The sequence below is a fragment of the Halodurantibacterium flavum genome (assembly GCF_042681825.1).
GTDB lineage: Bacteria > Pseudomonadota > Alphaproteobacteria > Rhodobacterales > Rhodobacteraceae > Halodurantibacterium > Halodurantibacterium flavum.
In genome coordinates, this window is sequence record NZ_JBHUGH010000003.1 from 55,693 (window position 1) to 164,766 (window position 109,074).

At 66.3% G+C, this 109,074-nt stretch carries 113 protein-coding genes, 3 tRNA genes and 1 riboswitch (2 of these 117 cut by a window edge); of the genes, 48 read left to right on the forward strand and 68 right to left on the reverse strand.

Annotated elements, in window-relative coordinates; all coding sequences use genetic code 11:
- A protein-coding gene (gene serA, locus ACFSGJ_RS03985) for a phosphoglycerate dehydrogenase (RefSeq protein ID WP_390259703.1) crosses the window boundary here: on the forward strand, positions 1-342 show its end. Its footprint begins 1,254 nt before the window's first position; the window shows 342 of its 1,596 coding nt (coding positions 1,255-1,596); its start codon lies beyond the left edge, outside the window; its stop codon occupies positions 340-342.
- A gap of 47 nt (positions 343-389) precedes the next feature.
- Here the strand turns inward: serA and ACFSGJ_RS03990 are convergent, their stop codons facing one another.
- The gene (locus ACFSGJ_RS03990) at positions 390-1,292 is read right to left on the reverse strand and encodes a LysR family transcriptional regulator (RefSeq protein ID WP_390259704.1); all 903 of its coding nucleotides are present in this window, start codon (positions 1,290-1,292) and stop codon (positions 390-392) included.
- A 187-nt stretch (positions 1,293-1,479) separates the two neighbouring features.
- On the opposite strand from ACFSGJ_RS03990, the gene ACFSGJ_RS03995 reads away from it, so the two are divergent.
- Entirely contained in the window at positions 1,480-1,986 is a 507-nt protein-coding gene (locus ACFSGJ_RS03995; protein WP_390259705.1) for a hypothetical protein, read from the forward strand.
- 74 nt (positions 1,987-2,060) lie between these two features.
- Here ACFSGJ_RS03995 and ACFSGJ_RS04000 read toward each other — a convergent pair.
- Positions 2,061-2,137, reverse strand: a tRNA-Arg gene (locus ACFSGJ_RS04000).
- A 59-nt stretch (positions 2,138-2,196) separates the two neighbouring features.
- Complete coding sequence (locus ACFSGJ_RS04005) at positions 2,197-2,508, reverse strand: ETC complex I subunit (RefSeq protein ID WP_390259706.1); 312 nt, start codon at positions 2,506-2,508, stop codon at positions 2,197-2,199.
- Between the two features lie 138 nt (positions 2,509-2,646).
- Between ACFSGJ_RS04005 and uvrB the strand changes: the two genes are divergently transcribed.
- Together uvrB and ACFSGJ_RS04015 are read left to right on the forward strand one after the other, a co-directional pair.
- Positions 2,647-4,833, forward strand: coding sequence for an excinuclease ABC subunit UvrB (uvrB, locus tag ACFSGJ_RS04010; RefSeq protein WP_390259707.1), 2,187 nt, complete (start codon positions 2,647-2,649; stop codon positions 4,831-4,833).
- Positions 4,834-5,200: 367 nt separating this feature from the next.
- Entirely contained in the window at positions 5,201-6,505 is a 1,305-nt protein-coding gene (locus ACFSGJ_RS04015) for a PRC-barrel domain-containing protein (protein WP_390259708.1), read from the forward strand.
- Between the two features lie 131 nt (positions 6,506-6,636).
- Here the strand turns inward: ACFSGJ_RS04015 and ACFSGJ_RS04020 are convergent, their stop codons facing one another.
- The gene (locus ACFSGJ_RS04020; RefSeq protein WP_390259709.1) at positions 6,637-6,831 is read right to left on the reverse strand and encodes a CsbD family protein; all 195 of its coding nucleotides are present in this window, start codon (positions 6,829-6,831) and stop codon (positions 6,637-6,639) included.
- 161 nt (positions 6,832-6,992) lie between these two features.
- Here ACFSGJ_RS04020 and ACFSGJ_RS04025 point away from each other — a divergent pair, with 161 nt between their 5' ends.
- The 3 genes from ACFSGJ_RS04025 to ACFSGJ_RS04035 all read left to right on the forward strand — a co-directional run bounded on the left by ACFSGJ_RS04025 (position 6,993) and on the right by ACFSGJ_RS04035 (position 8,005).
- Positions 6,993-7,298, forward strand: coding sequence for an ElaB/YgaM/YqjD family protein (locus tag ACFSGJ_RS04025; protein WP_390259710.1), 306 nt, complete (start codon positions 6,993-6,995; stop codon positions 7,296-7,298).
- Positions 7,299-7,301: 3 nt separating this feature from the next.
- On the forward strand, positions 7,302-7,694 hold the full coding sequence (locus tag ACFSGJ_RS04030) for a phage holin family protein (protein ID WP_390259711.1): 393 nt from the start codon (positions 7,302-7,304) through the stop codon (positions 7,692-7,694).
- Between the two features lie 146 nt (positions 7,695-7,840).
- Positions 7,841-8,005: a DUF1328 domain-containing protein gene (locus tag ACFSGJ_RS04035; protein WP_390259712.1), complete on the forward strand. Its 165-nt coding sequence runs from the start codon at positions 7,841-7,843 to the stop codon at positions 8,003-8,005.
- A gap of 13 nt (positions 8,006-8,018) precedes the next feature.
- Here ACFSGJ_RS04035 and ACFSGJ_RS04040 read toward each other — a convergent pair.
- The 4 genes from ACFSGJ_RS04040 to gcvT form a co-directional block, all read right to left on the reverse strand.
- Positions 8,019-8,094 (reverse strand) — tRNA-Ala (locus ACFSGJ_RS04040).
- 66 nt (positions 8,095-8,160) lie between these two features.
- Complete coding sequence (gene gcvP / locus ACFSGJ_RS04045) at positions 8,161-11,001, reverse strand: aminomethyl-transferring glycine dehydrogenase (RefSeq protein WP_390259713.1); 2,841 nt, start codon at positions 10,999-11,001, stop codon at positions 8,161-8,163.
- Between the two features lie 8 nt (positions 11,002-11,009).
- Positions 11,010-11,369, reverse strand: coding sequence for a glycine cleavage system protein GcvH (gene gcvH / locus ACFSGJ_RS04050; RefSeq protein ID WP_390259714.1), 360 nt, complete (start codon positions 11,367-11,369; stop codon positions 11,010-11,012).
- Between the two features lie 11 nt (positions 11,370-11,380).
- Positions 11,381-12,484, reverse strand: a complete 1,104-nt coding sequence (gene gcvT, locus ACFSGJ_RS04055) for a glycine cleavage system aminomethyltransferase GcvT (protein WP_390259715.1) — start codon at positions 12,482-12,484, stop codon at positions 11,381-11,383.
- Between the two features lie 146 nt (positions 12,485-12,630).
- Positions 12,631-12,720, reverse strand: a riboswitch (glycine riboswitch).
- Between the two features lie 120 nt (positions 12,721-12,840).
- On the opposite strand from gcvT, the gene ACFSGJ_RS04060 reads away from it, so the two are divergent.
- Positions 12,841-13,098 (forward strand): PepSY domain-containing protein, encoded by a 258-nt coding sequence (locus tag ACFSGJ_RS04060; RefSeq protein ID WP_390259716.1) that lies wholly within the window; start codon positions 12,841-12,843, stop codon positions 13,096-13,098.
- 4 nt (positions 13,099-13,102) lie between these two features.
- On the opposite strand, the gene gltX is transcribed toward ACFSGJ_RS04060, so the two are convergent.
- On the reverse strand, positions 13,103-14,422 hold the full coding sequence (gene gltX / locus ACFSGJ_RS04065; RefSeq protein WP_390259717.1) for a glutamate--tRNA ligase: 1,320 nt from the start codon (positions 14,420-14,422) through the stop codon (positions 13,103-13,105).
- Between the two features lie 77 nt (positions 14,423-14,499).
- Between gltX and ACFSGJ_RS04070 the strand changes: the two genes are divergently transcribed.
- Entirely contained in the window at positions 14,500-14,928 is a 429-nt protein-coding gene (locus ACFSGJ_RS04070; protein ID WP_390259718.1) for a metallopeptidase family protein, read from the forward strand.
- 69 nt (positions 14,929-14,997) lie between these two features.
- Positions 14,998-15,945 (forward strand): MBL fold metallo-hydrolase, encoded by a 948-nt coding sequence (locus ACFSGJ_RS04075; protein WP_390259719.1) that lies wholly within the window; start codon positions 14,998-15,000, stop codon positions 15,943-15,945.
- 56 nt (positions 15,946-16,001) lie between these two features.
- Here ACFSGJ_RS04075 and wrbA read toward each other — a convergent pair whose 3' ends face one another.
- Both wrbA and ACFSGJ_RS04085 read right to left on the reverse strand, forming a co-directional pair.
- The gene (gene wrbA / locus ACFSGJ_RS04080) at positions 16,002-16,589 is read right to left on the reverse strand and encodes an NAD(P)H:quinone oxidoreductase (RefSeq protein WP_390259720.1); all 588 of its coding nucleotides are present in this window, start codon (positions 16,587-16,589) and stop codon (positions 16,002-16,004) included.
- 144 nt (positions 16,590-16,733) lie between these two features.
- The gene (locus tag ACFSGJ_RS04085) at positions 16,734-18,392 is read right to left on the reverse strand and encodes an NAD+ synthase (protein WP_390259721.1); all 1,659 of its coding nucleotides are present in this window, start codon (positions 18,390-18,392) and stop codon (positions 16,734-16,736) included.
- A 142-nt stretch (positions 18,393-18,534) separates the two neighbouring features.
- Between ACFSGJ_RS04085 and ACFSGJ_RS04090 the strand changes: the two genes are divergently transcribed.
- The 5 genes from ACFSGJ_RS04090 to aroQ all read left to right on the forward strand — a co-directional run bounded on the left by ACFSGJ_RS04090 (position 18,535) and on the right by aroQ (position 26,781).
- Entirely contained in the window at positions 18,535-20,025 is a 1,491-nt protein-coding gene (locus ACFSGJ_RS04090) for an MORN repeat-containing protein (RefSeq protein ID WP_390259722.1), read from the forward strand.
- Positions 20,026-20,405: 380 nt separating this feature from the next.
- Entirely contained in the window at positions 20,406-22,667 is a 2,262-nt protein-coding gene (locus tag ACFSGJ_RS04095) for an adenosylcobalamin-dependent ribonucleoside-diphosphate reductase (RefSeq protein ID WP_390259723.1), read from the forward strand.
- A 261-nt stretch (positions 22,668-22,928) separates the two neighbouring features.
- Entirely contained in the window at positions 22,929-23,897 is a 969-nt protein-coding gene (gene deoC / locus ACFSGJ_RS04100; protein WP_390259724.1) for a deoxyribose-phosphate aldolase, read from the forward strand.
- Positions 23,898-23,906: 9 nt separating this feature from the next.
- Positions 23,907-26,267, forward strand: a complete 2,361-nt coding sequence (locus tag ACFSGJ_RS04105) for an aldehyde dehydrogenase family protein (protein ID WP_390259725.1) — start codon at positions 23,907-23,909, stop codon at positions 26,265-26,267.
- Positions 26,268-26,343: 76 nt separating this feature from the next.
- Positions 26,344-26,781 carry a type II 3-dehydroquinate dehydratase gene (gene aroQ, locus ACFSGJ_RS04110; RefSeq protein WP_390259726.1) on the forward strand — a complete coding sequence of 146 codons (438 nt, stop codon included), beginning with the start codon at positions 26,344-26,346 and terminating at the stop codon, positions 26,779-26,781.
- Here aroQ and ACFSGJ_RS04115 read toward each other — a convergent pair.
- Positions 26,778-27,971, reverse strand: coding sequence for an MFS transporter (locus tag ACFSGJ_RS04115; RefSeq protein WP_390259727.1), 1,194 nt, complete (start codon positions 27,969-27,971; stop codon positions 26,778-26,780). The genes aroQ and ACFSGJ_RS04115 overlap by 4 nt on opposite strands.
- A gap of 168 nt (positions 27,972-28,139) precedes the next feature.
- Between ACFSGJ_RS04115 and rarD the strand changes: the two genes are divergently transcribed.
- From rarD to ACFSGJ_RS04150, 7 genes are all read left to right on the forward strand, one after another.
- A complete protein-coding gene (gene rarD, locus ACFSGJ_RS04120; protein ID WP_390259728.1) occupies positions 28,140-29,051 on the forward strand; it encodes an EamA family transporter RarD in 912 nt (303 codons plus the stop codon).
- A 189-nt stretch (positions 29,052-29,240) separates the two neighbouring features.
- Positions 29,241-30,824 carry an ABC transporter substrate-binding protein gene (locus ACFSGJ_RS04125; protein WP_390259729.1) on the forward strand — a complete coding sequence of 528 codons (1,584 nt, stop codon included), beginning with the start codon at positions 29,241-29,243 and terminating at the stop codon, positions 30,822-30,824.
- A 77-nt stretch (positions 30,825-30,901) separates the two neighbouring features.
- Entirely contained in the window at positions 30,902-31,885 is a 984-nt protein-coding gene (locus ACFSGJ_RS04130; protein ID WP_390259730.1) for an ABC transporter permease, read from the forward strand.
- A gap of 3 nt (positions 31,886-31,888) precedes the next feature.
- Positions 31,889-32,854, forward strand: a complete 966-nt coding sequence (locus ACFSGJ_RS04135; protein ID WP_390259731.1) for an ABC transporter permease — start codon at positions 31,889-31,891, stop codon at positions 32,852-32,854.
- 9 nt (positions 32,855-32,863) lie between these two features.
- The gene (locus tag ACFSGJ_RS04140; protein WP_390259732.1) at positions 32,864-33,844 is read left to right on the forward strand and encodes an ABC transporter ATP-binding protein; all 981 of its coding nucleotides are present in this window, start codon (positions 32,864-32,866) and stop codon (positions 33,842-33,844) included.
- Positions 33,841-34,836 (forward strand): ABC transporter ATP-binding protein, encoded by a 996-nt coding sequence (locus tag ACFSGJ_RS04145; RefSeq protein ID WP_390259733.1) that lies wholly within the window; start codon positions 33,841-33,843, stop codon positions 34,834-34,836. Before ACFSGJ_RS04140 ends, ACFSGJ_RS04145 begins: the two co-directional genes overlap by 4 nt.
- Positions 34,837-35,219: 383 nt before the next feature.
- Complete coding sequence (locus ACFSGJ_RS04150; protein ID WP_390259734.1) at positions 35,220-35,399, forward strand: hypothetical protein; 180 nt, start codon at positions 35,220-35,222, stop codon at positions 35,397-35,399.
- Between the two features lie 191 nt (positions 35,400-35,590).
- On the opposite strand, the gene ACFSGJ_RS04155 is transcribed toward ACFSGJ_RS04150, so the two are convergent.
- From ACFSGJ_RS04155 to ACFSGJ_RS04215, 13 genes are all read right to left on the reverse strand, one after another.
- The gene (locus tag ACFSGJ_RS04155) at positions 35,591-35,770 is read right to left on the reverse strand and encodes a DNA gyrase inhibitor YacG (protein ID WP_390259735.1); all 180 of its coding nucleotides are present in this window, start codon (positions 35,768-35,770) and stop codon (positions 35,591-35,593) included.
- 14 nt (positions 35,771-35,784) lie between these two features.
- Positions 35,785-36,849 carry a ribonuclease E/G gene (locus tag ACFSGJ_RS04160; RefSeq protein WP_390259736.1) on the reverse strand — a complete coding sequence of 355 codons (1,065 nt, stop codon included), beginning with the start codon at positions 36,847-36,849 and terminating at the stop codon, positions 35,785-35,787.
- Positions 36,846-37,424 (reverse strand): Maf family protein, encoded by a 579-nt coding sequence (locus ACFSGJ_RS04165; protein WP_390259737.1) that lies wholly within the window; start codon positions 37,422-37,424, stop codon positions 36,846-36,848. The genes ACFSGJ_RS04160 and ACFSGJ_RS04165 overlap by 4 nt, the downstream gene beginning before the upstream one ends.
- A 3-nt stretch (positions 37,425-37,427) precedes the next feature.
- Positions 37,428-37,646 (reverse strand): translation initiation factor IF-1, encoded by a 219-nt coding sequence (gene infA, locus ACFSGJ_RS04170; protein ID WP_021097168.1) that lies wholly within the window; start codon positions 37,644-37,646, stop codon positions 37,428-37,430.
- 87 nt (positions 37,647-37,733) lie between these two features.
- Positions 37,734-38,612, reverse strand: coding sequence for a carbon-nitrogen hydrolase family protein (locus ACFSGJ_RS04175; RefSeq protein WP_390259738.1), 879 nt, complete (start codon positions 38,610-38,612; stop codon positions 37,734-37,736).
- Entirely contained in the window at positions 38,612-39,211 is a 600-nt protein-coding gene (locus ACFSGJ_RS04180) for a GNAT family N-acetyltransferase (RefSeq protein WP_390259739.1), read from the reverse strand. Before ACFSGJ_RS04180 ends, ACFSGJ_RS04175 begins: the two co-directional genes overlap by 1 nt.
- Positions 39,208-39,597, reverse strand: coding sequence for a ketosteroid isomerase-related protein (locus tag ACFSGJ_RS04185; RefSeq protein ID WP_390259740.1), 390 nt, complete (start codon positions 39,595-39,597; stop codon positions 39,208-39,210). The genes ACFSGJ_RS04180 and ACFSGJ_RS04185 overlap by 4 nt, the downstream gene beginning before the upstream one ends.
- A complete protein-coding gene (locus tag ACFSGJ_RS04190; RefSeq protein WP_390259741.1) occupies positions 39,594-40,085 on the reverse strand; it encodes an arsenate-mycothiol transferase ArsC in 492 nt (163 codons plus the stop codon). The genes ACFSGJ_RS04185 and ACFSGJ_RS04190 overlap by 4 nt, the downstream gene beginning before the upstream one ends.
- Positions 40,086-40,087: 2 nt before the next feature.
- On the reverse strand, positions 40,088-40,564 hold the full coding sequence (locus ACFSGJ_RS04195) for a UPF0262 family protein (protein WP_390259742.1): 477 nt from the start codon (positions 40,562-40,564) through the stop codon (positions 40,088-40,090).
- Between the two features lie 3 nt (positions 40,565-40,567).
- Positions 40,568-41,872: a histidinol dehydrogenase gene (hisD, locus tag ACFSGJ_RS04200; protein ID WP_390259743.1), complete on the reverse strand. Its 1,305-nt coding sequence runs from the start codon at positions 41,870-41,872 to the stop codon at positions 40,568-40,570.
- On the reverse strand, positions 41,872-42,363 hold the full coding sequence (locus ACFSGJ_RS04205; protein ID WP_390259744.1) for a DUF2948 family protein: 492 nt from the start codon (positions 42,361-42,363) through the stop codon (positions 41,872-41,874). Before ACFSGJ_RS04205 ends, hisD begins: the two co-directional genes overlap by 1 nt.
- Entirely contained in the window at positions 42,360-43,628 is a 1,269-nt protein-coding gene (gene murA, locus ACFSGJ_RS04210; RefSeq protein WP_390259745.1) for a UDP-N-acetylglucosamine 1-carboxyvinyltransferase, read from the reverse strand. The genes ACFSGJ_RS04205 and murA overlap by 4 nt, the downstream gene beginning before the upstream one ends.
- Before the next feature lie 14 nt (positions 43,629-43,642).
- On the reverse strand, positions 43,643-43,837 hold the full coding sequence (locus ACFSGJ_RS04215) for a hypothetical protein (RefSeq protein ID WP_390259746.1): 195 nt from the start codon (positions 43,835-43,837) through the stop codon (positions 43,643-43,645).
- Positions 43,838-43,955: 118 nt separating this feature from the next.
- Here ACFSGJ_RS04215 and ACFSGJ_RS04220 point away from each other — a divergent pair.
- Positions 43,956-44,030 (forward strand) — tRNA-Thr (locus tag ACFSGJ_RS04220).
- Positions 44,031-44,250: 220 nt separating this feature from the next.
- Positions 44,251-44,424 carry a DUF1328 domain-containing protein gene (locus ACFSGJ_RS04225; RefSeq protein ID WP_390259747.1) on the forward strand — a complete coding sequence of 58 codons (174 nt, stop codon included), beginning with the start codon at positions 44,251-44,253 and terminating at the stop codon, positions 44,422-44,424.
- A gap of 305 nt (positions 44,425-44,729) precedes the next feature.
- Here the strand turns inward: ACFSGJ_RS04225 and ACFSGJ_RS04230 are convergent, their stop codons facing one another.
- A complete protein-coding gene (locus tag ACFSGJ_RS04230) occupies positions 44,730-45,590 on the reverse strand; it encodes a response regulator (RefSeq protein WP_390259748.1) in 861 nt (286 codons plus the stop codon).
- A 112-nt stretch (positions 45,591-45,702) separates the two neighbouring features.
- On the opposite strand from ACFSGJ_RS04230, the gene ACFSGJ_RS04235 reads away from it, so the two are divergent.
- From ACFSGJ_RS04235 to ACFSGJ_RS04255, 5 genes are all read left to right on the forward strand, one after another.
- On the forward strand, positions 45,703-45,912 hold the full coding sequence (locus ACFSGJ_RS04235) for a NepR family anti-sigma factor (RefSeq protein ID WP_390259749.1): 210 nt from the start codon (positions 45,703-45,705) through the stop codon (positions 45,910-45,912).
- Positions 45,909-46,478, forward strand: coding sequence for an RNA polymerase sigma factor (locus ACFSGJ_RS04240; RefSeq protein ID WP_390259750.1), 570 nt, complete (start codon positions 45,909-45,911; stop codon positions 46,476-46,478). The genes ACFSGJ_RS04235 and ACFSGJ_RS04240 overlap by 4 nt, the downstream gene beginning before the upstream one ends.
- Positions 46,475-48,265 (forward strand): sensor histidine kinase, encoded by a 1,791-nt coding sequence (locus ACFSGJ_RS04245; RefSeq protein WP_390259751.1) that lies wholly within the window; start codon positions 46,475-46,477, stop codon positions 48,263-48,265. The genes ACFSGJ_RS04240 and ACFSGJ_RS04245 overlap by 4 nt, the downstream gene beginning before the upstream one ends.
- A 75-nt stretch (positions 48,266-48,340) precedes the next feature.
- A complete protein-coding gene (locus ACFSGJ_RS04250) occupies positions 48,341-49,093 on the forward strand; it encodes a PRC-barrel domain-containing protein (RefSeq protein ID WP_390259752.1) in 753 nt (250 codons plus the stop codon).
- A 99-nt stretch (positions 49,094-49,192) separates the two neighbouring features.
- Entirely contained in the window at positions 49,193-50,272 is a 1,080-nt protein-coding gene (locus ACFSGJ_RS04255) for an AI-2E family transporter (protein ID WP_390259753.1), read from the forward strand.
- A gap of 63 nt (positions 50,273-50,335) precedes the next feature.
- Here ACFSGJ_RS04255 and ACFSGJ_RS04260 read toward each other — a convergent pair whose 3' ends face one another.
- Positions 50,336-51,325 carry a YcjF family protein gene (locus tag ACFSGJ_RS04260; protein ID WP_390259754.1) on the reverse strand — a complete coding sequence of 330 codons (990 nt, stop codon included), beginning with the start codon at positions 51,323-51,325 and terminating at the stop codon, positions 50,336-50,338.
- Positions 51,326-51,327: 2 nt separating this feature from the next.
- On the reverse strand, positions 51,328-52,755 hold the full coding sequence (locus tag ACFSGJ_RS04265) for a YcjX family GTP-binding protein (protein ID WP_390259755.1): 1,428 nt from the start codon (positions 52,753-52,755) through the stop codon (positions 51,328-51,330).
- 81 nt (positions 52,756-52,836) lie between these two features.
- Between ACFSGJ_RS04265 and truA the strand changes: the two genes are divergently transcribed.
- Complete coding sequence (truA, locus tag ACFSGJ_RS04270) at positions 52,837-53,616, forward strand: tRNA pseudouridine(38-40) synthase TruA (RefSeq protein ID WP_390259756.1); 780 nt, start codon at positions 52,837-52,839, stop codon at positions 53,614-53,616.
- On the opposite strand, the gene ACFSGJ_RS04275 is transcribed toward truA, so the two are convergent.
- The 11 genes from ACFSGJ_RS04275 to ACFSGJ_RS04325 form a co-directional block, all read right to left on the reverse strand.
- A complete protein-coding gene (locus tag ACFSGJ_RS04275) occupies positions 53,597-55,726 on the reverse strand; it encodes a 3'-5' exonuclease (RefSeq protein WP_390259757.1) in 2,130 nt (709 codons plus the stop codon). The genes truA and ACFSGJ_RS04275 overlap by 20 nt on opposite strands.
- Entirely contained in the window at positions 55,719-56,114 is a 396-nt protein-coding gene (locus tag ACFSGJ_RS04280; RefSeq protein WP_390259758.1) for a response regulator transcription factor, read from the reverse strand. The genes ACFSGJ_RS04275 and ACFSGJ_RS04280 overlap by 8 nt, the downstream gene beginning before the upstream one ends.
- Entirely contained in the window at positions 56,114-56,638 is a 525-nt protein-coding gene (locus ACFSGJ_RS04285; protein ID WP_390259759.1) for a hypothetical protein, read from the reverse strand. The genes ACFSGJ_RS04280 and ACFSGJ_RS04285 overlap by 1 nt, the downstream gene beginning before the upstream one ends.
- 4 nt (positions 56,639-56,642) lie before the next feature.
- A complete protein-coding gene (locus ACFSGJ_RS04290; RefSeq protein WP_390259760.1) occupies positions 56,643-58,478 on the reverse strand; it encodes a DUF294 nucleotidyltransferase-like domain-containing protein in 1,836 nt (611 codons plus the stop codon).
- Positions 58,479-58,590: 112 nt separating this feature from the next.
- On the reverse strand, positions 58,591-60,360 hold the full coding sequence (locus tag ACFSGJ_RS04295) for a sodium:solute symporter family protein (protein ID WP_390259761.1): 1,770 nt from the start codon (positions 60,358-60,360) through the stop codon (positions 58,591-58,593).
- Positions 60,361-60,370: 10 nt separating this feature from the next.
- Positions 60,371-60,631, reverse strand: a complete 261-nt coding sequence (locus ACFSGJ_RS04300) for a DUF4212 domain-containing protein (RefSeq protein WP_390259762.1) — start codon at positions 60,629-60,631, stop codon at positions 60,371-60,373.
- 104 nt (positions 60,632-60,735) lie between these two features.
- On the reverse strand, positions 60,736-61,443 hold the full coding sequence (locus tag ACFSGJ_RS04305) for an adenylate kinase (RefSeq protein ID WP_390259763.1): 708 nt from the start codon (positions 61,441-61,443) through the stop codon (positions 60,736-60,738).
- Positions 61,440-63,410, reverse strand: a complete 1,971-nt coding sequence (gene acs, locus ACFSGJ_RS04310; RefSeq protein ID WP_390259764.1) for an acetate--CoA ligase — start codon at positions 63,408-63,410, stop codon at positions 61,440-61,442. Before acs ends, ACFSGJ_RS04305 begins: the two co-directional genes overlap by 4 nt.
- 273 nt (positions 63,411-63,683) lie before the next feature.
- Positions 63,684-65,339 carry a SulP family inorganic anion transporter gene (locus ACFSGJ_RS04315; protein ID WP_390259765.1) on the reverse strand — a complete coding sequence of 552 codons (1,656 nt, stop codon included), beginning with the start codon at positions 65,337-65,339 and terminating at the stop codon, positions 63,684-63,686.
- Between the two features lie 273 nt (positions 65,340-65,612).
- Positions 65,613-67,907: a glycosyl hydrolase family 28-related protein gene (locus ACFSGJ_RS04320; protein WP_390259766.1), complete on the reverse strand. Its 2,295-nt coding sequence runs from the start codon at positions 67,905-67,907 to the stop codon at positions 65,613-65,615.
- Between the two features lie 170 nt (positions 67,908-68,077).
- Positions 68,078-69,658 (reverse strand): lysine--tRNA ligase, encoded by a 1,581-nt coding sequence (locus ACFSGJ_RS04325; RefSeq protein ID WP_390259767.1) that lies wholly within the window; start codon positions 69,656-69,658, stop codon positions 68,078-68,080.
- 117 nt (positions 69,659-69,775) lie between these two features.
- Here ACFSGJ_RS04325 and ACFSGJ_RS04330 point away from each other — a divergent pair, with 117 nt between their 5' ends.
- Positions 69,776-70,198, forward strand: a complete 423-nt coding sequence (locus tag ACFSGJ_RS04330) for a tellurite resistance TerB family protein (protein ID WP_390259768.1) — start codon at positions 69,776-69,778, stop codon at positions 70,196-70,198.
- Positions 70,199-70,335: 137 nt separating this feature from the next.
- Here the strand turns inward: ACFSGJ_RS04330 and dacB are convergent, their stop codons facing one another.
- Positions 70,336-71,907, reverse strand: a complete 1,572-nt coding sequence (gene dacB / locus ACFSGJ_RS04335; protein ID WP_390259769.1) for a D-alanyl-D-alanine carboxypeptidase/D-alanyl-D-alanine endopeptidase — start codon at positions 71,905-71,907, stop codon at positions 70,336-70,338.
- A complete protein-coding gene (locus ACFSGJ_RS04340) occupies positions 71,904-72,551 on the reverse strand; it encodes a nicotinate-nucleotide adenylyltransferase (protein WP_390259770.1) in 648 nt (215 codons plus the stop codon). Before ACFSGJ_RS04340 ends, dacB begins: the two co-directional genes overlap by 4 nt.
- Before the next feature lie 190 nt (positions 72,552-72,741).
- Here ACFSGJ_RS04340 and ettA point away from each other — a divergent pair, with 190 nt between their 5' ends.
- The 5 genes from ettA to rimO all read left to right on the forward strand — a co-directional run bounded on the left by ettA (position 72,742) and on the right by rimO (position 78,177).
- On the forward strand, positions 72,742-74,397 hold the full coding sequence (gene ettA / locus ACFSGJ_RS04345) for an energy-dependent translational throttle protein EttA (RefSeq protein WP_390259771.1): 1,656 nt from the start codon (positions 72,742-72,744) through the stop codon (positions 74,395-74,397).
- Between the two features lie 161 nt (positions 74,398-74,558).
- Positions 74,559-74,717 (forward strand): DUF3309 family protein, encoded by a 159-nt coding sequence (locus ACFSGJ_RS04350; protein ID WP_390259772.1) that lies wholly within the window; start codon positions 74,559-74,561, stop codon positions 74,715-74,717.
- Between the two features lie 309 nt (positions 74,718-75,026).
- Positions 75,027-75,233, forward strand: coding sequence for a cold-shock protein (locus ACFSGJ_RS04355; RefSeq protein ID WP_390259773.1), 207 nt, complete (start codon positions 75,027-75,029; stop codon positions 75,231-75,233).
- A gap of 214 nt (positions 75,234-75,447) precedes the next feature.
- Positions 75,448-76,737, forward strand: coding sequence for an acetylornithine deacetylase/succinyl-diaminopimelate desuccinylase family protein (locus tag ACFSGJ_RS04360; protein WP_390259774.1), 1,290 nt, complete (start codon positions 75,448-75,450; stop codon positions 76,735-76,737).
- 42 nt (positions 76,738-76,779) lie between these two features.
- Positions 76,780-78,177, forward strand: coding sequence for a 30S ribosomal protein S12 methylthiotransferase RimO (gene rimO, locus ACFSGJ_RS04365; RefSeq protein WP_390259775.1), 1,398 nt, complete (start codon positions 76,780-76,782; stop codon positions 78,175-78,177).
- A 192-nt stretch (positions 78,178-78,369) separates the two neighbouring features.
- Here the strand turns inward: rimO and ACFSGJ_RS04370 are convergent, their stop codons facing one another.
- The 4 genes from ACFSGJ_RS04370 to ACFSGJ_RS04385 form a co-directional block, all read right to left on the reverse strand.
- Positions 78,370-78,720: a PRC-barrel domain-containing protein gene (locus tag ACFSGJ_RS04370; protein WP_390259776.1), complete on the reverse strand. Its 351-nt coding sequence runs from the start codon at positions 78,718-78,720 to the stop codon at positions 78,370-78,372.
- A 65-nt stretch (positions 78,721-78,785) separates the two neighbouring features.
- Positions 78,786-79,157 (reverse strand): YigZ family protein, encoded by a 372-nt coding sequence (locus tag ACFSGJ_RS04375; RefSeq protein ID WP_390259777.1) that lies wholly within the window; start codon positions 79,155-79,157, stop codon positions 78,786-78,788.
- 207 nt (positions 79,158-79,364) lie between these two features.
- Positions 79,365-79,646, reverse strand: a complete 282-nt coding sequence (locus ACFSGJ_RS04380) for a DUF6455 family protein (RefSeq protein ID WP_390259778.1) — start codon at positions 79,644-79,646, stop codon at positions 79,365-79,367.
- Positions 79,647-79,790: 144 nt separating this feature from the next.
- Positions 79,791-80,525, reverse strand: coding sequence for a M48 family metallopeptidase (locus ACFSGJ_RS04385; RefSeq protein ID WP_390259779.1), 735 nt, complete (start codon positions 80,523-80,525; stop codon positions 79,791-79,793).
- Positions 80,526-80,796: 271 nt separating this feature from the next.
- On the opposite strand from ACFSGJ_RS04385, the gene ACFSGJ_RS04390 reads away from it, so the two are divergent.
- Positions 80,797-81,033 carry a hypothetical protein gene (locus tag ACFSGJ_RS04390; protein WP_390259780.1) on the forward strand — a complete coding sequence of 79 codons (237 nt, stop codon included), beginning with the start codon at positions 80,797-80,799 and terminating at the stop codon, positions 81,031-81,033.
- A 45-nt stretch (positions 81,034-81,078) separates the two neighbouring features.
- Here the strand turns inward: ACFSGJ_RS04390 and ACFSGJ_RS04395 are convergent, their stop codons facing one another.
- Positions 81,079-81,348, reverse strand: coding sequence for a DUF167 domain-containing protein (locus ACFSGJ_RS04395; protein WP_390259781.1), 270 nt, complete (start codon positions 81,346-81,348; stop codon positions 81,079-81,081).
- A gap of 146 nt (positions 81,349-81,494) precedes the next feature.
- Between ACFSGJ_RS04395 and ACFSGJ_RS04400 the strand changes: the two genes are divergently transcribed.
- The 3 genes from ACFSGJ_RS04400 to ACFSGJ_RS04410 all read left to right on the forward strand — a co-directional run bounded on the left by ACFSGJ_RS04400 (position 81,495) and on the right by ACFSGJ_RS04410 (position 83,995).
- Positions 81,495-82,604, forward strand: coding sequence for a class II histone deacetylase (locus ACFSGJ_RS04400; protein WP_390259782.1), 1,110 nt, complete (start codon positions 81,495-81,497; stop codon positions 82,602-82,604).
- A gap of 84 nt (positions 82,605-82,688) precedes the next feature.
- The gene (locus ACFSGJ_RS04405; RefSeq protein WP_390259783.1) at positions 82,689-83,267 is read left to right on the forward strand and encodes a nitroreductase family protein; all 579 of its coding nucleotides are present in this window, start codon (positions 82,689-82,691) and stop codon (positions 83,265-83,267) included.
- Positions 83,267-83,995 carry an EI24 domain-containing protein gene (locus tag ACFSGJ_RS04410; RefSeq protein ID WP_390260127.1) on the forward strand — a complete coding sequence of 243 codons (729 nt, stop codon included), beginning with the start codon at positions 83,267-83,269 and terminating at the stop codon, positions 83,993-83,995. The genes ACFSGJ_RS04405 and ACFSGJ_RS04410 overlap by 1 nt, the downstream gene beginning before the upstream one ends.
- On the opposite strand, the gene ACFSGJ_RS04415 is transcribed toward ACFSGJ_RS04410, so the two are convergent.
- Both ACFSGJ_RS04415 and mce read right to left on the reverse strand, forming a co-directional pair.
- Positions 83,919-84,221 (reverse strand): DUF1467 family protein, encoded by a 303-nt coding sequence (locus tag ACFSGJ_RS04415; RefSeq protein WP_390259784.1) that lies wholly within the window; start codon positions 84,219-84,221, stop codon positions 83,919-83,921. The genes ACFSGJ_RS04410 and ACFSGJ_RS04415 overlap by 77 nt on opposite strands.
- Positions 84,222-84,626, reverse strand: coding sequence for a methylmalonyl-CoA epimerase (gene mce, locus ACFSGJ_RS04420; protein ID WP_390259785.1), 405 nt, complete (start codon positions 84,624-84,626; stop codon positions 84,222-84,224).
- 205 nt (positions 84,627-84,831) lie between these two features.
- Here mce and ACFSGJ_RS04425 point away from each other — a divergent pair, with 205 nt between their 5' ends.
- On the forward strand, positions 84,832-85,665 hold the full coding sequence (locus ACFSGJ_RS04425) for a response regulator (RefSeq protein ID WP_390259786.1): 834 nt from the start codon (positions 84,832-84,834) through the stop codon (positions 85,663-85,665).
- Between the two features lie 67 nt (positions 85,666-85,732).
- Here the strand turns inward: ACFSGJ_RS04425 and ACFSGJ_RS04430 are convergent, their stop codons facing one another.
- The 4 genes from ACFSGJ_RS04430 to ACFSGJ_RS04445 all read right to left on the reverse strand — a co-directional run bounded on the left by ACFSGJ_RS04430 (position 85,733) and on the right by ACFSGJ_RS04445 (position 90,112).
- Positions 85,733-87,148, reverse strand: a complete 1,416-nt coding sequence (locus ACFSGJ_RS04430) for a DEAD/DEAH box helicase (protein ID WP_390259787.1) — start codon at positions 87,146-87,148, stop codon at positions 85,733-85,735.
- Between the two features lie 322 nt (positions 87,149-87,470).
- On the reverse strand, positions 87,471-88,226 hold the full coding sequence (locus ACFSGJ_RS04435) for a DUF1013 domain-containing protein (protein ID WP_390259788.1): 756 nt from the start codon (positions 88,224-88,226) through the stop codon (positions 87,471-87,473).
- Between the two features lie 135 nt (positions 88,227-88,361).
- Positions 88,362-89,351, reverse strand: coding sequence for an NAD(P)H-quinone oxidoreductase (locus tag ACFSGJ_RS04440; protein ID WP_390259789.1), 990 nt, complete (start codon positions 89,349-89,351; stop codon positions 88,362-88,364).
- On the reverse strand, positions 89,351-90,112 hold the full coding sequence (locus tag ACFSGJ_RS04445) for a COQ9 family protein (protein ID WP_390259790.1): 762 nt from the start codon (positions 90,110-90,112) through the stop codon (positions 89,351-89,353). The genes ACFSGJ_RS04440 and ACFSGJ_RS04445 overlap by 1 nt, the downstream gene beginning before the upstream one ends.
- Before the next feature lie 121 nt (positions 90,113-90,233).
- Here ACFSGJ_RS04445 and rpsU point away from each other — a divergent pair, with 121 nt between their 5' ends.
- A complete protein-coding gene (gene rpsU / locus ACFSGJ_RS04450) occupies positions 90,234-90,440 on the forward strand; it encodes a 30S ribosomal protein S21 (RefSeq protein ID WP_008207378.1) in 207 nt (68 codons plus the stop codon).
- A gap of 80 nt (positions 90,441-90,520) precedes the next feature.
- Here the strand turns inward: rpsU and ACFSGJ_RS04455 are convergent, their stop codons facing one another.
- Positions 90,521-90,979, reverse strand: a complete 459-nt coding sequence (locus ACFSGJ_RS04455; RefSeq protein WP_390259791.1) for an Lrp/AsnC family transcriptional regulator — start codon at positions 90,977-90,979, stop codon at positions 90,521-90,523.
- Positions 90,980-91,124: 145 nt separating this feature from the next.
- Here ACFSGJ_RS04455 and ald point away from each other — a divergent pair, with 145 nt between their 5' ends.
- The 4 genes from ald to ACFSGJ_RS04475 all read left to right on the forward strand — a co-directional run bounded on the left by ald (position 91,125) and on the right by ACFSGJ_RS04475 (position 95,139).
- Positions 91,125-92,243, forward strand: coding sequence for an alanine dehydrogenase (gene ald / locus ACFSGJ_RS04460; protein WP_390259792.1), 1,119 nt, complete (start codon positions 91,125-91,127; stop codon positions 92,241-92,243).
- Positions 92,244-92,359: 116 nt separating this feature from the next.
- Entirely contained in the window at positions 92,360-93,121 is a 762-nt protein-coding gene (locus ACFSGJ_RS04465) for an electron transfer flavoprotein subunit beta/FixA family protein (RefSeq protein WP_390259793.1), read from the forward strand.
- On the forward strand, positions 93,121-94,047 hold the full coding sequence (locus ACFSGJ_RS04470; protein WP_390259794.1) for an electron transfer flavoprotein subunit alpha/FixB family protein: 927 nt from the start codon (positions 93,121-93,123) through the stop codon (positions 94,045-94,047). The genes ACFSGJ_RS04465 and ACFSGJ_RS04470 overlap by 1 nt, the downstream gene beginning before the upstream one ends.
- A 216-nt stretch (positions 94,048-94,263) precedes the next feature.
- Positions 94,264-95,139 carry a 3-hydroxybutyryl-CoA dehydrogenase gene (locus ACFSGJ_RS04475; protein WP_390259795.1) on the forward strand — a complete coding sequence of 292 codons (876 nt, stop codon included), beginning with the start codon at positions 94,264-94,266 and terminating at the stop codon, positions 95,137-95,139.
- A gap of 34 nt (positions 95,140-95,173) precedes the next feature.
- On the opposite strand, the gene ACFSGJ_RS04480 is transcribed toward ACFSGJ_RS04475, so the two are convergent.
- From ACFSGJ_RS04480 to ACFSGJ_RS04495, 4 genes are read right to left on the reverse strand one after another with little or no spacing between them, the layout of a single operon-like run.
- Positions 95,174-95,446, reverse strand: a complete 273-nt coding sequence (locus tag ACFSGJ_RS04480; RefSeq protein WP_390259796.1) for an HPr family phosphocarrier protein — start codon at positions 95,444-95,446, stop codon at positions 95,174-95,176.
- A complete protein-coding gene (locus ACFSGJ_RS04485; RefSeq protein ID WP_390259797.1) occupies positions 95,443-95,841 on the reverse strand; it encodes a PTS sugar transporter subunit IIA in 399 nt (132 codons plus the stop codon). Before ACFSGJ_RS04485 ends, ACFSGJ_RS04480 begins: the two co-directional genes overlap by 4 nt.
- The gene (gene rapZ / locus ACFSGJ_RS04490) at positions 95,838-96,848 is read right to left on the reverse strand and encodes an RNase adapter RapZ (protein ID WP_390259798.1); all 1,011 of its coding nucleotides are present in this window, start codon (positions 96,846-96,848) and stop codon (positions 95,838-95,840) included. The genes ACFSGJ_RS04485 and rapZ overlap by 4 nt, the downstream gene beginning before the upstream one ends.
- Positions 96,849-96,879: 31 nt before the next feature.
- Entirely contained in the window at positions 96,880-97,314 is a 435-nt protein-coding gene (locus tag ACFSGJ_RS04495) for an HPr kinase/phosphorylase (RefSeq protein ID WP_390259799.1), read from the reverse strand.
- 335 nt (positions 97,315-97,649) lie between these two features.
- On the opposite strand from ACFSGJ_RS04495, the gene ACFSGJ_RS04500 reads away from it, so the two are divergent.
- Positions 97,650-99,248, forward strand: coding sequence for a phosphoenolpyruvate carboxykinase (locus tag ACFSGJ_RS04500; RefSeq protein WP_390259800.1), 1,599 nt, complete (start codon positions 97,650-97,652; stop codon positions 99,246-99,248).
- A gap of 52 nt (positions 99,249-99,300) precedes the next feature.
- On the opposite strand, the gene ACFSGJ_RS04505 is transcribed toward ACFSGJ_RS04500, so the two are convergent.
- Entirely contained in the window at positions 99,301-100,071 is a 771-nt protein-coding gene (locus ACFSGJ_RS04505; RefSeq protein ID WP_390259801.1) for a sulfite exporter TauE/SafE family protein, read from the reverse strand.
- 185 nt (positions 100,072-100,256) lie between these two features.
- Here ACFSGJ_RS04505 and ACFSGJ_RS04510 point away from each other — a divergent pair, with 185 nt between their 5' ends.
- A complete protein-coding gene (locus ACFSGJ_RS04510; protein ID WP_390259802.1) occupies positions 100,257-101,942 on the forward strand; it encodes an acyl-CoA dehydrogenase family protein in 1,686 nt (561 codons plus the stop codon).
- Here the strand turns inward: ACFSGJ_RS04510 and ACFSGJ_RS04515 are convergent.
- The 10 genes from ACFSGJ_RS04515 to ACFSGJ_RS04560 form a co-directional block, all read right to left on the reverse strand.
- Positions 101,917-103,188, reverse strand: coding sequence for an MFS transporter (locus ACFSGJ_RS04515; protein ID WP_390259803.1), 1,272 nt, complete (start codon positions 103,186-103,188; stop codon positions 101,917-101,919). The genes ACFSGJ_RS04510 and ACFSGJ_RS04515 overlap by 26 nt on opposite strands.
- An 87-nt stretch (positions 103,189-103,275) precedes the next feature.
- Positions 103,276-104,001, reverse strand: coding sequence for a DNA repair protein RecO (gene recO, locus ACFSGJ_RS04520; protein ID WP_390259804.1), 726 nt, complete (start codon positions 103,999-104,001; stop codon positions 103,276-103,278).
- Positions 104,002-104,068: 67 nt separating this feature from the next.
- Positions 104,069-104,398 carry a DUF1491 family protein gene (locus tag ACFSGJ_RS04525; protein ID WP_390259805.1) on the reverse strand — a complete coding sequence of 110 codons (330 nt, stop codon included), beginning with the start codon at positions 104,396-104,398 and terminating at the stop codon, positions 104,069-104,071.
- Positions 104,399-105,340: a GTPase Era gene (era, locus tag ACFSGJ_RS04530; protein WP_390259806.1), complete on the reverse strand. Its 942-nt coding sequence runs from the start codon at positions 105,338-105,340 to the stop codon at positions 104,399-104,401.
- The gene (gene rnc / locus ACFSGJ_RS04535) at positions 105,333-106,022 is read right to left on the reverse strand and encodes a ribonuclease III (RefSeq protein ID WP_390259807.1); all 690 of its coding nucleotides are present in this window, start codon (positions 106,020-106,022) and stop codon (positions 105,333-105,335) included. The genes era and rnc overlap by 8 nt, the downstream gene beginning before the upstream one ends.
- Entirely contained in the window at positions 106,019-106,804 is a 786-nt protein-coding gene (gene lepB / locus ACFSGJ_RS04540; protein WP_390259808.1) for a signal peptidase I, read from the reverse strand. Before lepB ends, rnc begins: the two co-directional genes overlap by 4 nt.
- 54 nt (positions 106,805-106,858) lie before the next feature.
- Positions 106,859-107,260 (reverse strand): holo-ACP synthase, encoded by a 402-nt coding sequence (gene acpS, locus ACFSGJ_RS04545; protein WP_390259809.1) that lies wholly within the window; start codon positions 107,258-107,260, stop codon positions 106,859-106,861.
- A complete protein-coding gene (locus ACFSGJ_RS04550) occupies positions 107,257-108,018 on the reverse strand; it encodes a pyridoxine 5'-phosphate synthase (protein ID WP_390259810.1) in 762 nt (253 codons plus the stop codon). Before ACFSGJ_RS04550 ends, acpS begins: the two co-directional genes overlap by 4 nt.
- Complete coding sequence (locus ACFSGJ_RS04555) at positions 108,015-108,719, reverse strand: DUF2062 domain-containing protein (protein WP_390259811.1); 705 nt, start codon at positions 108,717-108,719, stop codon at positions 108,015-108,017. The genes ACFSGJ_RS04550 and ACFSGJ_RS04555 overlap by 4 nt, the downstream gene beginning before the upstream one ends.
- A gap of 24 nt (positions 108,720-108,743) precedes the next feature.
- Positions 108,744-109,074, reverse strand: partial view of a RelA/SpoT family protein gene (locus tag ACFSGJ_RS04560; protein ID WP_390259812.1) — the 3' end only. 1,790 nt of this gene lie beyond the right edge of the window; only the last 331 of its 2,121 coding nucleotides appear in the window; its start codon lies off the right edge, out of view; the stop codon is at positions 108,744-108,746.

Genomic DNA, 109,074 nt, shown 5'->3' on the forward strand with positions numbered 1-109,074 from the left:
GTCGTGACCGAAACGCGCGAGCGTTCCATCGCCGGAACGGTCTTCAGCGACGGCAAGCCGCGTTTCATCCAGATCAAGGGCATCACCATCGACGCCGAGATCGGCGCGAACATGCTCTACACCACCAATGAGGACGTGCCGGGCATCATCGGCACGCTTGGCCGCACCCTGGGCGAGAACGGGGTGAACATCGCGAACTTTACCCTTGGCAGGTCCGGGGTGGGCAAGGACGCGATCGCGCTACTGTATCTCGACGAACCTGTGTCGCAAAAGGCGCTGGACGATCTTGCGGCGACCGGCGTGTTTCGTCAGATCCGGCCATTGGTGTTCGAGGTCGCCTGACCGGACACGCTATGGCGCGTCGCCTTGCGGGGCGGCGCGCCGTGCCCCTAGCAACGCACGGGTTTGGATGCCCCGAGTTCCCGCATGAAATCCGCAAACGCGCGCACGGCCGGGGAAAGCCCCTTGCGACTGGGATAGATCAGCGACAAGGGGACCGAGGAAATCTCATAATCCGGAAGGATACGCTCCAGCACGCCTTCCGCCTCGTCCTCGTGGAACAGCTTGCCGGCCGTGATCGCGATTCCCGCCCCGCCCCGCACTATGCGATGCAATGTCAGGACATTGTCGACCGTCACCGTCGGCTCGACGCGGACAGTCGCAGATCCCTCTTTGCCGGCCAGTTCCCATATACGGAAACGACCCTCCTCGGGGGGAAGATCGACAATACGGTGACCGGCCAGATCTTCGGGCCGCTCCGGGCGACCGAAAGCATCCAGATAAGAGGGCGCGGCGCAGAGCACGCGATCCAGTATTCCGATCCGCTGTGCGACAAAGCTCGAGTCAGGCAAGTCACCGATCCGGACGGCCACGTCAATGTTTTCGGCCAGCAGGTTCACCGGCGCATTTTCAAGCCGCAAGTCGACCCGGATATCGGGATAGCGCTCCAGGAAAACCGGCAATGCGTCCCCCAACAGGTGTGTTCCAAGCGGGACACCCGCGCTGATGCGGAGAGGACCGGAGGGGGTTGCGTTCAGATCCTCGATAACGTGGACGGCAGTCTCGAGGTCATCCATGATCACAGCAGCACGTTCGTGAAGCGCTGCCCCAGCAGCCGTCAGCCTGACGGCCCGGGTGGTACGCTGCATGAGGCGCGCGCCCAAGGTATCTTCCAACGCCGAGATGGCCCGGCTGACCGAGGACCGGGGCAGGCCGAGTTCGCGCGCGGCCGCGCTGAAACTGCCATGGGCAGCGACCCTCTCGAACACACGCAGATGATTCAAGTCGATCATTGTTGCAATATTCCGAACAGTGTTTTCCGGCAACCGGCTCTAATTCCAGATGCGCCTTATAGCCATCTGCGTTGACATGATGAAGCGGGAAGCTTCCGGACGGCATAATCGCAACAGGATTATCCCAGCCACGGACAAATCGCGCCGCGCATCATCCATGCAACAAGACTACCTGTAAGGACATATGATGTTTCTGAAGTCGATCACCTATGCTGCAGCCCTGCTTGCAGCGACCACCGCCTTTGCATCCGATGCATCCGCCACGGCCCGATCAGCGTCGCAGCTTGAGGCGCAACTCGGTGTTCCGGCCGGACAGTTCACCACGGCCGAGCTGATCCAGCTTGGTGAGGCCCGTCGCGAAAATGATGCCGTGGGCGAACAGTTCATCCTGAGCGGTGCGAACCGGACACAGGCAAATTCCCATGTCGTCTCGCGTGGTAAAGCGCAGCTTTCCTCGCAGCTTGGCGTGAACCCGGCCGAGTTCACGACCTCCGAGCTGATCCAGCTTCATGTCGCCCGGCGCGACAACGATGCCGTCACGGTGGAATTCATCCTCTCTGGCCGGAACCGGCAGGCAGAGGATCTGGCGACCGTGAACCGTGGCAAAGCCCAGCTTGCCGCTCAGCTTGGGGTTGATCCGACGCAATACACCACAGCCGAGCTTGTGCAGCAACTGACGCGCTGGGAGGACTGATCGGGTCTGACTGAACATGCCGCCACCCGGGAAACCCGGTGGCGGCCTATGATATGCACATCCGCGCAGCGAAATGGCGACCCCGGAAGGACTCGAACCCTCAACCTGGCGATTAGAAGTCGCCTGCTCTATCCAGTTGAGCTACGGGGCCGCTGGGCTTTCTTCTGCCGCCCTGCGCAGGGGATTGCAAGGCTGGGGATGCAAGCAGGACTAATGCGTCCAGACGGTGCGCCGGTTGGTGGCGAAATTCTCACCATAGCCAAGCGGACGGATATTCGGCTTGCGCTCTTTCGGTTCCAGAACGGTGTATTCGATCCCATGCTCGCGCGCATATTCCTCGGCGGCTTCGCGCGTCGCAAAGCGCAGGCTGACCTGTGACTGCATGTCGGACGAACTGGTCCAGCCCATCAGCGGATCGACGCCGCGTGGCGTCGCGGGCGAAAACTTCAGAACCCAGGCCTTGGACTTTGCCGTTCCCGACTGCATGGCCGTCTTTGCGGGTTTGTAGATGCGTGCGCGCATTGGGATGCTCCGGTTTCGTCCTTCCTTTAGCAGGGATGCGGGCGCGGATTCAAGCCAAGAACCCTCCAGGAACCGCGATGTCGGTTTCATCTTCAAAGACATGCTTGAACCTGAACAAAAAGCGATCATCTTAACGCCATGGATCAGGAATCGACGCTCCCGCTATTGAACACCCCTGCCCGCCCGCAGATCCAGCGCGACAAGCTGGAGGGCGGACGCCGCTTTGTGATGGAGTCCGAATTCAGGCCCGCGGGCGACCAGCCGACCGCCATCGCGGAACTTTCCTCGGGCGTGCTTGCGGGGGAACAGAACCAGGTCCTTTTGGGCGCCACCGGGACCGGCAAGACCTTTACCATGGCCAAGGTGATCGAAGAGACCCAGCGCCCTGCGATCATCCTTGCGCCGAACAAGACGCTCGCGGCCCAGCTTTACGGGGAGTTCAAGGGATTCTTCCCCGACAACGCGGTCGAGTATTTCGTCAGCTATTACGACTACTACCAGCCCGAGGCCTATGTGCCCCGGTCCGATACCTATATCGAGAAGGAATCCCAGATAAACGAGCAGATCGACCGGATGCGCCACTCGGCCACCCGGGCGCTGCTGGAACGTGACGACGTGATCATCGTGGCCTCGGTGTCCTGTATCTACGGTATCGGTTCGGTCGAGACTTATTCGGCCATGACGCAGGACCTTGTCCGGGGCGGCACCTATGACCAGCGGCAGGTGATCGCGGAACTGGTGGCGCAGCAATATCGCCGGAACGACGCCGGATTCCAGCGGGGTTCCTTCCGGGTGCGTGGCGATGTGATCGAGCTTTGGCCCGCCCACCTCGAAGACCGCGCCTGGCGCTTTTCCTTCTTTGGCGAAGAGCTGGAGGACATCACGGAATTCGACCCCCTCACGGGGCAAAAGACCGACCGCTTCGACAAGATCCGGGTCTATGCCAACAGCCACTATGTGACGCCGCGCCCGACGATGCAGCAGGCGATCCATGGCATCAAGCGTGAACTGCGCCAGCGGCTCGACCAGCTTGTCGGCGAGGGCAAGCTTCTGGAAGCGCAGCGGCTGGAACAGCGCACGAATTTCGATCTGGAGATGCTGGAGGCGACGGGCGTCTGCAACGGGATCGAGAACTATTCGCGCTATTTGACCGGCCGCGCGCCCGGCGAACCGCCGCCGACGCTTTTCGAATTCATTCCGGACAACGCCATCGTCTTTGCCGATGAATCGCACGTCTCTGTCCCGCAGATAGGCGGCATGTACAGGGGCGACTACCGGCGCAAGTTCACGCTGGCGGAACATGGCTTCCGGCTGCCGAGCTGCATGGACAACCGCCCGCTCAAGTTCGAGGAATGGGACGCGATGCGCCCGCAATCGGTCTTTGTCAGCGCGACCCCCGCCGCGTGGGAGCTTGAGCAGGCGGGCGGCGTCTTTACCGAACAGGTGATCCGCCCGACCGGCCTCATCGATCCGGAGGTCGAGATCCGGCCCGTTCACATGCAGGTCGATGACCTGCTCGACGAGATCCGGCGCGTCTCGGCGCGGGGGATGCGGACGCTGGCGACCGTCCTGACCAAACGCATGGCCGAGGATCTGACCGAATACCTACACGAACAAGGCATTCGCGTCCGCTACATGCACAGCGACATCGACACGATCGAACGGATCGAGATCCTGCGCGACCTGCGGCTTGGTGCCTTTGACGTGCTGGTGGGCATCAACCTGCTGCGCGAGGGGCTCGACATTCCGGAATGTGGGCTGGTGGCAATTCTCGATGCCGACAAGGAAGGGTTCCTGCGCTCGGAGACCTCGCTGATCCAGACCATCGGGCGGGCGGCGCGGAATGCCGAGGGGCGTGTCATCATGTATGCCGACCGCATCACCGGCAGCATGGAACGCGCCATGGCCGAGACGAACCGCCGTCGCGAAAAGCAGATGGCCTATAATCTGGAGCACGGGATCACCCCCCAGACCGTCAGGAAGAATGTCGAGGACGTTCTGGCGGGCCTGTGGCAAGGCGACACCGACATGGCGCGGGTCACGGCCAAGGTCGACAAGCCGCTCGTCGGATCGAACCTTGCCGCCCATCTGGATGCCCTGCGTACCCAGATGCGCAAGGCTGCCGAGAACCTCGAGTTCGAAGAGGCCGCACGCCTGCGTGATGAGGTCAAGCGGCTGGAGGCGGTCGAACTTGCCGTGGCCGACGATCCGCTTGCCCGCCAGTCCGCCGTGGAAGAGGCGGTCGAGGCCGCAGGCGCATCCGGCCGGTCCACGGCAGGGCGCGCGGGCCAGCGGGGCGGGAACAAACGGCGCCGGGGGCGCTGAACAAAGGCCGTTCCTTTCCGGGACAAACTGGGCGAGTCTGCGGATCAGGCCGACTGAAGCGGACATCGTATATCGCCGCAGCGTTCACCATTCAGGGCCAAAAACCGGTGCGCTTTCGCGACTTTATTCACCGTGCGCGACGCGTGCGGGAAGGCTGGAGACAGCGTTTGATAATAACCGCGCCGAGGGCTTCTTAACCTCACGCAAACGAATGAATCCAGGCGAAAGGGCTTTTAACATCTCCTTCTCCCGTTTTGTTCCCGGTTCAAAAAGTCTTTATTTTGTTGGTTTGAGGGAACGGAACCTGATGAACTCGGTTTTTTCCGCATAAGCCTCCACCGTGGGGGCAGTAACGGAAGGATCTGACATGAAACGCATTATGCTCAGCACGGCTCTTGTGGCCCTCGCAATGACACCGGCAGTCGCTCAGACCGCTGGCGATACGACCATGGAAGGTACTGCTGGCGCAGGTATGGATCAGGGCACGTTCTACGTCAACGTGACCGCTAACGATATCTTTGCTTCCGATTTCATCGGGAGATCGGTTTACGTCACCCAGTCTGAAGTTCAGGGCGCTCGCTTCGGGACGGGCGCTGGTGTGGGTACGGGCGCTGGAACGGGCGTCGGTACTGGCTACGGTGCCGACGGCACGATGGACAGCGCGGCTGGCGCCCCCACCACCGCAGAACCGCTGCCGGGCGATACGGCCGAGCCGCTGCCGGGTGACACGGCGGCCACCGATCCGATGCCGCAGGGCGCGGGCACGGACATGGCAGATGGCGGCACCGCAGCCCCCGAGGCTGGCGGCACCGAACTCGCGGGTGATCAACCGCTTGCGGGCGAAACAGGTACCACGACCGACACCGCCGCAACCGATCCCATGACGACGCCCGGCGCCGCTGGTCAGGACCAGGATTTCGCCGCTGTTGACGGCATTCAGGAAGACTGGGAAGAAGTCGGATCGATTGATGACGTCATCATGAGCCGCGACGGCGAAGTCCAGGCCGTTCTGGTTGATGTCGGTGGCTTCCTTGGCATGGGCGCACGCACTGTGGCCGTTGATGTCGAAGCGCTGCGCATCGTCAATGACGCCCAGAACGACGACTTCTATGTCGTATTTACCTCCAGCCGTGACGAACTTGAGGCTGCGCCTGAATTCGACCGCGACATGATGGCACAGGATGGCACCGCCACGCAGCAGGATGCCACCATGGGCACCGCCGCAACGACGACCGACACCGGCGCGGCTGATCCGATGGCCACCGACACCGCTGCAACTGGCACCGGCGCAACCGCAACCGATCCTGCACTTGGCACGGCAGGCGACGACACGCAGCTTGCCCAAGGCCGTGTGCAGCCGCAGGAAGGCTATGGGATGGCTGACCCGGGCGCGGTTTCGGTCGATGACCTGACCAACGCCAACCTCTACGATGCGAACAACGACAACGTTGCGAACATCAACGACGTGATTGTCGGCACCGACGGTCAGATCGAGGCAGTTATCGCCGACGTTGGTGGCTTCCTCGGCATCGGCACCCACACCGTTTCGCTCGACTTCCAGGAACTGGAAATCCACCGTGACGACGGCGGCATGGGCACGGACCTCCGCGTCTACGTCCCGATGACCCGCGAACAGCTGGAAGCAATGCCTGAATACCAAGCTCAGAACTGAGCTTGAGGTATTGACCCGGAAGGCCCGCCAATCTGGCGGGCCTTTTTCTTTGGGTCGCTTTACCAGGGCAGTCAGAATGGCCAAATAAAAACGGCCCCCGAAGGGGCCGTTTCAAATAGAGGAAAGATGGATCAGCGGCTCGCCCAGTCATCGACCTGACGCTCGGCCTCATCCTTGGCGATTCCATATTTCTCCTGGATCTTGCCGACGAGCTGGTCGCGCTTGCCGTCGATCCGGTCGAGATCGTCGTCGGTCAGGTCGCCCCACTTTTCCTTGGCGCTGCCGCGAAACTGCTTCCACTTACCTTCGATCTGGTCCCAGTTCATCTTGGGTCTCCTTCAGTTGGATTCATCATCAAGGCAACGCGGGCCTTGAGGCAGCGGTTCCGCTGAAAGGAACGGCCTGACAAAGGAAAACACGCGGCCTGAGGAACCTCGGGGGAAGGGCTGCGTTTGAACACGAGACATCACATATGAGGGAGACAGCCATGTCCCGCAACGAACCCACCACCGAGGATCTTTCGCGCCAGATGGACGTGCTGCGTGCCGATCTGGCCCGGATCACCGAAACCATGACCGAGATGGGCCGCGCCCAGGGCCGCGCGCTGGCAGACGACCTGCGCGGCCGCGCGGAACGTGCAAAGGCGGAAGGTGAGCGTCAGGCCGAATATCTTCAGCATCGCGCGGAAGAAATGGTCGATGAAGCCGCCGAGATGGTGCGCCGCCAGCCGGCCATGGCGCTGGGTGTCGCCGCCGGGCTCGGCTTTCTGCTGGGCCTGATTTCCCGGAAATAAGGCATGATGATCCCCTCACCGCAGCTGATAAAGGACCGCGCCGCGCGGACCGCCAAGCAGATATTCCTTTCGGTCATGGGGGCCCTCATGGCCCTTGTCGGCCTTGGCTTTCTCATTTCCGCGCTCTGGATTTACCTCGCCCGGCTGGAAGGGAGCCTTTTCGCCTCTCTTGCGGTGGGGGTGATCTTTGTCCTGCTGGCCGGGATACTGTTCCTTCTCGGCAAACTGGCCGGGCGCCCGCCACGGGTTCGGGCGACGCCGCGCGGAAACGCCTATTACGATCCGCGCGTCGGCGCCGATCCGTACGCGCCGCCCCGTGGCGAATATCCGCCCCTGCTCGAGGCGTTCATATTCGGCCTGAACACCGCGTCCCGGATGCGGCGGCGGCGGCGCTGAAACTGTTAAACGTGAATTGAGACCGGCCGATCATCGGCCGGTTTTTTATACCGGCCCCAAATAAGACGCGCGGAACTTCTGGAACCTGCACAGGTTGATTTTCAAATGCGACCCGGTTCGCACCTGAAATCACGAAAGGAAACCAGATGCTCCAATGGGCAGCCATATTTCTTGTGATCGCGCTGATCGCCGCATTGTTCGGCTTTGGCGGCGTTGCCGCGGCCTCGGCCAATATCGCGCAGATCCTGTTCTTCGTCTTTCTTGTCCTGTTCGTCATCGCGCTTTTGGCGCGGGCCGTCAGGGGAAGATGAAAACGGGCTGAGATGGTGGAGTCGAGGGGGATCGAACCCCTGACCTCGTCATTGCGAACGACGCGCTCTCCCAACTGAGCTACGACCCCCACGACGGATCTCTGCCTCGCGGCAGCGGAGGAGTCAAGGCCCCCGCTGCCGCGTCATTTCAGGGGTCATTCTGCCGCTGCGGCGTATTCCTCCATCGGCGGGCAGGTGCAGATCAGGTTGCGGTCGCCATGGGCATTGTCGACCCGGCCGACCGGCGGCCAGTATTTGTCCACGCGGAACGCCCCCGGTGGGAAACATCCCTGTTCGCGGCAGTAAGGCCTGTCCCAGTCCGCCACAAGATCCTGAACCGTGTGCGGCGCGTGTTTCAGCGGGTTGTTCGCCGCATCGATCCGCCCGGCCTCGACATCGGCGATTTCCTCGCGGATGGAAAGAAGCGCGGTGACGAAACGGTCGAGTTCGGCCTTCGTTTCCGACTCGGTCGGTTCAACCATCAGGGTTCCGGCCACGGGCCAGCTCATGGTCGGGGCGTGAAAGCCATTATCGATCAGCCGCTTGGCGATGTCGTCCACGGTGATGCCGGCTGCGGCGAACGGGCGCGTATCAAGAATGCACTCATGCGCCACACGCCCCTGCTTACCGCGGAAGAGGACGTCATATGCCCCCTCCAGCTGCCGGGCGATGTAGTTGGCATTCAGGATCGCGACCTTGGTCGCCTGTGTCAGCCCCGCCCCGCCCATCATCAGGCAATACGCCCAGGAGATCAGCAGGATCGACGCCGATCCGTAGGGCGCCGCACTTACCGGCCCCTCGGCGGCCGGGGCCATGGGGTGGCCCGGCAGGTAGGGCGCAAGATGCGCCTTGACCCCGATGGGCCCCATTCCCGGCCCGCCCCCGCCATGGGGAATGGCAAAGGTCTTGTGCAGGTTCAGGTGGCTTACATCCGCGCCAATGTCGCCGGGGCGCGACAGACCGACCATGGCATTCATGTTCGCGCCGTCCAGATAGACCTGTCCGCCGAACTGATGGGTGATGCGGCAGACCTCGCTCACCGTTTCCTCGAACACCCCATGGGTCGAGGGATAGGTGATCATGCAGGCAGCAAGCCTGTCCCCCGCCGCCTCGGCCCGCGCGCGGAAATCCACAAGATCGATGTCGCCGTTCGCGGCGGATTTCACGGGCACGACCTTCATGCCGCACATCTGTGCGCTGGCGGGGTTCGTCCCATGCGCGGAAACCGGGATGAGACAGATGTCGCGCTGATCGTCGCCCCGCGACCGATGCCAGGCACGGATCGTCAGAAGCCCCGCATATTCCCCTTGGGCGCCGGAATTGGGCTGCATGGAAAACGCGTCATAGCCCGTAATTTCGCACAGACGCGCGGACAGATCGGCGATCACCTCGGCATAGCCCGCCACCTGATCCGCAGGGGCAAAGGGATGAAGTGTCGAGAACTCCGGCCAGGTGATCGGCATCATCTCGGCGGCGGCGTTCAGCTTCATCGTGCAGGACCCGAGCGGGATCATCGCCCGGTCAAGCGCCAGATCGCGGTCGGACAGGCGGCGCATGTAGCGCATCATCTCGGATTCCGCGCGGTTCATGTGGAAAACCGGATGCGTCAGGTAATCGCTGTCGCGGATCAGGGCATCGGGAAAAGCCGCATCGACCGTTTCCGGCGCAGGTTCCGAGATGCCGAAGGCCGAAAGAACCCGCGCGATGACGTCCGCATCGGTGGTTTCGTCCAGCGAGATGCCGACCCGATCCCGCCCGACCCGACGCAGGTTGATCCCGCGTTGTTCGGCGGCGGCAAGAATGCCGGCCTGCCCCACGCCGACCCGGACGGTGATCGTATCGAAAAACGCCGCGGGCTCGACCTCCGCGCCCGCTTCTCGCAGCGCAGCGGCAAGCCGGGCGGTGTTGAAATGCACCCGCTCGGCGATCGCGCGCAGCCCCTTCGGGCCGTGAAAGACCGCGTAAAACGAGGCCATGACCGCCAGCAGCGCCTGCGCAGTGCAGACATTCGATGTCGCTTTTTCACGCCGGATGTGCTGTTCCCGGGTCTGGAGGGCCAGGCGATAGGCACGCTCGCCCCGTGCATCGACCGAAACCCCCACGATCCGGCCCGGCATCGCGCGCTTCATCTCGTCCCGGCAGGACATGAAGGCCGCATGGGGGCCGCCAAACCCGAGCGGCACGCCAAAGCGCTGGCTGGACCCCACGGCGATATCGGCCCCCATCGCGCCCGGCTCGCGCAGCATGGTCAGGGCAAGGAGGTCGGTCGCCATGACCGCGATCGCCTGCGCCTGATGCAGCGCGCCGATGGTATCGCTGAAATCCCGCAGATGGCCATGCGTGCCGGGATACTGAAAGATCGCGCCGAAGACCTGGGCGGGCACCAGCGCCTCGGGCGCGCCGACGATGATCTCGATCCCCAGGGGTTCGGCGCGGGTCTGCATCACCGCGATGTTCTGCGGGTGGCAGTTTTCATCGACAAAGAAAGCGCCGGCCTTCGATTTCGCGACACGCTGCGCCATGACCATCGCCTCGGCGCAGGCTGTCGCTTCGTCCAGCAGCGACGCGTTGGCGACCGGCAGTCCCGTCAGATCCGCGACCATGGTCTGATAGTTCAGCAGCGCCTCCAGCCGCCCCTGAGCGATCTCGGGCTGATAGGGAGTATAGGCCGTGTACCAGGCAGGGTTTTCCAGGATGTTGCGCTGGATGGCAGGCGGCGTGACCGTGCCGTAATAACCCTGCCCAATCAGACTGGTCATCACGCGGTTCCTGCCCGCGACCGAACGCATCCGCGCGAGCAGTTCGTGTTCCGCGAGCGGCGCCCAGTCCAGCGGGCGCGCCTGCCGGATCGTATCGGGCACCGTCTGGTCGATCAGTGCATCGAGACTGTCCACACCCAGCGTCGCGAGCATTTCTTCCATCTCGGCGGGCGAGGGGCCGATATGGCGGCGGTTGGCAAAGTCATAGGGGTCGTAGGCGACGGGGGTATAGGCCATGATCGTCCTCAGCCGATGTAGTCGTTGTATTCGTCCTCGGTCATGAAATCGTCGAGCACGCCAAGGTCATCGAGCCGCATCTTGAAGAACCATGCGTCGCCGGTCGGATCGTCATTCACAAGGCCGGGGTTCTTTTCGAGCGCGTCGTTCACCTCGACGATTTCACCGTCCACGGGGGCAAGGATGTCCGAGGCCGCCTTGACGCTTTCGATCACGACGACTTCATCGCCGCGGGCGACCACGGTCTCGATCTCGGGCAGTTCGACGAAAACCACATCGCCCAGCTGGGTCGCCGCATGTTCGGTGATGCCCACGACGACAAGATCGCCCTCGACGCGCAGCCATTCGTGTTCTTCGGTGTATTTCATCTGAATCCTCGTCAGCGTTTGTAGGTTGATGGACGGAAAGGCAGGGGTGCGACCCGGACGGCCATGCGCTTGCCCCGCACCTCTCCCCAGAGTTTCGTGCCGATCGGCGCCACGTCAACCGTGACATATCCCATGGCGAGGGGGGCGTTCAGGCTGGGCCCGAAACCGCCCGAGGTGACGGCACCGACGGGCTCTGCGCCATCGGCCGATGCAAAGAGCGGGGTGCCCTCGCGCATGGGCGCGCGGCCCTCGGGCAAAAGCCCGACCCGAAGGCGATGCGGTCCGGTATCGAGTTCCGCCAGGACATGTTCCGCGCCGGGAAAGCCGCCGGCCCTGGCACCGCCTGCGCGCCGCACCTTCTGGATGGCCCAGCCAAGTCCGGCCTCGGCGGGCGTCGTTCCTTCGTCGATATCGTGGCCATAGAGGCAAAGCCCCGCCTCCAGCCGCAGGCTGTCCCGCGCGCCCAGCCCGACGGGGCGCACCGCCTCATCCGCGATCAGCGCCCGCGCAAAAGCTTCGGCCTGGGTCTCGGGGACCGAGATTTCATATCCGTCCTCACCGCTATAACCCGAACGCGAGACCCAAAGCTCCGCCCCGTTCCAGCGAAGGGTCGCAACATCCATGAACCGCATCGCCGCCACGCCCGGCAGCAGCGCCTCGAGCACCTGCTCTGCCTTTGGCCCTTGCAGTGCCAGCAACGCGCGGTTCGACAGTTCCTCGACCGCCGTGCCGAAATGGGCGCGGAGATGCGCCAGATCCTGCGCCTTGCGGGCCGCGTTCACGACCAGGAACAGATGATCGCCCCGGTTGGCGACCATCAGATCGTCCAGAATCCCGCCGGCCTCATTCGTGAAAAGCGCATAACGCTGCCGCCCCTCGGGCAATCCCGCGATATCGACCGGCACAAGACGCTCCAGTGCCTCGGGGGGACTGCGCAGGATGATCTGCCCCATATGGCTGACGTCGAAAAGCCCTGCGCTGGCGCGTGTGTGCAGATGCTCCTTCATCACGCCGTCGGGATACTGCACCGGCATCTCGTAGCCGGCAAAGGGCACCATCCGCGCGCCCAGTTCGCGGTGCAGGTCATGTAGAACCGTGCGTTTCAGGTCGGCCATGCCGCCCCTCCCTGTGTCTCGCCGGTTCGATCGTTCCGGCATCGCTCCGGCAGGCAAATGCCCGCCCTGTCCGATGCCCCCTCTGTCCCTTCGCCTGAGATCGTTATCCCTTCGGCGGGCGCGGATGCGCCTCTCTCCAGAGTCCTTTCGTCAGAAGGGTCCTTTGCGCCTGAGAGTTTACCGGGGCGGTTGCTCCTTCGGCACCGGGCTGGCCCGGATTCTCCCGATCTGACGCAGCCCGGTTAGCAAAGGCGCGGGGGGGCTGGCAAGCGTTTCCTTGCCGACGCAACGGGCGCATCTCATTGACGGGTCGAAAATGGCCCTAGCTCACATTCCGACAGAAGAAGGAGCAGACCATGAAGACCATCCGCACCCTTGCCCTTGGCGCGCTGATCGCCCTGCCGGGCGCGCTGGCCGCGCAGGACCGGCCGCCCGAAAACGCCATGCCCCTGTCAGAGCTTCTGGCGATGATCGAGGATCGCGAGGCGGTCGTCTATTTCGAAGAGGTGGAATGGGACGACGACGGCTATTGGGACGTCGAGTTCCATACCGAAACCGGTCGCACGACTATGCGCATCGACCCGGTTTCGGGTGAACCGATGGCGCGGCGCTGACGGCTCAGCGCGCGCGAACGACCTCCAGCAGGGGCATGAGATCGGCCATGTCCGGCCCGTGCCCCTGCCCCGTCAGCGCCTTGCGCAACGGCATGAAAAGCGCCTTGCCCTTGCGCCCGGTGGCTTCCTTGACCTGCGCTGTCCAGGCGGCCCAGGTGTCATCGGCAAAGGGAGGCGGCGGCAGCAAGGCCAGCGCCTCGCGCACGAAATCGGCGTCCTCGGCGTCGATCACCGGTTCCGCGCCGTGCTGGCAGAGCGTCCACCAGCCCTCCAGATCGGACAGAACGGTGATGTTGTCCTTCGCGACCCGCCAGAACCGTTCGGCCTTGTCCGCCGGGACTCCGATTGCCGCGATCCGGTCGCGCACCGCCTCGAATGGCAGGCCCTGCACATATTTCGCCGTAAGCGGATAAAGATCGTCCGGGTCGAACTTGGTCGGCGCCGCGCCGAACTGCGACAGGTCGAACCCTTCCGCGATCTCATCGAGCGAGGTCCGCAATTCGACCGGCTGCGACGAGCCGAGCCGCGCCATCAGCGACAGGAGCGCCGCAGGCTCAACCCCCTTTTCCCGCAGGTCGCGCAGGGCAAGCGTGCCCAGCCGCTTGGACAGCGCCTCACCCTGGGCGCCGGTCAGCAGGCTGTGATGGGCAAAGGACGGCGGCGTGCCCCCCAGCGCCTCGATGATCTGGATCTGTGTCGCGGTGTTCGTCACGTGGTCCGAACCACGCACGATATGCGTCACACCCATTTCCACGTCATCGACGACCGAGGCGAGCGTATAAAGCACCTGCCCGTCAGCGCGGATCAGCACCGGGTCCGAAACGCTGGCCGCGTCGATCGAGATGTCGCCCAGAATGCCGTCGGCCCATTCGATCCGCTGCTGATCCAGCAGGAAACGCCAGTAGCCGGGCGTCTCGGCCCGTTTGGCGGCCTTTTGCTCTTCGCTCAGCGACAGCGCGGCCCGGTCATAGACGGGCGGCTTGCCCATGTTCAGCTGTTTCTTGCGCTTGAGGTCCAGCTCCACCGGCGTCTCGAAGCACTCATAGAACCGGCCCATGTCGCGCAGACGCTGGGCGGCGGCCTCATAGCGGTCTAGCCGGTCCGACTGCCGCTCGATCCGGTCCCAGGTCAGGCCCAGCCATTCCAGATCGCGCTGGATCCCGTCCGCATATTCCTGTTTCGAGCGTTCCGCATCGGTATCGTCGAGCCGCAGGATGAACTGCCCGCCGGTCTTGCGCGCGATCAGATAGTTGAAAAGCGCCGTGCGCAGGTTGCCGACATGCAGCCAACCGGTGGGCGAAGGGGCAAAGCGAGTGGTGGTCATGGGCGGAACTCCTGTTCCCGTCCCTCTTTCACAGACGGGTCGTTTTGTCCATATGATGACCCTTGGAGGAACCGAACATGGCCAATAGCTGGACAGGCATCACGCCCCCCACCCTTGATGACATCGCGGAACTTGCGCAGGCCGCCATTTCGCGGCTGCCGGAACCCTATCGCGGCACCGCCGAAACGATTGCGCTGCAGGTCGGGGATTTTCCGGCCGACGAGATGCTGGACGAACTGGATCTGCAGGATCCGTTCGAACTGACCGGACTTTACGAAGGCGTGCCGCTGACCGAAAAATCGGTGATGGACCAGCCGCATCGTCCCGATACGATCTGGCTGTTCCGGCGCCCGATCCTCGATGAATGGGCGGACCGGGGGGACGAACAACTCGGCCATCTGGTGGCGCATGTCTATCTGCATGAACTCGCCCATCACTTCGGCTGGAGCGATGAGGAAATCGCCCGGGTCGCCCCCTGGATCATCGCGGATGAAGCAGATGTGTAATGCGGCCACTGGACCGGCCCTGCCGTCCGCCTACCCTTGCCCCGGGAACATCCGAAACCGGGGGGTATCATGCCGCAATCCACGCCTTTTCTCTCTCGCCGCCATGCGCTTTTTGCGGGCGCTGCCGTTCCGCTGGCCGCCGCTGCCGCATCATTGCCGCACGCAGCCCGCGCCGGGGCTGCCATGACAGGCCCGGCCTTTCCGCGATATCACCGCACGCGCCTTGGCGGGTTCGAGGTGACGACGCTGCTGGCGGGCAGCCGGCCGCTCGACGAGCCGCAATCGACCTTCGGCATGAATGTCAGCCCGGAGGAATTCGCCGAAGTGTCCGAGGCAAACTTCATCCCGTCCGACCGCTCGCTCAACTTCTTCACGCCCACGCTGGTGAATACCGGTGCGGAACTGGTGCTGTTCGACACGGGCCTTGATGCCGATGGTATCCTCAGCGCGATCGAGGCCGCAGGCCATCGCGCGGCCGAGGTCGATGTCGTCGTCCTGACGCATATGCATGGCGACCATATCGGCGGCCTGATGCAGGCGGGCAGCCCCACCTTTGAAAATGCACGCTATGTCACTGGTGCCGTGGAACACAATCACTGGGCCTCCGCCGGAAACGAAGGCTTTGAGAACAACGTGCGTCCCCTGGAAGAGCAGATGACCTTCCTGTCAGGGGGTGAGGACGTCGTTTCCGGCATCACCGCGATCGAGACCTTTGGCCATTCCCCGGGCCACATGGCCTATATGCTCGAAAGCGAGGGTGAGCAGCTTGTGCTGATCGCGGATACTGCCAACCACTATGTCTGGTCGCTTGCCCATCCCGACTGGGAGGTGCGGTTCGATATGGACAAGGCAGCCGCAGCGGCAACGCGGCGCGAAATCCTGGGGATGATCGCGGCGGATCGCATTCCCTTTGTCGGATATCACATGCCCTTTCCTGCGCGCGGCTTTGTCGAGGCGCGTGACGACGGTTTCCGCTACGTCCCGGCGACCTATCAGGGGATGTTCGGCGAGGGCTGAAAAACGAGAAAGGCGGGGCCAGCGCCCCGCCTTCCCGGGTAGCTTCAGGGGCGCCCTCAGGCCAGCTTGGTCGCGAACTCCACCAGACGCTTGGCCTGATGCCGGATCGCCGCCTTGTGCTCTTCGGTAAACTCGCCGGTCGTGTGGCTGTAGCCATAGGGGTTTCCGCCCGCCGCAAAGATCGACTGGTCCGAATAGCCCGGCGCCACGATGATCGAGCCCCAGTGCATGAAGGTCGTGTAAAGCGAGAGCAAGGTCGATTCCTGCCCGCCATGGGGGTTCTGCGCGCTCGTCATGGCCGAGACGGGCTTGTTCGCCAGCGCGCCTGTGGACCAGAGCCCGCCAAGCGTGTCGATGAAGGCCCGCATCTGCGAGGCGGTGACGCCGAACCGCGTGGGCGCCGAGAAGAGATAGGCATTCGCCCATTCCAGATCCTCGGGTTTGGCCACGGGGATATCCGACATGCGGTCCAGCTGCGATTTCCAGGCGTCCTGACCTTCGACCACTTCCGGCGGGGCGGTTTCGGCGACGCGCAGCAGGCGAACCTCGGCGCCGGCCGCCTTGGCCGCTTCGGCCGCGATCTGCGCCATCTGGTGGTTGGTGCCGTAGGTGGAATAGAACACGATAGCAAGTTTGACGGTCATCGGTTGTCCCTTTCATAAGAACCCTGCCCCCAGTCTAGGGCAACCCCGGCTGAACCTTCCATTCCCAGCCACCGCGCAACCTATGTGCGGAACCGCACCGGGCAAGGGTCTACTGACCGCAACGGGCAATCACGCCCGCGCCGGTCAGGCCCGGTCGCGCCACCGGTTGACGATGGGATAGCGCCGGTCCAGCCAGAATGCCCGGGGCGTGAGCCGTGTGCCCGGCGCCGCCTGAAAGCGCTTGTATTCCGACAGGTAGACAAGATGCTCGACCCGCTCGACCGTCTCTCTGGCAAAGCCGCGGGCCACCAGTTCTGCCACGCTTTCATCCCGGTCCACCAACCCTTCCAGGATCGCGTCGAGCTCCGGATAGGGCGGCAGGCTGTCTTCGTCGCGCTGGTCTTCGCGCAGTTCGGCCGAAGGGGGCTTGTCGATCACCTGTGGCGGGATGACCACGCCCTCCGGCCCCATCATCCAGTCGCGATGATTGGCATTGCGCCAGCGGCAGGTCTCGAACACGCGGGTTTTGTAGAGATCCTTGATGGGGTTGTAGCCCCCCGCCATGTCGCCATAGATCGTGGCATAGCCCACCGCGACCTCGGATTTGTTGCCCGTCGTCAACAGCATCTCGCCGAACTTGTTCGACAGCGCCATCAGCAAGAGCCCCCGCAGGCGCGATTGCAGGTTTTCCTCGGTCAGGTCGGGTTCCCGCCCGGCAAAAAGCGGCGCAAGGGCGTCCGTCACAGCCTCATGCGGGCCACCGATCGGCAGGGTGTCAAGCCCGGCTCCAAGCGCATTCGCCACCGCCGCCGCATCATCGAGCGACGCCTGGCTGGTATAGCGCGAGGGCAGCATCACGCAGCGCACGTTGGCCGCGCCAATCGCATCTGTCGCGACGGCGGCGACAAGCGCGGAGTCGACCCCGCCCGAAAGGCCCAGCAGCACCTTGGAGAACCCGCTTTTGCCAAGATAATCCCGGAGCGACAGGACCATCGCGTGATAATCCTGTTCCCATTCATCGGGCAGTGCCGCCGGCGCCTGCGGCACGATCTCCCACCCCTCGGCGCCGCGCGTCAGGTCGAGATGGGTCACCATCTCGGCAAAGGGCGGAAGCTGCATGGCAAGGCGCCCGCCCCGGTTCAGCGCGAAGGAGGCCCCGTCAAAGACCTGATCGTCCTGCCCGCCCACCATGTTGAGGTAGACGAGCGGCAGGCCCGTCTCGACCACGCGCGCCACCATGAGATTCATCCGTATCTCATGCTTGTTGCGGTGATAGGGCGAACCGTTCGGCACCAGAAGGATCTCGGCCCCGGATTCCGCCTGCGCCTCGGCCACATCGTCATACCAGGCATCCTCGCAGATCGGGGTGCCGATCCGCAGCGGGCCGATGCGATAGGGGCCGTTGACCGGGCCCGGCGTGTAAAGCCGTACCTCGTCGAACACGCCGTCATTGGGCAGATGATGCTTCAGAACCGCCGCCTGAACCGCGCCTTCGGCAAGGATGCAGTAGGCGTTGTAAAGCCGGCCGCCCTCATGCCATGGGGTGCCGATGCCCAGCGCCGGACCGTCCGCGCAGTCGGCGGCAAGGGCGCGCACCCGGGCCATCGCGTCGGCGACGAAGGCCGGGCGCAGCACCAGATCCTGCGTCTGGTAGCCGGTAATGAACATCTCGGGCAGCGCCACCATCTGCGCGCCGGCGGCCTTGCCTTCCAGCCATGCCTTTCGCGCCCGGGCCGCGTTCTGTTCCAGCGCGCCGACCGTCGGGTTCACCTGCGCCAGCGTAAGGCGGAAAGTATCGGCCATCATCGTTCCCGTAAGCTGTTTGCCGCTTATCTAGCAGCTTGTCGCCGGGATGTAAGCCCAAGCGAATTTGACCGCGCCGCAGGGTTGCGCGGGGGCTGCGCGCTCTTCTAGTCTGCGCCCGAACGGCAAGGCGGGGGTAGGAATGATCGGCACGCGGGGATTCTGGGCAACGGCTGGGGCCATCATCCTTGCTGGCGGCCTCGTGCAGGCGCAATCCTCGGGCGAGGTCGTGGCCAAGCAATACGACGACGGCAGCTATTACGAAGGGACCTTCGAGAACGGTCGCCAGCACGGCACCGGCACCTATCGCCTGCCGAACGGCTATGAATATAGCGGCGCATGGGTCAATGGCGTGATCGAGGGTGAAGGCACCGCCCGCTACACCAATGGTTCGGTCTATGTGGGCAGTTTTGTCGCGGGCACGCCCCACGGACAGGGCCGGATCACATTCGCGGACGGGTCGTCCTATGACGGAGACTGGGACGCGGGGCAGATGACCGGCGAGGGCCGCATGGAATATGCCAGCGGCCAGACCTATACCGGCGGCTTTCTGAACGGCGCCTACCACGGGACAGGAATTCTCGAAGGACCCGGCGAATTCCGCTATGATGGTGACTGGGTGGAAGGCGCGCAGACCGGCAGGGCGCGCATCGTCTATGACGACGGGACGATCTATGAAGGCGACTTGCAGGATGGCCAGCGCCACGGCCAGGGCCGGATGGAGATGCCGGACGGCCTTGTCTATGACGGCGAATGGCAGGACGGCCAGATCAACGGAACCGGCGTCCTGACGCAGGCAAACGGCGATGTCTATGAGGGGACGCTGGCCAACGGCCGCCGCGAAGGTGAGGGGCGCATCGCCTTCGCCAATGGCGATCTTTACGAAGGCAACTTTCACGAAGACCGGCGGCACGGGCAGGGCATGTTCCGCTCGGCCGACGGATTTTCCTATGAAGGCGCGTGGGATGCCGGCTGGATGGAAGGCGACGGTCAGGCGACCTATGCCGACGGGTCGGTCTATGTCGGCCAGTTCCATGAGGATGCCGCCCATGGCGAAGGCACGATCACCTATGAGGATGGCGGCAACTATCAGGGGCAGTGGCGCGCGGGCGTGATCGAGGGTGAGGGCATCGCCCGCTATGCCGACGGCACGGTCTATGAGGGCAGCTTTGCCACCGGGCAGATGCACGGGCAAGGCCGCATGACCTGGCCGGACGGCTACAGCTATGACGGCGGATGGCAGAACGGCCAGCGAGAGGGCGAGGCCATCGCGACCTATCCCGACGGCACGATCTACACCGGCGCCTTTCTTGCCGGTGAACGCCATGGCCGGGGCATGATCGAGATGGCGGACGGGTTCCGATATGAAGGCGAATGGGCAAACGGTGAGATGACGGGTGAGGGTATCGCCACCTATCCCTCCGGCGATGTCTATGAGGGCAGCTTTGTCAACGGCCGCCGCCACGGCGCGGGCGAATTGCGCTACGCGTCGGGTCAGATCGTCAGCGGGCTGTGGGAGGAGGGTCAGTTCCTCCGCCTCGCGTCACCGGCAGACGAGGGCGTGACGGATGCCGGGGACGTCCCCGAAGATGCGTCCGAAGATGGGTCCGTCGAGGGCACCGATCAGCCTTGAAAGAGGCGAGAGAGGATATCCACCACCTGTTCCCGGACCCATCTTATCAGGAGCCTCCAGACCAGGGCGACAAGCACATGTCGCCATCTTTCAACGCCGCCTGAACCCCGGTTGCCGGACGGTTTCTTTTTGCAGTTTGCCATCAGCGTGCTGCCTCTGTTGCCGCGGGTCTTCCCCCGCGGCGTCAAGGCTGCGGCCTTGTGCCGGAAACGCCGATGCACGCCCTTTTGGCGGCCCGCCGCCAGTTGTGGCATCGACGCGCCTGTGGCACAGTCGGGGTCGAAACTTGGGTTGACGATCCCTACATATTGCGGTCTACCGACCCACGTCGCGCATCTGTAGCGGCCTTCACAGAATCTCCAGCGTCAGGACCTCTCGACATGAGCCGTTTCTCTGCCCCCATCGCCGAACAGATCTGGGACATGAAATACCGCCTGCGCAATGCGGACGGGACCGCCGTTGACGGCACGGTCGAGGATACCTGGCGCCGCATCGCCCGCGCGCTCGCCTCGGTCGAAAAGGACCCGGCGCTGTGGGAAGACCGCTTTTACACCGCGCTCGAGGATTTCAAGTATCTGCCCGCAGGCCGGATCATCGCCGGGGCCGGCACCGGCCGTTCCGTGACGCTTTTCAACTGCTTCGTCATGGGTACGATTCCGGACAGCATGGCCGGCATTTTCGACATGCTGAAAGAGGCCGCGCTGACCATGCAGCAGGGTGGCGGAATCGGCTATGACTTTTCCACCATCCGCCCGCGCGGGGCCGAGGTGAAGGGCGTCGCCGCCGATGCGTCGGGGCCGCTGTCGTTCATGGACGTGTGGGACGCGATGTGCCGGACGATCATGTCCGCAGGCAGCCGCCGCGGCGCGATGATGGCCACCATGCGCTGCGACCATCCCGATATCGAACAGTTCATCGAGGCCAAGCAGGACGCCGCGCGGCTGCGGATGTTCAACCTCTCGGTGCTGGTCACCGACCCGTTCATGGCGGCGGTCAAGGCCGACGGGCCCTGGGAACTGACCTATGGCGGCAAGGTCTACAAGACGGTCGAGGCGCGCGATCTCTGGAACCGGATCATGCGCGCGACCTATGACTATGCAGAGCCGGGCGTGATCTTCATCGACCGCATCAACCAGATGAACAACCTGGCCTATTGCGAACAGATCGCCGCCACCAATCCCTGCGGCGAACAGCCCCTGCCCCCTTATGGCGCCTGCCTGCTGGGCTCGGTCAACCTCGCGCGGCTGGTCACCAACCCGTTCGAGGCCGATGCCGAACTGAACGCCGAGGCGCTGGACGAGCTTGTGCGCATGGCGATCCGCATGATGGACAATGTGGTCGACGCCAGCCGCTTTCCGCTGGAGGCGCAAGCGCAAGAGGCCCAGGCCAAGCGCCGCATCGGTCTGGGCGTCACGGGCCTGGCCGACGCGCTCCTGATGCTCGGCCTGCGCTATGGCTCGGAAGAGGCTGCCGCCCAGACGGAGGCCTGGATGAAGGCCATTGCGCGCGCTTCATATCTGGCCAGCGTCGATCTCGCCAAGGAAAAGGGCGCCTTCCCGCTTTTCGATGCCGAGAAATACCTCGCATCCGGTAACATGATGCAGATGGACGAGGACGTGCGCGACGCGATCCGCACCCATGGCATCCGCAACGCGCTCCTGACCTCGATCGCGCCCACCGGCACGATCAGCCTTTACGCGGGCAACGTGTCGTCGGGGATCGAGCCGGTCTTTGCCTATGCCTACAAGCGCAAGGTCCTGCAAAAGGACGGCAGCCGGACCGAGGAAGAGGTCGTCGACTACGCGGTCAAGCTGTGGCGCGACAAGTTCGGCGACAAGGAACTGCCGGACTATTTCGTCAACGCCCAGACACTGCCCCCGCTCGATCACGTGCGGATGCAGTCGGCGGCGCAGAAATGGATCGACAGCTCCATCTCCAAGACCATCAATTGCCCCGAGGATATCAGCTTCGACGATTTCAAGGAGGTCTACATGGCCGCCTGGGATCAGGGCTGCAAAGGCTGCACCACCTACCGCCCGAACGACGTGACCGGCTCGGTCCTGTCGGTGTCCGAGACGACCGAAAAGACACCAGAGGCGGAAACCGGGGCCGAAGTGGTCTATCTGGCCGAGCCGCTCGACCGGCCTCAGGCACTGGAGGGCAATACCTACAAGGTCAAATGGCCCGACAGCGAGCACGCGATCTACATCACGATCAACGATATCGTCATCGCGGGCCACCGCCGCCCGTTCGAGGTCTTCATCAACTCCAAGAACATGGAGCATTTCGCCTGGACCGTGGCCCTGACCCGCATGATCTCGGCAGTGTTCCGGCGCGGCGGCGACGTGTCCTTCGTGGTCGAGGAACTCAAGGCCGTGTTCGACCCGCGCGGCGGCGCCTGGATGCAGGGGAAATACATCCCCTCGATCCTTGCGGCCATCGGCGGCGTGATCGAACGGCACCTTGTGTCGATCGGGTTCATCCAGGGCGAAGGCATGGGCCTCAAGGAGGACCCCTCGGCCAAGGTGGCGGTGATGGGTGCGCCCCGCGGCCCCGCCTGCCCGTCCTGCGGCGCCTATGACATGCGCATGGTCGAGGGCTGCATGACCTGCGGCAGCTGCGGCCATTCCAAATGCGGCTGACCGGCCAACAACTACCGCGTTGAATCGCAACACGGGCATGCGAAGGGGCGGCGGCGATGATGCCGCAGCCCTTTCCTTTTCTTGGGGAACTGCTTGTCGGGGCTGCCTGCCGCTACGGCGCGGCTTGCGTCCGTCCCGCCCAGCGGGAATAGTTGCGCCGACCCCTCCGTCGCCGCATTACGCGCGCGATGGACAAGATGACCTGCCAGCCCAGGCTTGTAACCCAAGCTTGCGGCCGGCCCGAGCGGCCGGAGAGCCATGATGACACGTGAAGGCGCAAATGACCTGCGCAACCCGGGCACCGTCCTGCGCCCGGAGATGTTCACCGGTCACGCCGTAAACCGGAGCGCGGCCGAACGGCGTGCCGCGACCCTGACCCAACGCCGCACGGTCAAGAAGGAATGGCAGGCGGCATGGCTCGTGAACGCGATCCGCTGTATCGACCTCACGACGCTTGCGGGGGACGATACTGCCGCGCGTGTGCGCAGGCTTTGCGCCAAGGCGCGCCAGCCGATCGCCCCGCACCTGCAAGAGGCGCTGGGGCTGGGCGCGATGTCCCTGACCACCGGCGCGGTCTGCGTTTATCCGACCCTCGTTCCCGCCGCTGTCCGCGCGCTCGAAGGCAGCGGTATCCCTGTCGCCTCGGTCGCGACCGGGTTTCCGGCAGGGCTGATGCCGCTGCGCCTCCGGCTGGAGGAAATCCGCTGGGCCGTGGCCGAAGGGGCCACCGAAATCGATATCGTCATCACCCGCGAACATGTGCTGCGGGCCGACTGGCAGGCCCTTTACGATGAGGTCGCGGCCATGCGGGATGCCTGCGGGGCGGCGCATCTCAAGGCGATCCTCGCCACCGGCGATCTGCAGACGCTCCGCAACGTCTACTCGGCCTCGATGGTGGCGATGCAGGCCGGCGCCGATTTCATCAAGACCTCCACCGGCAAGGAAGGCGTGAACGCGACCCTGCCCATCAGCCTCGTGATGGTGCGCGCCCTGCGCGATTACCGCGACGCGACGGGGCATGAGGTGGGCTTCAAACCCGCCGGAGGGATGAAGACCGCCAAGGATGCAATCGCCTGGCAGATCCTGATGAAGGAAGAGATGGGCCGCGGCTGGCTGGAGCCCGACCTGTTCCGCCTCGGCGCCTCATCCATGCTTGGCGACATAGAGCGTCAGATCGAACATCATGTGACGGGGCGCTATTCGGCCGCGTCGCGCCACGCACTTGCCTGAGGACGACGCATGCCCACGATCAAGGACATCCTGACCACCATGGAGTATGGCCCGGCCCCGGAAGACAGCAGCGTCGTCACCGACTGGATCAGGCGGCACGAGGCGCGGTTCGGTCATTTCATCGACGGCCATTTCACCGATCCGGCGCAGACCTTCACCACCACCAATCCCGCCACCGGAGAGGCGGTTGCCCAGATCGCGTCCGGCAGCGCGGCCGATGTGGATGCGGCCGTTTCGGCGGCGCGGGCGGCGCAGCCGGGCTGGGCGGCGCTGGACGGGCATGCAAGGGCGCGTCATCTCTATGCGCTCGCCCGGCATCTGCAGCAACATGCGCGGTTTCTGGCGGTGCTGGAAACCATCGACAACGGCAAGACGATCCGCGAAAGCCGCGACATCGACCTGCCGCTGGTGATCCGGCATTTCTATCATCACGCCGGCTGGGCCGAGCTTCTGGCCGACGAATTTCCCGGCGCGCGGCCGCACGGGGTCTGCGGCCAGATCATCCCGTGGAACTTCCCGCTTCTGATGCTGGCGTGGAAGGTCGCGCCGGCCCTGGCCGCGGGCAATACCGTGGTGCTCAAACCGGCGGAATACACACCGCTGACGGCGCTGGCCTTTGCCGAGATCGCGCGAGAGGCCGGGCTGCCGCCCGGCGTTCTGAACATCGTGACGGGGGATGGCGAAACCGGGGCGGCGCTGGTGCGGCACCCGGACGTCGACAAGATCGCCTTTACCGGCTCGACCGAGGTGGGCCGCCTGATCCGGCAGGAAACGGCAGGCAGCGGCAAGGCGCTGACGCTGGAGCTTGGCGGCAAGTCACCCCTGATCGTTTTCGCCGATGCCGATCTGGACGCGGCGGTCGAGGGGATCGTCGATTCCATCTGGTTCAATCAGGGGCAGGTCTGCTGCGCCGGCTCTCGTATTCTGGTGGCCGAGCCCGTGGCGGAACGGTTGGAAAAGCTGCTGCGCAACCGGCTCACGACCCTTGTCACCGGCGATCCGCTGGACAAATCGACCGATCTCGGCCCCATCGTCGACCCGGTGCAACTGGCCCGCATCCGCGAGCTGGTGGCAAAAGGCGTCGATGGCGGCGCCACGCTTTATCAGGGCAGCGCACCGGACGGCTGCTATTATCCGCCGACGCTGGTGACGGGTGTGGAACCCGCCTCTGTCCTTTGCACCGAAGAGATCTTTGGCCCGGTCGTGACCCTGACGCCCTTCCGCACGCCCGAGGATGCCGTCGCCCTTGCCAACAACACCCGCTATGGTCTTGCCGCCTCGGTCTGGACCGAAAATGTGAACCTTGCGCTGGATATCGCGTCGCAGGTCAGGGCGGGGGTCGTCTGGATCAATACGGCCAACGTCTTTGACGCAGGCGCGCCCTTTGGCGGATGGCGCGAAAGCGGCTTTGGCCGCGAGGGCGGGCGCGCCGGGATGTCCGCATATCTTGCCGGCACTCAGCCCGCGGGCAAAGGCAGGGAGGCCCCGCTACCGCCGCCTGTGGCCACACCCGCCCCCGCCCTGCCCGCCGCCGCGATCGACCGGACAGCCAAGCTCTATATCGGGGGGCGGCAGGTGCGTCCCGACAGCGGCTATTCCTATGTGACGGGCGATCCGGACGCGCCGACCGGCCTTGCCGGCTTGGGTAATCGCAAGGACATCCGGAACGCGGTCGAGGCTGCGGCAAAGGCCACCGGATGGGGCAGGCAACCGGGTCACAACCGGGCGCAGGTGCTCTATTATCTGGCCGAGAACCTCGGCGCCCGTGCGGCCGAGTTCGCATCCCGGCTGGAGAGCTTTGGCCACAGTCCCAGCGAGGCCCGCGAGGAAGTTGACCAAAGCCTTCGCCGCATCTTCTGGTATGCGGCACAGGCGGACAAATATGACGGCGCGACCCATCACACGCGGTCGGGCCATATCACGCTGACGCAGCCGCAGCCGCTGGGGATCATGGGCATTGCCTGCCCCGACGCCTGTCCGCTGCTCGGCCTTGTTTCGACGGTGCTGCCCGCGATTGCGATGGGCAACAGAGTGATCGTCCTGCCCTCGCCGTCACGGCCCCTTGCGGCCACCGATTTCTATCAGGTGCTCGACACCTCGGACGTTCCGGCCGGCGTGGTCAACATCGTCACCGGGCCCCGCGACGCGCTGGCCGCAACCCTTGCCGCCCATGACGAGGTTGACGGCATGTGGTATTTCGGAACCGCGCAGGGCTGCGCCGACACCGAACGTCATTCGGCCGGCAACCTAAAGCAGACATGGTGCGAGGATGGCGCCGCCCGCAACTGGTCGGGGCCTGAGGGGCAAGGCCGCCTGTTCCTGGACCGGGCCACGCAACCCAAGACGATCTGGGTGCCTTATGGCGAATGATGCGACCGCCGGATCATTTATGGCGTGATCCGCCCGGCCCGAGCGGCTATCAGGCGATTTGTAGAACGAGGGAAACATGCCGGGGCTCGTCTTTATCCTCAACGGTCCGAACCTGAACCTGCTGGGCAGGCGTCAGCCGGAAATCTATGGCGCCGAAACGCTGGCCGATGTCGAACAGGGTTGCCGGTCGCTGGCCGCCGCCGAAGGCTTGGAAATCCGGTTTCATCAGTCGAACCGGGAATACGAGCTTATCGACTGGGTGCATGAGGCGCGGGACGTCGCGCAGGGCATCATCATCAACCCGGCGGCCTTTACGCATACCTCGGTCGCGCTTCTGGATGCGCTGCACACGTTCGAGGGGCCGGTGCTGGAGGTTCACATCTCCAACGTCCACAAGCGCGAGAGTTTCCGCCACCATTCCTATGTCTCGCTCCGCGCGGACGGGGTGATCGCCGGTTTCGGGACCGAGGGCTATCTGCTCGCCTTGCGGCGGATGGCGACGCTTCTACGCTAACCCCAAAGCTCCTTGCGTCGCGGCAGGAAAACGGTCAACAGCCCCAGAAGCGGCAGGAACGAACACAGGCGATAGACGAACTCGATCCCGTAGCGGTCGGCGACCACGCCCAGCACGGCCGCGGCGATCCCGCCCATGCCAAAGGCAAAGCCAAAGAAAAGCCCCGCGATCATGCCGACGCGCCCGGGCACGAGTTCCTGTGCAAAGACCACGATGGCCGGGAAGGCCGAGGCGATGACCACCCCGATGATCACGGAAAGGATCGCGGTCCAGAAAAGATCCACATAAGGCAGCGCGAGCGTGAAGGGCAGAACCCCCAGGATCGAGACCCAGATCACCGTCAGCGATCCGAACCTGTCGCCCACCGGCCCGCCCAGCACCACCCCCAGCGCCGCGCCCCCGAGGAACAGAAACAGCATCAACTGCGCCTCTTGCGCCGAGAGCGAGAACCGCTCGATCAGGAAAAAGGTGTAATAACTGCCGATGCTGGCCGTGTAGATGTTCTTGGTGAAGACAAGCACGGCCAGAACGATGATCGCCGTCGTCACCCGGTGACGCGGCAGGCTGCGCATACGGATCGCCGGTTTGCGGCCCGCATTGGCAATACGGTAGCGGCCGTACCATGCGCCCACCTGCCACAGGATCACCATGCCCAGCAGGGCCGCGACCGAAAACCATGCGATGCTGCCCCGCCCCATCGGAACCACGATGAAGGCCGCCAGAAGCGGCCCCGCCGCCGTCCCGAAATTGCCCCCGACCTGAAACAGGGACTGTGCCGTGCCATAGCGTCCGCCCGAGGCGAGCCGGGCCACGCGCGATGCCTCGGGGTGGAAAACCGCCGAGCCGATCCCGATCAGCATCGCCCCGCCCAGAAGCGCCGCATAGCTCTGGGCCTGCGCCAGCAGGATCAGCCCGAAAAAGGTCGAGCCCATGCCAATGGGCAGTGACTGCGGAAAGGGCCGCCGGTCCGTCACCATTCCGACCACGGGTTGCAGGAGCGATGCCGTGACCTGAAAGGCGAAGGTCATCAGCCCGATCTGCCAGAACGACAGCGAGAATTCCGCCTGCAGCAACGGATAGCTCGCGGCCAGCACCGACTGCATCACATCGTTCAGGAAGTGGCAGATACTGACCCCGACGATCACCAGATAGGCGGTCTGGGCATGGGTATCGTGTTGCGCCAGTGACATCAGATGGCTCCGCAGGGGTGGGCGACGCGGGCATCGGTGCAGATTCTGCAACGAAAGGCCAGATCAAAAACGGCATCGATCCATCATCTTTTGCGATGCCCCTGACCACAACTTGGCGATGGAACGTGGCGCCCGCATCCGCTAACCCCGGCCTCGGAGGAGCAAGCGATGAACGACGCCACACCCGGGACCCTCCCGGAAAACGCCGATACGCCCGCGGGCTTTGCCTATGCGCTTGCTGCCTATCTGATGTGGGGCGCGCTGCTGCCGATCTACATGAAGGCGCTGTCGCATGTACCCGCGGTTGAGGTCATCGCCCATCGCGTCGTCTGGTCGCTTCCGATCGCGGCCGCGGTGCTGATCGTGACCCGGCGGATGGATGCGTTGCGGGTGGCGCTCGCCTCGCGCCGGACGCTTGCCATGGCTGCGGTGACAGCCACGCTCGTGTCGGCGAACTGGGGCATCTATGTCTGGGCCATCGGGTCGGGACATGCGCTGGACGCCGCGCTTGGCTATTACATCAACCCGCTTTTCAGCGTGTTGCTCGGGGCGGTCCTGTTGCGGGAATCGCTGGGGCGGTTGCAGATCGCCGCGCTGTGCCTCGCGGGTGCGGCCGTCCTTGCCCTGACGCTGGAAGGCGGGCGCGTGCCATGGGTCGCGTTGGGCCTGACGCTCACCTGGGGGCTTTATGCGTATTTCAAGAAATCGCTCCCCGTGGGCCCGAACCAGGGCTTCTTTCTCGAAGTGCTTCTTTTGACGCCACCTGCCCTGATCTGGATCATCTGGCTGACCTATAGCGGGCAGAGCCATTTCGGCGGCAGTTCCAGCGATGTCCTTTTGCTGATCGGCTGCGGCCTGGTGACGGCTGTCCCGCTGATCACCTATGCGAACGCGGCCAAGTTGCTGCGGCTTTCGACCATCGGAATCATGCAGTATATCGCGCCCACAATGGTGTTTCTGACGGCGATCGTGCTTTTTGGCGAACCGCTGGACCGGGCGCGGATGATCGCCTTCCCCTTGATCTGGGCGGCGCTCCTGCTCTATTCGCTGCCCCTGCTGCGCCAGATGCGGCGCGCCTGAAACAGGCGTTGGCGCAGGTGCCGCAACGTCACCTGACCCGCCCCGGCTGTGGGAACGGCTGAAATCTGTGCAGAAACATCCTGATTGACTGCCTGATCAAAATTAGTAATTGAACCGGGCCGCCGAAAAGGATTTTCTGCAGCAAGTAGCCGCCCCGTGGCGGCTTCTTTCACGAACAGGGAGATAAAGATGAAGAAGGTGATGACGCGCCTCGGCCTGGCGCTGCTGTCCTCGACGATGATCGCCGGTGTGGCGTCCGCCGAGACGATCCGCTGGGCCCGCGCCTCGGATGCGCTGACGCTCGATCCGCATTCGCAGAACCAGGGCGTGACCCACAACTTTGCCCATCACATCTATGAGACGCTGGTGGACCGGGATGTAGAGGGGACGCTGCAACCGCGCCTTGCGACGGAATGGTCGCTCAAGGAAGACGATCCGACGGTCTGGGTTTTCACGCTGCGCGAAGGCGTGACCTTCCATGACGGCGCCGAATTCACCGCCGAGGATGTGGTCTTCTCGCTCGACCGTGCGCGGTCGGAGCGGTCGAACATGCGCCAGCTTCACGTCGAGGTGGCAGAGGTCCGCGCGGTCGACGACTATACCGTCGAGGTCCAGATGACCGGCCCCGCGCCGCTCTATCCGAACAACCTCACGAACACCTTCATCATGGACAAGGACTGGTCCGAGGCCAATGACGTGGTCGAGGTGCAGGACTACGCTGCGGGCGAAGACAACTATGCCGTCCGCAACACCAACGGCACCGGCCCCTATGTCCTGCAATCGCGCGAGGTGGACGTCCGTTCGGTCCTGACCCTGAACGAGAACCACTGGGCCGAAGAAACCCCGGCCGTGACCGAGATCATCTATCTGCCCATCGCCGACAACGCGACCCGCGTCGCGGCGCTTCTGTCCGGCGAGGTCGATCTGGTGCAGGACGTTCCGGTGCAGGACATCGAGCGTCTGCAGAACACCGGCGGCATCAAGATCGAGACCGGCCCGGAAAACCGCGTGATCTATTTCGGCTACCGCTTCGGCGAAGAGCCGCTGTCGTCGTCGAATATCACCGACGCCAACCCGTTTAACGACCCCCGCGTGCGTGAGGCGATGGAACTGGCCGTCGACCGCGACGCGATCGCGCAGGTCGTGATGCGCGGCCAGTCGATCCCGACGGGCGTCGCCAACCCGCCCTTCGTCGCGGGCTGGACCGAGGAACTGAACGCCTATCCGGCGGTGGACCTCGACCGGGCACGCGAACTGATGGCCGAGGCCGGCTATGAAAACGGCTTTACCGTCACGCTCGACACGCCGAACAACCGTTATGTCAACGACGAGGCGATCAGCCAGGCCGTCGTCGGCATGCTGGGCCGCATCGGCATCAACGTGACGCTGGCCTCGCGGCCCGTGGCGCAGCACTCGCCGCTGGTCACCAACAACCAGACCGACTTCTACCTTCTGGGCTGGGGCGTGCCGACCTTCGATTCCGCCTATGTGTTCAACGACCTCGTGCACACCAAGGAAGGCAGCTATGGCGCCTATAACGGCGGTCTCTACTCCAACCCCGAACTGGACGAGATGATCCAGTCGCTGGGCACCGAGACCGACATGGAGGTCCGTGACGCCACCGTCGCCGAAATCTGGGAAGTCGTGAAATCGGACCGCGTGCTGCTGCCGATCCACAACCAGATGCTGGCCTATGCGATGCGTGAGGACATCACGCTGCCGGTTCACCCGGAAAACCAGCCGCTGATGACCTCGGTCACTTTCGCGGATTGATCCCGACGACCTGAAGACCGCCGCGTCCGGCAATGGCCCGGGCGCGGCGGTTCTCCATTTGAAAGGACGGAGCGCCCATGCTGGCCTTCATCATTCGACGACTGGCCCAATCGGTGCTGGTCATGCTTTTCGTCGCGCTGATCGCGTTCTTCGTGTTCCGCTATGTGGGCGATCCGATCGCCAGCATGGTGGGTGTCGAAACCCGCCTTGAGGATCAGGAGATCATGCGCGAACGGCTGGGTCTGAACGACCCGGTCATCATCCAGTTCATGCGCTTCATCGGCAATGCGCTGCAGGGAGAGTTCGGAATTTCCTACCGGCTGCAACAGCCGGTCACGGAACTGATCCTGAGCCGCCTGCCCGCGACGCTGGAGCTTGCCTTTGCCTCGGCGCTGATCGCGCTGGTCTTCGGGCTGACGCTGGGCGTCTTTACGGCGCTCAAGCCCCGCAGCGTGGCGACGGCCTTCATCATGGCGGTGTCGCTGGTGGGCGTGTCGCTGCCGACCTTCCTGATCGGGATCGGGCTGATCTACATCTTCGCGGTCGAACTGGGATGGTTCCCGTCCTTCGGGCGCGGCGGAGTTGTGGACCTCGGCTGGTGGCGAACGGGTCTTCTGACCGAAAGCGGCCTGCGGTCGCTCGTCCTGCCGGCGATCACGCTCTCGCTCTTCCAGCTTACGCTCATCATGCGGCTGGTGCGGGCCGAGATGCTGGAGGTGCTGCGCACCGAATACATCCGCTTTGCGCGTGCAAGGGGCCTCAGCCAGCGGGCGATCCATTTCGGCCACGCGCTGAAGAACACGCTGGTGCCGGTCATCACGATCACGGGCCTGCAACTCGGATCGGTCATCGCCTTTGCGATCGTGACCGAGACCGTGTTCCAGTGGCCGGGGGTCGGATCGCTCTTCATCGTGTCGGTGCAGGTGGTCGATGTGCCCGTGATGGCCGCCTACCTCATGTTCATCGCGCTGGTTTTCGTGCTGATCAACCTCATCGTCGATATTCTTTACTACGTCGTCGACCCGCGCCTGCGTGTCGATGGCGGCGGACGCGGGAAATAACCCATGAAAAACCCCACCCAAGCCAAGCCGGCGCCCATCGTGCCGCCCAAGCCCCAGGGCAGGCTCAAGGCCGCGCTCGACAGCGACATCTTCTATTCCTGGCGCCGTTCGCCCGTGACGATCATCGCGACCCTGGTCGCGCTCTCGCTGATCCTGATGGCGATCCTTGCGCCCTGGATCGCGCCCTACAATCCGTTCAACCCCGCCAGCCTGAACCTGATGAACGGCTTTACACCGCCGATGACCGAAAGCGCCTTTACCGGCGACGTCTTCATCATGGGCGCCGACAACCAGGGCCGCGACGTCCTGTCGAGCATCATGTATGGCAGCCGCATCTCGCTTTTCGTGGGGGCGATGGCGACCGCTTTTGCCATCACGCTCGGCGTATCGCTGGGGCTGGTTGCGGGTTATAACGGCGGCACCGTCGATGGCGTCATCATGCGTGTCGCCGACATCCAGCTTTCGTTTCCGGGCATCCTGATCGCCCTTTTGATCTTCGGCATCGCGCGCGGCCTGATTCCGCCGAACCAGCAGGAAAGCATGGCGATCTGGGTGCTGATCATCGCCATCGGCCTGTCGAACTGGGCGCAGTTCGCCCGGACGGTCCGCGGCGCGACGATGGTCGAGCGGCAGAAGGACTACGTTTCCGCCGCGCGCATCATGGGGGTGCATCCCTTTCTCATCCTGATCCGCCACGTTCTGCCCAACGTCCTTGGCCCGGTGCTCGTGATCGGGACCATCGGCCTTGCGCTTGCCATCATCGAAGAGGCGACGCTGTCGTTCCTTGGCGTGGGCGTGCCGCCGACGCAGCCCTCGCTCGGGACGTTGATCCGGATCGGGCAGCAGTTCCTCTTTTCCGGCGAGTGGTGGATTCTCTTCTTCCCGGCGATCACGCTGATCCTGCTGGCGCTTTCGGTCAACCTGCTGGGCGACTGGCTGCGCGACGCCCTGAACCCCAAACTGCGCTGAGGACGAAAGATGACGAAACCCGTTCTTTCCGTCCGTAACCTGACGGTCGAATTCCCGACGCGACGCGGCATCCTGACAGCCGTGCAGGACATCACGTTCGACATCCTGCCCGGCGAGGTGCTGGGCGTGGTCGGCGAAAGCGGTGCCGGCAAATCCATGACCGGGGCGGCCATCATCGGCCTGATCGAGCCCCCCGGCCGTATCGCCAAGGGGGAAATCTGGCTGGGCGACAAACGTATCGACAACCTGCCGCCCGAAGAGATGCGCAAGATCCGCGGCCGCCGGATCGGCATGATCTTTCAGGACCCGCTGACCTCGCTCAACCCGCTCTACCGGATTTCGGACCAGTTGATCGAGACGATCCGCACGCATCTGCCCCTTTCGGCCACTGACGCGCGCAAACGTGCGATCAAGCTGCTGGACGATGTGGGCATCCCTGATGCGGGCCGGCGGATCGACGACTACCCGCACCAGTTCTCGGGTGGGATGCGGCAGCGCGTGGTGATCGCGCTCGCGCTCTGTGCCGATCCGGAGGTCGTGATCGCCGATGAACCGACCACCGCGCTCGACGTGTCCGTGCAGGCCCAGATCATCGACGTGATGAAGGAAATCTGCGCCGAGCGGGGCGCGGCCATCATGCTTGTGACCCATGACATGGGCGTCATCGCCGAAACCGCCGACCGTGTGGCGGTGATGTATGCCGGGCGGCTGGCCGAACTCGGCCCCGTGGCGGCAGTCATCAAGGACGCGCGCCACCCCTATTCGCAGGGGCTGATGGGGGCAATCCCGAAACTGGGCGAGAACCTCGACCGTCTGGTCCACATTCCGGGCTCGATGCCCCGGCTCAACGCCATTCCGCAAGGCTGCGCCTTCAACCCGCGCTGCCCCAAGGTCTTTGACAAATGCCGCAGCCACCGCCCCGCCGCATCGGAAATCGAACCGGGCCGGCGCGCCGCCTGCTGGCTTTATCCGGGAGTGACCGAAGCATGAGCGACACTCTTCTCGAGGTGCGCCACCTCTCGCGGCGCTTCGACGTTTCCGCGCCCTGGCTCAACCGCAAGCTGGAAGGCACGGACAAGATCTATGTGAACGCGGTCAAGGACGTGTCCTTCAGCGTCAAGAAGGGCGAAACCTTCGCCCTCGTTGGCGAAAGCGGGTCCGGCAAATCGACCATCGCCCGGCTGATCGTGGGCCTTCTGGAGCCGACCGAGGGCGAGATCGTCTTTGACGGCACCTCGCTTGCCCGGGGCCTGAGGGGCGCACAGGCGCGGCGGCTGCGCAGGCGGTTCCAGATGATCTTTCAGGACCCGCTCGCCAGCCTCAACCCGCGCTGGCGCGTCACCGACATCATCGCCGAGCCCCTGCGTGTGTTCGAGCAGGGCATGAACGACCGCGCGCGCCGGATGCGGGTGGGCGAGCTCTTGACGCTGGTCGGCCTCTCGCCCGAGGACGGGCTGAAGTTCCCGCATCAATTTTCCGGGGGCCAGCGGCAGCGGATCGCGATTGCCCGGGCACTGGCGGCCAGGCCCGAATTCATCGTCTGCGACGAACCCACATCGGCGCTCGACGTGTCGGTGCAGGCGCAGATCCTGAACCTGATGAAGGACCTGCAGGATGAGTTCGGGCTGACCTATGTGTTCATCTCGCACAACCTGCAGGTCGTGCGGCACATGGCGAACGAGATCGGCGTGCTCTATCTAGGGCGGCTTGCCGAGGTCGGCGAGGCCGAGGCGCTGTTCGCCCATCCGCAGCATCCCTATACCCGGATGCTTCTGGACGCCGTGCCGGATATCGAGATGACGGGCCGCCGCCGCAAGAAGGTGGAGGGCGAGATCCCCTCGCCCATCAACCCGCCGCCGGGCTGCCCGTTTCACCCGCGCTGCCCCTTTGCAAATGACCGTTGCCGGACCGAGGTTCCCGGCCTCACGCAGCGCGGCGCCCAGGCGGCAGCCTGTCACGCGGTCGAGGAAGGGCGCATCTGACGAACTGGCGGGCGCGCTGCCTGGCGTGCCCGCACGGACGGGAGCCGACAGGCCAGGCGGTAGCTCCAGCAAACCGCAGGCCCGTGGCCGTGACATCATGTTCAGGAGATCGGGTGGTGGAGGGCGTTACCGCCGCCACCCGAAAGAACGAGGATCGCGATCGGAGGGTGTACGCCTTCGAGAAATTGAAATGGTTTACCGCTACTCCTCCCCGGATCGACCCGCAAGCTGATCCCCGGGGCGGATAAAGGAGATGATGCCGGCACCTTCGTCGGTGGCGAAAGGCTTGCGCGACACCGCATCTCGAGCAGAAGTAGCGTTATTCAGCGGTCGGCGGGTGCACCACCGAGCACAACGGATACGAGCTGCCCCTGAATCGCCCGATGCGGATCGAGGACGTGCTCGGGTGGGCCAAGACCATCGGCGGCATGGCCCAAACCGCTTGTCGCGGACTTGACCGGGTGCGCGGTCGCGTCATCCCGACGATGATCTCCGACTACCTTGTCTGGATTCTCGTGTGCTGGCTGCGCGCTTGGTCCCGCATGACCATGACTTCGTCCTGAGGCTGCCTCGCTCCAAGGTCGGGCATCGACGATATCGGCTCATGGCAGGCGACGAGGGTTCCCCACCGTCTTCCGCCCCTCATCCTGCACACTGCCATGATGAGGGCTTGTCTTCTCGACCTTGGGCCTTCGCCTCGCAGACAGAAGGCCCCGGGAAAGGCCACTGGCCCGGTCGTTTCACTCCGCGAGGCCTAGTGGAGGCGGTCGTCCTCGGGGTTATCCCCAGCAGCGTCTTCGTCTTCCTCGACCGCCTCGGCGGGCACGACATAGGCGCCGGTCAGCCAGCGGCCCAGATCGACGTCGGCGCAGCGGCGCGAACAGAAGGGGCGGTATTTCGGGTCGGTCTCGCGGTTGCAGATGGGGCAGGTCATTGGTCCTCCGACGGTCAGGCGGCAGGAAGATCGGGGGAAGGATCGGCCAGAAGCTCGGCCAGCGGCGCGCGGTCGCGCTTGCGCTGAAGCTCGAAATTGCCAAGCGGCGTCCAGCCGGCCAGCGTCGTCTCGGTTGCCTCGGCGCGAAAGGCGGCCCGCAGGGCCTGATCGAGGATATGGCGGTCCTTCTTGGGGAAGGGCGCGAAATCCACCACCACCTGCCCGCCAAGGCCGCGCAAACGCAACTGGCGGGGCAGCGCGCGGGCGGCGGCGATGTTTGCCTTGAGGCCCGCGGCGGGCGAGGTGTCGTTGCCGGTATTCACATCGACCGCGATCAGGGCCCGCGTGGGCTCGATCACCAGACTGCCGCCGCCCGGCAGCGGGGTTTCCGGCGACAGCAATGCGTCGATCATCTCGGCCACGCCATGGCGGGCAAACGCGTCCCCGGCATCAGCCCAGTCATCGGGCGGCGGGCTGGACCAGTCGCGCCAGGCAAGCTCGTGGGGCGAAGGCGCATCGACCAGCAGCTCCGGCGCGCCCGAGCTGTCGGCAAGCACGGCCTGGGCAAGCTGGCGCATGGCGGCGATATCCTCGGCCACCTCGGCGGCCGGGGCGTCACCGGCCGCGGTGCGCAGGATCAGGCCAAGACTTTCGGGCGCATCGGCCATGCCGGCGGCGGCCAGCGCGCGCAGCTCATCCAGAACGCCTTCATCTCGGATCGCGCGGGAAATGTTCAGCCCCGGCGCGTCCGGGGTGACGATGGCAAGACGGCTCTTGAACAGGATCCGGCTTGTGACCGGGATGGCCTTGCCGCCTTCGGCATGGCCCGACACCTGCACCAGCAGCGACTGGCCGGGCCGCAGCCCCCCTGCCTGACGCAGAAAGCCGCGCGCGCCCTCGGGCAGGCGGACGAAAACACCGCCCTGCCCCTTCATCTGCCGGTCCACCGTCGCGCGGTAAAGCGCGCCCGGACCGGGCTGGGCCGTCTCGATCGCCAGATCCTCCAGCGTGCCGTCAACGATCAGGGCGGCCGCCTCGCGCCCGCGCAACTGCCCCAGAACGACGACGCGCCCCTTCATGCCGCATCCCCCGGCAACGGATATCCCGCCGCGCGCAAGAGGACCGCGGTCTCGGCCAGCGGCAGACCGACGACGCCGGTGAAAGAGCCCTGAATCCACGGGATGAACGCGGCTGCAAGCCCCTGGATGCCATAGGCACCGGCCTTGCCCTCCCACTCGCCGCTGGCAAGGTAACCGTTCAGTTCCTGATCCGAGAGCCGCTTCATCTGCACCTGCGTCACCACTTCCCGTTGCCAGATCCGGTTCCCCAGGCGCAGCGCGACCGCTGTGATCACACGGTGGCGCCGCCCGGCAAGCGCGATGAGGAACTGCGCAGCCTCGGCCGCATTTTCGGGTTTTCCGAGAATCCGCCGGCCCAGTGCCACGGTGGTATCGGCACAAAGCACCAGTTCGTCGGGCGCCGCATCGACCGCCAGCGCCTTTTCCCGCGCCATCCGCACGCAATAGGGGCGTGGAAGCTCGGCCCGGGCGGGGGTTTCGTCGATATCGGCGGGGCGGATCGCGTCGGCACGAATCCCCAACTGCGCCAGAAGCTCCTTCCGACGCGGACTGGCAGAGCCGAGAACAAGTTTCACGGGTTACTTGAACCGGTAGTTGATCCGGCCCTTGGTCAGATCATAGGGGGTCATTTCGACCTGAACCCGGTCGCCTGCGAGAACACGGATGCGGTTCTTGCGCATCTTTCCTGCCGTATGTGCGATGATTTCATGGCCATTTTCCAGCTCGACCCGAAACGTCGCATTGGGCAGGAGTTCCTTCACGACGCCGGGGAATTCGAGCAGTTCTTCCTTGGCCATGTTCACTCCGTCCTTGAACGGCCCGCCATACTGCGGGCGCGCCACTAGATGCGCCTGATCGCGCCGTTTTTCAAGGTCTAACTGCCCTCAGCGTACAAGTTTGACCTGCGGGTCGCGCCGCGCCTGTTCCGCCCAGTCGCGATGATTGAGCACACCGCCATCCCGGCGCACCTCGGCGATCGCCTCCAGCCGGACGGTCGCGGTAGCCCAGCCGGGGAAATCGAGCGCGGTTTCGGCAAGGATACCCGTCTCTGGCCAGCCCCGGTCGGGGGGCCCGTAAATGGCCGCGCGACCCCGGTTCATGTCGACCGCAGGGCACCATTCGGCGGCACCGACGGTCGGGGCGTGAACCACGACGCACTGATTTTCCAGCGCCCGCGCCATCGAGCCGACACGCACCCGCGTGAACCCGGCAAGCGTTTCGGTGCAGGACGGCGCAAGCAGGATCTCGGCCCCCGCCTCGACCAGACGCCGGGCCAGCAGGGGGAATTCGCTGTCGTAACAGATGATAACCCCGATCCGCCCGATGGGCGTGTCAAAGAGCGTGAGCGAACTGCCCGCGACGACATCCCATTCCTCGGCCTCGAACCGGGTCATGATCTGCTTGTCCTGATGGCCAAGGATGCCGCCCGGACCATATAGCGTGGCGCGGTTCACCGGACGCACGCCGTCAAAGACCGGGCCGGACGCGCCAAGGATATGCACGCGATGCCGCGCGGCAAGGTCGATATGCAGCCGGTCAACCGCATCCCGATGGGCTGCGACCTCGCGCAGGCTGCCCTCAAGATCCGCGGCGACATCGGCCCCGCCGAGCGAGGCAAGCTCCATCGCGCCATATTCCGGGAACACGAGCAGTTCCGCCCCCATACCCGCCGCTTCATCGACCCAGCGGGTGATCTTTCCTTCATAGGCGGACCAGTCGTCGAACCAGTCGAGCGGATAGGCGGCGGCGGCGATCCTCGGCATCAGAGATCTTTCATCCAGAACTGGAGCGGTTTGCGGCTTTCTTCTCTATCGCCCACATCCTTCCATGAAAAGGTGGCGATCACTCCCGGCAGGGGCGCATATCCCCGCCCCTGCCAGAACGCGTCAAGCGGGCGATAGCTGGCGGGACGGGCGGGATGATCCGCCGGGCGCATCACGCTGCAAAACGCCACCTTGGCAAATCCATGCGCCCGGGCATGGGCTTCCCGATGGTCGAAAAAGGCGTGGCCCGCCCCCTGCCCCCGGAATTCGGGCAAAAGCACGGACTCGGCGCAGTAGAAGATTGTCGCCAGATCATGGCCGGTGCCGGCAAAGGCCGCGGCAAATTCGCTGGCGTGATCAGCCATGGGGGTCCCGGTCGCCGCCCCGACCAGCCGGTCGCCCGCAAAGGCGCCGACAACGACCGCCGCGTCACTGTCGCGATAGCTCTGGATGTAGCGCCGTTCGTAGTCCAGATCGCCGTCATAGAGATAGGGCCAGTCCCGGAACACATTGATGCGCAACTGTGCCACATCGTCCAGCGCCCGGTCCAGCATATCGCCGCGCAGCGTTTCGACCCGCAGAGACGCCGCGCCCGTCATGACACCTGCCGCACCCAGTCGGCGAGGTTGTAATAGGTCGTGACGCGGGCGATCTTGCCGTCGCGCAGCGCAAAGAACGTCCCCGCCGGCAGGACATAGGTCTGGCCCTTCGCCTCGGGCAGGCCGGGATCGGTTTGCAGATAGGTGCCATGGACGGTGAATTCGGCAGCCGCCCGGTCGCCTTCCGCAAGGATCACGATATCGCGCAACTCCTCGCGATAGCTGACGCCCATATGCGCGCAGAACTCGGCGAATTTTTCCTTGCCCCGGCGGATCTCGCCTTGGTTGACATGATGCTCCACATCATCGGTCACAAGCGCCAGCATCCCCTCTCCGTCGCCTGCGTTGAATGCCGCGTAATAGCGGCTGATGATATCCTTGGTCATGGTTCCTCCTTATGGTCCGGCGTCTGTTCGGGGTCGTTGTCCGGCGGGCCGAACCGTTCCAGTATCCGGTCGCGGATCTGGTCGCGGGTCTGACGATAGGCCGAAAGCTTGGCCTCGCGCGACTCTCCTATCCCGGTCGGGTCGAGGATCGGCCAGTATTCGACGTCGAGATGATAGAACCGCGTCAGTTCCAGCGCCTGCCGCTGGCTGGCGGGCGAGAGCGCAACGACGAGGTCGAAGCCCGACAGGTCATCGCCCCATTCCTTCATCTCGTCAAAGCTGCGGACGCGGTGGCGATCCAGTTCGACCCCCAGCTCATGGCTGACGGTGACCGCAAAGCCGTCGATGTCCAGATCGTTCTTGACCCCCGCGGATTGCACATAGGCGCGCTGGCCATAGAACTTCTTCATCAACCCCTCGGCCATGGGCGAACGGACGGCATTGTGGTCGCAGCAGAAAAGCACCGATGAGGGAAAGCGCCCCGCCACCGCTAGCCCCAGTGCAGGACGCAGATCAGGGTGAAAAGCCTCCGCGCGGTGGCCATGTCGATCTCGGCCTTGCCGTCCAGCCGTTCCATCAGCACCCGCGCCCCCTCGTTGTGGATGCCGCGCCGGGCCATGTCGATCGCCTCGATCTGGCCGGGCGGAAGGCGCTTGACCGCCTCGAAATAGCTTTCGCAGATCTGGAAATAGTCCTTCACGACCTGCCGGAACGGCCCGAGGCTCAGGTGAAATTCGCCCGCAGGATCGCCCGCCTCGCTTGCAAGGTCGAAGACGAGCCGCCCCTCGCGGATCGCGAGGTCCAGCCGGTAGGGGCCGGGATGGACGGCGCGCCCCTCGCGCGGGGGCAGGACAAAGCGGTTTTCCTCCAGCAGGTCAAAGATGGCGACGCGGCGTTCCTGTTCGATCTCGGGCGTGGGGGCGGCAAGGCCCCGGTCGTCGATCTCGATATGCGCGATCCGCCCCATCGCCTAGCCCGCGTTCAGACGGTCGAGCCGCGCCCGGACCGAGAGGCCATGCGCCCCGAGGCTTTCGGATTGCGCCAGTCGTTCGGCCGCCGGCCCGATGGCACGCAGCGCCTCGGGCGACATCCGCGCCATCGTGGTCCGCTTGAGAAAATCCATCACGCTCAGCCCCGATGAAAACCGCGCCGACCGGGCGGTGGGCAGAACGTGGTTCGGCCCACCGACATAGTCGCCGATGGCCTCGGGCGTCCAGGCGCCGACAAAGATCGCCCCGGCATGACGGATACGCGCCGCCAGCGCATCGGCATCGGCCACGCAAAGCTCCAGATGCTCGGGCGCGATCCGGTCGGAAAGCTCGGCGGCCTCGGCCAGGTCGCGCACGGTGATGACCGCGCCAAAGTCGCGCCAGCTTGCCCCCGCGATGGTGCGGCGTTCCAGCGTCGCCAGCCGCGCCTCGACCGCCGATGCCACCGCACGCCCGAACCCGGCATCGTCGGTGATCAGGATCGACTGGGCGCTTTCGTCATGCTCCGCCTGGCTCAGCAGGTCGAGGGCGATCCAGTCGGGATCATTGTCGCCGTCCGCGATCACGAGGATTTCGGACGGGCCCGCGATCATGTCGATGCCGACCTTGCCAAAGACCCGGCGCTTGGCCGCGGCCACATAGGCGTTGCCCGGCCCCGTGATCTTGTCCACGGGCCGGATGGTTTCCGTCCCGTAGGCCAGCGCGGCAATCGCCTGCGCCCCGCCGATGCGATAGACCGTTTCCACCCCGGCAAGGCGCGCGGCCAGCAGAACCAGCGGATTGACCGTGCCATCGGGCGTGGGCGCGCAGATCACCAGACGTTCCACCCCGGCAACGCGGGCCGGGATGGCATTCATCAGAACCGACGACGGATAGGACGCAAGGCCCCCCGGCACATAAAGCCCCGCCGCCGCGACCGGCGTCCAGCGCCAGCCAAGCGTCGCGCCTGCCTCATCCGTCCATTGCGCATCCGCCGGCATCTGCCGCATGTGATAGGCGCGGATACGTTCCGCCGCCAGTTCCAGCGCCGCGCGATCCGCGGGCGCGACACGGGCACATTCCGCCTCGATCTCCTCGGGCGTGAAGGCGAGCGTTCCGGGCGTGAGGCGCAGCCGGTCCCAGCGTTCGGTCATCTCGATCAGGGCCGCGTCGCCCCGCGCCCGGACATCCGCAATGATCGCCGCAACCGCGTCGTCCACATCCGGCGCATCCTCGCGCTTGGCGGACAAGAGCGTCGAAAACGCAGCCTCGAACCCGTCGTCGCGGCTGTCGAGGAAGACCGGCATCAGTCGATCTCCGGCTGGTCGGGATGGTCGGGCGCGCGGCGCGACGGCGCCATATAGGGCCGCGTCACGTCCCGCAGCGTGACGTCCAGACATTCCACATCCAGCGCGATTGCCCCGTCGCCCGCAAGGATCAGCGTCAGGCGCCCCGTCCCGTCTTCGCCCGGCTCCCATCCCAGCGACAGAAGCGACAGAACCACGTCCCCGTCCCGCGGGTCGAGGCCGTTGCTCGCCACCTTCAGCACATCGTCGAAACAGAGCACCGCCTGCACCCGCTCGAACGGGCGGCCGCTGCGTTCGGCCGCCGCGCGGTCTTCCCAGCGGAACCGGTTCAGCAGGATCGCAAAGCGCCGCAGCCTGGGCTGCCAGCGCATCTCGGTGGCCGGGAAAACCGCATCCTGCACCAGTGCGGCGATCACCGGCAGATCATCGGCCTCCAGCGCCTTGAGGTTCAGCGGCGTCTCTTTTCCGTCTTCAAAGCTCGCGTCGTTCATTCGCCCTTGATCCGTTCGATAGTGGCCCCGCAGGCCTGCAGCTTTTCCTCGACCCGTTCATAGCCCCGGTCCAGATGATAGACCCGGCTTACCACCGTTTCACCCTCGGCCGCCAGCGCCGCAAGGATGAGCGAGACACTCGCCCGCAGGTCCGTCGCCATCACCGGCGCGCCGCGCAACCGTTCCACCCCCGTAACCTTGGCCGTGCCGCCATGAACGTCGATATGCGCGCCCATCCGCATGAGTTCGGGCGCGTGCATGAAGCGGTTTTCAAAGATACGTTCTTCCAGCACGCTTTCGCCCTCGGCGGTGCACAAAAGCGCCATCATCTGCGCCTGAAGGTCGGTCGGAAAGCCGGGGAAGGGCTCGGTCACGACATGGACGGCATTCACGCGCCCGTTGCGGCGGCTGACACGCAGGCCCCGTTCGGTCTCGGTCACGTCGATGCCGGCGTCATGCAGCTTTTCGGCGAAAGCGCTGACAAGCTCCAGCCGGCCGCCCAGACATTCGACCTCGCCGCCCGTGATCGCCGGCGCCAGCATGTAGGTGCCCAGTTCGATCCGGTCGGTGACGACCGGATGCGTCGCCCCGTGCAGCCGGTCGACGCCCTCTATGGTGATCGTCGAACTGCCCTCGCCCTCTATCTGCGCCCCCATCTGCCGCAGGCAGCGGGCCAGGTCGACGATCTCGGGCTCACGCGCGGCGTTCTTCAGAACCGTCGTTCCCTTGGCGAGCGTCGCCGCCATCAGCGCATTCTCGGTCGCCCCGACCGAGACAAAGGGAAATTCGACCACCGCCCCGCGCAAGCCGCCGCTCGCCTTGGCATGGACATAGCCCTCGCGCAGGTCGAGCGTCGCCCCCAGCGCCTCCAGCGCGCGCAGATGCAGATCGACCGGCCGCGCGCCGATCGCACAGCCCCCGGGCAGCGACACGACCGCATGACCGTCCCGCGCCAGCATCGGCCCGAGCACGAGGATCGAGGCGCGCATCTTGCGGACGATGTCGTAATCCGCGCGGTGGTTGCCGATGGAATGGCTGGACAGCGCAAGGACCTGCCCGTCCTGAAGGCTCGCGACCTCGGCCCCCAGCGATTGCAGCAGCGTCGTCATCGTGCGGATGTCCGACAGCCGCGGCGCGTTGGTCAGCGTCAGCGGCTCTTCCGTCAAGAGCGTGGCAGGCATGAGCGTAAGGCACGCGTTCTTCGCCCCGGCGATCGGTATCTCACCGCGCAGTTCCGCCCCACCCCTGACCAGAATCGAATCCATCTGCCGCCTCGCTTTTATTGAGTGTTGTCCGGACTCTCCGGCCCGGGTTCGGTGGTCTTCTGGCCAGGTTCGCCCCCCGCCGGCACCCCTGCCCGTTCCCGCGCCTGCGCCTTGCGCCGCGCAATATTGGCACGCAGCGCGGCCTTGAGCCGTTCTTCCCGGGATTTTCCCGCGCTTTCGTCAGGGGGTTTTCGGGGCGCATCGACCATGGCGCCTTCTCTACAGCACGGCTGCGCAAGCGTCCAGAATGGGCTTGCACGCCCCGGCGATTGCGTCTAAATCCGCGCCATCGACGCCCGGGCAGGCCCGCGCGTCCGCCCCGAACGGGCTGCCGTAGCTCAGTGGTAGAGCACTCCCTTGGTAAGGGAGAGGTCGAGAGTTCAATCCTCTCCGGCAGCACCATTCAAGCGCCTTGGAATCCTTCGGAGTCTTTGTAACTGCCCCCTGCGCTCAGTCGCCTGGCGCTTTCGTCTGCCCCCTTTCCTGCAGAACAGGCACCGGCATCCGTCGCACTCTTTCCGCGATCGCGATCCGTTTCCAAAAAACCGTGGAACCCACGCTGCCGCTGCGCGTTCTCGCTCTGACACCGGGGGCCATGGCCCCTTATGGAAAGGATTGGCAGATGCTCGGCTGGGCAGTGACCTTTTTCATCATCGCGCTGATCGCGGCCCTTTTCGGGTTCGGCGGCATCGCCTCGGCTTCGGCCGGGATCGCACAGATCCTCTTTGTGCTCTTTCTCATTCTGGCGCTGGCAGCCCTTGTGGCACGCGCGCTGCAGGGCAAGATGCCCCGCTGAACCGGTTTCGGGCGCCGACGCGCCCGGATCTTTCCCGATCATGGCGGGGGCCCCGTCTTCGGACAATCGTCCGACAACGGGGCCTGATCATGGGGAGGATGCGTCTTGCAAGCGCATCCTCATTCGCCGACCCGCTTCGCGCGCCTTTGCCGGAGTGACCATCTTTTTCGTTTCCCTCCCTGAACTGCCCCGCCCTTGTGGCGGGGCTTCTTTTTTGCCCGGCCCCAGACGCCGCGAACTAACCAGACGCAGCCAAACAAAAGGGCGCCCGCAGGCGCCCCCCTATGTTACGAATAATCCGCCCCTCAGGACATCAGCGTCTCGGTCGAGGCAAAGAACATCGCCTGGCTGACCGCCGAGCGGACCTGTTCCTCGGTATAGGGCTTGGGGATCAGGAAGGCCGGTTCGGGGCGTTCCCCGGTCAGGAGCCGGTCGGGATAGGCGGTGATGAAGATCACCGGGATGTCGCCCATCTCGCGCAGGATCATGTTGACCGCGTCAATCCCCGAACTGTCATCCGCCAGATGGATATCCGCAAGGATCAGGTCCGGACGATCCTCATGGGCCAGCCGCACCGCCGCATCGCGGGTCCTGGCATTGCCCGTCACCGAGTGGCCCATCGAGGTCACGATGCTCTCGATATCCATGGCGATGAGCGATTCATCCTCGATCACCATGACGCGCCCGCAGACGGAGTTTTCCATCTCGCGGAAGGCGATGGCGACCAGTTCCTCGGCCTCGTCGGCAGAGGTCTTCATGACCTGGGCGATCTCGCCAAAGCTCAGTTCCTCGATGGTGTGAAGCAACAGCGCCTCACGCGTGTTCTTGGTCAGGTTGCGCAGATGCACCTGCGCGCGGCCCTCCAGCGAATCCGCCTCGGGCTCGGCCACCGGGGCGCCGGTGGTCGACCAGACCATGTGGAACGCGTGAAACAGCGCCACCCGCGGGGACATTTCGCTGTCAAAGATCGCCGGCTCGACCAATATGGTTTCCAGGGTCGCTGCGGCATACCGGTCACCGCTTGTCTGGCTTCCCGTCAGGGCGCGCGCGTAACGGCGCAGATAAGGCAGTTCCTGACCGATAATTTCCGCTAGGTTCACGTTTGTCCCCTCACTTCCGGATCTTTGGCCTTCCTGGCCGGCACCCAGTTCCTTCGCCTGTGTCATTTACTCTCACAATTTTTCCGATCCAGTGGAACCTAACGCGTAAGCTTGAGTTAAGTTCCGGCAACGATAAAAAACCGCCCCTGTAATAGTCCTGACGAGAGAAGCACCGAGAATGCCACAGCATGACCGGAACATCGAGGCGAAAGCCCGCACGGCGACTGCTGATCAGCAGCCGTCCGCCGAGGCGCGTGCCCGTTCCGTCGCCGAGCAGCAGATCAACGAGAACCTGCGACGGATCTACCAGGAAAAGCTCCAGGAAGATGTGCCGGATCACCTGCGCGTCCTGCTGGAAAAGCTCAAGGAACAGGACCGTCTGAAATGACTAGACAACCTTCACCGGCAGACCCGCGTGAGGAAATGGTCACGCATCTGCCGGCGCTCAGGGCCTTTGCCCTGTCGCTGTGCCGCAACGGCGCCACCGCGGATGACCTCGTGCAGGAAACGATCCTGAAGGCCTGGGGGAATCTTGACAAGTACAACACCGGCACGAATTTGCGCGCCTGGCTGTTCACGATTCTCCGCAACACCTATTACTCAAGCCGCCGCAAGCGCGGGCGTGAGGTGTCGGATGCCGACGGCATCCACGCCGCCCGGCTTGCCCAAAAGCCCGATCATGATGGCCGTCTGGCCCTCGCCGATTTCTGGAAGGCATTTGAACATCTTCCCGACGAACAGCGCGAGGCGCTGATCCTTGTCGGGGCATCCGGATTTTCCTATGAAGAAGCAGCCGAGACCTGTGGTTGTGCCGTTGGCACGATCAAGAGCCGGGCGAACCGCGGGCGCAAGCGCCTGGTGGAGCTTCTGAACCTGGATGAGGATGAAGAGATGGTGATGACCGACAGCGCGACGATGGCCGTGATGGCGTCCGGGCCGGTTGCCGCCGGGTGATCCGGCTAAAATCGTTCCGCCTGCCGCGGTTCATCGACGGCCTTGGGTTCCGCCTCGCAATATTGCTGAGCGTGGCTCTCCTCCCGTTGGGCGTCATTTCGGTCGCGCAGACGCTCCGGGTGCTGGCGGATGCGCGCCTCACCTCCGATACCGCGTTGATCGGCCTGACGGCGGATGCGGTCGCCGGCCAGCGCGCGTTGATGGAGGGCGCGCTGGGCTCCGCCCGTGCGCTCGCGCCGCTTCTGTCCGAAACCTTTGACCGGCCCGCGGAATGCTCGGCGCTCGCGGCCGAGTTCGTGCGCAATTCGGGCCTTTTCGCCTTTGCGGGGTTCATGACGCCCGATGGGTCCGCCTGCCTGTCCGAGGATGGGCCGACGAGCTTTGCCGATACTCCTGTTCTGGAACGAAGGCTCGAAAATCCCCGCACCATGGTCGAGGTGGTCGAGGCCGGCGCCGTCACCGGCCTGCCGGTCCTGACGATCACCGAGCCACTCTGGCGGCAGGGCATCCTGCGGGGCTTTGTCGTCCTCTCGGTCCCCTTCGGCGCGGTCGAGATCGTGGGCCGCCGCACTGGCCCGCAGGGCCGCAGGCCGGCCGCAATCCAGCTTGTGGACAGCCGCGGCGCGCTTTTCATGCCGCTTGCCATGCAGGATGCGGCCGCGGCCCAGCTTCCCGCCGACGTGGTGCTGACCGATTATCTCGGCGTGCAGGGCCAACCCATCCTGCGCGGTGCAACCCGTGGGGGCACCCGCGCGACCTTTGTCTTTGCCCCCGTGATCCCGGGTCAGGTCTATGCGATCGGCGTCTGGCCACAGGACATGCTGGGCGGCGCCTGGGAACGCGGCTCTGTCCTTGCGCTTCTCTTTCCGTTCCTGATGTGGTTCGTCAGCCTCTCGGTCGCCTTCTTCGCGGTCCACCGGCTCGTGATCCGCTATGTCACCCATGTGAACGGGGAAATGCGCCGCTTTGCCATCGGCCAGCGAGAGGGGTTCACCCCCCTCCCCGGCCGCCCGCCGGTCGAATTCCGCCAGCTCTACAGCACCTTCAACAAGCTGCGCCGCATCGTCACCCGGGACGAGGCGCGGATCTCGGCCGCGCTGAACGAAAAGACTGTGCTGCTGAAAGAGGTCCACCACCGCGTCAAGAACAACCTGCAACTGATCGCCTCGATCCTCAGCATGCAGATGCGCAAGGTCGACGAGCCCGAACTCCGGCGCGTCCTCAAAAGCGTGCAGGACCGGGTGATGAGCCTCGCGACCATCCACCGCATCCTCTATCAGTCGGAACGCGTGGCCGATGTGCGGGCGGATCGGCTGCTGCAGGAAATCCTGCACCAGCCTGGCAGCTTTGCGGCCGACGGCGCGCAGATCCGCCTTGCCGCCGATGTCGATCCGATCCGCCTTTACCCCGATCAGGTCGTGCCGCTGGCGCTGCTGGCGACCGAGGCTGTCACCAATGCCTACAAGTTCATGGGCCGCCCCGGGCAGGATGACCCCTGGATACGCATCCGCTTCAAGTCCGAAGCCGGCGCCCGGGTCCGGCTGGAGATCTCGAATTCCACCGGCACGCCCATCGCGGACACGGCTTACAAGACGGATGGCACCAGCCTTGGCGGGCACCTGATCACCGCTTTCGCACGCCAGCTGAACGCCGAGTTCGAGGAAGGCCATGTCCTGACCTCTGCCGGGCCGGGCTACCGCCTCTCGCTCAGCTTCGAGGCGCAGGGCTTCGTCCCCCCTGACGCCCCGGAAGACTGGGATGCCCCCGAGCCAACCCGGAACCACTGACACAGGGATCGCGTTGACCCTGAACAGGCTGGCGGCGAACAAGCTGGCCCCGAACAATCTGGCAGGAGGATCATCATGCCAAGGTCGCTGTCGGAAACGCTCCGGTCCCCCGCGCGGGCGGACGACACCCATTTTCCCATCCGCGAACTTTTCCTGGACCAGACGACGCATCGGGTCCGCTATGTCGCCGTGGATGCCGGAAAATGGTTCGAGACGACCGAGGTGATCGTGGCGGCCCGGCTTTTGCGGTTTGATCCCGATGCCGGCGAATGGCTCCTCGACCTGACGCATGAGGCGGTCGAGGCCGCGCCCCGCCGCGATACCGAGAGCGACGGCGGAACCCCCCTTTCGGTCGAAAACTGGCCGCCGGTCGTGATAGGCCCCTTCGGCCATGCGGCCTCGCCGCTGATGATCTGGGCACAGATGACCAGTGCCGCGCAGGAAACCCTGCCCCCCGAACCGCCGCAGGAACGCGAGATTTCCGAGAACGCCGCCGCCGCGCGGGCCCCTGCCCCGGATGTGGACGCGCTCGAACCGGCATCCGACTGGCTGGGCAAGCCGGTGTTTGGCGCGGACGGGGAAATGGGGATCGTCGCCGATCTGGGCCTCGATCCCGACCGGATGGAGCTTTCGCTGATCGTCGTCGATAACGACAAGCTCCTGTCGTCGCGCCAGGCGGTCTTTCCGATGGCCGCGTTCCGCCACCGGGCAGGCGCCGGGGGACATATCGTGCTGGACGCCCGCGTCGCGGACATGGAAACCGCCCCAACCCCGGAAGAGGCGGGCCTTGCCGCCCCCGGGCAGGCGGGTTTCTTCGCCCCGCTCTGACGCGCGCCACGCCCGCGACAGCATCAGGAACCGCGACGCGCCCCGGACGTTCATGCAGAGGCGGCCAATCCCGGCAGCCACAGTCCCGGATCCCACCCCATGAACCTGCCTCTGGCCGCGCGCTATGCAAATATCGTTCTGGCGACGATCGCGCTCTTTGTGGCGCTGTCGCTGGGGCGCAGCGTCTTTGCCCCCTTTGCCCTCGCCATCGTGGTGGGCATCGTCCTGTCGCCCGTCGCGTCGCTGATCAACCGGCTCGGCCTGCCCCGCGCGCTTGGCGCCTTTCTGGGGCTGGGGCTGATCCTCACCATTCTCGGCGGCATGATCATCCTGCTTGAACCGCTTGTCAGCCTTGCGCTGGAACAGGCGCCCCGGCTCTGGCAGGAACTCAGCGATATCATCACGAGCCTTCAGCGCGGGCTCGCCGATCTCGACAGCGTGTCGGATGAAATCGCCCGCGCCTTCCAGCCCGACGAACCCGCCGCCGACGGCGAGGAAGAAGCCCCCACCTTCATGCTGCCGCGGCTGAGCGATGCGCTTTTCCTCGCGCCGGCCGTCGCGTCGCAGATCCTGATCTTCATCGGCGCGCTGTTCTTCTTTCTCTTGTCGCGGACCGATATCTACGAATGGGCGGGCCGGATCTCGAACCTGCCCGACCTGCGCGCCGCGCGTCTGCCTGCGGGCTTTACCGGCCCGCTGCACCTGCGCCTGATGCGCGCGGAAAAGCAGGTCTCGCGCTACTTTCTGACCATCACCGTCATCAACACGATCTTCGGCGCCATCGTCGCGGGGGCCTTCATGCTGGCGGGCATCCCGTCGGCGCTGATGTGGGGGGTCATCGCCTTCCTCCTCAACTTCATTCCCTATCTCGGGCCGCTGATCCTCGCGGGCACGCTGCTTCTGTCCGGGCTCGTGATGTATGAAGGGGCGCTGCGCTTCATGCCCGTCGCGCTTTACATGGGCCTGAACTTTCTGGAGGGGCAGTTCATCACCCCCGCGATGGTCGGCCAGCACCTGCAGGTCAACGCGCTCGCCGTGTTCCTGTCGCTCGTCTTCTGGCTCTGGCTCTGGGGGCCCTTGGGCGGGTTCGTCGCAATCCCGCTGCTGGTCTGGTTCGTGGCGCTGTCCAAGGCCGATCCGGTGCCGGAAAACCAGCCCGCCCCTGCCGAGATTGCCTGACGATCAAGCCCCGCACCCGGCTCCGGCAGTCCCGTCAGCGCCCGGCTGATCCGAACAGTCCCGTCAGCGCCCGGCTGATCCGAACAGTCCCGTCAGCGCCCGGCTGACGAGGGCCGCGGTGCGCGGGCGCGGCAGCGCACGAAACGGCAGCGGGCGGCAGACCTCGATCGCGGCGACGCCCACCCGTGCCGTCAGCGCGCCGTTCACCAGCCCCTCGCCGAACCGCCGCGACAGGCGCGACAGGATCCCGCCACCGGCCGCCGTTCCCACCAGATCGTCGCCCATCGCAACCGCGCCGGTGGCCACCAGATGCGCCATCACGCTGCGCGTCAGCCGCCAGGCGCCCAGCGTCCCCGCCCGCCCGCCATAGATTTCCGCGATCCGCCGGATCATCCGCAGATTGGCCACCAGTGCCGCGATCACATCCGCCAGCGCCAGCGGCACAAAGGCCGTCACGGCGGCCACCTGACGGGCGGCGGCCTCGACCTCGGCCCGGGCGAGCGTATCGAGCGGCGCCATCAGTTCCGCCTCGGCAAGATCAAAGAGCGCGGGCACATCGAAAAGATCGTCCTCGCGCGCCGACAGCCGGTCCCGCGCGGCGACCAATTCCCCGCGCCCCGCATAAAGCTGCGAGAGCCGCCGCGCCAGCACCCGCGCCGCCGCCAGATCGCCCGAGATCAAGGCGGCCTCGACCCCCTGCCGCAACCCGTCGAGCCGCGCGAGCCGCGCGAATGCCGCCACCTCGCGCAGCGCCACCCCCAGGGCGGCAAGCCCCAGCAACACCAGCAAGACCCCCGCCACCGCGCCCAGGACCGGCACCCGGGTCAGAAGCCCCATCACGAAATCCCAGGCCGCGACCGACAGCACGATCGTCAGGAACCCCGTCGCCGCCACCCAGAAAAGCCGCACAAGCGCCGAGGGTGGCCGCCCCGCCAGCCGCACCGCGCGCTGCATCGCCTCCCCCTGCGGCAGATCGTCGATGGGGGCGGCGTCGGCGGGGTTTCCCCCCTCCTCCTCCAGCTCGATCAGGATCGGGGCCTTGGGGTCGGGCATCGTCACTCTCCCATCAGGCGGTCGCCGAACAGAAACTCGGCCGCGCGATCCAGCCGGATATGCGGCGGCCCTTCGCCCGCGCGCAGGGTCATGCGGGCGGGGGCAAAGTTCATCACCCTGTAATCCGCGTCGAGCCAGCATTCCGCCCCTTCGCGCGCGGGCGACAACAGTCGCATCGGGTCCTCGGGCAGCGCACCGGGATAAAGCGCCGCCTGCCGCCCGCTGTCCAGGAGACGCCCGCGCACCGCATCGACGCTGCGTCCGTCATGGCTCAGCGCCTCTTCCACCGTTGCGCGCAGGGCGGCAATCGACATGGCCGCCGTCCGGGCGCCCGCGAAATCTGCCCGGGCGCGGGCATCCTGCAACAGCGCCTCCAGAAAGGCGGTCAGGCGCGGATGCTGGGTGTGATGCAGATGGTCGGCCTTGGTCGCGGCAAAGAGGATGCGTTCCACCCGCCGCCCCTGCAGGATGCGGGTCAGGAAATCGTTCCGCCCCGGGCGAAAGGCCGCCAGGATCTCGGTCATGGCGCGGCGCAGATCCTCGACCGCCTGCGGGCCGGAATGGATCGCCCCCAGCGCATCGACCAGCACCACCTGCCGGTCGATCCGGGCGAAATGATCCCGGAAAAAGGGGCGCACGACCTCGCGCCGATAGGCGTCGAAGCGCCGCGCCATCTCGGCATAAAGGCTCCCGCGCCGCGCCTCGGCCTGCGGCAGGGGGCCGAAGGTCAGCACCGGCGAACCGGCGAGCTCCCCTGGCATCAGGAACCGGCCCGGCGTGCAGTCGTAATAGCCCGCATTCCGCGCCGCCTGCAGATAGGCGGTGAACCCCTCGGCCAGCCCGCGCGCCACGGTTTCATCCAGCGGCGCCGCGGCGTCCAGCCCCGCGATGCGCGCCAGATAGTCCGCAGCCTCGCGCCGCCGCTCGATCCGGTCCAGCACCTCGGCGGACCAGGCGGCATAGCTCTTGTCCATCAGGCCAAGGTCGAGCAGCCATTCCCCCGGATAATCCACGATATCGAGATGCAGCCGCCGGGGACCGCGAAAGCCCCCCAACATCCCCGCCAGCATCCCGTGCCGCGCGACCCGGAACGACAGCCGCAGTTCCGAGACCGAGCGGGTGGATTGCGGCCAGCGCGGGTCGTCCCCCGTCAGCGCCGCAAGATGCGCCTCGAAGTCAAAGCGCGGCACGGTGTCATCGGGCTGGGGCTGCAGCCAGACCCCCTCGATCAGCCCCTGCGACACGGCGCGCAGGCCCGGCATCCGGCCCCGGTTCAGCAGGTTCGCGACCAGCCCGGTGATGAACACCGTTTTGCCGGCCCGGGCAAGGCCCGTCACCCCAAGGCGCACAACCGGGTCCGACAGCGACATCGCCTCGCCCAGGTCCGATACGCCGCGCCCGATCTCTGATGTCAGCCTGCCGATGACCACCCGGATTTCCCTTGCCTTTTGCCCAACATAGGCGCGGGGATGGGCCATTGCCAAGGCAGGCCGCGCGGGCTAACGGGGATCATGCCCAGATATGCGCTCCAGATCGAATATGACGGTGCCCCCTTTGCCGGATGGCAGCGGCAGGCCGACCAGCCCTCGGTGCAGGCGGCGGTGGAAGCCGCGCTGCGCCGGCTGGAACCGGACGCGCCCGGAATCGCGGCGGCGGGGCGGACCGATGCGGGCGTCCATGCGACGGCCCAGGTGGCGCATTGCGATCTGGCGCGCGACTGGGATCCGTTCCGTCTGTCCGAGGCGCTGAACCACCACCTGAGGCCCCAGCCCGTCGCGATCCTTCAGGCCGCGCGGGTGGCCGAGGATTTCCACGCGCGGTTTTCGGCGGTGGAACGGCGATACCTCTTCCGACTCGTGTCGCGGCGGGCGCCGGTGACGCATGACCGGGGGCTGGTCTGGCAGGTGCGCCACCCGCTCGACCTTGCGCCGATGCAAGAGGGCGCGCGCCACCTGCTCGGGCGGCATGACTTCACCACCTTCCGGTCCTCGATGTGTCAGGCCGAAAGCCCGGTCAAGACGCTGGATGAACTGACGATCACCGAACACCCCGTTCCGCAGGGGTCCGAGTTCCGGTTTTTCCTGCGCGCCCGCAGCTTTCTGCACAATCAGGTGCGCAGCTTTGTGGGCACGCTGGAACGGGTCGGCGCGGGGGGCTGGGCGCCGGATGACGTGCGCCGGGCGCTCGAGGCGCGCGACCGCGCGGCCTGCGGGCCGGTCTGCCCGCCGCAGGGGCTTTATCTTTGCGGGGTCGGCTATCCGCAGGACCCGTTCAGCGCAGATCCTCGTTGAGGTCGCGCAGCAGCCGCCCGTGCCGCCGCACCTCGGCCACCACCGCGCCAAAGGTATCGAGCCCCCGCGCGCGCAGCATCGGGATCAGCCGCAGGAAGGCCTCGGCCGTGGCCTCGGCATCGCCCCGGGCGGTGTGGCGCGCCTCTTCGGGGATGGTGATGCCCAGCCGGGCGGTCAGCGCGTCCAGACTGTGGCTTTCGCCCCGGCCAAAGATCACCGCCGACAAAAGCACCGTGTCGAGCACCGGGTTGTCGAACCGCGCGCCGATCGCGCCCTCGTGCCGGCGCAGGAATTCGAGGTCGAAGGGCGCGTTATGCGCGACCAGCACCGCCCCTTCGGCAAAGCGGTGAAACCGCGCGCCCGCCTCGGCGATGCGGGGGGCCCCCAGCACCATCGCGTCGGTGATGCCGTGAACCTGCGTTGACCCGGGCGGGATGGGCCGCCCCGGATCGACCAGCGTCTCGAACACCTCGCCGGCGACGCGCCGCCCGTTGACCAGCCGCAACCCGGCGATCTGGACGATCTCGTCCCGTGCCGGCGACAGGCCCGTCGTTTCGGTGTCGAATACCACATAGGTCAGGTCCGAAAGCGCGGTTTCGGCCACCCGGTCATTGCGCGCCCGGGCGAGCAGGTCGAAGTCATAGACCACCGCCCGGGTCGCGGGCTGGGGGCGCCGCCCGGCCGCGCGCCGCGCCTCGCGCACGGGCATCAGGATCGCGGCGCGCCCGCCCTTTGCCGGGGCGGGCCAGATCTCGGTCCCATGGGTATAAAGCACCGACCGGCCCGTGATGTCGGCAAGCCCGATTTCCAGCGGCTCGGCCATCCATGCATCCAGATCGCCCACCGAAAGGGGCGTGCCCTTCCAACTCAGCTCCAGCATCGCGCCGGGGCCGTCCTCTTCCCGGATCGTGACGCGGAAGGCCGTCGGCCCCAGCCGCCCCGCCACACGGACCGCCAGCGCCGCGACCAGCACCACCAGTTCATAGCCGTCGCAGCGCAGGATCAGCGCCGCGCCCTCGGTCTCGACCGAAAGGCCCGCCCCCTCGATCCGCGCGCGGATCCCGTCCAGCAGGTCCGATGACCGCGTTTGCGACAGGGGCCACCAGTCCGTCCGCCCCTCGTCATAGCGCTGACCCAGTTCGGTGATCGCGCCGGTCAGGGCGCCCACCTCTTCCAGCAGGGCGCGCGTCAGGTCGGGGGCGGTGGCACCCGCATCCAGAACGCCGATGACCGTCTGCAGGTTGGCGGCGGGGCGGCGCACCCGCTCGAAGATCTCGGACAGCAGCTGTTCCCGCCGCGCATGGGCCGCAAGATCGGCGGTCACATCGCGCAGCGTCAGCACATAGCCCTGCGGCAACAGCCGCATCCGCCCCGCCAGCACCCGCGCCCCCGAGGCGGTCGCGCAAAGAAGGTCGGCGGCGGCATCCGCGTCGGCGGCATCGGTCAGGCGCTGATGGGCATGGCGCACCGGCGCCTCGCGCAGATAGTCAAAGAGCTTGCGGTCAAGCCCCGGCGCCAGATGGTCTGGCGCGCCTGAATCCGGCGCCAGCTGGTCCGCGTCCGGCAGGGCCTGTGGCCCCGGACGGGCGCCCAGCAGGTCCACCGCCGGGCCGTTATAGAACACGATCTGATGTTCCGCGGAACAGAGCAGCACCGCCACCGGCACATCCGCCAAAAGCGCCTCCAGCCTCCCCTTCTCGCCCGCCAGCCGCGCGGTTTCCCGGGCGACCGAGTCCGCCAGCGCGCCCCGGGTCACGGCAAGCCGTTCCGTCACCGCCACCGCCGCCGGCACCAGATCGCCCAGGTAGCGCGCGGAGGCCGCGTCGAATGCGCCCTCGACCTCGGCATGGGCGCGGGCGCGCAGACCCGCCGCGAGCCGTCCGAGCGCCCGCGCCACATGCATGTCGAAAAGATACCAGAGCCAGGTCACGACCCCCAGGATCGCAAAGCCCGCGATCAGCCCCGCCTGCACGAAACCCGTCAGCGCCTCGGGTGTGCCAAGCCGCCCGTATCCCTGCCAGAGCCCCAGCGCGAGCGCCCCAAGGCTGACCGCCGCCAGCAGGGCGAACAGCAAGAGGATGCGCAGGCGCAGGCCCAGCCTTTCAAGCATCGGCCCCCTTCCGCCCCTCGTCGCCCAGCATCCGGCGCACCTCGGCGCGCAGTTCGGCGAGCTCGAACGGCTTGGATATGAACCCGTCCGCCCCGAGCGCGAGCCCCTTGCGCCGCTCCATCGCGCTGCCCCGCGCGGTCATCATCAGGATCTTCACGTCGCCCAGACCCGGGTCCATCCGCACCGCCTGACAGATTTCATAGCCCGACACCTCGGGCAGCATCACGTCCAAAAGCACCAGATCGGGCCGGGTCGCGCGGATGCGGTCCAGCGCCTCGGCGCCGCTGGCCACGCGGTCGCGGTCATACCCTTCCCGAGAGATCAGGTAATCGAGCGCGACGGCGATATTGTCCTCATCCTCGACCACCAGAACCCGTTTGCGGTTCATCACATCCCCCCGCCGCAGGCCGTCCGCAGCGCCGGGTCATCCGGCCCCACCGTCGCCCAGTCCGCGCCGACGGGCGTGCCATCCGCCGCCAGCGCCACATCCGATGTCATCTCGGCCCGCCGATGACCGGCACAGTCATAGATCACCGGGATATCCGCGCCCGGCTGCCAGCGCCCGCGCAGCACGATCCGGGTCATCACCAGATCGGGCAGCGCCTCGTTCCGGCGGTTCATGCGGGTGTCCACCGCGACCAGCCGGTTCGTCAGCGGCCAGATATAGGTCCAGGGGCGGTAAAAGCTCTGTTCGGCATTGACCGCCACCACCTCGACGCCTTGCGGAAAGCTCGCGCTCATGCGCGACAGCCAGCTGTATTCGCTCCAGACCACATAGCCGATCATCGACAGCCCGGCCGCGGCGGGCATGATCCAGCGCGGCAGCCGCCCGCGCATCAGCTTGTTCAGCAAAAGCACGATGCCGGCGGCGGCAAAGCCCATGGCGATTGTGGCGACCAGTTCCAGAAGCATGGCGTTATCCCGGTGCGCCCCGGCCGTGGCCGAGGGCGGATTGCATGGTGCGCACGACGACAAAGGCGTCGCGCAGGTGGCTGCGCTCGAAATCCGACAGGTCGGACGGCGCCATGTAGTTGTCGGGCTTGCGCCCCGACCGGACCAGCGCCGCCTGGTTCTGCAACCGCATCGAGGCGATCAGGTCATAGGCCTCGATCAGGTCGCGGGCGCCCGATATGCTGATGACGCCCGCCTCTTCGGCGGCCAGCAGGCGCGCGCGGGTGTTGACCTCGTGCAGCTGCCCCGTCAGCGCATAGACTCGCCCCAGATCGACCACCGGGATCACCCCGTTCAGCTTCATGTCCACATGGTTGCGGAACTCGCCTGACCGGATCGTGGCAAAGCCGCGCAAGAGGCCCAGCGGCGGCGTGTGTTTCAGCGAGTTGGCGATCATATGCGCGACAAAGATCGTGTTCTTGGACGCCATCGCCAGCGTTTCGTCCTGCAGGTCGCGGTAAAGCGCGACCGACCCGCCGATCGGGCGCAGGTCGAACATGACCGAGGCGAGCATCTGCGCCATCGGGTCAGGCGTTTCCACCCAGCCGCGGAAATAGTCGCGCCAGACCCGCAGGGGCTGGCACCAGCGCGGGGTCGTGGCCATCATCTCGCCGGGGCAATAGTAATAGCCGCAGGCGTTCAGCCCGTCCGACACGATCCGCGCCAGCCCGCGGAAATAGTCCATGTCCGCCGCCGTCGCCCGGTCGTCGAGGATCAGGCAGTTGTCCTGATCCGAAACGCCCGTCTGTTCCTGCCGCCCCTGGCTGCCGCAGGCAAGCCAGAGATAGGGCACCGGTGCCGGCCCCAGTTCCTGTTCCGCCAGTTGCAGCAGCCGGCGCGTCACCGCATCCGCGATATCCGTAATCAGCCGCGTCACCACCTCATGCGCGTTATTGCCCGCGACCAGTTGCACCAGCAGTTGCGGGATGCGCGCCGTGACCGCGGCCATCTCCGCCACCCCCTCGGCCGAGGCGAGATCGCGGATCAGCTGCGCCGACGATACCGCCTGAAACCGCGTGAGGTCGGTTTGCGTCACCATCCCCACCAGCCGCCCGCCCTCGACCACCGGCACATGGCCGATCCGGCGCTCCAGCATGACATGCAGGATGTCGGACCCAAGCGCGCCGGGCGGCAGGCTGACCGGATCGGCGGTCATCACCTCTGCGACCGGCGTCGCACCCGGCAGCCCCGCCGCCAGCACCCGGTTCGACAGGTCGCGCACCGTCACGATCCCGAGAAAGCGCCCGCCCTCGACCACGCCAAGGCTCGACACCCGCGCATCCCGCATGGCGCGTGCGGCGTCAGTGACCGGCGTTTCGGGGGCGCAGGTGACCGGATGACGCGCCATCAGGTCCGCCACGCGCAGCGTGGTCAGGTCGGTGCCGCGCGCCTCGGCGCTGCGGGCCCGGTTGAAGAACCGCTCGAAGGACGGGAACTCGGCGATCAGGCGGCGGAACTCGGCCGCGGGCAGCATCAGAAGCACCGTGTCGTCGGTGGTACGGGCCGTCGTCACCGCGCGCCCGTCGCGCATCAGGCCCCGCTCGCCAAAGCTGTTGCGCGGCCCCAAAAGCGACACGAGGCCGCCGTTCCGGTCCACCACCTCGACCGAGCCGCGCTTGACCAGGTAAAGCCCGTCGAGCATGTCACCCAGGGCATAGATCTCCTGCCCCGGGCCATGGGTCCTGCGGCCGAAGGAACCGGCGACACGCGCCAGTTCGTCCTGCGGCAGGCTGTCATAGGGATGCACCGTCTCAAGAAACGCAAGGATCGTGGCGGTCTGGTGGTCCGTCGTCGCAGGCATCGTCGCGGGTCCTGTGGCGTCCTTGCGGGTGCCGGTGCGCGCCTTGCGGGCGCGCACCGTTTTGGTTTCGGAATGCGCGCCACCCCGGCGCGCATCCTTCGTTCAGGGTCGCTCAGTGATGCGTCGCGGCACCGGCCCCGCGCGGGACGCGGATGCTCTCGACCAGTTCCTGCACCTCGACCGGCGGCTCGTCCGTCAGGCTCGACACCAGATAGGCCGCGCCGAAGTTCAGAAGCGCGCCGATCGTCCCGAAGGACAGGGGCGAGATGCCGAAGAGCCAGTTATCGGCCGTGTTCGGCAGCATGTTGGTGCCCGGGATGAAGAACCAGCCCAGATAGGTGAAGATGTAGAGCAGCGTCGCCGCAAGCCCCACGACCATCCCCGTGATCGCCCCCGCGCTGTTCACCCGCTTGGAGAAGATCCCCATCATCAGCACCGGGAAGAGCGTCGCCGCCGCAAGCCCGAAGGCCAGCGCCACCACCTGCGCCGCAAAGCCCGGCGGGTTGAGACCCAGATAGGTCGCGACGACGATGGCACCCGCCATCGAGATCCGCGCCGCCAACAGCTCGCCCCGTTCCGAGATCTGCGGGTTCAGGTAGCTCTTGATCAGGTCGTGGCTGACCGCCGACGAGATCGCAAGCAAGAGCCCCGCCGCCGTCGACAGCGCCGCAGCCAGACCCCCCGCCGCGATCAGCGCGACCACCCAGCCCGGAAGCTGCGCGATCTCGGGGTTCGCAAGCACGAGGATGTCGTTGTTGATGGTCAGTTCCGACCCGGCCCAGCCGCGCTCTTCCGCCGTTGCGGCGAAGGTCGCGCTCGCATCGTTGTAAAGCTGGATGCGGCCGTCATTGTTGCGGTCGGTAAAGACCAGAAGGCCGGTCTGTTCCCAGGTCCGCATCCAGTCGGGACGGGCCTCATACTCGATCGGCTGTTCCGACGCGCCGTCGGGGTAGATCGTCGTCATGATGTTCAGCCGCGCCATCGCCCCCACGGCCGGGGCCGTCAGGTAAAGCAGCGCGATGAAGACCAGCGCCCAGCCCGCAGACCAGCGCGCGTCCGACACCTTGGGCACGGTGAAGAAGCGGATGATGACATGCGGCAGACCCGCGGTGCCGATCATCAGCGAGATCGTGAACAGAACCATGTTCAGCATCGAGCTGTGCAGGCCGGTATAGTCGGTAAAGCCCAGATCGACCAGAACCTGGTCCAGACGCGCCAGAAGCGGCATCCCCGATTCCGTGTGGGTCGAGAAGAGCCCCAGCGGCGGCAGCGGATTGCCCGTCAGTTGCAGCGAGATGAAGACCGCGGGGATCGTGTAGGCCACGATCAGCACGCAATACTGCGCCACCTGCGTATAGGTGATGCCCTTCATGCCGCCCAGAACCGCATAGACGAACACAACCGCCGACGCGATGAAGAGACCGGTGGACACGTCCACCTCGAGAAAGCGCGAAAAGGCCACGCCCGCGCCCGTCATCTGCCCGATCACATAGGTGACCGAAATGATGATGAGGCACAGCACCGCCACCAGACGCGCGGTCTGGCTGTAGAACCGGTCGCCGATGAACTGCGGCACGGTGAACTTGCCGAACTTGCGCAGATAGGGCGCCAGCAACAGCGCAAGCAGCACATAGCCGCCCGTCCAGCCCATCAGGTAGCTGGAGTTCACATAGCCCGCAAAGGCCACGAGACCCGCCATCGAGATGAACGAGGCCGCCGACATCCAGTCTGCCGCCGTGGCCATCCCGTTCAGAACCGGGTGCACGCCCTGGTTCGCGGCATAGAATTCCGCGGTCGAACCCGCCCGGGCCCAGATCGCGATGCCGACGTAAAGCGCGAAGGACGCGCCCACGACCAGCAGGTTGAGGGTATACTGATCCATCGCCGCCCCCTTACTGCTCGTCCACGCCGTGTTCGGCGTCGAGTTTGTTCATGTAGCGCGCATAGTTGAAGATCAGCGCGATGAAGACGAGGATCGAGCCCTGCTGTGCAAACCAGAACCCGAGGTCGGTGCCCCCGATCGGTATGAACGACAGAAGCGGCCGCAGCACGATGCCGAAGCCGATCGAGCAAAGCGCCCAGATCACGAGGCTGATAAGAATGATGCGTTTGTTCGCATCCCAATAGGCTGTGGACTGTGTTCGGTCCGCCATTGACGTCACTCCCTGTTTGTCCCTCCGTTCCGCGACCCCGGACGGGGCTGCGGCCTCCCTTGCCCCGCCCCCGCCCGCCGGTCTGCGGGGGGGGCGGCGCCCTTTCAGGCCGATACGCGGCTTACGATGTCAGCAAGGTCCGCGCCGATCTCGTCGATGGTTCCCATCGCGTCGATCCGCTGCAACACCCCCCTGCCTTCGTAATACGCGATCAGCGGGGCCGTCTGCGCGTGGTAGGCGGCAAGCCGCGCCCCCGCCGTTTCGGCCGTGTCGTCGGCGCGGCGCCTGAACGCCGTGCCGCCGCATCTGTCGCAGACCCCGGCACGGGCCGGGACCTTGAAACTGTCGTGATACCCCTCGCCGCAACCGGCGCAGGTATAGCGGCCGGCGACGCGGGCAATCATCGCCTCATCGTCCACCACCAGCGCGATCGCCGCCGTTACCTCCTGCCCCGCCTCGCACAAAAGATCGTCGAGCGCGGCCGCCTGCACATCGGTGCGCGGGAAACCGTCAAGGATCACGCCGCGCGCCACATCGGGCGCGGCCATCCGGTCGCGCAGGATGGCAAGGACGATCTCGTCGGACACGAGGCCGCCCGCCTCCATCACCGCCTTGGCGGCGCGGCCCGCCTCGGTGCCTTGGGCCACCGCCGCGCGCAACAGATCGCCGGTCGAAAGCTGCACCAGCCCGAAACGTTCCTCCAGCATCCGGGCCTGCGTGCCCTTGCCGGCCCCGGGCGGGCCCAGCAGGATCAGGACGGCGGGTCTGGTGGCCGGGCGGGCGGCGACGGTTGCCGTTGTCATGCCGCTCATGCCCGGTTCATGCGGTTTTCGATCAGGTCATCGACCACCGACGGATCGGCCAGCGTCGAGGTATCGCCAAGCGCGCCATAGTCGTTCTCGGCGATCTTGCGCAGGATGCGGCGCATGATCTTGCCCGACCGGGTCTTGGGCAGGCCCGGCGCCCACTGGATCAGGTCCGGCTTGGCGATGGGGCCGATCTCGGTCCGGACCCAGGCCTCCAGCTCCTTGCGGAGCGCCTCGGTCGCCTCGACACCGTTCATCAGCGTGACATAGGCATAGATGCCCTGCCCCTTGATGTCATGGGGATAGCCGACGACCGCGGCCTCGGCCACCTGCGGATGCGCGACCAGCGCGGACTCGATCTCGGCGGTGCCCATCCGGTGCCCCGAGACGTTGAGCACGTCATCGACCCGGCCGGTGATCCAGTAATAGCCGTCCGCATCGCGGCGGCAGCCGTCGCCGGTAAAGTAGTAGCCCTTGTATTGCTGGAAATACGTCTCCTCGAACCGGCCATGATCGCCCCAGACCGTGCGCATCTGGCCGGGCCAGCTGTCGCCGATGCAAAGAACGCCCTCGGCCTCGGTCGCCTCGATCACCTTGCCGCTTTCGGGTTCCAGCACGACGGGGCGCACGCCAAAGAAAGGCTTGGTCGCGGACCCCGGCTTGGTCGGGATCGCGCCGGGCAGGGGCGTGATCAGATGGCCGCCGGTTTCCGTCTGCCACCAGGTGTCCACGATGGGGCAACGCCCCTTGCCCACCACCTCGTTATACCAGTTCCAGGCCTCGGGGTTGATCGGCTCGCCGACCGTGCCGAGCAGGCGCAGGCTCGACAGGTCGTGCTTTTCGACAAAGCCGTTGCCCTGCCCCATCAGCGCCCGGATCGCGGTCGGCGCGGTGTAGAACTGCGTCACCTTGTGCTTTTCGCAGACCGCCCAGAACCGGCCCGCATCGGGCCATGTCGGCACGCCCTCGAACATCAGCGTGGTGGCGCCGTTCGCCAGCGGCCCATAGACGATATAGCTGTGGCCGGTGACCCAGCCCACATCGGCCGTGCACCAGAAGATGTCGCCGTCGTGATAATCGAAGGTGTATTGATGCGTCATCGCCGCATAGGCGAGATACCCGCCCGAACTGTGCACGACGCCCTTGGGCTTGCCGGTCGAACCCGAGGTGTAAAGGATGAACAGCGGGTCCTCTGCACCCACCTCCTCGGCCGGGCAGTCGGGGGCGGCGTGATCCATCAGCGCCAGCACATCGACATCGCGCCCCTCGACCCAGGTGGTCTGGTCGCCCGTATGCTTGACGACAAGGCAGCGCACCCGGTCCGAACAATGCAGAAGCGCCGCATCGGCATTGGCCTTGAGCGCGGTGCGCCGCCCCCCCCGGGGCGCGGTATCGGCGGTGATCACCACCTTGGCGCCGCAATCGTTGATCCGGTTCGCGAGCGCGTCGGGCGAAAAGCCGGCAAAGACGATGGAATGGATCGCCCCGATCCGGGCGCAGGCCAGCATCGCATAGGCCGCCTCGGGAATCATCGGCAGGTAGATCACCACGCGGTCGCCCTTGGTCACGCCCTGGCTGCGCAGCACGTTCGCCATGCGGCAGACCTTTTCGTGCAGCTCGGCATAGGTGATGTGGCGCGCCGGGGCATTTGGGTCGTCAGGCTCGAAGATGATCGCCGTCTGGTTGCCGCGCGTCTCAAGATGCCGGTCCACGCAGTTCTGCGCGACGTTCAGCGTGCCGTCCTCGAACCACTTGATGCTGACCTGCCCGAAGGTGAAATCGGCATTGCGGACTTTGGAGAACGGCTTGATCCAGTCAAGCCTGCGCCCATGCTCGGCCCAGAAGGCGTCCGGATCCTCGACCGATGCGCGGTACATCTCTTCATAGCGCGCGGCGTCGATATGGGCGTTCTTGATGAATTCCTGTGGCGCCGTATGCAGCGCGGCCGCCGCGGACTGAACCTCTGCGTTCATGACCTCTCCTCCGTGATCGGCGCGACGATCCGGGCCCACCCGATCCGTCACGCGCAGCCGACGATTGCTGCCGGCCCTCCATCCCGAGGGTCACTGTAACGCATCCGTCAAAAAATGCGTAACTCTTTTTGAAGATGCGGTTTTTCTGTAAATTTATTCACGCAAAGAGGTCGATGTATTGTAAATTATTGACCCGCGCCCTACACGAAAGCGTGATAATTGAAGGACTTGGGTGTTTACGCCCACCGGGCCAAGGGCCTGCAGCAGGCGCCGTCAGCCGCCCCTTGCCCCTCGCGCCTCGGCCAGCGCCACATCGACCGAGTCGCGGAATTCCAGATGCACGCCCTCTTCCCCCGCGCCATGCCCCTCCAGCAGATGCCGGATCCCGGGCGCGACGGCGGTCAGGTAAAGCGTCTGTCCGGGCCGCGACATCCGCCGCGCCAGCATCCGGATTGCCCGCGCGCCGCTGCTGTCGAGCATCGGCACCTCGCTGAAGTCGACGATAAAGACACGCGGGCGCGCCGCGATCCGGTCCAGCACGCTGCCCGCCGTGGCCGCCGCCCCGAAAAAGAACGGCCCCCGGATACGGTAGACGGCGACATCCTCGCCCAGCCCCGCCAGCGCGGGCCCGTCCTCATCGCTCTCGACCCGGGCGACGGTGGACATGCGATGGATGAACAAAAGCCCCGAAAGCGCGAAGCCCACCACGATCCCCTCGGTCAGGTCGCGGAACACGACCAGCAGGAACGTGACCAGAACCACCGCCGCATCGCCCGAGGAACTGCGCAGAAGGCCCCAGAACTCCTCTTTCTCGGCCATGTTCCAGGCCACGACCGCCAGAACGCCCGCCAGCGCCGCCAGCGGCACGAACCCCGCCAGCGGCGCCGCGACCAGCATGAACCCCAGCAGGATAAGCGCGTGCAGCATCCCCGAGACCGGCCCCCGGCTGCCCGCCCGCACATTGGTCGCCGTCCGCGCGATGGTCCCCGTCACGCAGAACCCGCCAAAGAGCGCCGAACCCATATTGGCCACCCCCTGCGCCACCAGCTCCATGTTCGACCGGTGCTGCCGCCCGGACATCCCGTCGGCCACCACCGCCGACAAGAGCGATTCGATGGCCCCCAGCAGCGTGAAGCTGACCGCCCAGGGCAGCGCCGCCAGCAGCGCGGCCCCCCCGATTTCCGGCAAGGCAGGGGCGGGCAGCACCCGGGGCAGCGCGCCGAACCGCGACCCGATCGTCTCGACCGGCAGACCCAGCGCGGCCGTCGCAACCGCCGCCGCCACCACCGCAAGCAACATCCCCGGCCAGCCGGGCCGCAGCCGCTTGACGCCCCAGATCACCAGCACCGTGCCCCCCGCCAGTGCGACCGCCTGCGGGCTGATCGTGGCCCGCGCGGCCCATAGCGCCTGCAGCTTGGGCCAGATTTCGGCCGGTTCCCCGGCCAGGGTCATGCCCAGCCCCTCGCCGATCTGGCTGGCAAGGATGATGACCGCGATCCCCGCCGTGAACCCCACCGTGACCGGGTAGGGGATGAACTTGATATAGCTGCCCAGCCGGAACGCCCCCACCGCCACCAGCATCAGCCCGGACAAAAAGGTGGCGAGGATCAGCCCGGAAATCCCCGTGGCCGCGACACATCCCGCGACCAGCACGATGAACGCCCCCGCCGGCCCGCCGATCTGGAACCGGCTTCCGCCCAGCGCCGAGACAAGGAACCCGCCCACGATCGCCGTGTAAAGCCCCCGTTCCGGCCCCACCCCGGATGCGATGGCAATGGCCATCGACAAGGGCAGCGCGACGATGGCGACGGTCATTCCCACCACGAGATCGGCGCGCAGATCGGCCGCGCCATACCCCTCTCGCAGGACGGTCAGCAGCTTTGGTGTGAATTCCTGCGACCGGGGTGGGGAAAGCGGAGCGACGCGCATGATGACCTGCCATCTGGGTTGGGCACAGCCTGCGCGGGCGCCCTGCCGCGTGTCAATCCTCTGGCGCGGCTTGCTTTCCGGCGGCGGTCGCGCCGCCCCACAGGGGCGCCTAATAAGGAATCCCGGAGGGGCGCAAAGAAAGGAACCCACAGGGGCGCATAAACGGAGTCCCGGAGGGGCGCGCGAGCAAAGGAGTCCGCAGGGGCACCGGTGACCCAGCACCGCTCCGCCGGATGGGGCGCGCCCCTTTGCGCGCGCCCCTCCCTCTCCGCGTCAGTTCGGGTTGTCCACCCGCACCGTCACCTGCGCGCGGCCCCGCACCGCCTCGGGCCAGTGCAGATGCACTTGCCGCCGGCTGCTGCCCTGCTCGACCGAGGCATGGGACGCGACGCTGCGCACCACCCCGCCCGCATTCGTCAGCGGCCCCTCGGGCATCACCGCCTGCACCAGCCGCGCCCAGCCGCCAAAGGGCAGGAAGTCGCCCGCATCCACCGCCCAGGTCGTGGCGGCCGTGTTCTGGTCATGGCGGATGACCACCGGGCTTGCGGTCATCTGGGTGATCCCGTTGAACGTGTTGCCGTCAAAGGTGATGTTGCGGAACCGGCTGTAGTCGAGCGGCGCAAAGGTCGTGTCCACCCCGTCGACCCGGTCCACGGTGGCGCTGAAGGTGCGGAACGTGTTGCCGCAGCAATAGTATCCGTGCACGAAATGCCCCGGCCCATAGGGCTTGATCACCAGCCAGCGGAACCACGGCGCCACGTTCGACGCGATGAAGATGTTGCCCGTCACCGTCAGCCCGCCGAACGAGAATTGGTTGAAGAAGGCGGGGTTCGCCTCATGCTCGTTCGTCATCTCGATGGAACAGTTGTCGATGTAGTTGCCCGTCACGGTCGATTTGACATTCGCCGTGGTCAGGATCAGCCCGCCGACCCGCGTGCCGTTCTGTTCGTCGTCACCGTTGAAGAAATGGTTGCCGACGAACATGTGCCCCGTGCCCGCGCAGACCCCGAAATGCAGGAACCGTGCCGCGCGGTTGTTGCGCACCTTCACGTCATTGGCGTTGACGTTGAAGACGATGGTCTTGCGGTCGGCCACCCGCAGCGGCATCTCGTTGGAAATGAACTGGCAGCGGTCGATGAACATCCCCTGACAGCCCCGCCCCGGCGAGGTGATGGCCCGGTCGCGCGGCCGGTTGATGACGCAGTCCGACACGCGGAAGGTCAGGCCGGCGGGCGACAAGAGGATACCGCTCGCCTGCCCGTTGCACAGGAACTCGCAATTCGTGACCTCGAACGCGCTGAGCGAGCTGAACCCCGAGAAATCGAGCACATAGCGGAACCGCGTGAAGGTAAAGACCTGCGTGCCCGCGGCATCGTAAAGCGGCTGGCTCAGCGTGATGGTGCCCGTGGCGGGGTTCGTCGCCCGCACATAGACCTCGCGGCCAACGCCCCGCCCGGTGATCAGCGCGCCCACCGGCACATTGGCGATGTTCGCCACATTGCTCAGGACCAGCGGGTCGGCGGGGGCATAGCTCGCCTGCGATGTGACGGTCACAGGGTTCCAGGCGGGGCTTTCCTGAATATTGAACTGCCCGTTGGTCAGGATGCGGCGGGTCGCAAAGGTCGTGTGGTTCCCCACGGCGGCCTGCACGTCGATCGGCGCCTCCAGCTCCAGCCGCCGGCCGCAGAGGTCAAAGCTGATATGGTCGGCAAAGTTGAAGAGCGCCTGCAAACCGCGGCGCAGGCCCTCTTCCTCGGACCCGAAGGCCGCGGCATAGCTCGGCAGGTCGAAATTCCGTGTCAGGGCTAGCCGCTTGTCGGCGGGCATGGCGACCCGCCCCTCGAACCGCACCGGCGCGTTGAACGTCACATGATCGGCCAGCCGGTAGATGCCTGCGGGCACCAGCACCTGCCCGCCGGACGCCGCCGCCGCGTCGGCCGCCAGAAAGGCCGCGCGGTCATTCGCCACCCCGTCGCCCACCGCGCCAAAGTCGCGCACATCGACCCAGTCCATCATCTTGCGGGCGAAAAAGCCCGTGACATCCTCGACCTGGATATCGTCGATCCGCACCACGCCCCCATTGCCGCCCGTCAGGTCCAGCCCCAGATGGCCATAGGCCGCGCCCGTCCCCCAAGGCATGTCCACGCCGGGGCGACTTCCGCTGCCCAGAATGGCGCTGACCGTCACCACCTGCCCATAGGCCGAAAGCTGGACCGATGGCCCCACCTGCACCACGCCGGCGATATTCGCCCCCTGGGCGTTTGCCGCCCAGCCCGCGATCCGCACGGCGGGCAGCGTGCCGCTGATGGCCTTCACCCGGGCCGTGACCCGCAGATACATCCCGGGCACAAGGGGGGTCTGCCCCATATGCCGCAATCGCTGCGTGGCCTCAATCTTCTGCAATTCGAGACAGCCGCCGAAATCCTGATCGGCGGGCACATAGGCCGCGTTGGGCGCGTTCAGATAGGTCGCACTGCCCGGCGTGCCGGTCTCGCGCGACCATAGACCCAGACCCTCGGAAAACCGCGCCGGCATCAGCGCGAAGCCGTCGGTAACTGCCATGTTCATGTGAAATTCCCCTGCTTTTCCCCGGCGCGGGGGCCAGACGCACCGCCCCCGCCGCCGTTGCAAGCGGTTGGGGGGCGGCATCCTGGCCCTGATGACCGAAAGCTAGCAGCAGGGGTTTAAGAAGGCTTAACCACACCGTTCGGTGGGTGCCGCAACACCCACCGCGGGCCTCAGGCCGGGGTCTCTCCGGACAGCGCCTTCTCGATCAGCCCGATGGTCTCCCCGACCCCGTAAAGGGCGATGAACCCGCCGAACCGCGGCCCCTGGCTCGCGCCCAGCAACACCTCGTAAAGCGCGGTGAACCAGTCCCGCAGCGGCTCGAAACCGTGGTCCTTTCCGACAGCGAAAACAAGGCTTTGCAGCTCTTCGGCATCCAGCCCGCCCTGCCAGTCCTTCAGGCGTGCGACCAGATCCTCCATCGCCGCGCGTTCCTTGTCCGTCGGCGCCCGGAAGGCCCGCGTCGGCGCCGCGAAATCGCGGAAATAGCGCACCGCGAATTCGGCCGCCGCATCCAGATCGGGGTTGCCCTCGGGTGTTGCGTCGGGGGCGTAGCGGCGGATGAACCCCCATAGCCCCGCCTTGTCCCGCGCCCCCGCCACCGCCGCCAGATTGAGCAGCATGGCAAAGGACACGACCATCCGCGATTCGGGCGGATTGCCGTGATGGATGTGCCAGACCGGGTTGTTCGCCCGCCCCGCCACGTCCTGCCCCGGATAGGCCTTGAGCTGCTGGTGATATTCGTCCACCGCCCGGGGGATGACGTCGAAATACATCCGCTTGGCAGTCTTGGGCTTCTGATACATGAAATAGGCGAGGCTTTCCGGGCTGGCATAGGTCAGCCATTCGTCGATCGTCAGCCCGTTCCCCTTGGATTTGGAGATCTTCTCGCCGTTCTGATCCAGAAACAGCTCATAGGTGAAATGCTCGGGCTTGCGGCCGCCCAGTATCTCGCAGATCCGGTCATAGATCGGCGTGTTGGTGGAATGGTCCTTGCCATACATCTCGAAATCGACGTCCAGCGCCGCCCAGCGCGCGCCGAAATCGGGCTTCCACTGCAGCTTGACGTTGCCGCCGGTGACCGGCAGCGTCCATTCGCGCCCGTCCTCGTCGTCGAATGTGATGGTCGCGTCCTGCGCGTTCACCTGCTTCAGCGGCACATAAAGCACCCGCCCCGTTTCGGGATGGATCGGCAGGAAGATCGAATAGGTCTGCTGCCGCTCTTCGCGCAAGGACGCCAGCATCACCGCCATAAGTTCGTCATAACGCTCGGCAGCCCGCCGCAGCACCGTGTCGAATTGGCCCGAGCGGTAGAACTCCGTCGCGCTGATGAACTCGTACTCGAACCCGAAGGTATCGAGAAACCGCCGCAGCATCGCGTTGTTATGATGGCCAAAGCTCTCGTATTCCCCGAACGGGTCGGGGACGGATGTCAGCGGCCGCTGCAGATGTTCGCGCAGCATGTCGGGGTTCGGCACGTTTTCGGGGACCTTGCGCATCCCGTCCAGATCGTCCGAAAAACAGATCAGCCGCGTCGGGATGTCGCTGATCGCCTCAAAGGCGCGGCGGACCATCGTCGTGCGGGCGACCTCGCCAAAGGTGCCGATATGCGGCAGCCCGGACGGGCCATAGCCGGTCTCGAACAGGACGTAACCCTTTTCGGGCGGCGCCTTTTCATAGCGTTTGAGCAGCCGGCGCGCTTCCTCAAAAGGCCAGGCTTTCGAATTCATCGCGGCATCGCGCAGGTCCGACATGTCTCAAACTTCCCGCTGGACCGGGGCCCCATGCCCCGGCAAGGCCCCGTCTCCCTATTGCCCGCGCCCCGCGCCGTCAATAATCTGGGCCCTGTTCTATGAGGAAAGGAAGCCCCCGTGGCGAGTGACTCCCCGCTGATTTCGCCCCAGGACGCGCTGGTCGCGGTGATGATCGCCGTCTCGGTCGCGGACGAACAGCTGCGCACGGTCGAATTGCAGACCATCCAGCGGATCGTGAAACACCTGCCCGTGTTCGAGGGCTATGACAGCGACCGCCCCCGTCAGGTCTGGCAGACCGTGATGGACATCTTCGACGACGAGGACGGGCTCGATGCGCTCTTCGGGATCATCCGCGACGCGCTGCCGGACCGGCTTTATGAGACCGCCTATGCGCTCGCTTGCGATGTCGCCGCCGCCGACGGCACGCTGCGCGAGGCCGAACTTCGCCTGCTGGAGGAAATCCGGTATGAGCTGAACATCGACCGGCTCCACGCCGCGGCGATCGAAAGGGGTGCCCGCGCGCGCCACTTGCGCGCGTGAACTAAAGGATCTGCGCGCCACTTGCGCGCGTAAACTAAAAGGGCTCCGCGCCGCTTGCGCGCGTGAAGCAAAGGCCCGCGCGCCATCTGCGCGCGCAGGCCGACACCCAGCCGCAGACGGGTCAATCCCTTGAAAAATCAGGCATACACCGCCGCCCAGCGCTCCAGCAACTGCTGTTGCAGGCGCCGGGCGCGGGCGGTCCATTCGCGCCCGCCGGGCGGGTTGTCGCGCGCCGCAGGCCCCAGCGCATCCCGGCGCGCCGTATCGGCGGCAAAGATCGCAAAGACCATCTCGCGCCCGTTCGGCGCCGTCACATAGCCCGAAAGCGCGCTCGCGAAGTTGAGCGTTCCGGTCTTGGCATCCACCTTGAGCGGATGGTTGCGCAACTCATTTCCTGCCGCGTCCCGCATCGCATGGCGGCGCAGGATCGGGCGCAGCGCCCCGCCGGAGCCCGCCAAGCCGGACCCCGCCCCCCCTGACCCCGCCAGCGTCAGCGCCCGCACCATGTCGAGCGCGGTGATCCGGCTGCTGTCCGCGAGCCCCGAATGATCGGCAAAGCGCGGGCCCGCCAGCCCATAGCGCGCCTGCGCCCAGTCCGACATCGCCCGCCCCGAGGCCGAAAGGCTGCTCACCCCCATCCCGCGCGCCAGCGAGGCCGTCAGGCCCACCGTCTCGGCGGTCAGGTTGGTGGACCAGCGCAGCATGTCGCGCAGCACGGTCTGCAGATCGTCGCTCTGACGCTGGACCAGCACCGCGCCCTGCGGCGGCGAATTGGCCAGTTCCGCGGGCGGCAGGCGCAGCCCCTGCGCGGCGGCAAGGGTGTGGAACACCTCGGCCGCATAAAGCGCCGGCCGCCGCACCGGCAGCAGGCGGCTGCCGGAATTGCCCAGCGCGCCGCTGGCGACCGTCCAGTCCTCATAGGCGCCGTTCGCGGCAAAGGTGAATGTCGGCGTCTGCCGGTCCACCACCTGCATCCGTGTCAGCGCGACCGGCGCATTGACCCGGTCCGCCCGCGCCTCCAGGCTGAGCCGATAGCCCCCCTGCCCGCGTTGCCAGCCGAAATAAACCTGATTGTAGTTGAGGTTGAGCCCCGAGATCGCCGGGTTGTAGCCCGCGTGATCGGGCTGCGCCGGGTCGATCGCCGCAATCGCCGGCAGCGCGCCGCCAAAGACCCGGAACCGGCCCGCCACGCCCGTAACCCCCTGCTGGCGCAGCGCCGCCGCCATTTCCGCCAGATGATCGGTCGAAAGCGTCGGGTCGCCCCCGCCCACCAGCACGAGATCGCCGGCGATCACGCCCCCCTGCACCGGCCCCGTGGCGACCAGCCCGGTCGAAAACCGGAATCCCGGCCCCAGCGCGTCGAGCGCATAAAGCGCCGTCACCGCCTTGGCGACGCTGGCCGGGGGCTGCGGCTGGTCGGCGCCCATGCCTTCCAGCAACTGGCCCGTGCGCGCATCGACCACGGCGAACGTGACCCGCCCGCCCAGCCGCGCGGCCTCGACCAGCGCCTCGGCCGCCGGGACGGCGCGCGTGACGGTTGCGCCCCCTGTCGCGCCCCCAGTCGCGCCCCCTGTGGCACCCCCCGTCGCGCCCCCGCGTGCAACCGGGCGGGGCGATGACGCCGGCGCCCCCGCCAGAACGGGCGTCGCCGCCGCCGAAATAAGCCCGCCCAGAAACAGCCGGCGCGAAAAACGAGGATCGTGGTTCATGGCGAAACCTTAGCCGAAGGACGCGCACCCTCCAACAGCGGCGTGGCAGGCGCGCCCCCGCCCCGCGCCCGCAACTCGGTCGAGGAGATCCCGACCAGCGGCACAGTCAGATAGCACCAGCGGGGTGCCCCCCGCCGCGCCAGCAGGGGCGCCGCCGCAGCCGGCAGGCGCCAGCGCGCCGCGAACCGCGCCGCGGGCGAGCCGAGCGCCGCCATCGCATTGCCGGGCCGCGCGATCACCCCCACAGGCACCTGCCCCATGATCCAGCGCCAGCGGTCCCAGCGGTGAAACGACGCAAGGTTGTCGGCCCCCATCAGCCAGACGAACCGCACCCCGGGATAAAGCGGCATCAGCCGCGCCAGCATCGCCGCCGTATGCCGCGTGCCGAGCCGCGCCTCGATATCGGTGATCTCGACCCTCGGGTGGCGCATCAGCGCCCGCGCCCCGGCCATCCGCTGCGCGAGCGGCGCCGGCCCCCTCGCCTTGAGCGGATTGCCCGGGCTGACCAGCCACCAGACCCGATCGAGGTCAAAGCGCCGCAGCGCCTCCTCGGTCAGGTGGACATGCCCGGGATGGGCCGGATCGAACGACCCGCCCAGCAATCCCACCGTCATTCCGGCCGAAGCCGGGGGAAAACCCCGCATCGCGCCCCCTTTTGCGCCAGACCGGTTTGCGCCGGCCGCCTTTTGCGCCGGACCACTTTGCGCCGACCGGGGCGAAGGCTAATCACCCTGCGATTGCCCTTGTCCAGCATAAACGATACATGACGGGCCAAGAAATCAGACAGATCAATCAGACAGCTTTCAGACAGCGCGACCCGCAAGGAGTTACGAAATGGCCTCTTACCAGTATGTCTATCACATGGACGGGGTGTCCAAGACCTATCCGGGCGGCAAGAAGACCTTCGAAAACATCCGCCTCTCGTTCCTGCCCGGCGTCAAGATCGGCGTCGTGGGCGTCAACGGCGCCGGTAAATCGACGCTGCTGCGCATCATGGCCGGCATCGACAAGGATTTCTCGGGCGAGGCCTGGGCCGCCAAGGGCGCCCGCGTGGGCTACCTTCCGCAGGAGCCCGAGCTTGACCCGAACCTCAACGTCCGCGGCAACGTGATGGAGGGGGTGAAGGCCAAGCAGGCCAAGCTCGATCGCTACAACGAGCTGGCGATGAACTATTCGGACGAAACCGCGGATGAAATGGCGCGCCTGCAGGACGAGATCGACGCCGAGAACCTCTGGGATCTCGACAGCCAGGTCGATGTCGCGATGGAGGCCCTGCGCTGCCCGCCTGACGATGCCGATGTGAACAGCCTTTCGGGCGGGGAAAAGCGCCGCGTCGCGCTCTGCAAGCTGCTGCTTGAGGCGCCGGACATGCTGCTCCTGGACGAACCGACCAACCACCTTGATGCCGAGACCATCGCCTGGCTGCAAAAGCACCTGATCGAATACAAGGGCACCATCCTCTGCGTGACCCACGACCGGTACTTCCTTGACGACATCACCGGCTGGATTCTCGAACTCGACCGCGGCCGGGGCATCCCGTACGAGGGCAACTATTCTGCATGGCTGGAACAGAAGGCCAAACGGCTGGAACAGGAAGCGCGCGAGGACAAGGCCAAGCAGAAAGTGCTGGAGCGCGAGCTTGAATGGATCCGCGCCGGCGCCAAGGCCCGTCAGGCCAAGCAGAAGGCCCGGATCAACGCCTATGAGGAAATGGCCAGCCAGTCCGAGCGCGAAAAGATCGGCCGCGCCCAGATCATCATCCCCAACGGCCCGCGCCTTGGTGGCAAGGTGATCGAGGTCGAGGGCATGAAAAAGGCCATGGGCGACAAGCTTCTGATCGAGAACCTCAGCTTTTCGTTGCCCCCGGGCGGCATCGTGGGCGTGATCGGCCCGAACGGCGCCGGCAAGACCACGCTCTTCCGGATGCTTACGGGGCAGGAACAGCCCGATGAGGGCACGGTCAGCTATGGCGATACCGTGCAGTTGTCATACGTCGATCAGTCGCGCGACGCGCTCGCCCCCAACAAGACCGTGTGGGAGGAAATCTCGGACGGGCTGGACGTGATCCAGCTTGGCGATGCCGAGATGAACAGCCGCGCCTATTGTTCCGCCTTCAACTTCAAGGGCGGCGACCAGCAGAAGAAGGTGGGCCTGTTGTCGGGCGGGGAACGCAACCGTGTCCACATGGCGAAACTGCTGCGGACCGGCGGCAACGTCCTGCTGCTCGACGAACCGACCAACGATCTGGACGTCGAGACGCTGCAGGCGCTGGAGGCCGCGCTGGACGATTTCGCGGGCTGCGCGGTCATCATCAGCCACGACCGCTTCTTCCTCGACCGGCTCTGCACCCATATCCTCGCCTTTGAGGGCGACGCCCATGTGGAATGGTTCGAAGGCAACTTCGAGGCCTATGAGGAAGACAAGATCCGCCGCCTTGGCCCGGATTCGGTCGAACCGAAGCGCGTGAAGTACAAGAAGTTCACCCGCTGAGGCAAAGCCCCCGCCGTTACCCACGGGCGACGGCGGGGGCTGAAGGAGCGGCGGGCGACCTGCATCAGATGCGCGTCCGCTCACACCCCGATCACGGCTTCGGGAACTTCCGGCCCCTGACCTGCGTTTGCGCCATGACGTGAACGGGAAAGGAACGTCCCATGCCTCTTTCGACAATTCTCATTATCATCCTGATCCTTGCCCTTGTCGGCGCGCTGCCGACCTGGGGCTATTCCAGCGCCTGGGGCTATGGCCCGTCGGGCATCCTGGGCGTGCTTCTGATCGTGCTCCTGATCCTTGCCTTGACGGGCCGGCTGTAAAGGGGGCCGTCGATGCGCGGAATACTGCTTTGGCTTCTGGGGGTGCCGATCCCCCTCATCATCCTGATCTACCTGCTGTTCTGACCCCCGCCCCGCCGCGCGCCCACGCGTGGCGGGGTCCGCATCTGGCGGCCCGTTCGGGCAATCGGGTACGCGCCCTTGAAATGAACCGCCAAATGCCCCATAATCCCATCTGCGACGTTATTCTTATCGAACTGTCTCCTACCCTGGCTTCAGTCTCTCGATCTTTGACTTGCGGAGCCGGGCTGTCGCAATCTCGCGGACAGCACCACGACAGGAGATATCACGATGGCAACTGGCACCGTGAAATGGTTCAACGCTACCAAAGGCTTCGGCTTCATCCAGCCCGACGGTGGTTCCAAGGACGTGTTCGTCCACATCACCGCGCTGGAGCGCGCTGGCCTGCGCGGCCTCGATGACGGTCAGAAAGTGACCTTCGATCTGGAAACCAGCCGCGATGGCCGCCAGTCGGCGACCAACCTCGCACTGGCCTGATCGGACGGCAGACCGGAGCGGCCCGGACACCGGGCCCCCGTGTCACCTAAATGATCGGCATCACGACCGATGCGGAAAGGGCAGCACCACGCTGCCCTTTTTATTTGCGCAAAGGCCGCGCGGCATCGACGCGCCCGGCATGGGCACGGAATCGGCACAGCACGGGCGCAGATCGCGATTGCCGCGCCCCCGGACGCGGGCTAGCCTGCAGCCCATGAGCCAGATCCTCCGCGATGAAATAGACGCCCGCCGTGACGACCTGATCGCCCTGACCCAAGGGCTGATCCGCATCCCGACCCTGAACCCGCCCGGGCGCAACTATCGGGAAATCTGCGACTTTCTTGCGGAACGGCTGCGCGCCAGCGGCTTTGCGGTCGAACTGGTCCGCGCGACCGGCGCGCTGGCCGACAGCGACCGCCACCCGCGCTGGAACATCGTCGCCCGCCGCGAGGGCACCCGTCCCGGTGATTGCGTGCATTTCAACAGCCATCATGACGTGGTCGAGGTCGGCCATGGCTGGACCCGCGATCCTTTTGGCGGCGAACTGGAGCGTGGCCCCACAGGCGACCGCATCTATGGCCGGGGCGCCTGCGACATGAAGGGCGGCCTTGCCACCAGCATCATCGCCGCCGAGGCCTTTATCGCCGCCCATCCGGATTTCGCCGGGGCGATCGAGATCTCGGCCACCGCGGATGAGGAATCGGGCGGCTTCGGCGGCGTCGCCTATCTGGCCGAACAGGGCTATTTCGACCCGGCCCGCGTGCAGCATGTCATCATCCCCGAACCGCTGCACAAGGACCGGATCTGCCTTGGCCATCGCGGCGTCTGGTGGGCCGAGATCGAGACGCATGGCCGAATCGCCCATGGGTCGATGCCCTTCCTCGGCGACAGCGCGGTGCGCCACATGGGCGCGGTGCTGGCCGAGATGGAGGCGACGCTGTTCCCCCTGTTGGCCACCAAGCGCACCGAAATGCCGGTGATCCCGGAAGGCGCGCGGCAATCGACGCTCAACATCAACTCGATCCATGGGGGCGAGCCGGAACAGGACGCCGACTATACGGGCATGCCTGCGCCCTGCGTCCCCGACCGCTGCCGCATCGTCATCGACCGGCGGTTCCTGATCGAGGAAAACATCGACGAGGTGAAGGCCGAGGTCACCGCGATGCTGGAGCGCGTGAAGGCCGAGCGTCCGAATTTCCACTATGAAATCCGCGACCTGTTCGAGGTGCAGCCGTCCATGACCGACCGCGACGCGCCCGTGGTGCGGACCGTGGCCGATGCGATCCGCAAGGTGCTGGACACCGAAGCGGGCTTTGTCGTGTCGCCCGGGACCTATGACCAGAAGCATATCGACCGGATCGGGCGGCTGAAGAACTGCATCGCCTATGGCCCCGGCGTGCTGGACCTTGCGCATCAGCCCGACGAATGGATCGGGGTGCAGGACATGATCGACAGCGCGAAAGTGATGGGCCTGACGCTCGCGGAACTGTTGCTGCCGCGCTGACGCCCCTTTCCGTGCGGGCCGCGCCCCGTTATATGCCGGCGCATGTCCACGAACCCGCCCAACCTCCGCCCCGATCTGGCGCCCGCGCCGATCTTTGACCCGACCCGCCGCGATAGTGCGCGTTCGGGCCAGCCGACCATCGGCATGGTCAGCCTTGGCTGCCCCAAGGCATTGGTGGACAGCGAACGCATCCTGACGCGCCTGCGGGCCGAGGGTTACGCGATCAGCCCCGATTATGCGGGGGCGGATGCGGTGATCGTGAACACCTGCGGTTTCCTCGACAGTGCCAAGGCCGAAAGCCTTGAGGCCATCGGCGAGGCGCTGCGCGAAAACGGCCGTGTCATCGTCACCGGCTGTCTGGGGGCGGAACCCGACTATATCACCGGCGCGCATCCCCGGGTGCTGGCGGTGACGGGGCCGCATCAATATGAACAGGTGCTGGATGCGGTCCACGGCGCGGTTCCGCCCAGCCCCGACCCGTTCATTGACCTGCTGCCGGCCTCGGGCGTCAGCCTGACGCCGCGCCATTACAGCTATCTGAAGATTTCCGAGGGCTGCAACCACAAGTGCAAGTTCTGCATCATCCCCGACATGCGCGGACGTCTGGTCAGCCGCCCCGTCCATGCCGTCCTGCGCGAGGCGGAAAAGCTGGTGCAGAACGGCGTGCGCGAACTGCTGGTGATCTCTCAGGACACCTCTGCCTACGGCGTCGACCGCAAGCATGACCTGCATCCGTGGAAGGGCGGCGAGGTCCGGACCCATATCACCGATCTGGCGCGCGAACTCGGGCAGCTCGGCGCCTGGGTGCGGCTGCATTACGTCTACCCCTACCCGCATGTGCGCGACCTGATCCCGCTGATGGCCGAAGGTCTGGTGCTGCCCTATCTCGACATTCCGTTCCAGCACGCGCACCCCGATGTTCTGAAACGGATGGCGCGGCCGGCCGCGGCGGCGCGGACGCTGGACGAAATCGCCCGCTGGCGCGCCGACTGCCCCGATATCACGCTGCGGTCGACCTTCATCGTCGGCTATCCCGGTGAGACGGAGGAAGAATTCCAGACCCTGCTCGACTGGCTGGATGAGGCGCAGCTGGACCGTGTCGGCTGCTTCAAGTATGAAAACGTCGCCGGGGCGCGGTCGAATGCCCTGCCGGATCATGTGCCCGAAGAGGTCAAGCAGGACCGCTGGGAACGCTTCATGGAAAAGGCGCAGGCGATTTCCGAGGCAAAGCTCGCCGCAAAGGTCGGGCTGCGGATGGAAGTGATCGTCGATGCCATCGACGAGGAGGGCGCCACCTGCCGCACCAAGGCCGATGCGCCGGAAATCGATGGCAACCTGTTCATCGACGAGGGCTTCGACGGCCTCGCCCCCGGCGATATCGTGACGGTGGAGGTCGAGGAAGCGGGCGAATACGACCTTTGGGGGCGGCGGGTTCCCTGAGGGGCCGGGCACGGGCCTTGCGGCTGCCGAGAGCAGGTCGCCGGGGCGCGCTGGATGAAGCCCGGCCGTCCGGAGTGGTTTCAAAGCGGGGTCGGAGCGGTTATTCCAGCAAGGCGCAACCGGACATGCGAATGAGAAAGACCCACGCCGTCAGGGGCGCGGGCCTCCCGTTCTCACGACCGCAGGGCAGGGTTACATCCAGTAGGGATGCACCCCATAGTGACGATGGGTGCGTTCCTCCCAGTCGCGGTCGCGATACCAGTCGGCGTCCCGGGCGGGCGCGCCTTCAAGCTGTTCGCGGGTCAGGTCGGTCACGTAACCTTCCTGCGTCGTGTCATAGCGCAGCTTGCCCCAGGGAATCGGGTGGTGATCCTCGCCGAGGCCCAGAAAGCCGCCAAAGCCCATGACCGCATAGACGACCTTGCCCGAGACCTTGTCGATCATCAGGTGGTCGATGCTGCCAAGCTGTTCGCCGGCGGGGCTGTAGACGGTGGTGCCGTTCACGTCGCTCGACGAGATGAGGCTGTGTCCGCTGGTCTGCATGGTTCTCCTCCGGAATTGGTTCGTTGGAGATAAAACTGCGCAGGCCCCCGCCATGTTCCTGGCGATCAGTCGGGGGCGGTCCCGGCGGGCGGGCTTTCGGCAAGATAGCGCCGGACGCAATCCTGAACATGGCGGAACCGGTCGCCGCCCAGATGGGTGCCGCCATACCAGCGGGTGACGACGACCACCTCGGACCGGCGCCCGGCGGCCTCGAGCATCCGCAGGATGATCGCCCCCGCGCCGGTTTCGCCGTCATCCCCTTTGGCCGGGCCGTCAGGCAGCAGCGCGCCCCAGCTGTTATGGGTCGCGCGGGCGTAACGCTTGTCGCGGGTCAGGGCGCGCAGAAAGGCCTGCACCTCGGCGCGCGAGGCGGCGGGGCCGCCGCTGACGGCATAGCGCGAGCCGCGATCGGTCAGAACGGTGTCGATCCGGAACATGGCCGCGGCTTAGCGGGCCGCGGGCGCGAAGGGAAGCCCCTGCCGGAAGGGTCAGGGCGAAACCTGCCCTGCGGGGTGCCTGCGTTGGCGCATGATGCTCCGTTCCATCCCTGCCGCCCGCGCGAAGGTTGCCCTTGGCACGAGGTGGGCGGATGACAGGTGTGCCCTGAACCCTGGCCGAGAGAGATGGCGTATGGCCGCCGCGGTTCAGGGGCGCAGACGGGCCATCAGGTCGCGGTTGCGGCAATAGTCGGGGGCTGTGGCCGGGGCCGCGCCTGCCTGCCTTTCCTGCCTCCCTCTTTCCTGCGCATCAAGCCAGCCCTGGCAGGCCTCGGCCTTGTCGCAGCCGCAGCAGCGCAGCACGGCGCCGCGCAGGGACGGGCCGCTCAGCCGGCCGGTGACAAGCGCGTCGGCCATGTCGATGCCGGTGGTTTCGGCCATGCGGCCGACAAGTGTCGCGTGGCGGTCAAGCCGGGTCAGTCCGATCATCCTTGCATCCTCTGGCCATATGTTGCGGGGCGCAGGCCAGAGGATGCCGCGGGCGCGGCGCGGCTGCCTTGATCCAGATCAAGCGCCGGATAAAGGCGGTGCGGCGGGATCAGCGAGGGGATCGGGCACCTCGGCCCAGACCCGTCATCGCAGGCCCGCCATGGTGCGGCGCACGATCTCCATCCGCTGGGCGTTGGGCGGGTGGGTACCGAGAAAGCGGTTGCCGGGATCGGGGATGCGGTTGAAGAACTCGGCCCCGCGCATCGGGTCATAGCCCGACCGATAGGCGATCACGGTGCCCAGCGCGTCGGCCTCCAGCTCGAATTCGCGGCTGTAGGTGCGGGCGCCGATCGTGGCGCCGGCGCGCTGGAACGCCTCGACATCCGCAGCCGACGCTCCGCCGAGCGAGGCGAGCGTCCCGAGGATCATCGCGCCCGTGGCCGCCGATTGCTGCTGGCGCGGCAGATGGCCCAGGATGTGATGCGCGGCCTCATGCCCCAGGATAAAGGCGATTTCGTCCTGGTTGCGGGCTTCGCGGATCAGGGCGAGCGTGAAGCCGATCACCGGGCGGCCGTTGCGGTCCACGGTCTGGAAGGCGTTCGCGGGCACGTTCGGGCGGTCGTCGATCACGATCATGAAGTCGCAGTTGACGTTGCGCGTGCGGGCCTGACATTCGCGCTCGGCCAGCGGCTCCATCCGCGCGACGACGGCGCTGAAGTTGCGCGCGGCGGTACTCGCGTCGACGGGCGCCGCCGGCTGCGGCTGGGCCACCTGAACCGGGCGGGGGCCGGGTTCATCCACCACCACGACGGGCAGCGGCGCACAGGCGGCAAGGGCCGCGGCCAGTCCGATGAAAACGAATGAAAGCGCGCGGCGCATGTCCCTTCCTGCCCCTTTGATGCCTCGACCGATATTCCTGTAATTCCCGCAGGCATATAGCACCGGCGGCAGGGCCGGAAAGCAAAAAGCTGGTCAAACCTGTGTCAGCGGCACGTCAGCGCGGCCAGGGTCGCGGATGCACAAGACGGCGGCAGGCTGTGCCGCTGCGACGCGGGCTCACAGGGGATTTCACTGTGGATTTCACTGTGGATCTCACTGCGTATTTCACTGGGGGCTTTCCGAATCCCGCCAAAGCCGCCATGCTGGTCCCATGTTCAGCATAGAGCACGATTTCGACGCGACCGTCATCACACTCGTGGACGAGGGACCGGCCCCGCTTCAGGAAGATGTGATCCTTCAGGCCTTTGAAGAAGGTGTGGTGATCGAGCAGTTCGACCCCCGCAAGGACGAGGTTCTGCGCATCACCCTGTCGCAGGCGCAGTTGCGCGAACTGGCGGCGGCGCTCAACCTGCCCGAAGGGGTCTATCGCCTCTCGCCGCGCAAGTAACGCCCCCCGGCTGTTGGCCCGTGGCTGATGGTCCTTGGCTGGCGATCAGTCCAGCAGGCGGAACGTCTTGTCCCGCGCGGCAGCCCCGCGCACAAGCGTCAGCCGCCCCGGCGCCACGCCCATCGCCCGCGCCAGCAGCCGCGTCACCACCCGGTTCGCCTTGCCGTCCTCGGGGACCGCGGTGACGGTGATGCGGATCTGCCCGTCCTCCGTCAGGATCACCGCATCGCGGGCGGCACGCGGCGTCACGCGCACGGTGATCTGCGCGCCGGGCTGCGCCAGATGGGCAAGATCGGCAGGCGGGGCCTTGGGCATGTCCGGTCCTCGCAATGCGGTTCCTTGGGGGGTGCATGACGATCCGGGGCCGGCCCGTCAATCGTGACGGTCAGTCGCGACGGTCGATCGCTCTGGTCATTGGCGCGGGGCTTGCCTAGGCTCTGCCCCGCAAATGGGGGTGCAGGATGACCACGGGCTTTTTCTGGGACGAGCGGTGTTTCTGGCACAACGGCGGCAACTATGCCTTCACGCTGCCCGTGGGCGGGCTGGTGCAGCCGCTGGCGGGCGGGCTGCCCGAAAACCCGGAGACCAAGCGGCGCCTTCTCAACCTGATGCAGGTGACGGGGCTGGCCGGGCACCTGTCGATGCAGGGCGCCGAGCCCGCCACCGATGTCGATCTGCTGCGGGTCCATCCGCGCCGCTATCTGGCGCAGTTCAAGGCGCTTTCCGATGCGGGCGGGGGCGAACTGGGCCCGCGCAGCCCGTTCGGCGCCGGCGGCTATGAGGTCGCGGCCCTTTCGGCGGGGCTGGCCAAGGCGGCGCTCGATGCGGTGCTGCGCGGCGAATTGCGCAATGCCTATGCGCTGTCACGCCCGCCGGGGCATCACTGCCTGCCGGAACATCCGAACGGGTTCTGCCTGCTGGCCAATATCGCCGTCGCGGTCGAGGCCGCCCGGGAGGCAGGCCTTGCGCGCCGTGTCGCGGTGCTCGACTGGGATGTGCATCATGGCAACGGGACCGAAGCGATCTATTACCGCGACCCGGACGTGCTGACGATCTCGATCCACCAGGAGGCGAATTATCCGACCGACACGGGCGCGGCGCTGGACCGGGGCGAGGGGCTGGGGCTGGGCACCAATGTCAACATCCCGCTGCCACCGGGGGCGGGCCACCGCGCCTATCTGGCCGCGATGGACCGGATCGTGCTGCCCGCGCTGCATGACTTCCGCCCCGACGTCATCATCGTCGCCTGCGGTTTCGACGCGGCGGCGATCGACCCCTTGGGCCGGATGCTGGCCACGGCCGAGACATTCCGCCTGCTGACACGCCGGGTGATGGGCGCGGCCGGCACGCTCTGCGACGGGCGGCTGGTGATGGTGCATGAAGGCGGCTATTCCGAGGTTTATGTGCCCTTCTGCGGCCATGCGGTGCTGGAGGAAATGTCGGGCGCCCCGATGACCGCCGCCGACCCGCTGGCCCAGACACTCGCCGCGCGCCAGCCGGGCGATTACTTCGACCGGATGATCGACGGGCTTCTGGCCGATCTGCGCGCGATCTTTGCCGCCCCGCCCTGAGCCCTGAGCCTTGGGCCCTTGACACCACAGCCCGGCACCCGCCCAGCCAGAACCCCTGCCATCCAAGACCTGACGGAGTTCCCCATGCCTGATCCGAATACAGCCGCGCTGCAATTCCTGCTGACCCGCCGGTCGCGCCCTGCCAAGATGCTGTCGGCGCCCGTCCCCGACCGCGCCGCGCTGGAACCCATCCTGACCGCGGCCGCCCGCAGCCCGGACCACGGCAAGCTGGAACCCTGGCGGTTCATCGTGATCGAAAAACCGGCCCTCGACCGGCTGGCTGTCCTTGCGCGCGACCGGGCCGGGGCGGCGGGGCTCGACCCCGACCGGGTGGAAAAGGCCGCCGCGCAATATGCCGATGCCGATCTGGTCGTGGCCGTGGTGGCGGGGCCGCAGCCCTCGGACAAGGTACCCGAGATCGAGCAGATCCTTTCGGCCGGGGCGGTCTGCCTTGCGATGCTCAACGCGGCGCTGGCCTCGGGCTGGGGCGCAAGCTGGCTGAGCGGCTGGGCCAGTCAGGACCGGGGCTTTGTGGAAACGGGCCTTGGCCTTGCCCCGCATGAATTCATCGCCGGGATGATCCATATCGGCACAGAGCGGATGGCCCCGCCGGACCGTCCGCGCCCCGATCTGGATCGCATCACGACCTGGCTGTCGGAATGATCCTTCATGACTTCCTGCGGGCGCTGGGCCAATGGGCCGATCCGCGCTTTCGCAGGGTGGTCTGGCTGGGGCTGTTGCTGGCGCTGGCGCTTCTGATCGGGGTCTATGCGCTGATGCTGGCCGCGATCGAATGGCTGGTTCCGGCGACCGTAGTGCTCCCCTGGGCGGGTGAGGTCGGGGGGCTTGCCACCTTCCTGTCGCTGGGCGGGCTGATCGTGATGATCGTGCTCTCGCCCCTTCTGATGATGCCGGTCGCCTCGGCCTTCACGGGCTTTTTCCTCGACGATGTGGCGCAGGCGGTCGAGGACCGGCATTATCCCGCCCTGCCCCCGGCTGCGGATGTGCCGCTTTATGACCAGATCAAGGACGGGGTGAACTACTTCGCGCTGCTGGTCGCGGTGAATATCCTGGGGCTGGGGGTGTTCCTGTTCAGCGGCCCGTTTGCGCTGCCGGTCTTCTGGGGGCTGAACGGGTTCCTGCTGGGCCGGGAATATTTCCAGATGGTGGCGATGCGGCGGCTGGGACGCACGGGCGCCTCGGATATGCGCGGCCGCTATCCGCTGACCGTCTGGACCGGCGGCGTCCTGATGGCCCTGCCGCTGAGCGTGCCTGTCCTCAACCTCTTCGTGCCGGTGATCGGGGTCGCCGGGTTCACCCACCTGTTCCATCGGTTGCGGCGGCAGGAAGCGGCGGCATCCGGTCGAACCAGTCGATATCCCGGACGGTGAGCCCGCTGAACAGGATGATCGAGGCGATCACCGCCCAGATGACCAGGGCTGCGACCGTGACGATGCGCACCTTGGGCCCCAGCCCCGGATCGGAGGGCGCCGATGAGGGCGTGCCGGGCACCACCGCCCCGGCCTCGCCCTGCGACGTGAGCCGCAGCGGCAGCACCACGAACAGCACGAGAAACCAGATGACGGCAAAGAGGACGGCGGCGGAAACGATACTCATTCAGACCTGTTCCAGTTCGATAAGCGTGCCGTTGAAATCCTTCGGATGCAGGAACAGCACGGGTTTGCCATGGGCGCCGGTCTTCGGCTCGCCGGTCCCGAGGATGCGGGCGCCCTTTTCGACCAGCCGGTCGCGGGCGGCAAGGATATCCTCGACCTCATAGCAGATGTGATGGATGCCGCCCGCCGGGTTCTTGTCCAGAAAGCCGCGGATCGGGCTGGCCTCACCCAGCGGGTAAAGCAGTTCGACCTTGGTGTTCGGCAGCGTGATGAAGACGACCGTGACCCCGTGGTCCGGTTCGTCCTGGGGCGCGCCCACCTCGGCGCCCAGCATCTCCCGGTATTGCGCGGCGGCGGCGGCAAGATCGGGCACCGCGATTGCGACATGATTAAGACGGCCGATCATCGCGTTCCCCCCTGACATGGTTTTTCCGTAGCGCGCCGTTTGCGCGGCCCGAGGAGCGTTATGGGGGCTCGGCGCCTTGCACGCAAGGGTTTGGCCCCTTTGGCACGGGGGGACGTAAGGACGCAGGCCGGGGGCTGCCGTTAACCATCCGTTAGCCGAGAGGGGGGTTAATGGGCGCTGCCCCCATCCAGAAGGAGTGATTCTCGTGTCGGACGATCTCACCTTTCCCCTGCCCCGCCCCACCCGGCCCGACGGCGCGGCGGGCGTCACAACCTTTGACCACACGGCGGGGGCCACGACCTTCGATCGCGCGGCGGGGGCCACGACTTTTGATCGCGCGGCGGGTGCCACGACCCTCCTCGCGGTCGAGGACAGCCGCGTCGCGAGCGAGGCGCTGCGGCTCTTGTGCCGGCGCTGCGGGGCGCGGCTGCGGCGGGCCGACAGCCTCGCCTCGGCGCATCGCCATCTGCGCGTCTACCGGCCCTCGGCGATCCTGGTCGATCTGGGCCTGCCCGACGGATCGGGGCTGGACCTGATCGCGACGCTGGCCCGCGCGGCGCTGCGCATCCCGCGCATCATCGCGACGTCGGGCGATCCCGGGCTGGCGCAACAGGCACTGGCCGCCGGGGCGGATGCCTTTCTGCCCAAGCCCTTTGACCTGCGCGCCTTTCAGGCAACCTTGCGGGGGGCGACCGCCGATACCCCCTCCCCTGCATCCGGGACCGGCGCCCCGCAAGCGGCGCTCTCCGCGCCTCTTTCCGAGGATGAGACAGCGTCCGAGGCGCGCCCCGACCTTCTGGCGCTGCGCGACGATCTGACCGCCGCCGAACGGGTGCTCGCCGCCCCCACGGCCCCCGCCGATATCGACTATCTGGCGCAGTTTCTGAGCAGCGTGGGCCGGGCCGCCGGGGACCCGGCGCTCTGCAATGCCGCCGTAAGGCTTGCGCGCGACCGCGCCTCGGGCGGTGCGACGGGGCCGGCGCTGTCACATATCGCGGGGCTGGTGCGGGAAAGGCTCGCCGGCGCGCGGGCGTTCTGACGGGCGGGGGCGGGCGCGCTGCGGCAAGAAAAAGGCCCGCCGGGGCGGGCCTTCGTAGGGCAGCGCCTCAGGCGCTTTGGCGGGCGGGACGACCGCTACCGGAACCCCCGGCCGCGCCGTTCCTGGAACTGCTGCGATGGCGCACCTTCTGGCCCGGTTTCGCACCGGCACCGGCACCGCCCCCAAATCCGGCACCCGCGCCAGCGGCGGGTTTGCCGCCCTGACCCGAGCCCCCGGCTTTGCCGCCAAAGCCACCGGATTTCTGGCCGGATTTCGGTTTCTGTCCCTGTTTTTGCCCACCGCGCGGCGGGCCGGAACGGCGACCGGGCCGGGGCGCGGGCTCGGCCATGACGGCCATGTGCTCTCCGCCAAGGATCGGCAGGCCCACGCCGGTCAGTTTCTCGATCGCGCGCAGCTCGCCGATTTCCGCCGGGGCGCAAAAGGCCACAGCCCGGCCCGAGGCACCGGCCCGCGCCGTCCGCCCGATCCGGTGAACATAGTTTTCGGGCACGTTCGGCAAGTCGTAGTTGTAGACATGGCGCACGCCCGGGATGTCGATGCCGCGCGCGGCCACATCGGTCGCGACCAGCACCATCATCTCACTGGCGCGGAAGGCGGCAAGGGTGCGTTCCCGCTGGCCCTGGCTCTTGTTGCCGTGGATCGAACCGGCGTTGAAGCCCCAATTCGTCAGCAGCTTCATCAGCTTTTCCGCGCCATGCTTGGTGCGCGAAAAGACCAGTGCCTGTTCGTCGGGGTGTTTTTCCAGATAGCTGCGCAGCAATGTCGCCTTGTCGCCCTGCGGGGTATAGTGGACCCCTTGGGTGATCTTGTCGGCGGTCTTGCCGGGGGGCGAGACCTGAACGCGGACCGGGTCGCGCAGATAGGTCGAGGCCAGTTCCTCCATCTGTTTCGGCATCGTGGCCGAGAAAAGCAACGTCTGGCGCTTTTCCGGCAAGAGCCGCGCGATACGGCGCAGCGCGTGGATAAAGCCCAGATCGAGCATCTGGTCGGCCTCATCCAGCACCAGGTAGCGGGTTTCGGCGAGGGTGAGCGAGCCGCGCTCCAGCAGGTCCAGAAGCCGGCCGGGCGTCGCCACCAGCACATCGGTGCCGCGCGCCAGCCGTTCGGCCTGCTTGTTGATCGAGGCGCCGCCGACGACGACGGTCAGCCGGATATGGCTGCCTTGGCCGAAATTCCCCAGATTGTCGGCGATCTGGTTCACCAGTTCGCGGGTCGGCGCAAGGATCAGCGCCCGCACGGTGCGGGGCTGCGGCGCCTTGCCGATCTGGATCAGCCGGTGCAGGAGCGGAAGGCCAAAGGCCGCCGTCTTGCCCGTGCCGGTCTGCGCCAGACCCATGAGGTCGCGCCCCTCCATCACATGCGGGATCGCCTGCGTCTGGATCGGGGTCGGGGTGGTAAGGTTCTGGCGCGACAGCGCCTTGAGCAGTGTCGGGTGAAGCCCGAGGGTTTCGAAATCAGTCAATTCAACAGCCTTTCTCAGGCGCGCACGCCAAAAGAGTGGACCGCCCGTCCGGGCGGTATGCATGGTCGTGACCCGAAACGGGCCACCGGACCCCTGCGTGACGTGGGAACCTGCGAAATGGCGCATTGCGCCCGACCCGGTCTGTCGCGCCATTTTGCGCGGGCTGCTCACGCGGCAGCGGACCTAGGGTTCCGGTCCAGATGGGCCCATTCCGCCCAAAGGTCAAGCCTTGGCCTGCAAGCGGGGCCGGAACGGCAAAGAAAAACCCCGCTCAGGGCGGGGTTTTCGACAGGCGGGGTTTCGAATGCCGGAGCAGGCGATCTCAGCGGTTGTCGTCCTCGTCGTCCTCATCCTCGGAGGCGGGGAGGTTGAAGAAGCTGTCGGCATCGGCGAAATCGGCCTGGGGCTTTTCCTCTTCCTCGGTGGGCGCGAGGGTGAAGTTTTCCAGCCCTGCAATGGCCGAGGGCATCCGCGGTTCCGGCGACATGGCGAGCGATTGTTCCGTGCTCACCAGCTTGCGGCGTTCGTCATCGGTCATCACCACGCCTTCGGCGGCGCGCTTTTTCACCGCCTGCTGGACAGCCGCGTCCAGTTCCGACTGGCGGCAGAGGCCGAGCGCGACCGGATCGACCGGCTGGATATTGGCGATGTTCCAGTGGGTGCGTTCGCGGATCGACTGGATCGTCGGCTTGGTGGTCCCCACGAGCTTGCCGATCTGACCGTCCGAAAGTTCGGGGTGGAACTTGACCAGCCAGAGGATCGCCGCGGGGCGGTCCTGCCGTTTCGAAAGCGGCGTGTAGCGCGGGCCGCGGCGCTTTTCCTCGCCCACGGCCGCCGCGTTGAACTTGAGCTTGAGGCGATAGGCCGGGTCGGCCTGCCCGCGCTCGATCTCGATCGGGTCAAGCTGGTTGTTCGCGATCGGGTCGAAGCCCCGCACGCCTGCGGCCACGTCGCCATCGGCGATGCCCTGCACCTCCAGTTCGTGCATTCCGCAGAAATCCGCGATCTGGCGGAACGACAGGGTCGTATTGTCCACCAGCCAGACTGCCGTCGCCTTGGCCATCAGAGGCTTGTTCATCGGATCACTCCTTCGCACATATCTTTCCCGCGCCGGGAAAACGGCTGCGGCGGGTCGCCCCTTTCCGCCTGTTCTCGTTTTCGGGGAAGTCACCGCGTTATATAGACGCCGCCCCGGCGGGAGAAAAGCGAAAAGTCAGGCCACCCGCAGCACGATCTTGCCGATGTGATCGGAGGTTTCCATCCGCGCATGGGCTCGTTCGGCCTCGGCCAGGGGAAACTCGCTGTCCATCACCGGCGCGACGCGCCCCGCCGCCAGCAGGGGCCAGACCTGCACCTCCAGCTCGCGCGCGATCTTTGCCTTGGCCTCGTCCGACTGGGGGCGGAGCGTGGAGCCGGTGATCGTGAGACGGCGCGTCATCACCTCGGCGAAGTTGAGCGTGACCTTGGCCCCGGTGAGAAAGGCGATCTGGATCAGGCGCCCCTCATCGGCCAGCGCCTTGACGTTGCGGGGCAGATAGTCGCCGCCCACCATGTCGAGGATCAGGTTCGCCCCGCCTTCGGCCTGAAGGAGGGGCACGAAATCCTCGGCCCGGTAGTTGATCGCCCGTTCCGCCCCAAGGGTCACGCAGGCCGCGCATTTTTCATCCGAGCCGGCGGTGGCGAAGACGCGGGCGCCAAAGGCGCGGGCCAACTGGATCGCCGTCGTGCCGATGCCCGACGATCCGCCATGCACAAGGAACCGTTCCCCCGCGCGAAGCCCGCCGCGCATGAAGATGTTGGACCAGACGGTGAAGAAGGTTTCCGGCAGGCAGGCAGCCTGCCTGAGGTCCAGACCGCGCGGGACGGGCAGCGCATGTTCGGCGGTGGTGCAGACATATTCCGCATAGCCGCCGCCGGGCACGAGGGCGCAGACCTCATCCCCCTCTTCCCAGCGGGCGACATCGGGGCCGGTGGCGACGACGGTGCCCGAGACCTCGAGCCCCGGCAGGTCGGAGGCGCCGGGGGGCGGGTTATAAAGGCCCGCCCGTTGCAGCGCATCGGGGCGGTTCACCCCGGCCCAGGCGACGCGAATCACGATCTCGCCGGCGCCGGGGCGCGGGACGGGCCGGTCGCAAGGGCGCAAAGCCTCGGGCCCGCCGGGAGCGGAAATCTCCACGGCGCGCATCGTCTCGGGTAGGGTCATCATTGCTCCTGTGGCTGCCCGTTCCAGACGCCCGGAAGGTCTGCGGGGGGTGTTCGTTTCGGGGCGCGCACCTGCCGTGCAAGCCAGTTCGGCCCGATCATCAGCGGGCGCAGCAGCGGGCTGCGGTTGACGCTCGCCTTGAGTTTCTCGAACCGCATCACATCCTCGATCCGGCGATCGACGAAATTCCAGGTCGCCTGATGGCCGGCGCTGTCATCGCCCAGCCAAAAAAGCACGCTGGAGCCATAGACGCCCGCCAGCAGGGTGCGTTTCGTATACCAGTTGAGGTCGTTCGAGGTGTCGCCCATCGCGGTCCAGATCCGGTCGGCGGTGCCCCAGACGGCCCGCGCCCCGTCCGCCGCATGTTGCGGCAGCGCGAAAAGCGTAGCACCCCGGCGCACCGCCTCGCGATCTTCAATCGCCTCGATCCGGTAGCGGATGGCGGTGGCGATCCGGTCGCGGATGCGCAGGTGTCCCAGTTCCTCGGCGGCAAGGCGTGCCGCAAGGATCGCATCGCCGCGCCGGTGATAGGCCATCGCCAGATCGACGCCCGCCCGGGGGAAAAGCGCCCGGGCCAGCGCCTGGTCGACGCCCGTATCGGTCGCGGCGGCGCGCAGGGTCGCCTCGGACCAGCCATCGAACGGGACATGGACCAGCGCCGCGTCAAGCAGCCGGTCCTTGATCGCGTTCGGATCTGACTCCGGACCGGATTGCGGGCCGTTCTGCGCCCCGTCCGGGGTCTGGGATTTTGGTTCGGGCATTTCGGCCTCCGTTCTTTCAGCCGTTCTTTCAGCGGAACGGTAGACAAACTAGCGCGGCTTTGCTATAGGGCCACGTCCTGCGTTTATCGTAACTCTAACTTAGGAAGGTGGTGAAAACCACATGCAGGTAAGTGTTCGCGACAACAACGTCGATCAGGCGCTTCGTGCGCTGAAGAAGAAACTTCAGCGTGAGGGTGTGTTTCGTGAAATGAAGCTCAAGCAGCATTTCGAGAAACCGTCCGAGAAGAAAGCGCGTGAGAAGGCCGAAGCGATCCGCCGTGCGCGCAAGCTGGCGCGCAAGAAGGCGCAGCGCGAAGGGATGCTCTGAGCATTTCCGGTCTTTGAACCGATCTGCCCCCGTAGCCCGGCTGCGGGGGTTTTTCATTTGGGCGACGGGTCAGACCGGAATCATACGGGAATCGCTGTGGTCTTGCAGACCGTGCGCAGGGCAAAGGACGACTGCATCTGCGCCACGCCCGGCAGGCGGGCCAGATACTGGCGGTGGATGCGCGCGAAATCCTCGGTATCCTCGGCCAGCACCTTGAGCAGGTAATCCGCCGTGCCCGCCATCAGGTGACATTCGAGCACATCGGGGATGCGCGCGACTTCGCGTTCAAAGGCATCCAGCACCTCATCGGCCTGACCCGACAGCGTGATTTCCACGAAAACCGTGGTGGGCCGTCCCATCTTGCGGGCGTCGAGCAGCGCGACATAGTCCCGGATATAGCCGTCGGATTCCAGCCGCTGCACCCGCCTGTGGCAGGCCGAGGCCGAGAGGTTCACCCGTTCCGCCAGTTCGGCGTTCGAGATCCGCCCCTGCCGCTGCAGAACGGTCAGGATGCGGCGGTCCGTGGCGTCGAGGGACATGTTGCTGCAATCTCCTGCCGGTTTCGGGGTCGTTTGTCGAAGGGTCTACCACGAAACCGTGCCGGCGCCAGCCGCGTTCGGTGATACTTGCCCGAGCCTTGCGTCATAATGCCGCCACAAGAGGAGCCAACGGGAGGAGGACCCAATGAAGATCGGTTGCCCGAGAGAGATCAAGCCGCAGGAATACCGCGTCGGCCTGACGCCCCATGCCGTGCGCGAGGCCGTGGCCCATGGCCATTCGGTTCTGGTGGAGCGTGGCGCGGGCCAGGGCGCGGGGTTCGGCGATGACGACTATACCGGGGCCGGGGCGAGGCTGGCCGACACGGCGCAGGAGGTCTTTGCCGAGGCGGAAATGATCGTGAAGGTCAAGGAGCCGCAGGCAGAGGAGCGCGCGCGCCTTCGCGCCGGTCAGGTCCTCTTCACCTATCTGCATCTTGCCCCCGATCCGGACCAGACGCGCGACCTGCTGGAAAGCGGCGTGACGGCGATTGCCTATGAAACGGTGACGGATGCGCAGGGCGGGCTGCCGCTGCTGGCGCCCATGTCCGAGGTCGCGGGGCGGCTGGCGCCGCAGGTGGGCGCCTGGACGCTGCAAAAGGCCAATGGCGGGCGCGGTGTCCTTTTGGGCGGCGTGCCGGGCGTTTCGCCCGCCCGGGTGGTGGTGATCGGCGGCGGGGTCGTCGGCACCCATGCGGCGCGGGTCGCGGCGGGAATGGGGGCGGATGTGACCGTGCTCGACCGTGCGCTGCCCCGGCTGCGCTATCTGGACGATGTGTTCGGGGGCACGTTCCGCACCCGCTATGCCAGCGCGGGCAACACCGCCGAACTGGTGGCCGAGGCCGATATGGTGATCGGCGCCGTGCTGATCCCGGGGGCAGCGGCGCCAAAGCTTGTCACGCGCGCGCAGCTGACGACGATGAAGCCCGGCGCGGCGATCGTCGATGTGGCGATCGACCAGGGCGGCTGTTTCGAGACCTCGCGCCCCACCACGCATGAGGACCCGATCTATGAGGTGGACGGCATCCTGCATTACTGCGTCGCGAACATGCCGGGGGCGGTGGCGCGGACATCGACGCTTGCGCTGGGGAACGCGACCATGCCCTTCATGCTGGCGCTGGCCGACAAGGGATGGCGCACCGCCTGCGAGGAAGACCCGCATCTGCTGGCGGGGCTCAACACCCATGCGGGCCATCTGACCTATGCGGCGGTGGGTCGGGCGCTGGGGATAGACGTGCTGTCGCCCCGGCTTGCGCTCAAGCAGTAAAAACGCGGCGTCGTGGGGCGGGGAAGGGTCGATTTTGCGCTGTTGCCCCCGCCCCCGACCCGCTAACAAAGTTGCGAGAGCCCCCGAAAGGGCGCAACGATGGGAGAAGCAGACCGATGAAGGTTTTGGTGCCCGTAAAGCGGGTGATCGACTATAACGTGAAGGTCCGGGTGAAATCGGACGGGTCCGGCGTCGATCTGGCGAACGTCAAGATGTCGATGAACCCCTTTGACGAGATCGCCGTCGAAGAGGCGATTCGGCTCAAGGAAAAGGGCGCGGCATCCGAGGTCGTGGTCGTGTCCATCGGCGTGAAGCAGGCGCAGGAAACGCTGCGGACCGCGCTCGCGATGGGGGCCGACCGCGCGATCCTGATCGTCGCCGCCGAGGATGTGCATCAGGATATCGAGCCGCTGGCGGTCGCCAAGCTGCTGGCCAAGGTCGTCGCGGATGAGGCGCCGGGCCTTGTCATCGCGGGCAAGCAGGCCATCGACAACGACATGAACGCGACCGGGCAGATGCTGGCGGCGCTTCTGGGCTGGAGCCAGGCGACCTATGCGTCGGAGCTTGCCGTCGAGGGCGACCAGGCCACCGTCACGCGCGAGGTCGATGGCGGATTGCAGACGATCCGGGTCAAGCTGCCCGCCATCGTCACCGCCGACCTGCGTCTGAACGAGCCGCGCTATGCGAGCCTTCCGAACATCATGAAGGCCAAGAAAAAGCCGCTGGAGGAAAAGACCGCCGCCGATTACGGCGTCGATGTCACCCCGCGCCTGACGGTCGTCAGCACGACCGAACCGGCGGGCCGCAAGGCAGGCATCAAGGTCGGCTCGGTCGATGAGCTGATCTCGAAACTGAAAGACGAAGCGGGGGTGATCTGATGGCTGTTCTTCTTCTCGCGGAACTGAATGGCGTGGAGCTTGCGCTGGATGCGACGGCCAAGGCGGTCACGGCGGCGAAATCGCTGGGCGAGGTGACGGTGCTGGTCGCCGGTCAGGGCTGCGCTGCGGCGGCCGAGGCTGCGGCGGGGCTTGATGGCGTCGCAAAGGTGCTCTGCGCCGACGACGCGGCCTATGGCAAGGCGCTGGCCGAACCGCTGGCCGATCTGGTCGTGTCGCTGGCCGGGGGCTATGGCCATATCCTCGCGCCCTCGACCGTCAGCGCGAAAAACGTGCTGCCGCGGGTGGCCGCGCTTTTGGACGTGATGGTGATTTCGGACGTGACCGCGATCAAGGATGCCGACACGTTCGAGCGGACGATCTATGCCGGGAACGCCGTGCAGACGGTGAAATCGGGCGATGCGGTCAAGGTGGCGACGCTGCGCACCACCGCGTTCGAGGCGGCAGGTCAGGGCGGTCCGGCCCCGGTCGAAACCGTCTCAGGCCCCGCCGCCGCCGGTCTGTCGGAATGGGTGGAGGACAAGGTCGCCGCAAGCGACCGGCCCGAGCTGACCTCGGCCGGGATCGTGGTGTCGGGCGGGCGCGGCATCGGGTCCGAGGAGAATTTCGCGCTGATCGAAAAGCTCGCCGACAAGCTGGGCGCCGCCGTGGGCGCAAGCCGGGCGGCGGTGGACAGCGGCTATGCCCCGAACGACTGGCAGGTGGGCCAGACCGGCAAGGTCGTGGCGCCGATGCTTTACATCGCCGTAGGCATTTCCGGCGCGATCCAGCACCTTGCCGGGATGAAGGACAGCAAGATCATCGTCGCCATCAACAAGGACGAAGAGGCCCCGATCTTCCAGGTGGCCGATTATGGTCTGGTAGGCGACCTGTTCCAGATCCTGCCGGAACTGACCGAAAAGCTCTGAGCCCAACGGCATCTGTCGCAACGGCCCGCCCTGGCGGGCCGTTTTGCGTGGGCCGCGCCCTGCGCCGCCTGCGCGTCCTTGCCCGTCATGATCCCGGCCTTTCGCCGCTGTCTTGCCCTTCCCGCCTTGCGCCGGTGATCTTTTGACTTGCCGGTCTTGCACCGGTGGGCAGGCCGGGCCTATGGTCGGGCCGGAAAACCCGAGGGGAATGACGGCATGGAAATTCGGTCGGTTGGCGTTGTTGGCGCGGGGCAGATGGGCAACGGGATCGCCCATGTCTTTGCGCTGGCCGGATATGACGTTCTGCTGACCGACATCTCTCAGGCGGCGCTGGACAAGGCGCTGACGCTGATCGACCGCAATCTGGAACGGCAGGCGAGCCGGGGCAAGATCACCCCCGAAGAGCATCAGGCCGCCCGGGGCCGCATCCGCACGACGCTGACCCTGACCGACCTTGGCCAGTGCGACCTGATCATCGAGGCCGCGACCGAGCGCGAAACTGTCAAGGCCGCGATCTTCGAGGACCTGCTGCCGCATCTGAAGCCGGAAACGATCCTGACATCGAACACCTCTTCGATCTCGATCACGCGGCTGGCGAGCCGGACCGACCGGCCGGAAAAGTTCATGGGCTTTCACTTCATGAACCCCGTGCCGGTGATGCAGCTGGTCGAGCTGATCCGGGGCATCGCCACCGATGACGAGACCTACAAGACCCTGCATCAGGTGGTGGAAAAGCTGGGCAAGACCGCCGCCAGCGCCGAGGATTTCCCGGCCTTCATCGTGAACCGCATCCTGATGCCGATGATCAACGAGGCGGTCTATACGCTTTATGAAGGCGTGGGGTCGGTCAAATCCATCGACGAATCGCTCAAGCTCGGGGCGAACCACCCGATGGGGCCGCTGGAACTCGCGGATTTCATCGGGCTCGACACCTGCCTTGCGATCATGAACGTGCTGCATGACGGGCTGGCGGATACGAAATACCGCCCCTGCCCCCTTCTGGTGAAATATGTCGAGGCCGGCTGGCTGGGCCGCAAGACCCAGCGGGGTTTCTATGACTATCGGGGCGAGGTGCCGGTTCCGACCCGGTGATCCCTGCCGGGACAGAGACCAGGCTCTGGCGGGCTCAGTAATCCTCGCCGAAGCGGTTCGCGACAAGCTTTTCCAGCGCCTCGGCGAGGGATTCGGCCTCGGCCCCCGATGTGGCGATGGTGATGGAACTGCCGCGCGCGGCGCCCAGCATCAGAAGACCCATGATCGAATCACCCGAGACCGACATGCCGTCGCGGCTGACCTCGACGCTGGCGTCATGGGCCTCGACCACCTCGACGAACCTGGCGCTGGCACGCGCATGAAGACCTTTTTCGTTCACGATCTTCAGCTCGCGTTCCACCGTCATGCCTTGCCTGCCCCGAAATCCATGCTGTTGATATATTTGCGCCCGGCCTCAAGCGCATGGGCGACCGCGTCGGGCACGGTCTGCTGACGCGACTTCGCAAGCTTGATGAGCATGGGCAGGTTCGCGCCGTAAAGGATGCGCCGGTTCGCCGGAACGCAGGCCATGAGCGAGAGGTTCGAGGGCGAGCCGCCGAACATGTCGGTGACTACAATCACCCCGTCGCCCTGATCGACCGTATCGGCGGCGTTACAGATCTCGGCCTGCTTGGCCGCACGGTCATGGTTATCCTCGATCGAGATGGCCACGACGCCGGATTGCTTGCCGACGACATGTTCGACCGCCGCAAGATATTCTCTTGCCAAACCACCATGTGCGACGATCACGATTCCGATCACGCCTTCCCACCTGTCAAAGCTCCGGGGGCTGAAACCCGCCGTTCAAGTTCCCTGTGTCTTTTAGACACTTGCCAACCGGCCTCCGCAAGGGTTGCTGCCAGTTTTTCGGTCAAGAATACGCTACGATGCTGCCCGCCCGTGCAACCGAAGGCTATGGCGACATGGGTGCGCCCCTCTTGCAGTTGCGCGGGCAGCATCAGGCCGGTCAGCCCGGCCACCCGGTCAAAGAACTCGGCAAAGCGCGGATCGGCCCCCACATACGCGCCCACCTGCGGGTCCCGGCCATCGAGCGGGCGCAGCGCCTCGACCCAATAGGGGTTCTGCAGGAAGCGGCAGTCAAAGACCACATCGACCCCCGCCGGCACGCCGCGCTTGTAGGAAAACGAATGGACGGACACGGCCAGCCGCGCCGTGGCGCCATGGTCGAACCAGCGTGCCATTTCCGCGCGCAGGTCATGGGGCGACAGGCCGGTCGTGTCGATCAGCACATCGGCCCGGTCGCGCAGGGGCGCCAGCAGCTCGATTTCCCGCCCGATCCCGAGCGCGGGTTGTTCAACCGGGGCCAGCGGGTGGCGCCGCCGTGTTTCCGAGTATCGCCGGATCAGCGTTTCGGGCGCACAGTCGAGATAGAGAACCTCGGGCGCGATGCCGGGATGGCGGGTCAGGATGCCGATCATCTCGGTCAGGGCGTCGGTGCTGAAATCGCGGTTGCGCACGTCGATCCCCAGGGCCAGCGGCCGGCTGAGCGGCGGTCCTTCGAGCAGGCGCGGCACGAGGCTTAGCGGCAGGTTGTCGATCACCTCATAGCCCAGATCCTCCAGCGCATTGATCGCGGTGGACCGGCCAGCCCCCGACGGGCCGGTCACAAGGACCAGCCGCTGGGCGGCGCGGGGGTCCGCGGTAACGGGCTCGCAGCGGTCCGGCGTCGCCGGGGCGATATCCGGCGCTTTCGGAATGGGGTCATGTGGCCCCGGGCTCATCGGGGCGGTCGCTTCATCTGCTGGCATCTGGGGTTCCGGCCTATCGGGGGGTGGCATCTCAGGCACTCCGTCCCTCTTTCAGATATTGCAAAAGCGCCGCAGGATAAGGCCCCCCGCCGCCGCAGAGCACGAGCGGAAGCGTTTCTCCCAGAAATGTGACGGTGCGATGGGGGGGCAGGCGCTGATCCTCGGCCCGGCCCAGATCTGCGACCAGCGCCACGCGCACCGGGCCGGCCGTTCGGGCGGACAACAGGCCCATGCCCCGCGCCTCGATCAGCCCCCGGATCGCGTCGGGCGCGCGGGCCCACAGACCGTCGCTACTGAAAAGCTCGGTCCGGTCATCGGCCACCAGATCGGCGCCAAAGGCCATGAGGTGCAGCGCGGTCGTGGATTTGCCCGACCCCGACGGCCCGACAAGGATCAGGCCGCGCCCCTTCCAGGCCACGCAGCTGGCATGAAGCACCAATGGAGACTGGCCATCGCTCTTCTGCATCCTCATGCCATCCCATGCCGCGCCGCAGAAGAAAAGCCCCCGTGCGCCGAATCAGCCGCGACCGTCACAGCGGAACCACATCCGCCCCGTTTCGATGCAGTCGAGCCGCCAGAGGTAAAACTCCGGTGAAGATTGGCGCATCATCGCGCATGGTTGCGCTAACCCCGAAATGGTTGCGCTAACGGAGCCAAACCCTTCTGTTCCCTGTCAGAAATGGCATGTTATAGCCGTGGGGCCGGAAGATAGTTTCTTGCCGGCCGGCGCCGGAACCGTGCAGGGGCGCCGTGACTTTACCTCGTAAAGGCCGCCAGTGCGGCGGAACCGGGAGCTTGCAGATGACCAAGGGATACGTGAATCCAGCCCATCGCCTTGAGGATCAGGGAATTAACGGACTGGGCGAGGTCCATTACAACCTCATCGAGCCCGCCCTGGTGGAAGAGGCGCTCCGCCGTGGCGAAGGCAAGCTGGGCAAGGGCGGCGCGTTCCTCGTCAGCACCGGCAGCCACACGGGCCGTTCCCCCAAGGACAAGTTCGTCGTGCGCACGCCGTCGGTGGAAAACACCATCTGGTGGGAAAACAACAAGCCGATGGCCCCGGCAGCCTTCGACGTTCTTTATGACGACATGATCGCCCATATGAAGGGGCGCGACTATTTCGTTCAGGACCTGTTTGGCGGTGCGGACCCGGCGCACCGGCTGGATGTCCGCGTGGTCACGGAACTCGCCTGGCACGGGCTTTTCATCCGCCACCTGCTGCGCCGCCCCGCGCGCGAGGAACTGGCGGGCTTTGTTCCCGACTGGACGATCATCAACTGCCCGAGCTTCACCGCCGAGCCGGAGCGTCATGGTTGCCGGTCGGGCACGGTCATCGCGCTAAACTTCGACCGCAAGCTGATCCTGATCGGCGGCACGGCCTATGCGGGCGAGAACAAGAAATCGGTCTTTACGCTGCTGAACTACCTGCTGCCGGAAAAGGGGATCATGCCGATGCATTGCTCGGCCAACCATGCGCCCGGCAATCCGGTCGACACGGCGATCTTCTTCGGCCTTTCGGGCACCGGCAAGACCACGCTTTCCGCCGACCCGGACCGCGTGCTGATCGGCGACGACGAACATGGCTGGTCCGAGCGCGGCACCTTCAACTTCGAGGGTGGGTGCTATGCCAAGACCATCAACCTGAGCGCCGAGGCGGAGCCCGAGATCTATGCGACCACCTCGCGCTTTGGCACGGTGATCGAGAACATGGTCTATGACCCGGAGACGCTGGAGCTCGACTTCGCCGACAGCAGCCTGACAGAGAACATGCGCTGCGCCTATCCGCTCGACTATATCTCGAACGCGAGCGAGGCAGCCTTGGGCGGTCATCCCAAGAACATCATCATGCTGACCTGCGATGTGTTCGGTGTGCTGCCGCCCATCGCGCGGCTCACGCCGGCGCAGGCGATGTATCACTTCCTGTCGGGCTTCACCTCCAAGACGCCGGGCACGGAACGTGGCGTGGTCGAGCCGGAGCCGACCTTCTCCACCTGTTTCGGCGCCCCCTTCATGCCCCGCCGCCCCGAGGTCTATGGCAAGCTGCTGCAGGAAAAGATTGCGGCGCATGGCGCGACCTGCTGGCTGGTGAATACCGGCTGGACCGGCGGCGCCTATGGCACGGGACGGCGGATGCCGATCAAGGCGACGCGCGCCCTGCTGACCGCGGCACTCGACGGCTCGCTCGGAAATGCGCAGTTCCGCAAGGATCCGAATTTCGGCTTTGAGGTTCCGGTCTCGGTTCCCGGGGTCGATGACAGCCTTCTGGACCCGCGCAGCACCTGGGCCGACGCGGCCGCCTATGATGCGCAGGCGAAAAAGCTGGTGGGCATGTTCGCCGACAACTTTGCCCAATATGTCCCGCATATCGACGACGACGTGAAGGCCGCGGCGATCGGCTGAGGCGCGGCAGACATGCGGAAAAGCCCCGGTTCGCCGGGGCTTTTTTCATGGGTTACATCATCAGCGCGCGCCGGATCAGGTTCAGCCCCGTCAGGGCCAGCACGACGAGCGTCCAGCGCCGGAACCGGGCGGCGTCCAGCCGGTCCTGCAGGCCGTATCCCAGCCAGAGCCCCACCATCCCCGGCAGGATCATCGCGGCGGAAAACGGCAGCGTCACCGCGTTCACCACGCCCGACTGCATATGCGCCACCAGCAGGACGACCGCGCCGATCAGAAAGATGACCCCCTGCACGCGGATCACGTCGGCCTTGGGCGCCCCGATCGAGAGCAGATAAACAAGGACCGGCGGCCCCCAGACACCCGAGATCCCGCCGTAAAGCCCGCCGACGATGCCCGTCGCGACCTCGGCCCGGCGCCGATGCTCGATCCGGAACCGGAGCTGGCGCCCGAGAAGTTCAAGAGCCGCATAGCCGGTGATCGGCACGCCGAGGATCAGGTAAAGCACGCCTGCGGGGATCTGCGGCATGAACTGCGCGCTGATCAGGATGAAGATCGAGATAAGCAGGATCATCCGCCAGTAGTCGCGGACCGACCCCCAGGCAGCGGCTGCCCCTTGCCGGAAGGCCTGGCTGATATTGGTCGCAAGCGTCGGCAGGATCAGACCCGCCAGCGCAAGCTCCGCCGGCATGATGGAACTGAAGCCCGAAATCACGATCATCGGCATCGCAAAGCCGACCGCGCCCTTGACGATCCCGCCGAACAGCGTGATGGCGATGGCGAGCCAGAAGACCCAGGGCTCCAGCCCGGCCATGAGGTAGTGCATCCCGTCCCCCGATTTCTCTCGCTCTCGCGCGGTGCTGTTTTTGCCGCTCTAGCGCGGCGGGAGCCAGAGGAACAGCGCAATTTCTGCGGGAAACTTTGATGCTTCCTTGCGCTTCTTTAAGAATTAAAGTTGCGCTGCACCTGCGAAGGCCCTATCTGTGAAGCCGGCAACATGCGGGGGCAAACATGGCGGATGGTCAGGATCTGGGTGAGGGATTTCGGCTGGACGATATCCTCGGGCTGAGCGGTGCCGCGCTGCCGCCACTGCAATCCCTGCTGGACCGGGCGACAGACCGGGTGCGGGCGCTCGTGGCCCCGGACGGCCGGTCCGATCCGGTGCTGATGGAGCTTTACCAGCACGAGACCCATGCGCTCGCCTGGCTTGCCACGACGGCCGAGGCGCTGCGGCAACTGCACCTTTGGGCGGACGGCTTGCAGGCCCGGGGCGCGCTGGGTGAGGCCGAGGCGCTGATCCTGCAGGTGGGCTTTGGCGAATACCTCAACCAGATCGCGGGCGGCATCCCGATGAGCCCGCATGAATTCGCGCGGCCGCAGGATCTGGGGGCGGATCTGGGGGCCGATCTGGACCTGACCCTTGCCGATGAGGGCGCTGTCGCGCGCCTGCGCCGCGAGGGCAACAGTGCTGCGGCGCGGCGCAGGCTGGCCGATCTTCTGCAGCAGAACGCGGGCCGGGCCACATTCGGCGCGACGGGTCTCGACGACGAGGCCGAGATGATCCGCGAGCAGTTCCGCCGCTTTGCCGAGGATCGCGTCATCCCGCACGCCCATGACTGGCACCTGACCGACAGCCTGATCCCGATGGAGGTGATCGGGGCGCTGGCCGAAATGGGCGTCTTCGGCCTGACCATCCCCGAGGAATATGGCGGCCTCGGCCTGCCCAAGACCGCGATGGTCGTGGTGTCCGAGGAACTGAGCCGCGGCTATATCGGCGTGGGCAGTCTTGGCACCCGGTCCGAGATCGCGGCGGAACTGATCCTTTGCGGTGGCACGGATGCGCAAAAGGCGCAGTGGCTGCCCCGGCTGGCAAGCGGGGAGATCCTGCCGACCGCCGTGTTCACCGAGCCGAACACCGGCTCGGACCTCGGCGCGTTGCGGACCCGCGCCGTGCGCGATGGCGAGAACTGGCGCATCACCGGCAACAAGACCTGGATCACCCATGCGGCCCGCGCCCATGTGATGACGCTGCTCGCGCGGACCGACCCCGCCACCGACGATTATCGCGGCCTGTCCATGTTTCTGGCGGAAAAGGAACCGGGGACCGATGACACCCCCTTCCCCACCCCGGGCATGAGCGGCGGAGAGATCGGGGTGCTGGGCTATCGCGGCATGAAGGAATACGAGCTTGGGTTCGACGGCTTCCGGGTGCCTGCCGAAAACCTTCTGGGCGGGGCCGAAGGTCAGGGCTTCAAGCAACTGATGCAGACCTTTGAAAGCGCGCGCATCCAGACCGCCGCCCGGGCGATCGGGGTCGCGCAGAACGCGATGGAGGTGGCGCTGCGCTATGCCACCGAACGGCGGCAGTTCGGCAAGCCGCTGATCGCCTTTCCGCGCGTCGCGAACAAGCTCGCGCTGATGGCGGTCGAGATCATGATCGCGCGGCAGCTGACCTATTTCAGCGCCCGCGAAAAGGATGCGGGGCGGCGCTGCGACCTGGAGGCGGGGATGGCCAAGCTTCTGGGGGCCCGGGTCGCCTGGGCGGCGGCGGATAACGGGTTGCAGATCCATGGCGGGAACGGCTTTGCGCTGGAATACCCGATCAGCCGCATCCTGTGCGATGCGCGCATCCTCAACATATTCGAGGGCGCGGCCGAGATTCAGGCGCAGGTCATCGCGCGTCGGCTGATCGGCTGACTGCCGTTTCCGACGCGGGACGGGTCAGGGCGCGGCGGGTCAAAGCGCGGTGGGCCGGCGCGGTCCCAAGCTGCGGATGCAACCGCCCCGCAATGGCCCACGCCCCCCAAAGGCCGACGCCCACCGCCGCGAAGATCCCCGAGACCGGCGCCGCCAGAAGGATCAGCGCGCCGATCCCCGGCGTCAGGATGCCCGACACATCGCGGTAGCTGGAATAGACCGCGCTCATCTCGGTCCGCTCCGACGGCTTGACGGCGAGGAGGAACGGCAGCCCGCCGCTTATGTCCAGCAGGATCAGAAAGACCGAGGCCGCCATCAGGCAGGCGACCGTCAGCCATGGCAAGGGCGCCAGCGCTGCCGCCAGAAAGCCGGTGCCCGCCAGCGCGAAGCCCGTCCGCACCGCCACCCGCACCGAATGGCACTGCATCCAGCGCAGCATCAGCGGCGTCGCGAACAAGAGCCCGTTCGTCAGCGACAGCGCGATGCCGCCGATCCGGTCGCCGAGGCCGGCCTCGACCGCATAGATCGGCAGATAGACGATATACCCCCACCAGGCGCAGGACCGCAGCACCGCGAAAAGCCAGCCCGCGACCAGCCGGGGCTGCGCCAGAAAGCGTGGCAGATAGGCCAGCGGGTTGGGGGCCGGCGCCCGCGCCCGCACGATCAGCCGTCCATTGCCGAGCCGCATCGCCCAGAACACCGCCAGAAGCGCGAGGGCCGCGACCGAAGATGCCAGAAACGGCGCCGGCGGCCAGAGCTTCATCAGCCACACGCCCGTCACCGGCCCCATGGTCCAGGCCAGCGCCGAATAGAACATCCGCAGGGTCTCGGTCCGCTGCAACTCGGCCTTGGCGATGTAGTCGAGAACATAGGCGTTGAGACAGACAAAGATCGTCACCGTCGCGACGGTCGAAAGAAGCAGCGCAAGCGCCGTCCATGCCCCGCCCATGATCCCGGAAAGATTGGCCGCAAGCGCGCAGAAAATGCCCGCCGTATACATCCAGCGCCGGGGCAGGAACCGTGTCGCCCAGGGCACCATCAGCCCCGCCACCAGCGACACGACCCCCACGATGAAATAGAGCCGTGACACAAGGCCCGCATCCTGAAAGACCTGATACATCGCCAGCGGATAGACCGAGACGAGAAGCCCCCGGACCATCGACTCCATCCCCGACAGCAGCGCAAAGCCGCGCGCGCCGGGTGTCGGGCTATGGCGCAGCCATTCAGGGATCGAACGTTCGAACATGCCCCCAGAAATCCCGGCGTCGGGCGCCGGGTCTGGTCCATGGGCGACGCGCGGGGTCGGTTTCGGCGCGTTGCGGGCGGTAGGGTCTCAGCGCGACAGCAGATCGACCAGCCGTCGCCGCGCCTCGGGCAGGGGGCGGTTGCCAAGGGCAGGCGCAAGGTTCTGCGCCAGGAAGTGCCCCGTAAGCTGCAGCCCCTGCGCCAGATCGGCCGGCGGCATCGGTCCCTGCCCCAGAAGGCCCGCAGGAAGGGGCAAGAGCCGTGGCGCCCAGTCCCCCGCCCCCGCCCGGCTGACGGCCCGGCCGCTGCGGGGAGAGACGAAGGCGAGATCGTCGCGCGTTCCCAGAATGGCGCAGCGGCCGAGATCGAGGCCGAAGCCCATTTCTTCCAGCAGGGCGAGTTCCCAATGCAGGTAGCCGGTCGTCCAGTCCTGCCCGCCCGCGCCGGTTATCTGGTCAAGGAGCCCCTGCGTCCGATTGTAAAGCCCCGGATGCGGCGCACGTTCGGGCAATGTGAAAGAGAGAAGCGCGCAGACCGAGGACAGCGCGGCAAGCGCCAGCCGGTCGCCCAGCACATTCGCGGCGCGCTGGCGCAGCGGCTCGACCGTGAACGCGCCCAGATGATCCTCCAGCCGTGCGCGCCAGTGCAGCGAGAGCTGCGCTCCCGGTTGCAGAACGGGCGCCATGCGACGCCCGCCGCCGCCCCGCACGACACCGGCGTGACGCCCCCGCTGGGGCGTGAAAACCTCGATGATCGCCGCCGTTTCGCCATGCGGCCGCATCGAGAGCAAGAAGCCCTCATCCCGCCAGTCCATCCCGCGACTATGCCCGCCTGCACCGCCACTGCAAGCCCCGGGAAGGGGCCGCAGAGGGATCGGAGCCTCAGCCGCTCAGCCCCTCCTGATCCAGCAGGTGCCGGCCGGCGCGGTCCTCAAGCTCGATGATCCAGAGATCGGGGTCGCGCGACCGCGCGCGGACAAGGGCGGCGTCCACCTCGGACTCGGCGCCTTCGGCCATCACGATCCAGCGGCGTTCGTCGCGCATCAGGTCATAGCTGCGTTCATAGGCCCGGGCCTGCCCGTCCAGCGTCGCGACCTTGACCGCCACGGCGCCCGCCGTCGCATCGCCCCGCGCCGTCACATAGGCCGGGATCGCGGCAAGCCGCAGCCGCGTCAGATACGCCTCGACCCAGAAGCCGGAGGTCAGCCGCACCTAGGCGCCGTCCTTGAAGTCGAGCCCCATCTCGGAATAGCGTTCGGCCTCTTCCAGCCAGTTCGGACGCACCTTGACCTGCAGGAAGAGGTGGACGGGACGGCCCAGAAACTCGGCGATCTCGGCCCGGGCCGCCTGCCCGATCGCCTTGATCGTCTCGCCGCGATTGCCCAGCACGATCCCCTTGTGCCCGTCGCGGGCGACATAGACGATCTGGTCGATCCGGGCCGAGCCGTCGGGCCGGTCCTCCCATTTCTCGCTCTCGACCGTCAACTGGTAGGGCAGTTCCTCATGCAGGCGCAGGGTGAGCTTTTCGCGCGTGATTTCGGCGGCGATCATCCGCATCGGCAGGTCGGCGATCTGATCCTCAGGGTAAAGCCACGGCCCCTCGGGGAGTTCCGCGGCCAGCCATTCGCGCAGGTCACCCACGCCATGCCCACGCTCGGCCGAGATCATGAAGGTCTTTTCGAACGGAAAGGCCTCGTTCAGCCGCTGGGCGAGGCCCAGCAGAACCTCGGCCTGCACCCGGTCGATCTTGTTGATCACAAGGCCCACGGGGCGTTCGCCCACCCGTTCCTGCAACGCGTCGATGATCGCCTGCGTGCCCTCGGTCAGGCCGCGATGCGCCTCGACCATCAGAAGCACGATATCGGCATCCGCCGCACCGCCCCAGGCGGCGGCGACCATCGCCCGGTCCAGCCGGCGGCGGGGGCGGAAGAGGCCGGGCGTATCGACAAAGACGATCTGCGCCTGCCCCTCCATCGCGACGCCGCGGATGCGGGCGCGGGTGGTCTGCACCTTATGCGTGACGATCGAGACCTTGGCCCCCACCATCCGGTTCAAAAGGGTGGACTTGCCCGCATTGGGCTCGCCGATAAGGGCGACAAAACCCGCCCGCGTGTTCCCGGTCCCCGTATTCTCAGTCCCCGTGTTCTCAGTCATCGCGTTTCTCCAACCGTGCCAGCAGCGTCCGCGCCGCGGCCTGTTCCGCCTGCCGCTTGGCGCCGGCGGTCGCTTGTTCCGTTTCGCCCGAGCCCAGCCGGACCTCGACCGTGAATTGCGGCGCGTGATCGGGGCCCTGCCGTTCCACCTCGGTATAGGTGGGGGGCAGTTGCCCGCGCGCCTGCGCCCATTCCTGCAGTGCGGTCTTGGCGTCACGGGCATCCGCCGCGACCTCGCCCACGCGCCCGCCCCAGATCCGCAGGATCATCGCGCGCGCGGCGTCAAAGCCCGCATCGACATAGACGGCGGCGATCACGGCCTCCATCGCGTCCCCCAGAAGGGCCTCCTTGCGCCGCCCCCCCGACATCATCTCGGACCGGCCCAGCTTGAGCACCTCGCCCAGCCCCACGTCCCGGGCGGCGGCGGCACAGCTTTCCTTGCGGACCAGCGCGTTGAAGCGGGGCGCAAGCTGGCCCTCGTTCGCGCCCGGGTCGGCATCGAGCAGCGCCTCGGCCAGAACGAGGCCCAGCACCCGGTCGCCCAGAAATTCCAGCCGCTGGTTGTCGGGCCGGGTCGGCGAGGAGAGCGAGGAATGCGTCACCGCCTCAAGCAGCAGTTCCGGATTGGCAAATCTGTGCCCGATCCGATCCTCGAAGGCCCGAAGGTCCGCGGAAAGTTTCACTCGATCCTCGTGAAAAACCGGTCCGACCGCCATGTCCAGAAATAGAGCATGGAACGCCCCGCCGAAGAAAAGACCACGCGGTCCGCCCGGCCGATGATGTTTTCGTAGGGAACGAAGCCCACGCCGCCCACGGCCTGCGGAAAGCGGCTGTCCTGGCTGTTGTCGCGGTTGTCGCCCACGAAGAAATAATGTCCCTCGGGCACCGTGAACAGCGGCGTGTTGTCGGCAAAGCTCATGTCGGTGTTCAGGATGGTGTGGCTGCGCCCCGAGGGGAAGGTTTCGCGCAGGCGGGTGTTGGTGCAGATGTCGCCCTCGCCCACCGGCGCATTTTCGCAGCGCGGCGGCGTGCCCAAGGGGCCCTGGCGTTCGTAGACTTCCTCGAACGTGCCGGCGGGTTCCTGCGGCAGCGCCTCGCCGTTCAGGTAAAGAACGCCGTCGCGCATCTGCACCGTATCCCCCGGCGCGCCCACGAGCCGCTTGATGAAATCCGCGCCCGTCACCGGGTGGCGAAAGACGATCACATCGCCCAGTTCGGGTTCCGACCCGAAGATACGGCCCGAGATCGGGCAGATCGCGAAGGGGCAGGAATAGCGGGAATAGCCATAGGCCATCTTGTTCACGAAAAGGAAATCGCCGATCAGCAGCGTGTCCTTCATCGAGCCGGAGGGAATCCAGAACGGCTGAAAGAAGAGCGTGCGGAACACCCCCGCGATGAGCAAGGCGTAAACGATCGTCTTGATCGTCTCGACGACGCCACTGTCCTTGCCTGCCTTGCTTGCCATGATGGTCCTGCCTTTTGGATGATGGGGGCTAAATGCGGCGCGCACGCCGGGGAGTCAAGCAAGCGGGCGCGCCTCGATCACCACGAAGGCCTGCGCCCATGGGTGATCGTCGGTCAGGGTGACATGCACCAAGGCCTCATGGCCCGGGGGCGTCATCGCGGCCAGACGGTCGGCGGCCCAGCCGGTCAGATGCATGGTCGGCTGGCCGCTGCGCAGGTTCGCGACGCCCATGTCCTTCCAGGAAATGCCCATGGCAAGCCCGGTGCCGAGCGCCTTGGAACAGGCCTCCTTGGCGGCCCACCGCTTGGCGAGCGTCCCGGCCTCGTCGCGGCGGCGGGCGGCCTTGCGCAATTCGATCTCGGTAAAGACCCGGGCGCGGAAGCGGTCGCCGAACCTGGCAAGCGTCGCCTCGATCCGCTCTATATTCGCAAGGTCGGTGCCGATGCCAAGGATCATGCCGCGCGCGCCGCATCCATGCAGCGGCGCATTTCGGCGATGGCTGTGTCTAGGCCGGTAAAGATAGCCTCGCCGATCAGGAAATGGCCGATGTTCAGCTCCATCACCTGTGGCAGCGCGGCGACCGGGCCTACGGTTTCATAGGTCAGGCCGTGGCCCGCGTGAACCTCCAGCCCCAGGGCATGGGCATGGGCGGCCATGTCCCGCAGGCGGGCGAGTTCGGCGTCACGCTCGGCCAGACGACCCTCGGCATGGAGTTCGCAATAGGCGCCGGTATGCAGCTCCACCACCGCCGCGCCGATCCGGGCCGAGGCCTCGACCTGCGCCGCGTCGGCGGCGATGAACATCGAGACCCGGCATCCGGCCTCGCGCAGGGGCGCGATGAACTCGGCCAGCCGGTTGTCGTCGCGCGCGACATCGAGCCCGCCCTCGGTCGTCCGTTCCTCACGCCGTTCGGGGACGATGCAGACCGCATGGGGGCGGTGGCGCAGCGCGATCGCCTGCATTTCCGGCGTCGCCGCCATCTCGAAGTTAAGCGGCAGGGTCAGCCCCTCCATCAGCCGTTCGATGTCGCGGTCGGTGATATGGCGCCGGTCCTCACGCAGATGGGCGGTGATGCCGTCAGCCCCGGCGGCCTCGGCCAGGCGGGCGGCGCGCACCGGGTCGGGCCAGTCGCCGCCGCGGGCGTTCCGCACGGTCGCCACGTGGTCGATGTTCACGCCAAGCCTCAGTCTGCCGGCCGCTGCGGTGGTGGTCATTCCTCTGCTCCGGGTTTGCGGGGAAGGTTGTCGGGAAAATGCTCTACATGCGCGGGATCGGCAAGCAGCGGGTCCTGCGCCGAAATGGCCTGCCGCATCCGGTCGATCCGTTCGCGCAGCTTTTTCTTGCGCCGCTTCTGGTAGGCCCCGATCACCGGCAGGCTGAGGTAATAGCAGCCGAAGGCGCAGATCAGCCCCGGCAGCAGCCCGCCGATCAGATAGGGCAGGAACACCCGCCAGAAGAACCGCGACAGGTTGTCCCAATGGGCCACATCGGCGGTGAAGGTCGACTGGATGTTGTGCCAGAACTCGACCGAGGCGCGGGCAAAGGCCGCCACGACCTGCGGCAGGGGCATCCCGCCGCTGTTGCCCAGCATCCAGTTCCCCAGTTCGATCGAGACGGTCATGATGATCGGAAAGGTGAGGGGATTGCCGAAGAAGGTGGAGATGAGCGCCGCGATCACATTCCCGCGGATCGCCCAGGCAATCAGCACCGCAAGGATGAAGTGGAACCCGAAAAGCGGGGTGAACGAAACGAAGACCCCCGCGAATATTCCGCGCGCAATGCGATGGGGTGCGTCGGGCAGCCGGCCCAGACGGTGGCGCATATAGCTGATCGCGCGGCCCCAGCCCCCCCGGGGATAGAAGAACTCGACCACGGCCTGGCCCCAGGAACGTTTGCTGCGTCGTCTGAAAACCAAGCTCGCCCCCTTGTCGGCCCCGGTTCAGGGCTTTCTGCTCAGGTCCCGGTGACGGTCGAGTTCCGCCACATCGCTTTCCGCCTCAAGCGCCGTCATCACGGCATGGAGATGTTCCACATCCCGCACGTCCACGTCTACAAGAAGGCGATAATAATCGGGCTTGCGATCCACGAAGTTAAGATCCGAGATATTTGCCTTCTGCTCACCGATCAAGGTGCAGATCCGGCCCAGAACGCCGCTGTGATTGCTGATCGTGACCTCCAGTGTCACGGTGTTTGCGACAGGATGTCGCCCCCCCTGCCATTGCAGGTCCACCCAACGGTCAAGCTGTTCCTCGAACTCTTCCAGCGCGGGG

What these genes read in the sequence shown, in the direction of transcription:
- ACFSGJ_RS03990 (WP_390259704.1), bottom strand. Translation starts at nt 1,292, where the DNA reads ATGATCGACTTGAATCATCTGCGTGTGTTCGAGAGGGTCGCTGCCCAT.
- ACFSGJ_RS03995 (WP_390259705.1), top strand. Translation starts at nt 1,480, where the DNA reads ATGTTTCTGAAGTCGATCACCTATGCTGCAGCCCTGCTTGCAGCGACC.
- ACFSGJ_RS04005 (WP_390259706.1), bottom strand. Translation starts at nt 2,508, where the DNA reads ATGCGCGCACGCATCTACAAACCCGCAAAGACGGCCATGCAGTCGGGA.
- uvrB (WP_390259707.1), top strand. Translation starts at nt 2,647, where the DNA reads ATGGATCAGGAATCGACGCTCCCGCTATTGAACACCCCTGCCCGCCCG.
- ACFSGJ_RS04015 (WP_390259708.1), top strand. Translation starts at nt 5,201, where the DNA reads ATGAAACGCATTATGCTCAGCACGGCTCTTGTGGCCCTCGCAATGACA.
- ACFSGJ_RS04020 (WP_390259709.1), bottom strand. Translation starts at nt 6,831, where the DNA reads ATGAACTGGGACCAGATCGAAGGTAAGTGGAAGCAGTTTCGCGGCAGC.
- ACFSGJ_RS04025 (WP_390259710.1), top strand. Translation starts at nt 6,993, where the DNA reads ATGTCCCGCAACGAACCCACCACCGAGGATCTTTCGCGCCAGATGGAC.
- ACFSGJ_RS04030 (WP_390259711.1), top strand. Translation starts at nt 7,302, where the DNA reads ATGATGATCCCCTCACCGCAGCTGATAAAGGACCGCGCCGCGCGGACC.
- ACFSGJ_RS04035 (WP_390259712.1), top strand. Translation starts at nt 7,841, where the DNA reads ATGCTCCAATGGGCAGCCATATTTCTTGTGATCGCGCTGATCGCCGCA.
- gcvP (WP_390259713.1), bottom strand. Translation starts at nt 11,001, where the DNA reads ATGGCCTATACCCCCGTCGCCTACGACCCCTATGACTTTGCCAACCGC.
- gcvH (WP_390259714.1), bottom strand. Translation starts at nt 11,369, where the DNA reads ATGAAATACACCGAAGAACACGAATGGCTGCGCGTCGAGGGCGATCTT.
- gcvT (WP_390259715.1), bottom strand. Translation starts at nt 12,484, where the DNA reads ATGGCCGACCTGAAACGCACGGTTCTACATGACCTGCACCGCGAACTG.
- ACFSGJ_RS04060 (WP_390259716.1), top strand. Translation starts at nt 12,841, where the DNA reads ATGAAGACCATCCGCACCCTTGCCCTTGGCGCGCTGATCGCCCTGCCG.
- gltX (WP_390259717.1), bottom strand. Translation starts at nt 14,422, where the DNA reads ATGACCACCACTCGCTTTGCCCCTTCGCCCACCGGTTGGCTGCATGTC.
- ACFSGJ_RS04070 (WP_390259718.1), top strand. Translation starts at nt 14,500, where the DNA reads ATGGCCAATAGCTGGACAGGCATCACGCCCCCCACCCTTGATGACATC.
- ACFSGJ_RS04075 (WP_390259719.1), top strand. Translation starts at nt 14,998, where the DNA reads ATGCCGCAATCCACGCCTTTTCTCTCTCGCCGCCATGCGCTTTTTGCG.
- wrbA (WP_390259720.1), bottom strand. Translation starts at nt 16,589, where the DNA reads ATGACCGTCAAACTTGCTATCGTGTTCTATTCCACCTACGGCACCAAC.
- ACFSGJ_RS04085 (WP_390259721.1), bottom strand. Translation starts at nt 18,392, where the DNA reads ATGGCCGATACTTTCCGCCTTACGCTGGCGCAGGTGAACCCGACGGTC.
- ACFSGJ_RS04090 (WP_390259722.1), top strand. Translation starts at nt 18,535, where the DNA reads ATGATCGGCACGCGGGGATTCTGGGCAACGGCTGGGGCCATCATCCTT.
- ACFSGJ_RS04095 (WP_390259723.1), top strand. Translation starts at nt 20,406, where the DNA reads ATGAGCCGTTTCTCTGCCCCCATCGCCGAACAGATCTGGGACATGAAA.
- deoC (WP_390259724.1), top strand. Translation starts at nt 22,929, where the DNA reads ATGACACGTGAAGGCGCAAATGACCTGCGCAACCCGGGCACCGTCCTG.
- ACFSGJ_RS04105 (WP_390259725.1), top strand. Translation starts at nt 23,907, where the DNA reads ATGCCCACGATCAAGGACATCCTGACCACCATGGAGTATGGCCCGGCC.
- aroQ (WP_390259726.1), top strand. Translation starts at nt 26,344, where the DNA reads ATGCCGGGGCTCGTCTTTATCCTCAACGGTCCGAACCTGAACCTGCTG.
- ACFSGJ_RS04115 (WP_390259727.1), bottom strand. Translation starts at nt 27,971, where the DNA reads ATGTCACTGGCGCAACACGATACCCATGCCCAGACCGCCTATCTGGTG.
- rarD (WP_390259728.1), top strand. Translation starts at nt 28,140, where the DNA reads ATGAACGACGCCACACCCGGGACCCTCCCGGAAAACGCCGATACGCCC.
- ACFSGJ_RS04125 (WP_390259729.1), top strand. Translation starts at nt 29,241, where the DNA reads ATGAAGAAGGTGATGACGCGCCTCGGCCTGGCGCTGCTGTCCTCGACG.
- ACFSGJ_RS04130 (WP_390259730.1), top strand. Translation starts at nt 30,902, where the DNA reads ATGCTGGCCTTCATCATTCGACGACTGGCCCAATCGGTGCTGGTCATG.
- ACFSGJ_RS04135 (WP_390259731.1), top strand. Translation starts at nt 31,889, where the DNA reads ATGAAAAACCCCACCCAAGCCAAGCCGGCGCCCATCGTGCCGCCCAAG.
- ACFSGJ_RS04140 (WP_390259732.1), top strand. Translation starts at nt 32,864, where the DNA reads ATGACGAAACCCGTTCTTTCCGTCCGTAACCTGACGGTCGAATTCCCG.
- ACFSGJ_RS04145 (WP_390259733.1), top strand. Translation starts at nt 33,841, where the DNA reads ATGAGCGACACTCTTCTCGAGGTGCGCCACCTCTCGCGGCGCTTCGAC.
- ACFSGJ_RS04150 (WP_390259734.1), top strand. Translation starts at nt 35,220, where the DNA reads ATGCGGATCGAGGACGTGCTCGGGTGGGCCAAGACCATCGGCGGCATG.
- ACFSGJ_RS04155 (WP_390259735.1), bottom strand. Translation starts at nt 35,770, where the DNA reads ATGACCTGCCCCATCTGCAACCGCGAGACCGACCCGAAATACCGCCCC.
- ACFSGJ_RS04160 (WP_390259736.1), bottom strand. Translation starts at nt 36,849, where the DNA reads ATGAAGGGGCGCGTCGTCGTTCTGGGGCAGTTGCGCGGGCGCGAGGCG.
- infA (WP_021097168.1), bottom strand. Translation starts at nt 37,646, where the DNA reads ATGGCCAAGGAAGAACTGCTCGAATTCCCCGGCGTCGTGAAGGAACTC.
- ACFSGJ_RS04175 (WP_390259738.1), bottom strand. Translation starts at nt 38,612, where the DNA reads ATGCCGAGGATCGCCGCCGCCGCCTATCCGCTCGACTGGTTCGACGAC.
- ACFSGJ_RS04180 (WP_390259739.1), bottom strand. Translation starts at nt 39,211, where the DNA reads ATGACGGGCGCGGCGTCTCTGCGGGTCGAAACGCTGCGCGGCGATATG.
- ACFSGJ_RS04185 (WP_390259740.1), bottom strand. Translation starts at nt 39,597, where the DNA reads ATGACCAAGGATATCATCAGCCGCTATTACGCGGCATTCAACGCAGGC.
- ACFSGJ_RS04195 (WP_390259742.1), bottom strand. Translation starts at nt 40,564, where the DNA reads ATGGGGCGGATCGCGCATATCGAGATCGACGACCGGGGCCTTGCCGCC.
- hisD (WP_390259743.1), bottom strand. Translation starts at nt 41,872, where the DNA reads ATGCCGGTCTTCCTCGACAGCCGCGACGACGGGTTCGAGGCTGCGTTT.
- ACFSGJ_RS04205 (WP_390259744.1), bottom strand. Translation starts at nt 42,363, where the DNA reads ATGAACGACGCGAGCTTTGAAGACGGAAAAGAGACGCCGCTGAACCTC.
- murA (WP_390259745.1), bottom strand. Translation starts at nt 43,628, where the DNA reads ATGGATTCGATTCTGGTCAGGGGTGGGGCGGAACTGCGCGGTGAGATA.
- ACFSGJ_RS04215 (WP_390259746.1), bottom strand. Translation starts at nt 43,837, where the DNA reads ATGGTCGATGCGCCCCGAAAACCCCCTGACGAAAGCGCGGGAAAATCC.
- ACFSGJ_RS04225 (WP_390259747.1), top strand. Translation starts at nt 44,251, where the DNA reads ATGCTCGGCTGGGCAGTGACCTTTTTCATCATCGCGCTGATCGCGGCC.
- ACFSGJ_RS04230 (WP_390259748.1), bottom strand. Translation starts at nt 45,590, where the DNA reads ATGACACAGGCGAAGGAACTGGGTGCCGGCCAGGAAGGCCAAAGATCC.
- ACFSGJ_RS04235 (WP_390259749.1), top strand. Translation starts at nt 45,703, where the DNA reads ATGCCACAGCATGACCGGAACATCGAGGCGAAAGCCCGCACGGCGACT.
- ACFSGJ_RS04240 (WP_390259750.1), top strand. Translation starts at nt 45,909, where the DNA reads ATGACTAGACAACCTTCACCGGCAGACCCGCGTGAGGAAATGGTCACG.
- ACFSGJ_RS04250 (WP_390259752.1), top strand. Translation starts at nt 48,341, where the DNA reads ATGCCAAGGTCGCTGTCGGAAACGCTCCGGTCCCCCGCGCGGGCGGAC.
- ACFSGJ_RS04255 (WP_390259753.1), top strand. Translation starts at nt 49,193, where the DNA reads ATGAACCTGCCTCTGGCCGCGCGCTATGCAAATATCGTTCTGGCGACG.
- ACFSGJ_RS04260 (WP_390259754.1), bottom strand. Translation starts at nt 51,325, where the DNA reads ATGCCCGACCCCAAGGCCCCGATCCTGATCGAGCTGGAGGAGGAGGGG.
- truA (WP_390259756.1), top strand. Translation starts at nt 52,837, where the DNA reads ATGCCCAGATATGCGCTCCAGATCGAATATGACGGTGCCCCCTTTGCC.
- ACFSGJ_RS04275 (WP_390259757.1), bottom strand. Translation starts at nt 55,726, where the DNA reads ATGCTTGAAAGGCTGGGCCTGCGCCTGCGCATCCTCTTGCTGTTCGCC.
- ACFSGJ_RS04280 (WP_390259758.1), bottom strand. Translation starts at nt 56,114, where the DNA reads ATGAACCGCAAACGGGTTCTGGTGGTCGAGGATGAGGACAATATCGCC.
- ACFSGJ_RS04285 (WP_390259759.1), bottom strand. Translation starts at nt 56,638, where the DNA reads ATGCTTCTGGAACTGGTCGCCACAATCGCCATGGGCTTTGCCGCCGCC.
- ACFSGJ_RS04290 (WP_390259760.1), bottom strand. Translation starts at nt 58,478, where the DNA reads ATGCCTGCGACGACGGACCACCAGACCGCCACGATCCTTGCGTTTCTT.
- ACFSGJ_RS04295 (WP_390259761.1), bottom strand. Translation starts at nt 60,360, where the DNA reads ATGGATCAGTATACCCTCAACCTGCTGGTCGTGGGCGCGTCCTTCGCG.
- ACFSGJ_RS04300 (WP_390259762.1), bottom strand. Translation starts at nt 60,631, where the DNA reads ATGGCGGACCGAACACAGTCCACAGCCTATTGGGATGCGAACAAACGC.
- ACFSGJ_RS04305 (WP_390259763.1), bottom strand. Translation starts at nt 61,443, where the DNA reads ATGAGCGGCATGACAACGGCAACCGTCGCCGCCCGCCCGGCCACCAGA.
- acs (WP_390259764.1), bottom strand. Translation starts at nt 63,410, where the DNA reads ATGAACGCAGAGGTTCAGTCCGCGGCGGCCGCGCTGCATACGGCGCCA.
- ACFSGJ_RS04315 (WP_390259765.1), bottom strand. Translation starts at nt 65,339, where the DNA reads ATGCGCGTCGCTCCGCTTTCCCCACCCCGGTCGCAGGAATTCACACCA.
- ACFSGJ_RS04320 (WP_390259766.1), bottom strand. Translation starts at nt 67,907, where the DNA reads ATGAACATGGCAGTTACCGACGGCTTCGCGCTGATGCCGGCGCGGTTT.
- ACFSGJ_RS04325 (WP_390259767.1), bottom strand. Translation starts at nt 69,658, where the DNA reads ATGTCGGACCTGCGCGATGCCGCGATGAATTCGAAAGCCTGGCCTTTT.
- dacB (WP_390259769.1), bottom strand. Translation starts at nt 71,907, where the DNA reads ATGAACCACGATCCTCGTTTTTCGCGCCGGCTGTTTCTGGGCGGGCTT.
- ACFSGJ_RS04340 (WP_390259770.1), bottom strand. Translation starts at nt 72,551, where the DNA reads ATGCGGGGTTTTCCCCCGGCTTCGGCCGGAATGACGGTGGGATTGCTG.
- ettA (WP_390259771.1), top strand. Translation starts at nt 72,742, where the DNA reads ATGGCCTCTTACCAGTATGTCTATCACATGGACGGGGTGTCCAAGACC.
- ACFSGJ_RS04350 (WP_390259772.1), top strand. Translation starts at nt 74,559, where the DNA reads ATGCCTCTTTCGACAATTCTCATTATCATCCTGATCCTTGCCCTTGTC.
- ACFSGJ_RS04355 (WP_390259773.1), top strand. Translation starts at nt 75,027, where the DNA reads ATGGCAACTGGCACCGTGAAATGGTTCAACGCTACCAAAGGCTTCGGC.
- ACFSGJ_RS04360 (WP_390259774.1), top strand. Translation starts at nt 75,448, where the DNA reads ATGAGCCAGATCCTCCGCGATGAAATAGACGCCCGCCGTGACGACCTG.
- rimO (WP_390259775.1), top strand. Translation starts at nt 76,780, where the DNA reads ATGTCCACGAACCCGCCCAACCTCCGCCCCGATCTGGCGCCCGCGCCG.
- ACFSGJ_RS04370 (WP_390259776.1), bottom strand. Translation starts at nt 78,720, where the DNA reads ATGCAGACCAGCGGACACAGCCTCATCTCGTCGAGCGACGTGAACGGC.
- ACFSGJ_RS04375 (WP_390259777.1), bottom strand. Translation starts at nt 79,157, where the DNA reads ATGTTCCGGATCGACACCGTTCTGACCGATCGCGGCTCGCGCTATGCC.
- ACFSGJ_RS04380 (WP_390259778.1), bottom strand. Translation starts at nt 79,646, where the DNA reads ATGATCGGACTGACCCGGCTTGACCGCCACGCGACACTTGTCGGCCGC.
- ACFSGJ_RS04385 (WP_390259779.1), bottom strand. Translation starts at nt 80,525, where the DNA reads ATGCGCCGCGCGCTTTCATTCGTTTTCATCGGACTGGCCGCGGCCCTT.
- ACFSGJ_RS04390 (WP_390259780.1), top strand. Translation starts at nt 80,797, where the DNA reads ATGTTCAGCATAGAGCACGATTTCGACGCGACCGTCATCACACTCGTG.
- ACFSGJ_RS04395 (WP_390259781.1), bottom strand. Translation starts at nt 81,348, where the DNA reads ATGCCCAAGGCCCCGCCTGCCGATCTTGCCCATCTGGCGCAGCCCGGC.
- ACFSGJ_RS04400 (WP_390259782.1), top strand. Translation starts at nt 81,495, where the DNA reads ATGACCACGGGCTTTTTCTGGGACGAGCGGTGTTTCTGGCACAACGGC.
- ACFSGJ_RS04405 (WP_390259783.1), top strand. Translation starts at nt 82,689, where the DNA reads ATGCCTGATCCGAATACAGCCGCGCTGCAATTCCTGCTGACCCGCCGG.
- ACFSGJ_RS04415 (WP_390259784.1), bottom strand. Translation starts at nt 84,221, where the DNA reads ATGAGTATCGTTTCCGCCGCCGTCCTCTTTGCCGTCATCTGGTTTCTC.
- mce (WP_390259785.1), bottom strand. Translation starts at nt 84,626, where the DNA reads ATGATCGGCCGTCTTAATCATGTCGCAATCGCGGTGCCCGATCTTGCC.
- ACFSGJ_RS04435 (WP_390259788.1), bottom strand. Translation starts at nt 88,226, where the DNA reads ATGAACAAGCCTCTGATGGCCAAGGCGACGGCAGTCTGGCTGGTGGAC.
- ACFSGJ_RS04440 (WP_390259789.1), bottom strand. Translation starts at nt 89,351, where the DNA reads ATGACCCTACCCGAGACGATGCGCGCCGTGGAGATTTCCGCTCCCGGC.
- ACFSGJ_RS04445 (WP_390259790.1), bottom strand. Translation starts at nt 90,112, where the DNA reads ATGCCCGAACCAAAATCCCAGACCCCGGACGGGGCGCAGAACGGCCCG.
- rpsU (WP_008207378.1), top strand. Translation starts at nt 90,234, where the DNA reads ATGCAGGTAAGTGTTCGCGACAACAACGTCGATCAGGCGCTTCGTGCG.
- ACFSGJ_RS04455 (WP_390259791.1), bottom strand. Translation starts at nt 90,979, where the DNA reads ATGTCCCTCGACGCCACGGACCGCCGCATCCTGACCGTTCTGCAGCGG.
- ald (WP_390259792.1), top strand. Translation starts at nt 91,125, where the DNA reads ATGAAGATCGGTTGCCCGAGAGAGATCAAGCCGCAGGAATACCGCGTC.
- ACFSGJ_RS04465 (WP_390259793.1), top strand. Translation starts at nt 92,360, where the DNA reads ATGAAGGTTTTGGTGCCCGTAAAGCGGGTGATCGACTATAACGTGAAG.
- ACFSGJ_RS04470 (WP_390259794.1), top strand. Translation starts at nt 93,121, where the DNA reads ATGGCTGTTCTTCTTCTCGCGGAACTGAATGGCGTGGAGCTTGCGCTG.
- ACFSGJ_RS04475 (WP_390259795.1), top strand. Translation starts at nt 94,264, where the DNA reads ATGGAAATTCGGTCGGTTGGCGTTGTTGGCGCGGGGCAGATGGGCAAC.
- ACFSGJ_RS04480 (WP_390259796.1), bottom strand. Translation starts at nt 95,446, where the DNA reads ATGACGGTGGAACGCGAGCTGAAGATCGTGAACGAAAAAGGTCTTCAT.
- rapZ (WP_390259798.1), bottom strand. Translation starts at nt 96,848, where the DNA reads ATGCCAGCAGATGAAGCGACCGCCCCGATGAGCCCGGGGCCACATGAC.
- ACFSGJ_RS04495 (WP_390259799.1), bottom strand. Translation starts at nt 97,314, where the DNA reads ATGCAGAAGAGCGATGGCCAGTCTCCATTGGTGCTTCATGCCAGCTGC.
- ACFSGJ_RS04500 (WP_390259800.1), top strand. Translation starts at nt 97,650, where the DNA reads ATGACCAAGGGATACGTGAATCCAGCCCATCGCCTTGAGGATCAGGGA.
- ACFSGJ_RS04505 (WP_390259801.1), bottom strand. Translation starts at nt 100,071, where the DNA reads ATGCACTACCTCATGGCCGGGCTGGAGCCCTGGGTCTTCTGGCTCGCC.
- ACFSGJ_RS04510 (WP_390259802.1), top strand. Translation starts at nt 100,257, where the DNA reads ATGGCGGATGGTCAGGATCTGGGTGAGGGATTTCGGCTGGACGATATC.
- ACFSGJ_RS04515 (WP_390259803.1), bottom strand. Translation starts at nt 103,188, where the DNA reads ATGTTCGAACGTTCGATCCCTGAATGGCTGCGCCATAGCCCGACACCC.
- recO (WP_390259804.1), bottom strand. Translation starts at nt 104,001, where the DNA reads ATGGACTGGCGGGATGAGGGCTTCTTGCTCTCGATGCGGCCGCATGGC.
- era (WP_390259806.1), bottom strand. Translation starts at nt 105,340, where the DNA reads ATGACTGAGAACACGGGGACTGAGAATACGGGGACCGGGAACACGCGG.
- lepB (WP_390259808.1), bottom strand. Translation starts at nt 106,804, where the DNA reads ATGGCAAGCAAGGCAGGCAAGGACAGTGGCGTCGTCGAGACGATCAAG.
- acpS (WP_390259809.1), bottom strand. Translation starts at nt 107,260, where the DNA reads ATGATCCTTGGCATCGGCACCGACCTTGCGAATATAGAGCGGATCGAG.
- ACFSGJ_RS04550 (WP_390259810.1), bottom strand. Translation starts at nt 108,018, where the DNA reads ATGACCACCACCGCAGCGGCCGGCAGACTGAGGCTTGGCGTGAACATC.